The 114644-nt window shown below is 69.6% G+C and carries 113 protein-coding genes, 1 tRNA gene and 3 pseudogenes (2 of these 117 cut by a window edge); 46 read left to right on the top strand and 71 right to left on the bottom strand.

Annotation, left to right across the window (positions count from 1 at the left end; genetic code table 11):
• Positions 1 to 200: the 3' portion of a hypothetical protein gene (locus QMO76_RS16305; protein WP_306362137.1), read on the top strand. 10 nt of this gene lie to the left of the window's left edge; 200 of the gene's 210 nt are visible here — the last part of the coding sequence; the start codon falls outside the window, past its left edge; the stop codon is at positions 198 to 200.
• A gap of 34 nt (positions 201 to 234) precedes the next feature.
• Here the strand turns inward: QMO76_RS16305 and QMO76_RS16300 are convergent, their stop codons facing one another.
• Complete coding sequence (locus QMO76_RS16300; protein ID WP_306362136.1) at positions 235 to 843, bottom strand: TetR/AcrR family transcriptional regulator; 609 nt, start codon at positions 841 to 843, stop codon at positions 235 to 237.
• 129 nt (positions 844 to 972) lie between these two features.
• Here QMO76_RS16300 and QMO76_RS16295 point away from each other — a divergent pair, with 129 nt between their 5' ends.
• The 6 genes and pseudogenes from QMO76_RS16295 to QMO76_RS16270 form a co-directional block, all read left to right on the top strand.
• The gene (locus QMO76_RS16295) at positions 973 to 2085 is read left to right on the top strand and encodes an FAD-dependent oxidoreductase (protein WP_306362135.1); all 1113 of its coding nucleotides are present in this window, start codon (positions 973 to 975) and stop codon (positions 2083 to 2085) included.
• 82 nt (positions 2086 to 2167) lie between these two features.
• The gene (locus QMO76_RS16290; RefSeq protein WP_306362134.1) at positions 2168 to 2992 is read left to right on the top strand and encodes an MFS transporter; all 825 of its coding nucleotides are present in this window, start codon (positions 2168 to 2170) and stop codon (positions 2990 to 2992) included.
• Entirely contained in the window at positions 2926 to 3642 is a 717-nt protein-coding gene (locus QMO76_RS16285; RefSeq protein WP_306362133.1) for an MFS transporter, read from the top strand. Before QMO76_RS16290 ends, QMO76_RS16285 begins: the two co-directional genes overlap by 67 nt.
• A gap of 183 nt (positions 3643 to 3825) precedes the next feature.
• Positions 3826 to 5391, top strand: coding sequence for an alpha/beta hydrolase (locus QMO76_RS16280; protein ID WP_306362132.1), 1566 nt, complete (start codon positions 3826 to 3828; stop codon positions 5389 to 5391).
• A 149-nt stretch (positions 5392 to 5540) separates the two neighbouring features.
• Complete coding sequence (locus QMO76_RS16275) at positions 5541 to 5783, top strand: CsbD family protein (RefSeq protein WP_306362131.1); 243 nt, start codon at positions 5541 to 5543, stop codon at positions 5781 to 5783.
• Between the two features lie 254 nt (positions 5784 to 6037).
• Positions 6038 to 6163: pseudogene (locus QMO76_RS16270) on the top strand (phospho-N-acetylmuramoyl-pentapeptide-transferase); the annotation flags it as partial.
• Between the two features lie 4 nt (positions 6164 to 6167).
• On the opposite strand, the gene nagB reads toward QMO76_RS16270, so the two are convergent.
• The 5 genes from nagB to QMO76_RS16245 all read right to left on the bottom strand — a co-directional run bounded on the left by nagB (position 6168) and on the right by QMO76_RS16245 (position 11342).
• The gene (gene nagB, locus QMO76_RS16265; RefSeq protein ID WP_306362130.1) at positions 6168 to 6950 is read right to left on the bottom strand and encodes a glucosamine-6-phosphate deaminase; all 783 of its coding nucleotides are present in this window, start codon (positions 6948 to 6950) and stop codon (positions 6168 to 6170) included.
• Positions 6938 to 8104: an N-acetylglucosamine-6-phosphate deacetylase gene (locus QMO76_RS16260; protein ID WP_306362129.1), complete on the bottom strand. Its 1167-nt coding sequence runs from the start codon at positions 8102 to 8104 to the stop codon at positions 6938 to 6940. The genes nagB and QMO76_RS16260 overlap by 13 nt, the downstream gene beginning before the upstream one ends.
• A gap of 109 nt (positions 8105 to 8213) precedes the next feature.
• Positions 8214 to 9869: a phosphoenolpyruvate--protein phosphotransferase gene (ptsP, locus tag QMO76_RS16255; RefSeq protein ID WP_306362128.1), complete on the bottom strand. Its 1656-nt coding sequence runs from the start codon at positions 9867 to 9869 to the stop codon at positions 8214 to 8216.
• The gene (locus QMO76_RS16250; protein WP_306362127.1) at positions 9859 to 10122 is read right to left on the bottom strand and encodes an HPr family phosphocarrier protein; all 264 of its coding nucleotides are present in this window, start codon (positions 10120 to 10122) and stop codon (positions 9859 to 9861) included. Before QMO76_RS16250 ends, ptsP begins: the two co-directional genes overlap by 11 nt.
• Complete coding sequence (locus QMO76_RS16245; RefSeq protein ID WP_306362126.1) at positions 10119 to 11342, bottom strand: PTS transporter subunit EIIC; 1224 nt, start codon at positions 11340 to 11342, stop codon at positions 10119 to 10121. The genes QMO76_RS16250 and QMO76_RS16245 overlap by 4 nt, the downstream gene beginning before the upstream one ends.
• A gap of 119 nt (positions 11343 to 11461) precedes the next feature.
• Here QMO76_RS16245 and QMO76_RS16240 point away from each other — a divergent pair, with 119 nt between their 5' ends.
• Both QMO76_RS16240 and QMO76_RS16235 read left to right on the top strand, forming a co-directional pair.
• Positions 11462 to 11692, top strand: coding sequence for a glucose PTS transporter subunit EIIB (locus QMO76_RS16240; RefSeq protein ID WP_039814894.1), 231 nt, complete (start codon positions 11462 to 11464; stop codon positions 11690 to 11692).
• 5 nt (positions 11693 to 11697) lie between these two features.
• Positions 11698 to 12147 (top strand): PTS glucose transporter subunit IIA, encoded by a 450-nt coding sequence (locus tag QMO76_RS16235; RefSeq protein WP_306362125.1) that lies wholly within the window; start codon positions 11698 to 11700, stop codon positions 12145 to 12147.
• An 88-nt stretch (positions 12148 to 12235) separates the two neighbouring features.
• Here the strand turns inward: QMO76_RS16235 and QMO76_RS16230 are convergent, their stop codons facing one another.
• Positions 12236 to 12964 carry a GntR family transcriptional regulator gene (locus QMO76_RS16230; RefSeq protein WP_306362124.1) on the bottom strand — a complete coding sequence of 243 codons (729 nt, stop codon included), beginning with the start codon at positions 12962 to 12964 and terminating at the stop codon, positions 12236 to 12238.
• Between the two features lie 44 nt (positions 12965 to 13008).
• The gene (locus QMO76_RS16225) at positions 13009 to 13359 is read right to left on the bottom strand and encodes a hypothetical protein (protein ID WP_306362123.1); all 351 of its coding nucleotides are present in this window, start codon (positions 13357 to 13359) and stop codon (positions 13009 to 13011) included.
• Between the two features lie 82 nt (positions 13360 to 13441).
• Between QMO76_RS16225 and QMO76_RS16220 the strand changes: the two genes are divergently transcribed.
• The gene (locus QMO76_RS16220) at positions 13442 to 14410 is read left to right on the top strand and encodes a quinone oxidoreductase (RefSeq protein WP_306362122.1); all 969 of its coding nucleotides are present in this window, start codon (positions 13442 to 13444) and stop codon (positions 14408 to 14410) included.
• A gap of 90 nt (positions 14411 to 14500) precedes the next feature.
• On the opposite strand, the gene QMO76_RS16215 is transcribed toward QMO76_RS16220, so the two are convergent.
• Positions 14501 to 15103: a TetR/AcrR family transcriptional regulator gene (locus QMO76_RS16215; RefSeq protein WP_306362121.1), complete on the bottom strand. Its 603-nt coding sequence runs from the start codon at positions 15101 to 15103 to the stop codon at positions 14501 to 14503.
• A gap of 87 nt (positions 15104 to 15190) precedes the next feature.
• Between QMO76_RS16215 and QMO76_RS16210 the strand changes: the two genes are divergently transcribed.
• Together QMO76_RS16210 and QMO76_RS16205 are read left to right on the top strand one after the other, a co-directional pair.
• Positions 15191 to 16639 (top strand): FAD-dependent monooxygenase, encoded by a 1449-nt coding sequence (locus tag QMO76_RS16210; RefSeq protein WP_306362120.1) that lies wholly within the window; start codon positions 15191 to 15193, stop codon positions 16637 to 16639.
• A 277-nt stretch (positions 16640 to 16916) separates the two neighbouring features.
• Positions 16917 to 19100, top strand: a complete 2184-nt coding sequence (locus tag QMO76_RS16205) for an NERD domain-containing protein (RefSeq protein WP_306362368.1) — start codon at positions 16917 to 16919, stop codon at positions 19098 to 19100.
• Between the two features lie 103 nt (positions 19101 to 19203).
• Here QMO76_RS16205 and QMO76_RS16200 read toward each other — a convergent pair.
• Positions 19204 to 19350, bottom strand: a pseudogene (locus QMO76_RS16200) (DUF2798 domain-containing protein); the annotation flags it as partial.
• Positions 19351 to 19627: 277 nt separating this feature from the next.
• On the bottom strand, positions 19628 to 20614 hold the full coding sequence (locus tag QMO76_RS16195; RefSeq protein ID WP_306362119.1) for a heme o synthase: 987 nt from the start codon (positions 20612 to 20614) through the stop codon (positions 19628 to 19630).
• 374 nt (positions 20615 to 20988) lie between these two features.
• On the opposite strand from QMO76_RS16195, the gene tkt reads away from it, so the two are divergent.
• The 5 genes and pseudogenes from tkt (at position 20989) to pgl (ending at position 27553) form a co-directional block, all read left to right on the top strand.
• Positions 20989 to 23151 (top strand): transketolase, encoded by a 2163-nt coding sequence (tkt, locus tag QMO76_RS16190; protein WP_306362118.1) that lies wholly within the window; start codon positions 20989 to 20991, stop codon positions 23149 to 23151.
• Positions 23152 to 23156: 5 nt separating this feature from the next.
• A pseudogene (tal, locus tag QMO76_RS16185) lies at positions 23157 to 24281 on the top strand (transaldolase); the annotation flags it as partial.
• Positions 24282 to 24361: 80 nt separating this feature from the next.
• Positions 24362 to 25921, top strand: a complete 1560-nt coding sequence (gene zwf, locus QMO76_RS16180; RefSeq protein WP_306362117.1) for a glucose-6-phosphate dehydrogenase — start codon at positions 24362 to 24364, stop codon at positions 25919 to 25921.
• Positions 25918 to 26826, top strand: a complete 909-nt coding sequence (gene opcA, locus QMO76_RS16175; protein ID WP_306362116.1) for a glucose-6-phosphate dehydrogenase assembly protein OpcA — start codon at positions 25918 to 25920, stop codon at positions 26824 to 26826. The genes zwf and opcA overlap by 4 nt, the downstream gene beginning before the upstream one ends.
• The gene (gene pgl, locus QMO76_RS16170) at positions 26819 to 27553 is read left to right on the top strand and encodes a 6-phosphogluconolactonase (protein ID WP_306362115.1); all 735 of its coding nucleotides are present in this window, start codon (positions 26819 to 26821) and stop codon (positions 27551 to 27553) included. The genes opcA and pgl overlap by 8 nt, the downstream gene beginning before the upstream one ends.
• A 381-nt stretch (positions 27554 to 27934) precedes the next feature.
• Here pgl and QMO76_RS16165 read toward each other — a convergent pair whose 3' ends face one another.
• Complete coding sequence (locus QMO76_RS16165) at positions 27935 to 28768, bottom strand: LysR family transcriptional regulator (RefSeq protein WP_306362114.1); 834 nt, start codon at positions 28766 to 28768, stop codon at positions 27935 to 27937.
• A gap of 70 nt (positions 28769 to 28838) precedes the next feature.
• Here QMO76_RS16165 and QMO76_RS16160 point away from each other — a divergent pair, with 70 nt between their 5' ends.
• Complete coding sequence (locus QMO76_RS16160; protein ID WP_306362113.1) at positions 28839 to 30302, top strand: YbfB/YjiJ family MFS transporter; 1464 nt, start codon at positions 28839 to 28841, stop codon at positions 30300 to 30302.
• The gene (locus QMO76_RS16155; protein ID WP_306362112.1) at positions 30299 to 30760 is read left to right on the top strand and encodes an SRPBCC family protein; all 462 of its coding nucleotides are present in this window, start codon (positions 30299 to 30301) and stop codon (positions 30758 to 30760) included. Before QMO76_RS16160 ends, QMO76_RS16155 begins: the two co-directional genes overlap by 4 nt.
• Positions 30761 to 31143: 383 nt before the next feature.
• On the opposite strand, the gene QMO76_RS16150 is transcribed toward QMO76_RS16155, so the two are convergent.
• The 4 genes from QMO76_RS16150 to QMO76_RS16135 are packed head-to-tail and all read right to left on the bottom strand — an operon-like array spanning position 31144 to position 33044.
• Positions 31144 to 31536 (bottom strand): VOC family protein, encoded by a 393-nt coding sequence (locus QMO76_RS16150; protein WP_306362111.1) that lies wholly within the window; start codon positions 31534 to 31536, stop codon positions 31144 to 31146.
• Entirely contained in the window at positions 31517 to 32293 is a 777-nt protein-coding gene (locus QMO76_RS16145) for an ArsR family transcriptional regulator (protein WP_306362110.1), read from the bottom strand. Before QMO76_RS16145 ends, QMO76_RS16150 begins: the two co-directional genes overlap by 20 nt.
• Before the next feature lie 53 nt (positions 32294 to 32346).
• Positions 32347 to 32739 carry a hypothetical protein gene (locus QMO76_RS16140; protein ID WP_306362109.1) on the bottom strand — a complete coding sequence of 131 codons (393 nt, stop codon included), beginning with the start codon at positions 32737 to 32739 and terminating at the stop codon, positions 32347 to 32349.
• Positions 32733 to 33044, bottom strand: a complete 312-nt coding sequence (locus tag QMO76_RS16135) for a hypothetical protein (protein ID WP_306362108.1) — start codon at positions 33042 to 33044, stop codon at positions 32733 to 32735. Before QMO76_RS16135 ends, QMO76_RS16140 begins: the two co-directional genes overlap by 7 nt.
• 182 nt (positions 33045 to 33226) lie before the next feature.
• Between QMO76_RS16135 and QMO76_RS16130 the strand changes: the two genes are divergently transcribed.
• A complete protein-coding gene (locus QMO76_RS16130) occupies positions 33227 to 33490 on the top strand; it encodes a hypothetical protein (RefSeq protein ID WP_306362107.1) in 264 nt (87 codons plus the stop codon).
• An 84-nt stretch (positions 33491 to 33574) separates the two neighbouring features.
• Here the strand turns inward: QMO76_RS16130 and QMO76_RS16125 are convergent, their stop codons facing one another.
• Both QMO76_RS16125 and QMO76_RS16120 read right to left on the bottom strand, forming a co-directional pair.
• Positions 33575 to 34243: a DUF1275 family protein gene (locus QMO76_RS16125; protein WP_306362106.1), complete on the bottom strand. Its 669-nt coding sequence runs from the start codon at positions 34241 to 34243 to the stop codon at positions 33575 to 33577.
• A 139-nt stretch (positions 34244 to 34382) separates the two neighbouring features.
• Complete coding sequence (locus QMO76_RS16120) at positions 34383 to 35327, bottom strand: alpha/beta fold hydrolase (RefSeq protein ID WP_306362367.1); 945 nt, start codon at positions 35325 to 35327, stop codon at positions 34383 to 34385.
• A gap of 96 nt (positions 35328 to 35423) precedes the next feature.
• On the opposite strand from QMO76_RS16120, the gene QMO76_RS16115 reads away from it, so the two are divergent.
• The 3 genes from QMO76_RS16115 to fadD8 are packed head-to-tail and all read left to right on the top strand — an operon-like array spanning position 35424 to position 39141.
• Positions 35424 to 36272: an SDR family NAD(P)-dependent oxidoreductase gene (locus tag QMO76_RS16115; protein WP_306362105.1), complete on the top strand. Its 849-nt coding sequence runs from the start codon at positions 35424 to 35426 to the stop codon at positions 36270 to 36272.
• Between the two features lie 44 nt (positions 36273 to 36316).
• Complete coding sequence (locus QMO76_RS16110) at positions 36317 to 37510, top strand: Nonspecific lipid-transfer protein (RefSeq protein WP_306362104.1); 1194 nt, start codon at positions 36317 to 36319, stop codon at positions 37508 to 37510.
• Between the two features lie 23 nt (positions 37511 to 37533).
• Positions 37534 to 39141, top strand: a complete 1608-nt coding sequence (gene fadD8, locus QMO76_RS16105; protein ID WP_306362103.1) for a fatty-acid--CoA ligase FadD8 — start codon at positions 37534 to 37536, stop codon at positions 39139 to 39141.
• A gap of 21 nt (positions 39142 to 39162) precedes the next feature.
• On the opposite strand, the gene QMO76_RS16100 is transcribed toward fadD8, so the two are convergent.
• Complete coding sequence (locus QMO76_RS16100; protein WP_306362102.1) at positions 39163 to 39849, bottom strand: DUF1361 domain-containing protein; 687 nt, start codon at positions 39847 to 39849, stop codon at positions 39163 to 39165.
• Between the two features lie 151 nt (positions 39850 to 40000).
• Positions 40001 to 40234 (bottom strand): preprotein translocase subunit SecG, encoded by a 234-nt coding sequence (gene secG / locus QMO76_RS16095; protein WP_039814922.1) that lies wholly within the window; start codon positions 40232 to 40234, stop codon positions 40001 to 40003.
• A gap of 426 nt (positions 40235 to 40660) precedes the next feature.
• Here secG and QMO76_RS16090 point away from each other — a divergent pair, with 426 nt between their 5' ends.
• Positions 40661 to 41317 carry a DUF6461 domain-containing protein gene (locus QMO76_RS16090; RefSeq protein WP_306362101.1) on the top strand — a complete coding sequence of 219 codons (657 nt, stop codon included), beginning with the start codon at positions 40661 to 40663 and terminating at the stop codon, positions 41315 to 41317.
• A gap of 333 nt (positions 41318 to 41650) precedes the next feature.
• Here the strand turns inward: QMO76_RS16090 and QMO76_RS16085 are convergent.
• The 3 genes from QMO76_RS16085 to QMO76_RS16075 form a co-directional block, all read right to left on the bottom strand.
• Positions 41651 to 41736 (bottom strand) — tRNA-Ser (locus QMO76_RS16085).
• A gap of 147 nt (positions 41737 to 41883) precedes the next feature.
• A complete protein-coding gene (locus QMO76_RS16080; RefSeq protein ID WP_306362100.1) occupies positions 41884 to 42132 on the bottom strand; it encodes a hypothetical protein in 249 nt (82 codons plus the stop codon).
• Between the two features lie 123 nt (positions 42133 to 42255).
• Positions 42256 to 42876 (bottom strand): hypothetical protein, encoded by a 621-nt coding sequence (locus QMO76_RS16075; RefSeq protein WP_306362099.1) that lies wholly within the window; start codon positions 42874 to 42876, stop codon positions 42256 to 42258.
• A gap of 375 nt (positions 42877 to 43251) precedes the next feature.
• Between QMO76_RS16075 and QMO76_RS16070 the strand changes: the two genes are divergently transcribed.
• Positions 43252 to 43830: a DUF5565 family protein gene (locus QMO76_RS16070; protein ID WP_306362098.1), complete on the top strand. Its 579-nt coding sequence runs from the start codon at positions 43252 to 43254 to the stop codon at positions 43828 to 43830.
• 276 nt (positions 43831 to 44106) lie between these two features.
• Here QMO76_RS16070 and QMO76_RS16065 read toward each other — a convergent pair whose 3' ends face one another.
• The 3 genes from QMO76_RS16065 to QMO76_RS16055 form a co-directional block, all read right to left on the bottom strand.
• Positions 44107 to 44295 carry a DUF1508 domain-containing protein gene (locus tag QMO76_RS16065; RefSeq protein ID WP_306362097.1) on the bottom strand — a complete coding sequence of 63 codons (189 nt, stop codon included), beginning with the start codon at positions 44293 to 44295 and terminating at the stop codon, positions 44107 to 44109.
• 119 nt (positions 44296 to 44414) lie between these two features.
• Positions 44415 to 46022, bottom strand: a complete 1608-nt coding sequence (locus tag QMO76_RS16060) for an MFS transporter (RefSeq protein WP_306362096.1) — start codon at positions 46020 to 46022, stop codon at positions 44415 to 44417.
• Between the two features lie 201 nt (positions 46023 to 46223).
• The gene (locus QMO76_RS16055) at positions 46224 to 46856 is read right to left on the bottom strand and encodes a TetR/AcrR family transcriptional regulator (RefSeq protein WP_306362095.1); all 633 of its coding nucleotides are present in this window, start codon (positions 46854 to 46856) and stop codon (positions 46224 to 46226) included.
• Positions 46857 to 47023: 167 nt separating this feature from the next.
• Here QMO76_RS16055 and QMO76_RS16050 point away from each other — a divergent pair, with 167 nt between their 5' ends.
• The 6 genes from QMO76_RS16050 to QMO76_RS16025 all read left to right on the top strand — a co-directional run bounded on the left by QMO76_RS16050 (position 47024) and on the right by QMO76_RS16025 (position 54607).
• Positions 47024 to 48421 (top strand): lipase family protein, encoded by a 1398-nt coding sequence (locus QMO76_RS16050; RefSeq protein WP_306362094.1) that lies wholly within the window; start codon positions 47024 to 47026, stop codon positions 48419 to 48421.
• A gap of 19 nt (positions 48422 to 48440) precedes the next feature.
• Positions 48441 to 49226: an META domain-containing protein gene (locus QMO76_RS16045; protein ID WP_306362093.1), complete on the top strand. Its 786-nt coding sequence runs from the start codon at positions 48441 to 48443 to the stop codon at positions 49224 to 49226.
• 56 nt (positions 49227 to 49282) lie between these two features.
• A complete protein-coding gene (locus tag QMO76_RS16040) occupies positions 49283 to 49837 on the top strand; it encodes a 3'-5' exonuclease (RefSeq protein WP_306362092.1) in 555 nt (184 codons plus the stop codon).
• Between the two features lie 130 nt (positions 49838 to 49967).
• The gene (locus QMO76_RS16035; RefSeq protein ID WP_372341987.1) at positions 49968 to 52193 is read left to right on the top strand and encodes a thiamine pyrophosphate-dependent enzyme; all 2226 of its coding nucleotides are present in this window, start codon (positions 49968 to 49970) and stop codon (positions 52191 to 52193) included.
• A gap of 232 nt (positions 52194 to 52425) precedes the next feature.
• Positions 52426 to 53256 (top strand): M56 family metallopeptidase, encoded by an 831-nt coding sequence (locus QMO76_RS16030; RefSeq protein ID WP_306362091.1) that lies wholly within the window; start codon positions 52426 to 52428, stop codon positions 53254 to 53256.
• 205 nt (positions 53257 to 53461) lie between these two features.
• Complete coding sequence (locus tag QMO76_RS16025) at positions 53462 to 54607, top strand: transcription termination factor Rho, short form (protein ID WP_372341986.1); 1146 nt, start codon at positions 53462 to 53464, stop codon at positions 54605 to 54607.
• Here QMO76_RS16025 and QMO76_RS16020 read toward each other — a convergent pair.
• The 5 genes from QMO76_RS16020 to QMO76_RS16000 all read right to left on the bottom strand — a co-directional run bounded on the left by QMO76_RS16020 (position 54577) and on the right by QMO76_RS16000 (position 58606).
• The gene (locus tag QMO76_RS16020; RefSeq protein ID WP_306362090.1) at positions 54577 to 55851 is read right to left on the bottom strand and encodes an MFS transporter; all 1275 of its coding nucleotides are present in this window, start codon (positions 55849 to 55851) and stop codon (positions 54577 to 54579) included. The genes QMO76_RS16025 and QMO76_RS16020 overlap by 31 nt on opposite strands.
• Positions 55848 to 56933, bottom strand: coding sequence for a PLP-dependent cysteine synthase family protein (locus tag QMO76_RS16015; protein WP_306362089.1), 1086 nt, complete (start codon positions 56931 to 56933; stop codon positions 55848 to 55850). Before QMO76_RS16015 ends, QMO76_RS16020 begins: the two co-directional genes overlap by 4 nt.
• A gap of 91 nt (positions 56934 to 57024) precedes the next feature.
• Entirely contained in the window at positions 57025 to 57432 is a 408-nt protein-coding gene (locus QMO76_RS16010; RefSeq protein ID WP_306362088.1) for a hypothetical protein, read from the bottom strand.
• Between the two features lie 93 nt (positions 57433 to 57525).
• Positions 57526 to 57900, bottom strand: coding sequence for a BlaI/MecI/CopY family transcriptional regulator (locus QMO76_RS16005; RefSeq protein ID WP_306362087.1), 375 nt, complete (start codon positions 57898 to 57900; stop codon positions 57526 to 57528).
• 304 nt (positions 57901 to 58204) lie between these two features.
• The gene (locus QMO76_RS16000) at positions 58205 to 58606 is read right to left on the bottom strand and encodes an ACT domain-containing protein (protein ID WP_306362086.1); all 402 of its coding nucleotides are present in this window, start codon (positions 58604 to 58606) and stop codon (positions 58205 to 58207) included.
• 66 nt (positions 58607 to 58672) lie between these two features.
• Here QMO76_RS16000 and QMO76_RS15995 point away from each other — a divergent pair, with 66 nt between their 5' ends.
• Positions 58673 to 59494 carry a TIGR02452 family protein gene (locus QMO76_RS15995; protein ID WP_306362085.1) on the top strand — a complete coding sequence of 274 codons (822 nt, stop codon included), beginning with the start codon at positions 58673 to 58675 and terminating at the stop codon, positions 59492 to 59494.
• Between the two features lie 73 nt (positions 59495 to 59567).
• Complete coding sequence (locus QMO76_RS15990) at positions 59568 to 61226, top strand: alkaline phosphatase (RefSeq protein ID WP_306362084.1); 1659 nt, start codon at positions 59568 to 59570, stop codon at positions 61224 to 61226.
• Between the two features lie 25 nt (positions 61227 to 61251).
• On the opposite strand, the gene QMO76_RS15985 is transcribed toward QMO76_RS15990, so the two are convergent.
• Positions 61252 to 61716 carry an SRPBCC family protein gene (locus QMO76_RS15985; RefSeq protein ID WP_306362083.1) on the bottom strand — a complete coding sequence of 155 codons (465 nt, stop codon included), beginning with the start codon at positions 61714 to 61716 and terminating at the stop codon, positions 61252 to 61254.
• Positions 61717 to 61890: 174 nt separating this feature from the next.
• Here QMO76_RS15985 and QMO76_RS15980 point away from each other — a divergent pair, with 174 nt between their 5' ends.
• Positions 61891 to 62163: a YggT family protein gene (locus tag QMO76_RS15980; protein ID WP_039814948.1), complete on the top strand. Its 273-nt coding sequence runs from the start codon at positions 61891 to 61893 to the stop codon at positions 62161 to 62163.
• A 70-nt stretch (positions 62164 to 62233) separates the two neighbouring features.
• On the opposite strand, the gene tpiA is transcribed toward QMO76_RS15980, so the two are convergent.
• The 8 genes from tpiA to QMO76_RS15940 form a co-directional block, all read right to left on the bottom strand.
• Positions 62234 to 63019 carry a triose-phosphate isomerase gene (gene tpiA, locus QMO76_RS15975; protein WP_306362082.1) on the bottom strand — a complete coding sequence of 262 codons (786 nt, stop codon included), beginning with the start codon at positions 63017 to 63019 and terminating at the stop codon, positions 62234 to 62236.
• Positions 63020 to 63022: 3 nt separating this feature from the next.
• On the bottom strand, positions 63023 to 64246 hold the full coding sequence (pgk, locus tag QMO76_RS15970) for a phosphoglycerate kinase (protein WP_306362081.1): 1224 nt from the start codon (positions 64244 to 64246) through the stop codon (positions 63023 to 63025).
• 4 nt (positions 64247 to 64250) lie between these two features.
• A complete protein-coding gene (gene gap, locus QMO76_RS15965) occupies positions 64251 to 65270 on the bottom strand; it encodes a type I glyceraldehyde-3-phosphate dehydrogenase (RefSeq protein ID WP_306362080.1) in 1020 nt (339 codons plus the stop codon).
• 150 nt (positions 65271 to 65420) lie between these two features.
• Entirely contained in the window at positions 65421 to 66404 is a 984-nt protein-coding gene (gene whiA / locus QMO76_RS15960; protein WP_029924495.1) for a DNA-binding protein WhiA, read from the bottom strand.
• Complete coding sequence (yvcK, locus tag QMO76_RS15955; protein ID WP_306362079.1) at positions 66395 to 67441, bottom strand: uridine diphosphate-N-acetylglucosamine-binding protein YvcK; 1047 nt, start codon at positions 67439 to 67441, stop codon at positions 66395 to 66397. The genes whiA and yvcK overlap by 10 nt, the downstream gene beginning before the upstream one ends.
• A complete protein-coding gene (rapZ, locus tag QMO76_RS15950; RefSeq protein WP_306362078.1) occupies positions 67438 to 68394 on the bottom strand; it encodes an RNase adapter RapZ in 957 nt (318 codons plus the stop codon). The genes yvcK and rapZ overlap by 4 nt, the downstream gene beginning before the upstream one ends.
• A 119-nt stretch (positions 68395 to 68513) precedes the next feature.
• Positions 68514 to 70649, bottom strand: coding sequence for an excinuclease ABC subunit UvrC (uvrC, locus tag QMO76_RS15945; protein ID WP_306362077.1), 2136 nt, complete (start codon positions 70647 to 70649; stop codon positions 68514 to 68516).
• Positions 70650 to 70659: 10 nt separating this feature from the next.
• Positions 70660 to 71013, bottom strand: coding sequence for a hypothetical protein (locus QMO76_RS15940; RefSeq protein WP_306362076.1), 354 nt, complete (start codon positions 71011 to 71013; stop codon positions 70660 to 70662).
• Positions 71014 to 71147: 134 nt separating this feature from the next.
• Here QMO76_RS15940 and QMO76_RS15935 point away from each other — a divergent pair, with 134 nt between their 5' ends.
• Positions 71148 to 71489, top strand: a complete 342-nt coding sequence (locus tag QMO76_RS15935) for a hypothetical protein (protein WP_306362075.1) — start codon at positions 71148 to 71150, stop codon at positions 71487 to 71489.
• A gap of 45 nt (positions 71490 to 71534) precedes the next feature.
• On the opposite strand, the gene QMO76_RS15930 is transcribed toward QMO76_RS15935, so the two are convergent.
• The gene (locus QMO76_RS15930; RefSeq protein WP_306362365.1) at positions 71535 to 72746 is read right to left on the bottom strand and encodes a winged helix-turn-helix domain-containing protein; all 1212 of its coding nucleotides are present in this window, start codon (positions 72744 to 72746) and stop codon (positions 71535 to 71537) included.
• Positions 72747 to 72877: 131 nt separating this feature from the next.
• Between QMO76_RS15930 and QMO76_RS15925 the strand changes: the two genes are divergently transcribed.
• Complete coding sequence (locus QMO76_RS15925) at positions 72878 to 74542, top strand: FAD-binding dehydrogenase (RefSeq protein ID WP_306362074.1); 1665 nt, start codon at positions 72878 to 72880, stop codon at positions 74540 to 74542.
• A 100-nt stretch (positions 74543 to 74642) separates the two neighbouring features.
• On the opposite strand, the gene QMO76_RS15920 is transcribed toward QMO76_RS15925, so the two are convergent.
• Entirely contained in the window at positions 74643 to 75161 is a 519-nt protein-coding gene (locus QMO76_RS15920) for a hypothetical protein (protein WP_306362073.1), read from the bottom strand.
• Between the two features lie 231 nt (positions 75162 to 75392).
• On the bottom strand, positions 75393 to 76862 hold the full coding sequence (locus QMO76_RS15915; protein WP_306362072.1) for an amino acid permease: 1470 nt from the start codon (positions 76860 to 76862) through the stop codon (positions 75393 to 75395).
• A 249-nt stretch (positions 76863 to 77111) separates the two neighbouring features.
• Between QMO76_RS15915 and QMO76_RS15910 the strand changes: the two genes are divergently transcribed.
• The gene (locus QMO76_RS15910) at positions 77112 to 79070 is read left to right on the top strand and encodes a gamma-glutamyltransferase family protein (protein WP_306362071.1); all 1959 of its coding nucleotides are present in this window, start codon (positions 77112 to 77114) and stop codon (positions 79068 to 79070) included.
• On the opposite strand, the gene QMO76_RS15905 is transcribed toward QMO76_RS15910, so the two are convergent.
• The 5 genes from QMO76_RS15905 to QMO76_RS15885 form a co-directional block, all read right to left on the bottom strand.
• Positions 79051 to 79248, bottom strand: coding sequence for a phosphoenolpyruvate carboxykinase domain-containing protein (locus QMO76_RS15905; protein ID WP_306362070.1), 198 nt, complete (start codon positions 79246 to 79248; stop codon positions 79051 to 79053). The two genes, QMO76_RS15910 and QMO76_RS15905, sit on opposite strands and share 20 nt — an antisense overlap.
• 62 nt (positions 79249 to 79310) lie before the next feature.
• Positions 79311 to 79796, bottom strand: a complete 486-nt coding sequence (locus QMO76_RS15900; protein ID WP_306362069.1) for a PH domain-containing protein — start codon at positions 79794 to 79796, stop codon at positions 79311 to 79313.
• 463 nt (positions 79797 to 80259) lie between these two features.
• A complete protein-coding gene (gene ribH, locus QMO76_RS15895; protein ID WP_143981492.1) occupies positions 80260 to 80739 on the bottom strand; it encodes a 6,7-dimethyl-8-ribityllumazine synthase in 480 nt (159 codons plus the stop codon).
• A gap of 63 nt (positions 80740 to 80802) precedes the next feature.
• Positions 80803 to 82062 (bottom strand): bifunctional 3,4-dihydroxy-2-butanone-4-phosphate synthase/GTP cyclohydrolase II, encoded by a 1260-nt coding sequence (locus tag QMO76_RS15890; RefSeq protein ID WP_306362068.1) that lies wholly within the window; start codon positions 82060 to 82062, stop codon positions 80803 to 80805.
• Positions 82063 to 82157: 95 nt separating this feature from the next.
• Positions 82158 to 82784 carry a riboflavin synthase gene (locus tag QMO76_RS15885; RefSeq protein ID WP_306362067.1) on the bottom strand — a complete coding sequence of 209 codons (627 nt, stop codon included), beginning with the start codon at positions 82782 to 82784 and terminating at the stop codon, positions 82158 to 82160.
• A gap of 448 nt (positions 82785 to 83232) precedes the next feature.
• Here QMO76_RS15885 and QMO76_RS15880 point away from each other — a divergent pair, with 448 nt between their 5' ends.
• Positions 83233 to 83679, top strand: coding sequence for a hypothetical protein (locus QMO76_RS15880; protein ID WP_306362066.1), 447 nt, complete (start codon positions 83233 to 83235; stop codon positions 83677 to 83679).
• A gap of 10 nt (positions 83680 to 83689) precedes the next feature.
• Here QMO76_RS15880 and rpe read toward each other — a convergent pair whose 3' ends face one another.
• Positions 83690 to 84352, bottom strand: a complete 663-nt coding sequence (gene rpe, locus QMO76_RS15875; RefSeq protein ID WP_306362364.1) for a ribulose-phosphate 3-epimerase — start codon at positions 84350 to 84352, stop codon at positions 83690 to 83692.
• A 135-nt stretch (positions 84353 to 84487) separates the two neighbouring features.
• Between rpe and QMO76_RS15870 the strand changes: the two genes are divergently transcribed.
• On the top strand, positions 84488 to 84910 hold the full coding sequence (locus QMO76_RS15870) for an ATP-binding protein (protein WP_306362065.1): 423 nt from the start codon (positions 84488 to 84490) through the stop codon (positions 84908 to 84910).
• The gene (locus QMO76_RS15865; protein WP_306362064.1) at positions 84910 to 85824 is read left to right on the top strand and encodes a SigB/SigF/SigG family RNA polymerase sigma factor; all 915 of its coding nucleotides are present in this window, start codon (positions 84910 to 84912) and stop codon (positions 85822 to 85824) included. Before QMO76_RS15870 ends, QMO76_RS15865 begins: the two co-directional genes overlap by 1 nt.
• Before the next feature lie 441 nt (positions 85825 to 86265).
• Here the strand turns inward: QMO76_RS15865 and QMO76_RS15860 are convergent, their stop codons facing one another.
• The 6 genes from QMO76_RS15860 to QMO76_RS15835 all read right to left on the bottom strand — a co-directional run bounded on the left by QMO76_RS15860 (position 86266) and on the right by QMO76_RS15835 (position 92170).
• Positions 86266 to 87981: an RsmB/NOP family class I SAM-dependent RNA methyltransferase gene (locus QMO76_RS15860; RefSeq protein WP_306362063.1), complete on the bottom strand. Its 1716-nt coding sequence runs from the start codon at positions 87979 to 87981 to the stop codon at positions 86266 to 86268.
• A 152-nt stretch (positions 87982 to 88133) separates the two neighbouring features.
• Entirely contained in the window at positions 88134 to 89057 is a 924-nt protein-coding gene (gene fmt, locus QMO76_RS15855; protein WP_306362062.1) for a methionyl-tRNA formyltransferase, read from the bottom strand.
• The gene (def, locus tag QMO76_RS15850; RefSeq protein ID WP_306362061.1) at positions 89057 to 89623 is read right to left on the bottom strand and encodes a peptide deformylase; all 567 of its coding nucleotides are present in this window, start codon (positions 89621 to 89623) and stop codon (positions 89057 to 89059) included. Before def ends, fmt begins: the two co-directional genes overlap by 1 nt.
• Positions 89624 to 89687: 64 nt before the next feature.
• On the bottom strand, positions 89688 to 90689 hold the full coding sequence (locus tag QMO76_RS15845) for an alpha/beta fold hydrolase (RefSeq protein WP_372341985.1): 1002 nt from the start codon (positions 90687 to 90689) through the stop codon (positions 89688 to 89690).
• Positions 90690 to 90782: 93 nt separating this feature from the next.
• The gene (locus tag QMO76_RS15840) at positions 90783 to 91472 is read right to left on the bottom strand and encodes a PadR family transcriptional regulator (protein ID WP_372341998.1); all 690 of its coding nucleotides are present in this window, start codon (positions 91470 to 91472) and stop codon (positions 90783 to 90785) included.
• 119 nt (positions 91473 to 91591) lie between these two features.
• Positions 91592 to 92170, bottom strand: coding sequence for a TetR/AcrR family transcriptional regulator (locus tag QMO76_RS15835; RefSeq protein WP_306362060.1), 579 nt, complete (start codon positions 92168 to 92170; stop codon positions 91592 to 91594).
• Between the two features lie 74 nt (positions 92171 to 92244).
• On the opposite strand from QMO76_RS15835, the gene QMO76_RS15830 reads away from it, so the two are divergent.
• A complete protein-coding gene (locus tag QMO76_RS15830) occupies positions 92245 to 93084 on the top strand; it encodes an NAD(P)H-binding protein (RefSeq protein ID WP_306362059.1) in 840 nt (279 codons plus the stop codon).
• Here QMO76_RS15830 and QMO76_RS15825 read toward each other — a convergent pair.
• On the bottom strand, positions 93057 to 94004 hold the full coding sequence (locus tag QMO76_RS15825) for a LysR family transcriptional regulator (protein WP_306362058.1): 948 nt from the start codon (positions 94002 to 94004) through the stop codon (positions 93057 to 93059). The genes QMO76_RS15830 and QMO76_RS15825 overlap by 28 nt on opposite strands.
• A 71-nt stretch (positions 94005 to 94075) precedes the next feature.
• On the opposite strand from QMO76_RS15825, the gene QMO76_RS15820 reads away from it, so the two are divergent.
• Positions 94076 to 94480 (top strand): nuclear transport factor 2 family protein, encoded by a 405-nt coding sequence (locus QMO76_RS15820; protein WP_306362057.1) that lies wholly within the window; start codon positions 94076 to 94078, stop codon positions 94478 to 94480.
• 6 nt (positions 94481 to 94486) lie between these two features.
• Here QMO76_RS15820 and QMO76_RS15815 read toward each other — a convergent pair whose 3' ends face one another.
• From QMO76_RS15815 to pyrR, 15 genes are all read right to left on the bottom strand, one after another.
• Entirely contained in the window at positions 94487 to 94978 is a 492-nt protein-coding gene (locus QMO76_RS15815; RefSeq protein ID WP_306362056.1) for a pyridoxamine 5'-phosphate oxidase family protein, read from the bottom strand.
• Positions 94979 to 95057: 79 nt separating this feature from the next.
• Positions 95058 to 97073, bottom strand: a complete 2016-nt coding sequence (locus tag QMO76_RS15810) for a primosomal protein N' (protein ID WP_306362361.1) — start codon at positions 97071 to 97073, stop codon at positions 95058 to 95060.
• A gap of 111 nt (positions 97074 to 97184) precedes the next feature.
• Complete coding sequence (gene metK / locus QMO76_RS15805; RefSeq protein ID WP_306362055.1) at positions 97185 to 98399, bottom strand: methionine adenosyltransferase; 1215 nt, start codon at positions 98397 to 98399, stop codon at positions 97185 to 97187.
• A 213-nt stretch (positions 98400 to 98612) separates the two neighbouring features.
• Complete coding sequence (gene coaBC / locus QMO76_RS15800; protein WP_306362054.1) at positions 98613 to 99884, bottom strand: bifunctional phosphopantothenoylcysteine decarboxylase/phosphopantothenate--cysteine ligase CoaBC; 1272 nt, start codon at positions 99882 to 99884, stop codon at positions 98613 to 98615.
• A gap of 76 nt (positions 99885 to 99960) precedes the next feature.
• Positions 99961 to 100227 (bottom strand): DNA-directed RNA polymerase subunit omega, encoded by a 267-nt coding sequence (gene rpoZ / locus QMO76_RS15795; RefSeq protein ID WP_029924434.1) that lies wholly within the window; start codon positions 100225 to 100227, stop codon positions 99961 to 99963.
• Positions 100228 to 100316: 89 nt separating this feature from the next.
• On the bottom strand, positions 100317 to 100928 hold the full coding sequence (gmk, locus tag QMO76_RS15790) for a guanylate kinase (RefSeq protein ID WP_306362053.1): 612 nt from the start codon (positions 100926 to 100928) through the stop codon (positions 100317 to 100319).
• A 7-nt stretch (positions 100929 to 100935) separates the two neighbouring features.
• Complete coding sequence (gene mihF / locus QMO76_RS15785; RefSeq protein WP_029924430.1) at positions 100936 to 101259, bottom strand: integration host factor, actinobacterial type; 324 nt, start codon at positions 101257 to 101259, stop codon at positions 100936 to 100938.
• A 616-nt stretch (positions 101260 to 101875) separates the two neighbouring features.
• Entirely contained in the window at positions 101876 to 102544 is a 669-nt protein-coding gene (locus QMO76_RS15780) for a LysE family translocator (protein WP_306362052.1), read from the bottom strand.
• Between the two features lie 16 nt (positions 102545 to 102560).
• Positions 102561 to 103385: an orotidine-5'-phosphate decarboxylase gene (gene pyrF, locus QMO76_RS15775; RefSeq protein WP_306362051.1), complete on the bottom strand. Its 825-nt coding sequence runs from the start codon at positions 103383 to 103385 to the stop codon at positions 102561 to 102563.
• 4 nt (positions 103386 to 103389) lie between these two features.
• Complete coding sequence (carB, locus tag QMO76_RS15770; protein WP_306362050.1) at positions 103390 to 106731, bottom strand: carbamoyl-phosphate synthase large subunit; 3342 nt, start codon at positions 106729 to 106731, stop codon at positions 103390 to 103392.
• Complete coding sequence (carA, locus tag QMO76_RS15765; RefSeq protein WP_306362049.1) at positions 106731 to 107867, bottom strand: glutamine-hydrolyzing carbamoyl-phosphate synthase small subunit; 1137 nt, start codon at positions 107865 to 107867, stop codon at positions 106731 to 106733. Before carA ends, carB begins: the two co-directional genes overlap by 1 nt.
• A 71-nt stretch (positions 107868 to 107938) precedes the next feature.
• Positions 107939 to 108439 (bottom strand): transporter, encoded by a 501-nt coding sequence (locus QMO76_RS15760; protein ID WP_306362048.1) that lies wholly within the window; start codon positions 108437 to 108439, stop codon positions 107939 to 107941.
• Entirely contained in the window at positions 108439 to 109767 is a 1329-nt protein-coding gene (locus QMO76_RS15755) for a dihydroorotase (RefSeq protein WP_306362047.1), read from the bottom strand. The genes QMO76_RS15760 and QMO76_RS15755 overlap by 1 nt, the downstream gene beginning before the upstream one ends.
• Complete coding sequence (locus tag QMO76_RS15750; RefSeq protein WP_306362046.1) at positions 109764 to 110729, bottom strand: aspartate carbamoyltransferase catalytic subunit; 966 nt, start codon at positions 110727 to 110729, stop codon at positions 109764 to 109766. The genes QMO76_RS15755 and QMO76_RS15750 overlap by 4 nt, the downstream gene beginning before the upstream one ends.
• On the bottom strand, positions 110726 to 111361 hold the full coding sequence (gene pyrR, locus QMO76_RS15745; protein WP_306362045.1) for a bifunctional pyr operon transcriptional regulator/uracil phosphoribosyltransferase PyrR: 636 nt from the start codon (positions 111359 to 111361) through the stop codon (positions 110726 to 110728). The genes QMO76_RS15750 and pyrR overlap by 4 nt, the downstream gene beginning before the upstream one ends.
• 413 nt (positions 111362 to 111774) lie before the next feature.
• On the opposite strand from pyrR, the gene QMO76_RS15740 reads away from it, so the two are divergent.
• The 4 genes from QMO76_RS15740 to QMO76_RS15725 all read left to right on the top strand — a co-directional run.
• A complete protein-coding gene (locus QMO76_RS15740) occupies positions 111775 to 112881 on the top strand; it encodes a mechanosensitive ion channel family protein (protein ID WP_306362044.1) in 1107 nt (368 codons plus the stop codon).
• A 24-nt stretch (positions 112882 to 112905) separates the two neighbouring features.
• Entirely contained in the window at positions 112906 to 113784 is an 879-nt protein-coding gene (locus QMO76_RS15735; RefSeq protein WP_306362043.1) for an alpha/beta fold hydrolase, read from the top strand.
• A 102-nt stretch (positions 113785 to 113886) separates the two neighbouring features.
• Entirely contained in the window at positions 113887 to 114600 is a 714-nt protein-coding gene (locus QMO76_RS15730) for a TetR/AcrR family transcriptional regulator (protein WP_306362042.1), read from the top strand.
• A 28-nt stretch (positions 114601 to 114628) separates the two neighbouring features.
• A protein-coding gene (locus QMO76_RS15725) for a VOC family protein (RefSeq protein ID WP_306362041.1) crosses the window boundary here: on the top strand, positions 114629 to 114644 show its 5' end (the start). 971 nt of this gene lie beyond the right edge of the window; only the first 16 of its 987 coding nucleotides appear in the window; it begins with the start codon at positions 114629 to 114631; its stop codon lies off the right edge, out of view.

Below are 114644 nucleotides of genomic sequence, written 5' to 3'. Positions count from 1 at the left end.
CCGAATTCGCGCCAGGTGATGTCGTGTGGTTTCCGGAGGGTCCGTTCCGTGGGATCTGCGGGGTGGTGCGCGAGGTGGACGCCGGTAATGCCAAGCTACACATCGACTTCGGGGAGGGGCTGGCTCGACGTGAGGGAAATGTGCTGCGCGAGCAGAGGCACCGGTTGACCGTGAGTTTCACGGAAGTCGAGTTGGCTTAGCCATTTCCGTCCGGGCGGAGACGCGAATCCGTGTTCAGTCGGGCGGCGGTGTCGTGGCGCGAATTCCGGCGAGCACCACGGTGACGATGCGCTCCGCGTCCGCGCGGTTGAATGTGCGCATGCCGCGGTCGACGATGAGATGTACGGGGCCGGAGATCATCTCGCCGAGGAAGGCGCTGTCGACCGAGGGCAGCTCACCGCGGTCGACAGCGATGTCGACCCGACGCCGCAGCGCGGCCACCCGCTCGTCCAAGACCTTGGTGAGCATCTGCACGGTGTCGTTCCGGCGGTCGGGCTGGACAGCCTGCGCGAGGGTCCGGCCGAACGGCGTTTCCAGGGCTCCGGCGAGGGCCAGCAGGTAGTCCACCAGGTCGCGGTGGATGTCGCCGGTGTCGGCGACCGAGGCGAGATCCTCGGCGTAGCGCAGCAGCGCCTCGACCACCAGTTCCTCGCGGTCGGGCCAGTTGCGGTAGACGCTGGTCTTGTTCACCCCGGCACGCTCGGCGACCTCCTCGTAGCGGAAGCCCGCGATGCCGTCACGCGCCACGAGTTCGGCTGTGGCAGCGAGGATCTGCGCCCGCACCCGGGCGCTACGGCCACCGGGTCGCCGCGCGGGCGAGCGGTCCGCGCTCTCGTCGGCCATCGCCAGGCTCACCTCCTCCGTTCGGATGCCGATTGTCGTCAGCTCCGGCATTGCGGTGCAAACCGGTGGTCAGTATGCTCCACAAAAGCAACAGTTTGTTGCTTTTAGCATCAGGCTTGGAGGCCATCAGTGAAAGTCCTCGTCTCCGGCGCCGGTATCGCCGGACTCGCCTGCGCCCTCGAACTGAGCCGTCGCGGGCACGACGTCACCGTCGTCGAATCCGCCCGCCGACTCCGGCTCGCCGGTACACCCATCGATATCCGCGGTGACGCGATCGAGGTCGTGGGCCGGATGGGGTTGCTCGCGACGATCCAGCGGCACCGGGTCCGGATGTCCGAACTCACCCGGTTCGTCGACAGCGACGGCGAGCCGGTGGCCCGGATACCGATCGCGGAGATCAGCGACTCCGACGACGACATCGAACTCCTCCGCGAGGATCTCGTGCGCATCCTCGCCGAGGCGCTCCCGGACACCGTGGCGATCCGCTTCGACGAGTCGATCGTCACGGTGACCGACGACGGTGACGGGGTCGCCGTGCGATTCGCCTCCGGCCGCACCGGGCGGTACGACCTGCTCATCGGAGCCGACGGTCAGCATTCCGCGGTTCGCGCGCTGGTATTCGGCCCCGAGCGGGACTACGCCCGGCACCTCGGCGTCTACTTCGCGCTGGCCGACCTTCCCACCGCGGCGCACAGCGGGGACACCAACGCGATCTACAACGTCCCCGGCCGGATGGCGGGCATCTTCCGATACCGCGACAAGGCCGTCGCCAACTTCCAGTTCCGTTCGGAGCCCATCGATTACGACCACCGCGATCTGGACGCCCAGAAGCGGATACTCCTCGACGCCTTCGCGGGCCACCGATCGTGGCGGATCCCCGAACTGCTCGACGCGGCCCGCGCCGATCCCGGCTTCTACTTCACCTCCGCCAGCCAGATCCGCCTGCCCGGCTGGCATCGCGGTCGCGTCGTCCTGGTCGGCGACGCCGGGTACTGCCCGGCGTACCTGTCCGGTCGGGGCACCTCGCTCGCGCTCACCGGCGCTCACTTCCTCGCCGAGGAAATCGAGCGGTTCGGCGGTGACCACGCCGCGGCTTTCGCGGGATACGAGACCCGGCAGCGCCCCTATGTCACATTCGCGCAGGGCCGCGTCGACAGCGGCCGCGAGCGGATCGTGCCGCCCACCCGGGCCGCCATCGCGGCCCGCGACGAGGCGCTGCGAGCGCACGGCACCACGCCCTGAACCCACCGCGCCATCCGCACCCTGCGCGGCCGACTCATCCGGCCCTCGCATCGACATCCCTACGCGCTGAAGAGAATGCACAGTGAAACACAGGCTGGAGAACCACGCCCCCGTCGTCCGGGAGTACCGCTGGAGTAGGCGGCTCATCCTCTGGGCGGCCGTTCTCACCCTCGCCAATGTGCTGGCCGATGTGGTCATCGGTTCGCCCATGATGGTGCTGCCCCAACTGCTGGACCATTTCGACACCGATCAGGCGGCGTGGCTCAATGCGAGCGCCATGCTGGCCGGAGCCATCTGGTCACCGCTGCTCGCGAAGAGCTCCGACATCTTCGGCAAGCGCCGGATCCTCATCGGTGCCCTGCTGCTGGCCTGTGCGGGAGCGCTGGTCTGCCTCCTCGCCCCGAACCTCTGGATCTTCCTGGCGGGCCGCTTTCTCCAGGGCGCCGCCTTCGCGGCGGTATTCCTGACGGTCGCCCTCACGCGCCAGATCTGCACCCCGAAGGTGGCGATGGCCGTGGTCGGACTGGTGACATCCGGATCGTCGGTGGTCGGCATCGTCGAACCGTTCCTGATGAAACCGATCATCGATCTGTTCGGCTATCAGAGCATATTCATGGCCGCGGCGCTGCTCGCCGCGGCGGCCGCGCTCTGCGTACGCGCCTTCATCCCGGAGTCGCCGATCCTGGGCCACGGCCGGATCGACGTGGGCGGGGCACTGCTGCTCGGCGGCGGGCTCGGCGCGGTACTAGCCTACATCAGCCTCGGCAGACATCTCGGATGGGGATCCGGGGGATGCTCACGCTGCTGGTCGCCGGGTTCGGCGCACTGGCCGGTTGGGCTGTGCTCGCACTGCGGGTGGACGAACCCGTCATCGATATCCGAGCGCTGCGCCGTCCGATCCTGTTGACGCTGCTGGCACTGGTGCTGGCGGCGGGCTCCTTCCGAAGCATGCTGCAACTCACGAGCATTATCGCCCAGGTGCCTCCCGACCTGGGGCTCGGGTACGGATTGGGTGACGGCGAGGCGATCGCGGTGCTGCTCGCCACACCCAATCTCGGCATTGTGGTCGGCGGGGTGTGCGCCGGATGGATCGCGGGGCGGTTCGGCCCCGCGATCCCCCTGCTCGGCGGCATCCTGGTCGGTGCGGTGGCGACCTTCGCCATGCTGGCGGGTGTATCGACGCTCCCTGTGGCCATCGCCTGCGGTGCCCTGGTCGGCATGGCGGCCGGTGCGATCGGCGCCTCCGGCTACAACCTGGCGACCGATCTCGAACCGGCCGAACGGCAGGGAACGATCGCCGGTCTGGTGTCGGTCGTGCTCGCCCTCGGCTCGGTGGTCGTCAACTTCGCCGGGGGCGAGGTGCTCAAGGCGACCCGGATTCCCGGAACCCTCGCCGACGGGGCTCCGGTGAGCACGGCGACCGGCGTACATCTCTATGTCACGATGGCGGGAGTCCTCTTCGCCCTCGCCGCGGTGCCCGCGATCATACTGGTACGCAACAGGTCCGCCGCACCGGCGACACCACGGCAGCCACGTTCGCATGCGGTGGGCCGGTGATTCACCCGGTGGCGACACTGTGCAACCGCGACCGCACCCGCCATGTTCGAGTATCGACACCCGGGTATTGCGTGCGACCGTGCCGCTGCGGCAGGTTCGGACTGTCATTCGTCCGGTACAGGCGTACCGGCGAATCCGACGCCGCGAAGCCGACCGATCCCGATGGGAGTTGATTCGACAGTGATGTCGTATGTATCCGGGCGCGTACCCGGCCGCCGGATCATGGCAGCGATCTTCCTGCTCGCGCTGGCGCTCAGCGCGTGTGGCCGGGCGGAACCGGCCGAATCCGGGCGGCCCGGCCCCGAGCTGCAACGGTTCTACGAACAGCAACCGGCATTCGGTAGTTGCGACGGATACGCCACCACCGCGGCCGATGCCCAAGCCTTCGCCGCCGACCCCGAATTCCGCTGCGCGCGAATAGAAGTGCCGCTGGACTACGATGATCCCGACGGACGGACCATGCAGATCGCGCTACTGCGAGCCGCCGCGGGTGGCGAGCGGATCGGGTCGCTGCTACTCAATCCGGGCGGTCCCGGTGGTGCCGGAATGAGCATGGCCGCCGTGGCCGGGAAGACCTGGGCGGGTAGCCCGGTAACCGAGCGGTTCGATCTCATCGGGTTCGATCCGCGCGGTGTCGGGGCCTCGATACCGGCCGTCGACTGCTTCACCGACGCGGAGATCGAGGCCGGAACAGCCGTGACCTCCGTGACGGTCGGCGCCGGGACGCTCACGGAGGAGGACAGCCGCCGGTTGGTCGACCGCTGTGCCGAGCGCTCCGGAGGCAGGGATGTGCTCGCCCACGTCGGCACCCGGGATGTGGTGCGCGATATGGACATTCTGCGCGCCGTGCTCGGCGACGAGCGGCTGAACTTCTTCGGTCAGAGCTACGGCACCCGGCTCGGCGCGGTCTACGCCGAGACCTTCCCGGACAAGGTGCGCGCGATGGTCCTCGACGGAGCCATCGACCCGCGCACCGGAACCGATGAACGACGCATCACCCAGTGGGCCGGCTTCCAGCGATCCTTCGACGAGATGGCCGCCGCCTGCGCCACCCGACCCGAGTGCCCGCTGGGCACCGATCCCGGCACGGCCAGCCGAAACTTCCAGACCCTGCTGCGGCCCTTGCTCGATCGGCCGGTACCCGTGACCGGCGGTGGGGAGCTGACCTACGACGCCGCCTGGGGCGCGGTGGTCGCCGGACTTTACGACTCGGCCGCCTGGCCCGCCATCGAGAAGGGTTTGGCCGAGATCGCGGCCGGTCGTGGCGACACCCTGAGCGCGATCGGCGAAGTCTTCGCCGGACGCGGCCCGGACGGACGCTACCCCAATTTCACCGAGGCGCTCTACGCCATCAACTGCATGGACGAACAACGCCACACGCCCGCCGAAGAGGTGGAGCTCAAGCGCCGAATCCAAGCGGTGGCCCCCTTCCTCGACGCCGGGCGCGGCGCCGAAGGCGCTCGGGATCCGTGCGAATTCTGGCCCGCCGAACCCACTCTCGGCTTCCCCTACGCCACCGATATCGAGGGCCTCCCCCAAACCCTCACGATCTCGGTGACCGGCGACCCGTCCACCCCCTACCAAGGCGGTGTCAGCCTGGCCGAAACACTCGGCGGTGCACTTCTCACCGTCGAAGGCGAACAACACACCGTCACCCTTTCCGGAGCCAGCGACTGTGTCAACGACGCCGTCGCCCGATATCTGCTCGATCCACAGCGCCCGATCACAGTGCGGAGCTGCACCCTGTGAGCGACCCCCGATCGCGTCGGAATCGACGCACTACCGTCGTAGGGCGAGGAAGACGGCCTCGAACAACCGGGTGCGGGACCGACTGGCTACCGCGAGCCGAAGGATTCCACCGGCCAGACGGTCTGACGCGGCGACTACGGGAGGTACTCATGTCGGACAAGGAAACCACCGCGCGCGAAGGTATCGAGGGCGTCGTCGACGACGTCAAGGGTAAGGCCAAGGAGGTCGCGGGGGTGATCGCCGGCGACGAGGATCTCGAGGGTGAGGGGCGTGCCCAGCAGGACAAGGCCGAGGCGCAGCGGGAGGTGGCCGCCAAGGAGGCGGCCGCCGAGAAGGCTCGGGCCGAAGCCGAGGTGGCCGAGGCACGCGAGTCCGGGTATCAGGACAAGTAGGCTCCGGCGGCGCGGTAGCGGTGGGCGGTTCCGAGCATGGCCGCCCACCGGCCGCTCGCAGCGGCAGCGCGGTTCGCGGAGTTCAGCGGAGGCGAGTGGCGGCGGCTGACATCGTGGCGTGATTTCTCGCACCGGGTGCGGGAGCCGGGCCGGGCACGGTTGGCGGGGCAGGGGACGTTGTGCGACAAATACTCATCGCGGCGTTGATCGCGCTGGTGGTGTCGATCTCGCTGACGCCGGTGCTGATCAAGGTGTTCTCGCATCACTTCGAACTCGCCGGATGGGCCGAGACCACCGTCATCATCCGATTCTGGCTGCTGGGCGGCATATCCGCCGCCATCGGTCTGATGCTGTTCTACGCCGAGTACCTGGCGGCGTGACCGCTCAGAAGCGCTGCCAGGAGGGCTTGTTCTCCACGGCGAACCGGTAGTAGTCCACGGCCTTCAGGTTGGCGGCCGCGGCCGGGTCGACGATGACCGTGACGTGCGGGTGCATCTGGAGGATGGAGGCGGGGCAGAAGGCCGACACCGGGCCTTCCACCGCGGCGGCGACCGCGTCGGCCTTGCCCGCACCGGTGGCGATCATGACGAGATGGTCGGCGTCGCTGATGGTTCCGAGCCCCTGGGTGAGCACATGGGTGGGCACCTGCGACAGATCGCCGTCGAAGAATCGCGCGTTGTCCTCGCGGGTCTTCGGCGTCAGCGTCTTCACGCGGGTGCGTGAGCGCAGCGAGGAGCCGGGCTCGTTGAAGCCGAGGTGCCCGTTCGCGCCGATACCGAGGATCTGCACCGAGACCCGACCGCTCAGCGCGATCATGCGCTCGTAATCGGCCGCGGCGGCCGGAATGTCGTCGGCGCGGCCGTCGGGGCTGAGCACATCGGCGTCCGCGAAGTCCACGTGCGAGGTGAACTCGTCGCGAATGAACTGGGCGTAGGACTGCGGATGCCCGGCGGGCAGCCCGATGTACTCGTCGAGCAGGAACGCCTGCACCCCGGCGAAACTCAGGTCCTCCTCCCGATGCTGGCGGATGAGCTCCCGATACGCGCCGAGCGGCGAGGAGCCGGTGGCCAGGCCGATGGCACGCGCGCCGCGACGCACATGGTCGGCCATGATGCGGCCGGCCAGCACACCGGCTTCGGCCGCGTTGTCGGTGATCACGAGTTCCATGACAGTCCGTCCTTGTACACGTTCACAGGGGTCAGTCGGCTATCGGTGACGAGCACGTCGGCGCGCATACCCGCGCGCAGCGCGCCCACCCGATCGGCGAGTCCGAGCAGCCGGGCCGGAGTGGCGCAGGCCGCCGTGGCGGCGCTGGTGAGATCCACTCCGGCGTGGAAGACGGTGCGCCGCAGCACATCCGAGGCGCATGCGGTGCCGCCCGCGATATTGCCCGGCCCGTACGGGTCGTACAGCCGCGACACCCCGTCCGCCACGATCACGTCCAGGATGCCGAGGTGGTAGCGACCGTCCGGCATGCCGGCCGCCGCCATGGCGTCGGTGATGAGCGCGAGATTGTCCGCACCGAGGGTATCGAACACCATGCGCACGGTGCCGTCGGCCAGGTGCACGCCGTCGGCGATGAGCTCGGCCACCACATCCCCGCGACCGGCCGCCGCCATGGCCGCCGTCAGGAAGTTGGCGTCGCGGTGCGCCAGTGCGGGCATGGCGTTGAACAGATGGGTGATGGACACCCGCTCGCCGCGGCGCATGGCCCGCACCGACCGCTCGTAGTCGGCCACGGTGTGCCCGAGCGACAGCAGCACGCCCGCCTCGCTCAGCAGGTCCGCGAGTTCGTCGAAGTGCGCGGTCTCGGGTGCGACGGTGACCGAGACGATGCGCCCGTCGCCGTGCCGCAGCAGCCGCCGCAGCATGGCCGGGTCACCGGGCACGATCCGCGCCGGATCGTGTGCGCCACAGCGGTGTTCGCTGATGAACGGCCCCTCGAGGTGGATGCCCGCGAGCAGTCCGGCATCGACGGCCTTGCCGAGCAGGTCGATCCGCTCGCGCAGTTCGCCCTCGGTGGCCGAGACCAGGGAGGCGACCAGCGTCGTCGTGCCCCGGCCGCGGTGGAAGCCGACGGCGCTCACGATGCCGTCGAAATTCGTCTCCGGGAAACCGAACCCGCCGCCACCGTGACAGTGCACGTCGATGAGCCCCGGCAACACGATGGGCGGCTCGGCAGCGAGCGCGGGCAGGTCACCGTCGAATTCGGCTGCCGGGCCGACGAAGTCGAGGAGCGGACCGTCGAACGACACCACGCCGTCGGCGAGTTCGCCCGCCTCCGTGAGGGTGACGACCCGCCCGCGCAGTGTCGTCCTCAACCCGCCCGCCCCCGCACCGATCCGGCGATTCGGGCGGTGCCGCGGCAGCCGCCGTGCGCTGTCCGGCCACCGCGGCGAGCGCAGCACGCCGCACCGGAGACCGCCCGGCTCACCGGTTCCCCCGCAGTACCAGCCGCGCCGCCCGCGCGGCCTCCTCGGCGGTGGCGGCGGCGAGCACCGCCGCGGCCGCCCCCACACATTGCTCCCGCGTGACCGCCGCGAGCGCCGCCCGCACCCCGGCCAGCGACCGCGGTGCCATGGACAGCGTCTCCACACCCAAACCCACCAGCACACAGGCGAATTCAGGATTGGACGCGGCTTCGCCGCACACCCCGACCGCCACCTCGTGCCGCCGCGCGCCCGCGACCACGGCCGCGATCGTCTCCGCCAGCGCGGGCTGCCACGGATTGTGCAGCTCCGCCAGGGCCGAGGACATGCGATCGGCCCCGAACAGATATTGCGACAGGTCGTTGGTGCCGATGGAGAAGAAGTCCACCTCCGCGCCGAGCCGCTCGGCGCGCAGCGCCGCGGCCGGAACCTCGACCATGATGCCGCGACCGGTCACGCCCAGTTCCCGGGCGCGGGCGGCGAAGGCCCGCGCCTCTTCCACGGTGGCCACCATGGGGGCCATCACCTTCACCGGTGTCCCGGTGGCGGCGCGGGCGGCCTCGATGGCGGTGAGCTGGTCGTCCAATGTCCCCTCATCGACACTGGCCAACCGGATGCCGCGCACACCGAGGGCCGGATTCTCCTCCTCGGAGAGCTTCAGGAACGGCAGCGGCTTGTCCGATCCGGCGTCCAGGGTGCGCACGGTGACCGGCCGCTCCCCCAGGATCTCGAAGACCTCCCGGTACCGCGCCGCCTGCTCGTCGATGGTCGGCGCGGATTGCCGTCCCAGGAACAGGAATTCGGTGCGGAACAGGCCCACGCCCTCGGCGCCGAGCTCCACCGCGAGCCGGGCGTCGGCCGCGCTGCCCACGTTCGCCAGCAGTGGTACCGCGTACCCGTCGGCCGTGCGGCCCGGTCCGGTCGGCACGTCCTGCTGCCGCGCCCGCGCCGCCAGCACCTCGGCGCGCCGCCCCGGTGCGGGCGCGATCTCGACCGTGCCCGCCGACCCGTCGACGACCACCTCGGTGCCCTCGGCGATCTCGACCGCGCCGGGACAGGCGACCACGGCCGGAATGCCCAGCGCCTTGGCCAGGATCGCGGTGTGCGAGGTCGGTCCGCCCGCCACCGTGAGCAGCCCGACCACCGTGTTCGGATCGAGGGTCGCGGTATCGGCGGGCGCGAGGTCCCGCGCCGCGAGAATGAAAGGCACCGGGCTGTCCGGGATTCCGGGCGGGTCGACGCCGAGCAGTTCGGCGACCACACGCTGTCCCACATCGCGCAGGTCGGCGGCGCGTTCGGCCATCATGCCGCCGAGCGCGGTCAGCTGCGCCGCGAAGTGGTCGACCGCCTCGGTCACCGAATGCGCGGTGGGTCCGCCCGCGCGGATCCCGGCGCGCACCTGATCCAGCAGGGCCGGATCGGCGGCCAGCGCCGCCGTCATGGTCAGGATGTCGGCGGCCGTGCCCCGAGCCGTCTCCGCCTGGGCGTTGTAGCGCGCGGCGACGGTGTCGAAAGCGGCCTCCACCCGCGCGATTTCGGCGTCGGCGTCCGCGCCGGGCGCGTCGGCGGCGCTGGTGGTCGGCGTGGACGCCAACCACAGCACCGGCCCGACGGCCACCCCCGGCGCGGCCGCGACACCGTGAATCTCACGCGTCAAGATCGGTCTCCAGCAGCTCGACGAGCTTGTCCAGACTCGTCTCGGCTCCATCCTCGGCGCTCAGGACGACGGTGTCACCCTGTTTCACGCCCAGGGTCATGACCTGGAGCATGGAGGCCGCGGCCACCGGGGCCTTGCCGTCCACCGAGATCATCACCGGCACCGCGGATTCCGCGGCGGCCTTGACGAAAAGGGCGGCCGGACGGGCATGCAAGCCGGACTTCGACGCAACGACAGCGGTGCGGTTGATCATTGGGCGGTGTTCTCCTTCTCGATTTCTGCCTCGTCGGGTTCGCGTCCGGGGGTCGGCAGATTCCAGCGCCGGATGATGAAGCTGAAGGTCACGTAGTACAGCACCGCGTATCCGAGGCCGATCGGGATCAGCAGCAGCGGATGGGTCGCCTTGCCGAAGTTGAGCAGGTAGTCGATGGCTCCCGCCGAGAAGGTGAAGCCGTCGTGGATGCCGAGCGCGTTGGTCAGCGCCAGCGCGGAACCGGTGAACAGTGCGTGGATCAGCAGCAGCGGCCACGCCACGAAGATGAAGGCGAACTCCAGCGGCTCGGTGATACCGGTGACGAAGGCGGTCAGACCGGTCGAGAGCATGATGCCGCCGACCATCTTGCGGTTCTCGGGCTTGGCATTGCGCCAGATGGCCAGCGCGGCGGCGGGCAGGCCGAACATCATGATCGGGAAGAAGCCGGTCATGAAGGTGCCCGCGGTGGGATCACCGGCCAGGAAGCGCGGGATGTCGCCGTGCGCGCCGTCGTAGTCGCCGATCACGAACCACACCACCGAGTTCAGAATGTGGTGCAGGCCCAGCGGGATCAGCAGCCGGTTGAAGAAGCCGAAGATGCCGCCGCCGGCGACGTCGTTGTCCGCGACCGTCTCACCGAGCCAGGTCAGGCCCGCGTTGAAGGCCGGATAGATGAACGACATGGCCACGCCGATCACCACGGCGGCACAGGCGGTGAGGATCGGCACCAGCCGGCGGCCGGAGAAGAACCCGAGGTAGTCCGGCAGCTGGGTGCGGTGGTAGCGCTGCCACAGCACGGCGGCGGTGATGCCCATGACGATGCCGCCGAGGACGCCGAAGTTCACCAGGGTCTGTTCCCCGTCGGCAGTGGTCTTGCCCTCCAGCACCACGGGCGACATGGCCTTCTCCACACCTTGGAAGGCCAGGTAGCCGACGACGCCCGCGAGCGCGGTCGAGCCGTCGGATTTCTTGGCCCAGCCGATGGCGATGCCGACCGCGAACAGCAGCGGCAGGTGGTCGATCAGCGCGCCGCCCGCCCCCGCGAGGACGGCCGCCACGGATTCCAGTGGGGAGAAGCGGCCGAGCATGTCGTCTTGGCCGAGCCGCAGCAGCAGGCCCGCCGCGGGAAGGGTGGCGATCGGCAGCATCAAGCTCCGACCCAGTTTCTGCAGGCCGGATAGATCCAGCTTCTTACGCTCGCTTGCGGCGACGTCGGCCATAGCGGGGTCCTTCAGTCCGTGAATCGAGTCACACGCGTGTATGGTGACGGTGACTGGTTATAACCAGAGATATACTGGTTATAACCAGTTTTGTCCACCCCGACACGCACGGAGGAAGAATGTCCAAGGCCGATCAGATCGTCGCCGGGCTAGGCGGCACCGACAACATCGTCGAGGTCGAAGGCTGCATCACACGGTTGCGCGTCGAGATCAAGGACGCCACCAAGGTCGACGAGAAGGCGCTCAAGGCCGCCGGTGCGCACGGTGTCGTCAAGGCGGGCGCCGCGGTGCAGGTCGTGGTCGGACCCACCGCCGACGCGCTGGCCGAAGACATCAACGATCTGCTCTGAGTCACATGAGCACCCAGATCCTCTCACCCCTGGCGGGCACCGCCGTTCCGCTCTCCGAGGTCCCCGACCCCGTGTTCTCCGCCGAGATGGTCGGAGCCGGGGTGGCGGTGGAACCCCTCGACACCGATGAGCCGACCACCGTGGTCGCACCCGTCTCCGGCACACTGGTGAAGCTGCACCCGCATGCCGCGGTCATCGTCTCCGACTCCGGCGCCGGCGTGCTGCTGCACGTCGGCATCGACACCGTCGGCAAGACCGACCTGTTCCGGGTGCATGTCGAGGAGGGCGCGGCGGTGCGGCAGGGCGATGCCCTGATCACCTTCTCCCCCAATGCCATCCGCCGCCTGGGCCTGAGCGCCGCCGTCCCCGTGGTGGTGATGGACACCGCACCGGGTTCCGCACTCGAACCGGCCGGCGGCCCGGTCGAGGCGGGTGCGGTGCTGTTCTCCATCTGAGCTGTTCTCGATCCGAGAAGCGGCCGCTCACAGAACGATTCGCTCGCGGGCACTCGAAACGAGTGCCCGCGACGTGCTTTCCGGGTGCTCAGCCCGACGCCGGATTCCCGTTGTCCTCGGCCGACACCGTCATGTAGACCTGGTACCGATCGGCGCGGTACCACGATTGCGCATGCTCCACGCAGCGGTCCCGCGAATAGGACATGCGATCGAAAGCCAGTAGCGGAGAGCCGAGTTCGGTACCCAGCCAGCCCGCGTGCCGCTCGTCGGCGGCCACCGCGCGCACGCTCTGCTCGGCCCGGTCGATCGGGCAGTCGTACTCCTTGGCCAACAGCGCGTACAGCGACTGGGTGAGGTCGCGTTCCAGCAGGCCGGGCAGCAGATCGGCGCGATACCAGCCGTCGTCGATGGACATGGGCAGTCCGTCGGCCAGCCGCAGCCGCACCAGATGGAACGCCTTCGCGGTGGACGCAAGGCCCAGTGCCGAGACGGTGGCGGGCGGCGGCACCGCGTAGTCGCCGTGCAGCACCACCGTGCTGGGGGTGCGGCCCAGGCGGCGCATATCGTCGCTGAAGGAGGCCATGTGCAGCCGCGAGCGCGCCACCCGTTCGGCGACGAAGGTGCCCTTGCCGGGAATGCGGGTGATGACGCCCTCGGATTCGAGCTGGCTCAACACCTCGCGCACCGTCATCCGGCTCACGCGATAGTCGTCGCACAGCTGCCGTTCACTGGGCAGCATCTCCCCCGGGCGCAGCGTCGCGCACAGGGTGGTCAGCGCCGACCGCAGCTGGGCCTGTTTGGTTACGCGCCCGGCCACGTGGTCCCCGGGTGTACCTGGTCCGCCGGGCTCATGCGCTCCTCTTACTTCTCGTTGCGGGCCTTGGGGAATCGCTTCTGCTTGGCGACCCAGCCCGCCATCCGCGCCCAGTGCCCCTTGGCCGGGGTCACCTTGGCGACGAGCTCACGCTCCCACTCGTCGGCCTCCGACAGTCCGTTCACGGCCTCGACCAGCGCCTTGGCGGCGGCCATATCGGGCACCACGCGGTCGCCGAGCACGCCCTCGTCACCCACCAGGGTGACGCGCACGCCGACGCGCCCCAGCGGCTGCAACACCGCCGTGGCGGAGCCGCCGTTGTCGGCGACGAATCCCTTCACCGAATCGACGACGGACGGCGACAGTTTGACGGAAGCCGGGGCGGTGGTAGCGCTCATGGCGAGCAGTTTACCCATCGGTAAGACCGAGTTGATGTGCCACTGCCCACTGCACGGGCGCGCGGGTGTACAACTGGTAACCATGCGCGCCATCCAGGTTTCCGAGCACGGGGGTCCCGAGGTCCTGCGGTACACGGAGGTGCCGGACCCGGTCATCGGGCCGAAGCAGCTGCTGGTCGACACCGAGGCCATCGGGATCAACTTCATCGACACCTACATTCGCACCGGGCGGTATCCGCAGAACGTGCCGTACGTTCCGGGTGCGGAGGGCACCGGCGTGGTGGCGGCGGTGGGGGCCGACGTCACCGAGTTCCAGGCCGGTGACCGCGTGGCGTGGGCGGCCGCGCCGGGCAGCTACGCCGAGCGGGTCGCGGTGGACGAGGCGGTGGCGATTCCGGTGCCCGAGGGCATCGACGCGCCGGTCGCGGCCTCGGCGCTGCTACAGGGCATGACGGCGCACTACCTGGTCGAGTCGATCTACAAACCGGAACCGGGTGAGGCGGTGCTCGTGCACGCCGGGGCGGGTGGCGTCGGGCTGATCATCACGCAGCTGCTCGCCAAGCGCGGGGTGCGGGTCGTCACCACCGTCTCCTCCGATGAGAAGGAGAAGCTCTCGCGCGAGGCCGGCGCGGCCGAGGTGCTGCGCTACGACGACGAATTGGCTTCGCGGGTACGGGAACTCACCGGCGGCGTGGGCGTGGCCGCGGTGTACGACGGCGTCGGCGCCAGCACCTTCGAGGCCAGTCTGGCGTCGTTGCGCGTGCGCGGCATGCTCGCGCTGTTCGGCGCGGCCAGCGGGCCGGTGCCGCCGTTCGACCTGCAACGCCTCAATGCGCTCGGTTCCCTGTTCGTCACCCGGCCGACGCTGGCCCATTACACCCGCGACCGGGCCGAACTGCTCTGGCGCGCCCGCGATGTCATGAATGCGATCGCGGACGGCTCGCTGCGCATCCGCATCGGTGCGACCTATCCGCTGGCCGAGGCGGAGCGGGCGCACCGGGATCTGGAGGGGCGCAAGACAACCGGCTCGATCGTGCTGCTGCCGCGCTGACGCGGGGCCGAGCGGCGGTGTGCCGGCGAGTCCGTCGCGGTCTCGACAGCGCTCGATTGCCCCGACCGCGCTCGACGGTCCCGGCAGCGCTCAATAGTCCCGTCCGGTGAGACCTCGGTAGACGAAACGGGTGATGCCCTCCACGGCCTGCTCGTCGGTGAGGTCGACCGTGCCGTCCTGGACCGCCTGGAGCAGGCCCGAGGCCACCAGGAACATCATGCTGAGGCTGGCGTCGGGGGTGCTGGGCAGGCGCAGGCCCGCGGCGGCGAACCCGTCGAGGTGGTCGAGCACGTCCTCGCGCTGTTCGGCGGTGAAACGACCCATCATGCGGGCGAAGTCCTCGTTCACCAGGGCCGCCTGACTCACGGCGCGGAAAACCGGCCAATTCTCGCGGGCGGCGGTCCAGTAACCCCGAATGTGGTAGCGCACTGCCTCCGGATCGGTGAAATCCGGGTTGTGGTCCGGACTCTCCGCGCGGGAATCCCCTTCGTCGGCAAGGTCTTTCAGCAGGGATTGGAGCAGCTCCTCCTTGCTGGCGAAGTGGTTGTAGAACGAGCCCGCCGCGCGCCCGGCCACCGCGGTGATGTCGGTGATCTTGGTGTTGAGATAGCCGCGTTCGGCGAAGAGTTTGCGGGCGGCGGCCTTGAGCGCCTGTTCGGTCTCGGCCGCCCTCTCCTGGCGTTTGCCACCCATTCGCACCACCTTCCTTGACAGCGGAACGTACCAGGATCAATACTGAATTTACATTCAGTGAATTACAGTTCATTATACGGAGTGAGCATGTCAGCACAGGTATTGATCGCCGGAGCCGGCCCGACCGGCCTCACCCTCGCCATCGACCTGGCCCGGCGCGGTGTCGCCGTGCGGGTGATCGAGCAGACCGAACGGTTCTTCGCCGGTTCCCGCGGCGACGGCATCCAACCGCGCACCCTGGAGGTGTTCGACGACCTCGGCGTCCTGGACGCCGTCCTCGCCGCCGGGATGCCGCAGCCGCTCATACGCGCCTACTTCGACGGGGAGCTGGTCGCCGAGCGGCGGATGAGCGAATGGCGGGAGCCGACTTCCGCTGTGCCCTACCCGAATCCGTGGGTGCTGGGACAGTCCGACACCGAGGGGATCCTGCGGGACCGACTGGCGCGGCTCGGGGTAACGGTCGAACTGTCCACGGCGCTGGTCGATTTCGCCCAGGACGCTCACGGCGTGACCGCCGCGCTGTCGACCCCGGCCGGGACCGAGAGCGTGCGGGTGGACTATCTGGTCGGCGCGGACGGCGGCCGCAGCACGGTGCGCAAGCGGCTCGGCATCCCCTTCGAGGGCACCACCGACGAATCGGTGCGCATGCTGCTCGGCGATGTGCGCGCGGACGCGCTCGACCACGAGTTCGGCTACTGGTTCGCCGAGGCGGACGCGCCCATGGACGGCATCGTGCTGTCCCCCTTGCCCGGTGGGCGGCACTTCCAGTTCGGGACACGGCTGCACGGTGAGGTCACGCCGAGTCTGGAGGTCTTGCAGGGCTATGTCGACCGGCTCGCCCACCGGCCCGAGGTGGTGTTGAGCGACCTCGCCTGGTCGACGGTGTGGCGGCCGAATACCCGGCTCGCCCAGCGGTTCCGGGAGGGCCGGGTGTTCCTCGCGGGCGATGCCGCCCATGTGCACCCGCCGACCGGCGGGCAGGGGTTGAACACCGGCGTGCAGGACGCCTACAACCTGGGCTGGAAACTGGAAGCGGCGCTGCGCGATCCGGGAGTCGAGGCCGAGGCACTGCTGGACAGCTACCAGACCGAACGGCGTGCGGTGGCGGCACGGGTGCTCGGGGTGAGCACCGAATTGCTCGACAGGACCGTGGCGGGTGCCGCGGACGCCATGAACCGCGGTGAGGAAACCCATCAGCTCGATATCTCCTATCGAAACCCGCTGGCGCACAATACGACCGATCGCGAACCGCAGGCGGGCGACCGCGCGCCCGACGCTCCCCTGCTGGACGCGGCGCGGCGACGGGTCCGGCTGTTCGAGCTCTTCCGGGGTCCGCATTCGACTCTGCTGTTGTTCGGCGCGGACCGGGCTCCGGACCCCGAAGCCGGGGTGCGGGTGGTGCCCATCGTGCGCGAACACGCGACCGGCGACGCTCTGAGCGATCCCAGCGGGGACGCGTTCCGCGCCTACGACGCCGAGGAGGGGACCAGGGTGCTGGTCCGTCCCGACGGGTACGTCGCCGAGCGCGTGGGCTGACCGGCTCGCCGGGTAGGCCACCCCGAACCTACCGACCGTTTCGTCCGAAATGTGTCTCCGCGGCGATCTTCCCGACATCGCGCAAGTCCGACATCGGGGACGGTTCGCCCGTGATCGGATCCCGACCGCGACAAGCCCGCCGGCATGCTGGATGATCTTGCTGCCGCACAAGACGATTCGCCGCGACCATTCGGACAAGCCCGTATGGTGGGTCACGGCGACCGTTGGGGCGGCCGACACGGGATGAGGCATCGGTCAGAGGTGAGCTGCATTGTTGGTGAAGGTCCGGAACGACGACCCGTCGCGCCTTTCGAGCACCGAGCGGACCGTCGTCAACTGGCTCAAATCGTGGAGCGGACCGCATGCCGTACCCGGAATCGCGGTGGTGCAGTGCCAGGACGCCGATGTGGTGGTGTGGACGCCGCAGACCTGCGTGGTGATCGCGGTGCACGGGTTCACCGAACGCGTGAACGGCACCCTGCACTGCGCCGAGGACGAACCGTGGACGGTGGACGAGAATCCCGCACCGGTCGACGGTGACGGCAATCCCCTGGAACGGGTGCGACGGCAGACCACCGAACTGGCGCGCCAACTGCGCGCCGCCCCCGGCCGCGAACATGTGCCGGTGAGCGGGCTGGTGCTGCTGGTGCCGCAACTGGGCAGCCGCCTGAAACTGACCAAGGGCGCCATGCCGCCCGGCATCGACGTGCTGCTCGGCGACGGCCCGTCCTCACTGCGCGCCTATTTCACCGGCCTCGCCGACGGCGCGGACCCGGCCTGGGATGCCGCCCAGGTCGGACAGGCGCTGGGCGCGCTCGGATTCGCCGCCGCGGCCACCCATTCGGACCTGGTCCTCGAGGGCTTCGATCCACCCGCACCCGACCGCACCCCGCCACCGCTCACGTCGCCGCCCACCCGCTCGGTCCCCTCGGTGCCCGTCGCCGCACCCGAACCCCCGGAGCCGCCGCGGAGCGTGGACGCCGGAACCGGCGTCGTACCGGGCCCGGCGGCGGTGCCGGTGCGCAACCCCATCCCCGGCACCGGGTCGCAAGGACAGCAAGATCCGCGGCAGGAGCCCGGCACGCGGGACTACCTGCCGGGAGGCCAGCCGGGTCCGCACGGTGAAGCCGGTCCGGTCGGCAGCGCTCCGGCAGGAGGACCGGGTCCGCATCCCCAAACCGGCTCGACAGGCACCGCACCGGGCGACCAACCGGACCCGCACGGCCGAACCCGCTCGACAGGCACTGCGCCGGAAGGTCACCAGCGCCCGCACCGTGAGTCCGGTACCGCGGGCAATATGCCGGAAGGACAGCAGGGACGGCAGCGAGAGTCCGGTTCCGGGAAGCGCGGGAAGATCGCCAGCGGTGCCGCGGCGGCGGCCGCCGCGGCGGGAGCGGCCGCCGCCGCGCTGCGCGGCTCCCGCGACCGCGGCTCCGATGCGGGCACTGCCGAAACCGGTGCGGGAACACGAGGTTCGGGTACCGGGCCCGCAGACACGACCGCCGAGGCGTCGCATCCGGCGGCGGGAGCACCGTACGGTGGCACGGCAGGTTCCGAAGCGCCCGGCTCCGGCCAACCGGGAACCCCCCACCCGCCCGGCCACACCGGAGGTGACCCATACGGGCCGGAGGCCGGTCGGGTGCCTTCCGCCACCGGCTCCTCCGGCGGTGAGCAGTACGAGACAGCCGCCTACGGTGCCGAGTCCGGAGGTGGGCAATCGGCGGCGGGCGGTCCCGGCCGCTCCGAACAGGGCCGATCATCGGCCACCGGAGACCTGGATCGCGGACCGCTCGGAACCACCGGCCACGATCCCGGCCGGTACCACGGGGCCGGTGGTACCGCCCCAGGTTTCGATCAGCCGGGTGGTGCACCGGGTTCCGGTCAGCCGGGTGGTGCCGCCCCAGGGTCCGGCCAAGCAGGCGGTGCCGCCTCGGGGTCCGGCCGAGCAGGCGGTGCCGCCCCAGCGTCCGGCCAACCCGGCGGTGCCGCCCCAGGGTCCAGCCGAGCAGGCGGTGCCGCGGCGGGGGCGCTGGCGGCCGGTGCGGCGGGGTCCGCCGCCGCGAGCCGGGGCCGAACAGGTCCGGCGTCCGGCCCCGGTGGGCAACCGCCCACGGGCGGGCCGACGCCCGCTGGCGCGCAGGGTGCTCGCTCCGGTGGTCCCGGGCGCGCCCCCTCCGGCGGCTCTCCGTCGGGCCAGGGTTTTCCGCTGTGGGAGAACTCGCAGCCGACGGCGTCACGCCGACGGCGGCGAGACCTCCCCACGGTGGCGGCCCTGGTACTGGTCTTCCTGATCCTGTCCGTGGCCGTCATGTGCACCGGCAGCATCGGCAGCAGCACCGGCGAGGACCGCACCCCCGAACGCACGACCACGGTCCGCACCACCACCCCGACCAGCACCGATCCGACCATCCCGGCGACCACCGTCGGCCCGGCCTGCTTCCCGTTCCAGCCGGGCTGCTGACAGCGCGGCCACCGAGTGGCCCGGCCCACGGGCTCGACCCGGAGCGGGCCGCGCGGCGTGCGCCGCCGCGCGGCCAGCCCGTGTGCGCCACGGCCGCCGTGACGCGGCGGACCAGTGGCAGCACCAGCAGGAGGATGGGGAAGGCGATCAGCCAGGACACTCCCCAGGCGCGTAGCCAGCCGAGGAAACCGGCGTCGAGGCTGCGGCCGTTCACGGTGCTGATGAATGAGACCACCAAGGTCATCAGGATGGAGAGCAGCAGCGGCAGTACGAACGACGCGTAGCGTGCGGGGAGTTTGCGGGAAGTGGTATGCGATGCCGAAGAATTCCGCTAGTCCGCCGAAAGCGTAGGAATACCAACAGTCGCTCCGCGTACAGCGGAGCGGGTGCGTTGATCGTCGATGACACTTACGGCGATGAAGATCGCGTCGCTGTGGTAGAGCAGGGTGTGGCGGCGGGGCAATTCCGTCCCCGAACGAGACGAGCCCGCCGCTCGTGGCGACGGGCTCGGCGGCTCGGAATCCGGCTCAGCCGAACAGTGTCTCGCCGAGGGTGGTCCACCCCAGCACCGAGTCCACCGCCAGGCCGCAGAACACCACGGCCAGATAGTTGTTGGACTGCAGGAACAGTCGCAGGGGCTTGACCGATTCCCCGCGCCGCACACCGGAATACAGCTGATGCGCCATGAGCAGGAACCACGCGCCCGCCACCAGCGCGGTCGCGGCGTAGATCACACCGGCGGCGGGCACCAGCGCGAAGGTGGCCAGCACGGTGAGCCAGGTGTAGATGACGATCTGCTTGGTGACCGCCTGCTCGGTGGCCACCACCGGCAACATGGGCACCCCGGCCGCCCGGTAGTCCTCCTTGTAGCGCATGGCCAGTGCCCAGGTGTGCGGCGGCGTCCAGAAGAAGATCACCGCGAACAGCACGATGGCGGGCCAGCCGACATTGCCGGTGACCGCGGACCAGCCGACCAGGGCGGGCATACATCCGGCCGCGCCGCCCCACACCACGTTCTGCGAGGTGCGGCGCTTGAGGCCGAGGGTGTAGACGAAGACGTAGAACAGGATGGTCGCCACCACCAGCGCACCGCTGAGCAGGTTCGCCTGCCACCACAGCCAGGCGAAGGACGCCAGCCCCAGCGTGATCCCGAAGACGGCGGCATTGCGGGTGGGTACCGCCTCGCGCGCCAGCGGCCGCTTGGAGGTCCGCTTCATCACCTTGTCGATATCGGCGTCGGCGACACAGTTGAGGGTGTTCGCGCTCGCCGCGCCCATCCAGCCGCCGAACAGCGTGGCCAGAATGAGGCGGATGTCGACGTGGCCGCGGTCGGCCAGCAGCATGGTGGGAATGGTGGCGACGAGCAGCAGCTCGATCACGCGCGGCTTGGTCAGCGCGATATAGGCGAGTACACGCCGCGCCGCCGCCGACAGCGGGCCACTGCCCGTCACGCGGTCGGCCAGCACCGTGCCGGAGGAGCCGTGCGCCCCACCCGGTTGTTGCCCAATCCGCACTGTTTCTCCTCGCACAACGTGCATGTTGATCCGGTCGTGGAACTAGCAGCGCGCTCGAACATCGACGACGACTGGAGCCCAGTGCGGCGCGGCCACTACTACACAGCATGGTAGACCGTGGGCGACAGCACTCTCGCCCAGGTATGGGCGTGGGTTGCCCGAGACCGCATCGCGACTCGGGTCCTGAGCGGTCACGAACCGGTCCGTGCGAAGCAACGAACATACGACACGGCGGCCGGTGAACGCGGGTTCTTGTACGGCGCCGAAACGGTCACCCTTAGGGTGGTGGGTGTCGGTGCGGAGCTTCGCACCGCAGTACCCCGCAGCGAACCCACAACCGCATCGTTGACGAAAAGGTCAGGAGAACCTCGGTCGTGTCAGTCACAGACGACATCCGCGCCCTCACCCAGCCCCACCACCCCGCCGACTGGACCGACGTCGACACCAGGGCCGTCGACACCGCTCGGGTCCTCGCCGCCGACGCGGTGCAGAACGCGGGCAACGGCCATCCCGGTACCGCGATGAGCCTCGCTCCCCTGGCGTACACGCTGTTCCAGCGTGTGATGCGGCATGATCCGAGCGATCCGAAGTGGGTGGGGCGCGACCGTTTCGTCCTGTCCTGCGGGCATTCCAGCCTGACCCTCTACATCCAGCTGTACCTGGCCGGTTTCGGCCTGGAGCTGGACGATCTGGTCAACCTGCGCAAGTGGGGCTCGCTGACCCCGGGCCACCCGGAGTACCGGCACACCGACGGCGTCGAGATCACCACCGGCCCGCTCGGCCAGGGCATGGCCTCCGCGGTGGGCATGGCCATGGCGGCCCGGCGTGAGCGCGGCCTGTTCGATCCGGCCGCAGCGCAGGGTGAGAGCGCCTTCGACCACTACATCTACGTGGTGGCCTCCGACGGCGACATGGAGGAGGGCGTCACCTCCGAGGCGTCGTCGCTGGCGGGCACCCAGCAGCTGGGCAACCTCATCGTCTTCTACGACGACAACCGCATCTCCATCGAGGACGACACCCGCATCGCCTTCACCGAGGACGTCGCCGCGCGCTACCGCGCCTACGGCTGGGACGTGCAGGTGATCGAGGGCGGCGAAGACGTGGTCGCCATCGAGGAGGCCGTGGCGCACGCGCAGGGCGTGACCGACAAGCCGTCGATCATCCTGCTGCGCACCATCATCGGCTACCCGGCCCCGAACAAGATGAACACCGGTGCCTCGCACGGCGCGGCGCTGGGCGCGGACGAGGTCGCGGCCACCAAGAAGGTGCTGGGTTTCGACCCGGACAAGACCTTCGACGTCGACGCCGCCGTGATCGCCCACACCCGCGGCAATGCCGCCGACCGCGCCAAGACGGCCAAGGCCGCCTGGCAGGAGCGCTTCGACGCCTGGGCCGCCGCCAACCCGGAGAACAAGGCGCTGTTCGACCGGCTCCAGGAGCGCCGCCTGCCCGAGGGCTGGGCCGACGCGCTGCCGGTGCACGCGCCCGACCCGAGCGGTATGGCCACCCGCAAGGCGTCCGGCAAGGTGCTCGCCGCGCTCGCGCCGGTGCTGCCGGAGCTGTGGGGCGGTTCGGCCGACCTCGCGGAGTCCAACAACACGACCATGCCGGATGTGCCGTCCTTCGGTCCGGAATCCATCTCCACCGGTATGTGGAAGGCCGATCCGTACGGCCGCACCCTGCACTTCGGGGTGCGCGAGCACGCCATGGGCTCGATCCTGAACGGCATCGCACTGCACGGACCGACCCGCCCGTACGGCGGCACCTTCCTGGTGTTCTCCGACTACATGCGCCCCGCCGTGCGCCTGGGCGCGCTCATGCGCACCCCGGTCACCTACGTGTGGACCCACGACTCCATCGGCCTCGGCGAGGACGGCCCCACCCACCAGCCGATCGAGCATCTGGCCGCGCTGCGCGCCATCCCGGGCCTGAACGTGGTGCGCCCCGGTGACGCCAACGAGACGACCTACGCCTGGCGCACCATCCTGGAACGCGACTCCGCCGAGCGGGATTCGCACTTCCTGGTGTCCGAGCCCGCGCACCAGGACGGCCCGTCCGCGCTGGCGCTGACCCGCCAGAACCTGCCGGTCCTGGAGGGCACCTCCTACGAGGGCGTCGCCAAGGGCGGTTACATCCTGGCCGAATCATCCACCGGTACACCGCAGGTGATCCTCATCGCCACCGGTTCGGAGCTGCACCTCGCGGTCGAGGCGCGCACTACGCTGGAGGCGCAGGGCATCGGCACCCGCGTGGTGTCCATGCCGTGCGTGGAGTGGTTCGACGCGCAGGATCAGGCGTACCGGGACTCCGTGCTGCCGCCCTCGGTGCGGGCGCGGGTGGTCGTGGAGGCCGGGATCGCGATGCCGTGGTACCGCTTCGTCGGCGATGCCGGGGAGATCGTCTCCATCGAGCACTTCGGCGCGTCGGCCGACTACAAGACGCTGTTCCGCGAGTTCGGCATCACACCCGAGGCCGTCGTCGCCGCGGCGCTGAGTTCGATCGAGAAGCAGGGCTCCCTCGACAAGGTGAAGGGATAACGACCATGACCCAGAACCCGAACACCGCGGCGCTGTACGCCGCGGGTGTCTCGGTGTGGCTCGACGACCTGTCGCGCGATCGCATCCAGTCCGGCAATCTCGCCGAGCTGGTCGCGACCCGCAACGTCGTCGGCGTCACCACCAACCCGACCATCTTCCAGGGCGCGCTCAGCAAGGGCCACGCCTACGACGCCCAGGTGCGCGACCTCGCCGCCCAGCGCGCGGACGCCGACCAGGCCGTGCGCGTCATCACCACCGACGACGTCCGCGCCGCCTGCGATGTGCTCGCCGACGTGTACGAGCAGACCGGCGGGCTCGACGGCCGCGTCTCCATCGAGGTCGACCCGCGGCTGGCCTTCGACACCGACGGCACCGTGGCGCAGGCCGTGGAGCTGTGGAAGATCGTGGACCGGCCCAATCTGTTCATCAAGATCCCGGCCACCGAAGAGGGGCTGCCCGCCATCGCCCGGGTGATCGGCGAGGGCATCAGCGTCAACGTCACCCTCATCTTCTCGGTGGCGCGCTACAAGTCGGTCATGGGCGCGTACCTGGACGGCCTGCGCAACGCGCAGGTGCAGGGCCGGGACCTCGCCAAGATCCAGTCGGTCGCCTCGTTCTTCGTCTCCCGTGTGGACACCGAGATCGACAAGCGGCTCGAGGCCATCGGCACCCCGGAGGCCCTCGCCCTGCGCGGCAAGGCGGGAATCGCCAACGCGCGCCTGGCCTACGCCGCCTACCAGGATGTGTTCGACGGTGGCAAGCACACCTCGACCTACAACCACCTGGCCTCGGCGGGCGCTACCAAGCAGCGCGCGCTGTGGGCGTCGACCGGGGTCAAGAACCCGGAGTACTCCGACACCATGTACGTCACCGAACTGGTGGCCCCGAATACGGTCAACACGCTGCCGGAGAAGACCCTCGAGGCCGTGGCCGACCACGCCGAGATCCGGGGCGACACCGTCTCCGGCACCGCCGCCGACGCCGCACAGGTCTTCGACGAGCTCGCGGCCGCTGGCATCGACCTCGACGACGTGTTCCGGGTGCTGGAGACCGAGGGCGTGGACAAATTCGTGACCTCCTGGAACGAATTGCTCACGGCGACAACCGAACAGCTCGCTGTATTCGGCGAGGCAGGATCGGGGTCCTCCGTGGTTACGCAGGCTGCCTCCTCCGGCCCTGACGATCCTGCCGAGGCCGGGGGCAACTGAAGGTGACCGGCGCGCCGACGACGGTCACGACGGGGAATCCGCTCCGCGACGAGCGGGACAGCCGGGTTCCTCGGATCGCTGGACCGTGCAGCATGGTGATCTTCGGGGTGACCGGTGACCTGTCGCGGCGCAAGTTGCTGCCGGCCATCTACGACCTGGCGAACCGGGGGCTGCTGCCACCCGGTTTCGCCCTGGTCGGGTTCGCCCGACGGGATATGAGCGACGACGAGTTCGCCGATCTCGTCCACGAATCGATCAGATCCTCCGCCCGCACCACCTTCCGCGAGGAGGTGTGGCAGCAGCTGCGCGAGGGATTGCGTTTCGTCCAGGGCACTTTCGAGGACGACGGAGCCTTCCACCGGTTGGCCACCACCCTCAAGGATCTCGATCGCGATCGCGGCACCGGCGGCAATCACGCCTTCTACCTCGCGATTCCGCCGACCGAGTTCCCGGTCGTGCTGGATCAGCTGTCGAAGAACGGGCTGGCGCAACCGGCCCCGGGTGCGGGCGATCCCGCGCCGTGGCGACGGGTGGTGATCGAGAAGCCGTTCGGACACGATCTGGACAGCGCGCAGGATCTCAATGCCCTGGTGAACCGGGTGTTCCCGGAGCAGACGGTCTTCCGCATCGACCACTACCTCGGCAAGGAGACGGTGCAGAACATCCTGGCGCTGCGCTTCGCGAACCAGCTGTTCGATCCGATCTGGAACGCCAACTACGTCGACCATGTGCAGATCACCATGGCCGAGGACATCGGATTGGGCGGTCGCGCCGGGTATTACGACGGCATCGGGGCCGCGCGCGACGTCATCCAGAACCATCTGCTGCAACTGCTGGCACTGACCGCCATGGAAGAACCGGTCAGCTTCCAGCCCAAGCAGCTGCAGATCGAGAAGATCAAGGTGCTCTCGGCGACCAAACTCGTCGAGCCCCTGGACGAGACGACCGCGCGCGGGCAGTACACGGCGGGCTGGCAGGGCAGTGAGTCCGTGGCCGGACTGCTGCAGGAGGAGGGCTTCGACCCCAACTCCAAGACCGAGACCTACGCCGCCATCACCCTCGCCGTGGAGACGCGCCGCTGGGCCGGTGTGCCGTTCTACCTGCGCACCGGAAAACGCCTGGGCCGCAGGGTGACCGAGATCGCGGTGGTGTTCAAGCGGGCTCCGCACCTGCCCTTCGACCAGACCATGACCGAAGAGCTCGGCCAGAACGCGCTGGTCATCCGGGTGCAGCCGGATGAGGGCATCACCATGCGGTTCGGGTCCAAGGTGCCCGGCTCCAGCATGGAGGTCCGGGACGTCAATATGGACTTCTCCTACGGCGAAGCCTTCACCGAGGACTCCCCCGAGGCGTACGAACGGCTCATCCTCGATGTGCTGCTCGGGGTGCCGTCGCTGTTCCCGGTCAATGAGGAGGTCGAATTGTCCTGGCGCATCCTCGATCCCGTACTCGAACACTGGGCGGACAACGGGCGGCCCGAACCGTACGAGGCGGGCACCTGGGGTCCGGAATCGGCCGATGAGATGCTCGCGCGCAGCGGGCGGGAATGGCGGCGGCCGTGATCATCGATATGCCGGATACGGATACCCGCGAGGTGTCCAAGCGCCTCATCTCGCTGCGTGAGGCCAATGGCGTGATCACCGTGGGGCGGGTGCTCACCCTGGTGGTGTGCACCCTGGACAGCTCCGAGGCCGAGGACGCCATCGAGGCCGCCAACGACGCCAGCCGCGAACACCCCTGTCGTGTCATCGTGCTGGCGCGTGGGGATCGCACCGCGGCGACGCGGCTGGACGCCCAGATCCGGGTCGGCGGTGACGCGGGCGCGGCCGAGGTGATAGTGCTGCGGTTGCAGGGCGATCTCGTCTCGCACGAGGCCAGCGTGGTCACGCCGTTCCTGCTGCCGGACACCCCGGTGGTGGCGTGGTGGCCGCGCGGAGCCCCGGAGTTCCCGTCCAAGGACGCGGTGGGCCGCCTGGCGACCCGCCGCATCACCGATGCCACCTTCGCACCGGATCCGCAGGCCACGATCAAGAAGCGGCGCAACGCCTACGCGCCCGGCGATACCGACCTGGCGTGGAGCCGGGTCACCTACTGGCGGGCGCTGCTGGCCGCCGCGCTCGACGAGGCTCCGTTCGAACCCGTTGATTCCGTGACGGTTTCGGGTCTGCGCGACGAACCGGCCCTGGACATGCTGGCGGGCTGGCTGGCCGCGCGACTGTCCTGCCCGGTGGTGCGCCGATCCGGTGATCTGAAGGTCGAGATCCGCAGGCCCACGGTCTCGATCGCGATCTCGCGCCCGCAGGAGGGGCGGACCGCGACCCTGGCCCGCACCGGGGAGCCGTCGCAGCGCTTCGCGCTGGCGCGCCGCGAGACCAGGGACTGCCTGGCGGAGGAGTTGCGGCATCTGGAGGCCGACGACATCTACGCCGAAGCCCTCACCGGCATCGAAAGGGTGACCTATGAGTAAGCCCGCCGTCGAAACCTACTCCGGCACCGAGGCTCTGGTCGAGGCCGCCGCCGAGCACTTCGTCGCCCAGGTGGTGGAGGCCCAGCGGCTGCGCGGGTCGGCGTCGGTGGTGCTCACCGGCGGCGGCACCGGGATCGGGCTGCTGGAGGTGGTGCGGCAGGCACCCGGGGAGATCGACTGGTCGCGCATCGACATCTTCTGGGGCGATGAGCGATTCCTGCCCGCCGGTGACCCGGAACGCAATGATCGGCAGGCCCGGCAGGCGCTGCTGGACCATGTGCCGGTGGATCCCTCGCGGGTGCATCCGGTGGCCACTTCCGACGGCGAGTACCCGGACCCGGTCGAGGCGGCGGCCGAGTACTCGGCCGCCGTGCACGCCCATCTCACCGAGCACGGCTCCTTCGACCTGCATCTGCTCGGCATGGGCGGTGAGGGACACATCAATTCCCTGTTCCCGCATACCGATGCCGTGCGCGAGGAGCACGAACTCGTGGTGGCGGTGACGGATTCGCCGAAACCACCGCCGGTGCGGGTGACGCTGACGCTGCCCGCCGTGCGGCAGTCCCGCCACGTGGTGCTGGTGGTCTCCGGCGAGGCCAAGGCCGCCGCGGTGGCCGCGGCCCTCAATGGCGCTTCGCCCCTGGATATCCCGTCGGCCGGTGCGGTCGGCGCGGAGTCCACCACCTGGCTGCTCGACGAGTCGGCCGCCGCCGACCTGCCGCGCTGATCGCATCCGGCTGACCTGCGCGGTGCCGGTCGCCACCCGCACTCGCCCGTACCCACTCGACAGATGCTCGGCGAACGGCGATGCCGTTGGCGACCTGCCACGCTCATGGCATCCGGCATACGTGGGCGGTGCGGGTCGCCTCCGGCACTTGCCCGTACCGCTCGGCGGGCGGGCGGTGGGCCGGTGCCATTGGCGGTGTCGATCGGGGCCGTGAATGTCGTGCGGGGAATCGCCGCACATGCCGTATTGCCGCACCGCCGTACCAGGCGGGTCGCCGCACCGGGTGAGAGCCGCTGATGCCGACCGCGTGACGTGGCACTGGCGGGCGATCGGCCGCGTCACCGCGCGACGACCGATCTGACGACCGAACTCCGGAGTCGCTCAGGCGGTTTCGAGGAATCGCTGGACCGAGCGGGATGGGGCCGGACTGGTGCGCCAGACCAGGTACAGGTGCGATGGCGGGGCGTCCGGGACATCGCGGTAGACCACGCCCGGATGGGGTGCGCGGGTGCGGGCCAGCTCGGGGACCGCGCCGATGCCCCGCTCGGCGGCCACCAGTTCGATCCACTCGTCGAAATTGGCGCAGGTGATGATGTGGCGCTCGGCCCTGGGCGCGGGCCAGGAGTTCTCGTCGGTGGTGCCGGAGATGGTGTTGACCACCAATGGCAGGTCGGCGAGGTCACGCCAGCGCGGCGGATCGCCCTGTGCCAGCGGTGAGGTGGCCGCGACGGCCAGTACGCGCCGTTCGGTGCCGATCCGCTTCGAGGCGAACCCCCGGGGCAGGTGAATCTGTTTGCGGTACAGCGCGATATCGATGGCGCGGGCGGTCAGCGCCGCGAGCGGGTCGTCCACGCGATGGATTTCGATATGACCGCCGACGGCCTCGAAGCGGGTGCGCGCGGCGGCGAACCAGGCGTCGGGCAGCAGCCAGGAGAACCCGAGGGCGACCGCCGCGCGCAACTGCAGGTCGGCGCAGACGGTGTCCAGGTCGGCGAGAATGCGGCGGGTGTGCGCGAGAAATGCCGCGCCGTCCTCGGTGAGATCGAATCGCCGCGAGGTGCGCTCGATGAGGCGGGTGTCGAGGATTCGCTCCAGTTGCTGGATGGTCCGGGTGAGTGAGGGCTGGGTGACGTGCAGTCGCCGGGCCGCCCGCGTGTAGTTGGCCGCATCGCACAGCGCGAGGTAGGCGCGCAGGTGACGCAACTCCAGATCCATGCGTCCAGCGTATACATACCGCGTAGGAAGCATTTCACAGGCGTGCTCACGGTCCGTAGCGTCGGAGCGCGTGACTATCGTGGCGACTCGACAACTGGGACTCGGCCCGGCCTTCGCGGCGGCGGCGGGACTGGCGGCCGCCGTGGGGGTCGGGCGGTTCGTCTACACGCCGCTGCTGCCGATCATGGTCGATGCCGGTCGGCTCGACGCGCACGGCGGCGCACTGGTGGCCGCGGCGAACTACGCGGGCTATCTGCTCGGCGCGGTGGCCCTGGCTCGACGTCCGGAATGGAACGGACGCAACACCTTCCGGCTCGCCGCCATCGCCCTGATCGCCAGCGATCTGCTGATGGCGCTCCCCGCTCCCCCGGCCGTCCCGGCGGCGCTGCGATTCGTGGCCGGGCTCGCCAGTGCCGCACTGTTCATCGGGTGCGCCGCCATCGCGGCCCGGCACGAGAACCGCAGGCGCGCCGCCGGAATCGTCTTCTCCGGGGTCGGGGCCGGAATCGCCGCGGCCGGGCTGCTGGTGCTCCTCACCCAGCACGTCCTGTCCTGGCAGGCGCTGTGGCTGGTATCGGCCGCGGTCACCGCCGCGCTGCTCGCGCCTACGCGACGCCTCGACATCCGACCGGGCGTCCGGCGCGGCACGGGGGCACGAACCGGTGCGGGCGCCGAGCCGCTCGACGGCGATCCGGCCGATACGGCCGGGCGCTGCACGCTGAGCCGCCCGGTGGACGCGCGAATCCCGCCCCGTGTCGCCGCCGAGAGCACCGCGTGCCGGGCGGGGCACGACGAGGTCGCCGAACGCCGGGCACGGCACGACGCGCTCACCGCGCCCAGGATGGAGCACGGCGAGCTCACCGCACGCCGCGCGAGACACGGCGAAGTCACCGCACGCCGGACGAGACAGGACGAGCTCACCGCACGCCGGGCAGGGCAGGACGAGCTCACCGCGTGCCAGGCAGAGCAGGACCACCTCACCGCGTGCCGCCCGGGGCGCACCTGGCGGGCGCTGCGTGTGTCGTACCTCCTGGAGGGCCTCGGCTATATCGTGATCGGCACCTTCCTCGTCGCGGCCGTCGCTGGGCCGGGCCGACAGGCCGAGGGCACCCTGGTGTGGATTCTGGTGGGATCGGCGGCGGCTCCGTCGACGGTGCTGTGGGGTGCGGCCGCGCGCCGGTGGTCCGCCACCCGCATGCTCGTGCTCGCCCTGATCCTGCAAGCGGTCTCGGCCGCCCTGCTCGCCGTATCGTCCGGCACCGCCGCCGCGCTGGTCTCGGCCGTCCTGTTCGGCGCGACCTTCATGGGAATCGTCATGCTGGCCATGGAGATCGGCGACGATCTCGCCGACGGCCCGGCCGCCGCCACGCTCACCGCGGGCTACGGCGTCGGGCAGATGCTCGGACCTCTGGTCGTCGCACCGGTGCTCGGCAGCGGGTACACCGCGGCCTTCGGTATCGCCACCGCCATTCTGCTGGCCGCCGCGGCGGCCGCATTGGTTGTGCACCGGGCATATGTTTCGATCGAGGCATGACGGACAGCATTGATGTGTCACGGGTCGTGAGCGCCAGCCGGGAGATCGCCGCGAACGCGGAGCGGATCTTCGACCTCATCGCCGATCCGGCCCAGCAGCCACGCTGGGACGGCAACGAGAACCTCGACCAGGCTCCGGACGGACAGCGAGTGCGCTCCGTGGGTGCGGTTTTCACCATGACGATCACCAACGGCGGCCAGGTCCGCGAGAACCACATCGTCGAATTCGAGGAAGGCCGCCGCATCGCCTGGCTCCCTTCGGAACCGGGCAAGGACTCCCCGGGCCACCTGTGGCGGTGGGAACTGGAACCCGTGGGCGACAACCGAACCCGCGTCACCCACACCTACGACTGGTCGAACCTGACCGACGAGAAGCGCCTCCCCCGCGCCCGCGCGACCACCTCCGACAAACTGCTGGCCTCCATCGACCGCTTGGCCGCGCTCGCCGAGAGCGAGTGATCACCGGCCACACGCCCCGTCCGAGTCCCCCTGGACGGCCACCCCCACCCTCGTCCCACTCGGCCGCGCACGGTGACCGCCCGCCCCGGTCGTGTGGACTCCTCCGCGTCGAGCAACTCCGTGCCGAGTACGTCGAACCACGCCCGCTCACCCGCAGCGTGCCCTGACCAACCCCGGTGTGCGGTTGGCGATCTGTGGTGGGGATCCCGCGATCGCTGCGGGGCACCGGGACACTGATCCGTGACGCGAGCACCGAACCCGCTGTGCTGGTATCGCTCTCGCGGGCTCGCCAGCTCGAGGGGGCCGCCGGATTCGCCGTCGGGCTCACCTTCCCCCGGCATCGACCCGCGGGCGGCGTTGCCACCGCCCGTCGAGTGCAGGCGTCAGCGCGCCGCCGGTTGGAAGAGTTCGACGACGTTGCCCGCCGGGTCGAGCAGCAGGATCTGTTGTCCGCCGGGGCCTTTCACGATGTCGTTGCGGAAGGGCACGCCGACGGCACGCAGTTTCTCCACGTCGGCGGCGATATCGTCGACGATGAGCTGGATGCGGTTCCAGCCACCGGGGTGCGGGACCTCGCCGTCGGGCATGGGGCGGCCCGCGGAGCTCTCGGGGCCGGAGAGCAGCAGGCGCAGTGGGCCGCGGCTGATTCCGGCGAAGACGGGGGCGGCGTCGAGGTCGACGGTGAAGCCGAGGTGATCGGTGTAGAAGGCGAGCGCGGCGGCGACATCGTCGACCATATAGCGGACGCTGGCCTGGTCAGTTGCGGTATTCGACATGATCGACACTCCTGGGCGGGAACCTGGGCTCCAGCACGGTCAGTAGAAATCGGACTCGGGTGTCGAGTTCTGCCGCGACACGGCAGAATTCGGCGTATTCGGCCTGGGCCGTGGATCCGGCGGCGGCCGGGTCCGGCAGGCTCCAGTGCACGCTGACAGCCGCTCCGTGGTCCCGGGGGACCTCACGGACCTTGTCGCACAACGTGATCACGTAATCGAAGCGGCGGTCGGCGACCGCCGACAGCCCCGCGGTGCCGTGTGCGCTGAGGTCGATGTCGTACCGCTCCCGCATGACTCGCACGGTGTTCGGATGCAGTGCGGGCTTGGGATGGCTGCCCGCACTGGCAACCTCGACCCCACCGCCGCTCCGGCGACGCAGCAGCGCCTCCGCGATCGGTGAGCGGGCGCTGTTCCCGGTGCACAGGAACAGTACCGCGCCGGACGGCTCCCGGGCGGCGTCGGCACCGGGAGCCAGGGCGGGGTGCAGGGCGGTCGCCGCCTGGGCGAATGCCGTCCCGCAGCGGTCGAGATCGAGATGGTAGTAGCTGTCGCGGCCGTCGAAACTGCTGCGCCGCACGGTCACCAGGCCCGCCGAGCGCAGCAGTCGCAAATGGTAGGAGACCAGATTCTGCGGCTCACCGGTCGCGGCGACCAGCTCCCGCACGCGCCGGTCACTGCCCGCCAGTTCGGTGAGCAACGCCCAGCGCAGCGGGTGCGCGGCCATCCGCATGAGCAGTGGGACCCGATCTACCACCATGGCTCCAAAATACATCAAATCAGTTTGATGTACTAGACGCGCACGGGCCGGAATCAGATACGCACGGCGACAATCCGGAAGGGCGTGGCGGGCGTCCCCGGAGACATCGGCCCGCCCTTGTCGAACTGCGACGCCACGACCAGCGTCCGATCTCCGGCGCGCACCAGAGTCGTTGGGATGGCGAGGGATTCGTCGGTGAACTGCTCGACCAGGGTGGCGGTGGCGTAGTCGTCGGACACGGTCCAGCGGCTCACCGTGTTGACGGCGTTGTGCGCGACCCGCAGCGTGTGGTCCACCAGATCCAGACCGTCACCGTGCACCACATCGCCGCCGTTCAGGGTCACCTTGCGCACCGGCCCGGCCGCGTCGGGCGCGGTGGCGAGGCGGTACAGATCCCCGCCGGTCATATCGACGACCAGCAGGTACCGGCCCGTCGGATCTACCACGATGCCGTTGAGGCCGACGGCGTCCGCCGGGCGCGGTTCAAGATGCGGCGCGAGGTCGAAAACCGCCGTGAGTTCGGCATTCCACCAGCGGCGACTTGGTCGGGGGTCACGCGGTAGACGACCGAGCGGATGCTGTCGGTCAGATAGGCGGTGCCGTCGGGTGCGGAATCGAGATCGTTGACGAAGCGCGGCGCACCGCCCGGCACGTCGAAGCTGGCGACCAGTGCCCGGGTGGCGATGTCGTAGGCGGCCACCCCGGCGGTCGAATCGGTGACCCACAGCCGACCGCGGTCGTCGACCTTCATGCCATTGGCCGTGACCCGGCCGTCGGCGCCCGCGGGCAGGAAGACCCTCCGCCTCGGCCGCACCCGCGGCGGCCCGGTAGACCGCGCCGTTGGCGTAGCAGCCGACGTAGGTGTCACCGGTGCGCGCGTCGAGGGCGATGCCCTCCGGGTAGGCTCGCCTGTGCGGCGTCACCCCGCCGACCATGAACACGATCCTCACCAACCTCCGGGACCGCGGACTCATCGAGCGCACCCCGCACGCCTGGCACCGCAATGTCCTGGAGACCCGCCTGACCGAACAGGGCGAGCAGGTGATGCGCGACGCCGACGCCCGTGCTGTCCGCGTCGAACGCGCCCTGGCCGAGGAGTTCACGGCCACCGAGCGGGACACCCTGCTGGATCTGCTCACCCGCTGCGCGGACCGCCTGGACACGATTCGCGCGGAACCGGAGCCCGGGAAGCGGTAAGCCCGCGCACACCCCGCAGGTGCAGGTCGCCAAGGACGAGGTGCAATCCGCACCGCACGTCGACCTCGAACTGGGCGGCACCGGCTATGTCGCCGGTGCCGCGCGGATTCCGCGCCAGACGAGGCCCGATGCCGCGACGATCAATGCCGCCGGGGCCGTGAACGCCCACCATCCCGTCGCATTGCCCAGTGCCACCGCGCCACCCGCGCCGAGCACCAGACCGGCGATGCGCGTCAGCGACCACGGGTCCACTTTCCCGGTCGTGGCGAGATCGCTACAGAAGCGGGTGAATGTGCTCGTCAGATAGGTGGTGGGCGAATTCGGGTCGGCCGCCAGCACCGTCGCGGACTGCATGCCCATGGCCAGCGCGGCGAGCACCAGCAGCGGCGTCCGGCCGAGCCCGTCACCGAAGGCCACGGCCAGTCCGGCGAGTACGCTCGCGAGAACCGCTTCGACGGCGAGACATTCGAGCACCCGGCGCGCGCGGCGATCGCGTTCGGCCCGACACCATCGGGCCGCCACCACGATTCCCACCACATAGCCGCCCAGCACCGTGAGCGGACCCGCGACATCCGTCGACGGCAGTGCCACCGCCACCCCGAGCAGAACCAGATTGCCGGTCAGCACGCTGGCGAAAACCTTGCCCAATGCGGTGAACACCAGCGCGTCCATGGCCCCCGCCCCGGTGCTGAGTAGTACCAGCGCGGTGGGGCCACCCGGAAAAGCGAGTCTGCTCCCCTGTTCGATCGCCATGCGGTCACGGTATCCGCGCAGCGCCGCCCTGCCCGGCACGGACGAGCGCGAGCCGCATCACGCGTACCGGCGTATCGAAGACGACGCCGCGGCCGAGCCACCGCACCCCGGGACGCGGATCGGGACCTGTGGTCGACCGCTACGCGGTCGTCGCGGTCGATGTCAGTTCGAGGCCGTCGAGGCTGGTGAGCAGGAATTCGTTCACCGCGGCGGGGTTCTCGAGCTGCACCAGGTGGCCCGCGCCGGGCACCTCCACCACCGCGCGCAGGTCCGGGACCGCGGCGCGCATGGTGGCCAGCGGATCGCGGCCGCTGAAGCCCTCCATATCGGGATCGTGCTCGCCGTGGAGGAAGTAGGCGGGCACAGTCACCTTCGCGTCGGCGAACTCGGCGGTGAGCTCCCAGTTCCGGTCCAGATTGCGGTACCAGTTGAGGCCGCCGGTGAATCCGGTGCGCTCGAAATCGGCGGCGAGGGTGTCGAATTCCTCCCGGGTGAGCCAGGACCACGGCAGTGCGGGGGCATCCGGCAGCACATCCAGATAGCCGAGGCCGGGCGGGTTCTTCCAGGTGTCGAGGTAGTGGTAGGCGGCACTGAGCGAGTAGTACACCCGGGCCAGGAATTCCCGTGGGCGGGCGGCGAGTTCGGCGTCGGCCACACCCGGCTGCTGGAAGTACGACAGGTGCAGGAAATGCCGCTGCGCGGCCTTGGTCCAGAACGCCGACGGCGGCTTGGGCGGGCGCGGGGCGAACGGATTGTTCAACACCATGACCGCGTCCACCCGCTCGGGTGCGCGCAGCGCCAGCTCCCACACCAACTGCGCCCCGAAATCGAGGCCGACGAACACGGCCCGCTCGGCTCCGATGTCGTCGAGCAGGGCGAGCAGATCCCCGACGACGGCCGCGTTGGTGTACGCCTCGGGATCGGCGGGAGCGTCGGTGCGGCCGTATCCGCGCAGGTCGGGGGCCAGCGCCCGGTACCCTGCGGCGGCCAGCGCCTCGACTTGGTGGTGCCATACGAATCCGGTGTGCGGGAACCCGTGGCAGAACACCACCGGGTGCCCCTGCCCCCGCTCGGTGACATGCATGTCGATGCCGCTGGTCCGCACCGTGCGTTGACCGTTATCCACTACCGCCTCCAACTTCTAGAACACGTTCTTATTTCAAGGTAATGTCCAGCGGTTGTGAGCGAAATACCCAAGATTCTCGACGGCCGGGTCGCGGTGGTCACCGGCGCGAGTCGCGGCATCGGCAAGGGCATCGCCCTGGAACTGGGCGCGGCGGGCGCCACCGTGTATGTCACCGGCCGCAGCACCACGGCCGGACGCCTGCCCGGGACCGTGCACGCCACCGCCGCCGAGATCACCGAACTCGGCGGGGCCGGCGTGGCGGTGGTGTGCGATCACCACGACGACGCGGCGGTGGAACGGCTCTTCGCCCGGGTGCGCGCCGAGCACGGGCGACTCGACGTGCTGGTGAACAATGTCTACAACTCACCGTCGGCGGCGCGCTGGCTCGGGCGCAAGTTCTGGGACGTACCGCCGAAAGCCTGGGACGAGACCTTCGACATCGGGGTGCGTTCCCATTACGCGGCAAGCGTTTTCGCCGCGCCCCTGCTCATCGAGGCGGGTGGACTGATCGTGAACGTGTCCTCGCCCGGCGCGCGGCGGTATATGCACAATGCCGTCTACGGCATCGGCAAGACCGCCTTGGACCGGATGACCGCCGATTTCGCGCACGATCTCACCGATACCGAGGTCACGGCGGTATCGATCTGGCCCGGCATCGTGAATACCGAACTGCTGCAAATGGTTCCGGCCGACGAGCAGGGTCGCCGCGTGGTCACGCTGCCCGGTGAGGGCAGCTTCGACCTCGACGCCGCCGAATCGCCGCGCTTCCCCGGACGTGCCGTCGTCGCCCTGGCCGCCGATCCCGAACGCCGCAAACGCACCGGAAAAGCCTGGCGGGTGGCCGATCTCGCCGACGAGTACGGATTCACCGATATCGACGGCCGTATCCCGCGCGCCGACTAGCGCGCACGTATCCGCAGTAGTCCCCGACAGAAGGAGTGCCAAGTATGCGACGCGTTTTCATCGTGGGTGTCGCCATGACGCCGTTCGTCAAGATCGGCTCCCGCGAATGGACCTACCCGGAGATGGTCGGCGAGGCGGTACGCGGGGCGCTCGGCGACGCCGGCATCGGCTACGACCAGGTCCAGCGCGCCGCCGTCGGCTACGTCTTCCAGCCGTCCGCGGCCGGGCAGCGCGCCCTCTACGACATCGGACTCACCGGCATTCCGATGGTGAATGTCAACAACAACTGCGCCACCGGCTCCACCGCACTCATGCTGGCCCGGGAATGGGTCGGCGGCGGCCTCGCCGAGGTGGCGCTGGCCGTCGGGTTCGAACAGATGACCAAGGAGGCCATGGCCGGACCCGCCACCACACCCAAGGCCACCACCGTCGACAACCACCTGGCCGTCATGCGCGGGCAGTTCGACTTCGGGAACGCCCCCATCACCACGCAGTTCTTCGGCAATGCCGCCATCGAGCACATGAAGCGGTACGGCACCACACCCGAACAGCTGGCGCGGGTGGCGGTCAAGAATCACGAGCACTCCACGCGGAATCCGCTGGCGCAGTTCCAGAACGCCTACACCCTCGACGAGGTGCTGACCGACAAGCCGGTGCACGGACCGCTCACCCGCTCGCAGTGCTCCCCCATGTCCGATGGGGCGGCGGCCGCGGTGGTGGTGAGCGAGGACTTCGTGCGGGCGCACGGGCTCGAGGGGCAGGCCGTGGAGATCCTCGCCCAGGAGCTGGCCACCGACGGTTCCTCGGCTTTCGCCGCCGGGTCCATGATCGACGTGGTGGGCTCGGGTATGACCCGTCGCGCCGCACAGCGGGTGTTCGAGACCGCCGGAATCGGCATCGCCGATGTCGATGTGATCGAACTGCACGACTGCTTCTCCATCAACGAACTCATCACCTACGAGGCTCTCGGCCTGTGCGGGGAAGGCGAATCCGGGGCGCTGGTCGAATCCGGGGCCACCACCTACGGCGGCAGCTGGGTGGTGAACCCCTCCGGCGGACTGATCTCCAAGGGACATCCCCTTGGCGCCACCGGGTTGGCCCAGGCCACCGAATTGTCCTGGCAACTCCGGGGTCTCGCCGGTGAGCGGCAGGTTCCCGACGCCCGGATCGCACTCGCCCACAACCTCGGACTCGGCGGTGCCACCGCCGTCACCCTCTACGCCGCGCCCAGCGCCTGACCGGAACGGGAGTTGAAATACCCATGACTGCCATCGATCCCGACACCCGCCTGCGGATGCCGGTGCACAACGGCCACAGCCTGCTCGCCGGACTGCGCCGCCACAAGCGCAATCCCGTTGTGACACTCGGCGATACCGTGCTCACCGGCGCCGACGTGCTGGACGCCATCAGCCGGTACGTGGCCGCCTTCGAGGCCAACGGCGTGAGCACCGGCACGCCGGTCGGCATTCTCGCGCTGAACCGGCCCGAGGTGCTGTTCACCATCGCGGCCGGTCAGGTCCGCGGACAGCGGCGAACCGCGCTGCACCCCATCGGCGGACTCGACGATCACGCGTATGTGCTCGCCGACGCGGGCATCACCACCCTGATCCTCGACCCGGTACCCGCCTTCGTGCAGCGCGCCCGCGAGCTGGTCGACCGGGTGCCGGAGCTGACCAAGGTGCTCGTCCTCGGCCCGGTACCGAGCGAATTGGCCGACGTCGGCGTGGACTTCCTGGCCGAGGTGGAGAAGTTCGAACCCGAGCCGGTCGAGGCCACCGAACTGCGGCCCGACGACGTCATCTCGGTGAGCTACACCGGCGGCACCACCGGCAAACCCAAGGGCGTGGTCGGCACCGCGCTCACCATGGCCACCATGACGCAGATCCAGCTGTCGGAGTGGGAGTGGCCGAAGCGGCCGAAATTCCTCATCTGCACACCGCTCTCCCATGCGGGCGCGGCATTCTTCGTCCCGGTGGTGCTGTTGGGCGGCGAATGCATCGTACTGCCGCGCTTCGACGCCGGTGAGGTGCTGAAGGCCATCGAGGAGCACAAGATCAGCGCCACCATGCTGGTGCCGTCCATGATCTACGCGCTGCTCGACCACCCCGATTCGAAGACGCGGGATCTGTCGTCGCTGCAGACCGTCTACTACGGGGCCTCCGCCATCGATCCGAACCGGCTGACCCAGGCCATCGAACGGTTCGGGCCGATCTTCGCGCAGTACTTCGGGCAGTCCGAGGCCCCCATGGCCATCAGCTACCTGGCCAAGGACGAGCACGACAAGGCGCGGCTGAGCTCCTGCGGGCGGCCCTCGGTCGCGCTGCGCGTCGCCCTCATCGACGACAAGGGCGAGGTCGTGCCGCAGGGTGAGGTGGGCGAGATCTGCGTATCCGGGCCGTTGCTGGCGGCCGGCTACCTGAACCTGCCCGAGGTGACGGCCGAGACGTTCAAGAACGGCTGGCTGCACACCGGCGACCTCGCCCGCGAGGACGAGGACGGCTTCCTGCACATTGTCGGCCGCAGCAAGGACATGGTGGTGACCGGCGGATTCAATGTGTTCCCGCGCGAGGTGGAGGATGTGGTGTCGGAGCATCCGGCCGTGCTCGACGTCGCGGTGGTCGGCGTGCCGGATCCACAGTGGGGTGAGGCCGTGACCGCGGTCGTCGTGCTCGACGCCGCCACGGCCGCCGACACCGCCGCGGTGGACACCGTGACGGCCGAGATACAGGCCACGGTGAAGCAGCGCAAGGGTTCGGTGCAGGTGCCGAAGAACGTCGTGGTCGTCGACAAGCTGCCGCTGACCGGGCTCGGCAAGCCCGACAAGAAGGCGGTACGGGTGATCGCCCAAGAGCGACTGGGCATTTCGTGATCGGTCGGTCCGCCTGACGTCCTACGCTCCGCCGGTGGTCGGGCGCGCGGCCCGCGGTGTGCGCAGGAACAGCGCTCCCCTGCGCACACTGTCCGCCGCCGTCTCGATCACCGCGCGAGTCACGAAGTGCCCCAACGCCGTTGCCACGAAGACCGCGGCAATGAGAATCGGAGCCCACTCCCAACTGAGCGCCAGCAGCGTGCGCTCGAACGTGCCGCGCGGCTGCACCACCGGCTCCCACGAATTGAGCCGCACCCAGCGCCCCAGGAAAACGCCGACCGCGCACAGCAGCTGCGTGACCAGCGTCACCGGTGTCCGCCACGCCCCGAAACCGGACCGCTCCAGGAAGCGGTTCATCTCGCCCAGCACCAGGTAGTAGGCCACGAACCCCGAGGCGATGAAGGCCGCGTACACGGGCAGTACGGTGGTCACCACCGGCCCGTCCCCCGCCCACCGGATGTCGTGGCGCAGATGCACCAGGTCGGTCACCACGTACGGCGCATTCGGCAGGAACAGCAGCAATAGCACCGCCCCCGCCCACCACACCGGCGACACCGGCAACCGCCGCTCCCGCGGCTTCACCATCCGGAACACCAGCAGCGCCAAACCCACCGGGATCCAAGCCAATACGGTGTTCCACCCCATCCAGAGCAGGTTCCGCTGCAGCACCCCCGTCAGGCTCGGCCCGACCGCGTCGACAACATCCATGCGCTCATCTTGCCCACGGATCGGCCCGATCGGCCGCAGCTTTCACCAGACCCCACAGTCTCTACACACGACCGCCACGAATGGACCCACCCCAGCACGGATCACCCGGGTGTCGCCACAGCGACACCCGGGTGATCCGAAGCTCGTCAGCTCAGGAGAACTTGATCTCCAGGCCGATCCCGAGAATGGCGATCAACCAGACAATCCCCGTGAAGATGGTGATGCGGTCCAGGTTCTTCTCGACCACGGTCGACCCCGAGAGGCTGGACTGCACGCCGCCACCGAACAGGCTGGACAGACCTCCACCCTTGGCCCGGTGCAGCAGCACCAGCAGCACCAGCAGCACGCTGGTGACGATCAGCAGGATGTCGAGGAACATGCGCATTTCACGGATTATATGCGCCCGTCACGCATGGGTTTCAATCGGCCCTGGTCCGCTTCCCTCCACGCGGCTCGGAGACCACGCACGATTCATGCCGTTCGATGCGGCCCGCCGGAGACCGCCTACAGCGCGCATACGCACCGGGTAGCAATCCGACAGCCAACCGTAGCGCCTTGGTAGCGCGGGATGACCAACAGCTATAGCTCGAACTAACGTTCGATAGGGGTGCGACTGGAGATCTCACTAGCGCGTCGACCGCCCGGACGGCGCCACTCGTCGAGACCGGCGTACACGCGAGCTACCCGCAGCCGTGATTCGCCGAAGAGTTCGGCCTCTCCGGCATGGATGGCGGCAGTCAGGTTCCACCGACGCTCACCGGCTACCGGCAGCTGAGGTCGATTGTCGGTGCGGCCTGCCACCATGGCCGGTATGACGACAGCCGATCCTAGGGCCCCGTTCGAATGGCTCGCTGCATCCGAGAGCCAAGCAAGCCCGCTGGGCGTGCTCTTCAGTGTGGCCTTCTTCCGCGGGCTCGACCGGTCGGAGGTGGTACGTCGCTTCAACAATGGCGAGGACTCCAGCCAGGAATTGGACTTCCAACAGCTCAACGACAGGATGGTTGAGTTCCTCGGGAAGACCGACGGCGGAAGCGGCGGTGGTCACGTGGGCGTGTTCCCGGCCGGTGAGTGGAGCGTGGCCATCGAGCCGTGCGGGTTCTGGGCGACCGATAGCGATGTGCTGGCGGATCTGTCGCGAGGATGTGCGGTGCTGGCGATCACACGCCACGACTACGCCAGGCACAGCCTCGCGTACGCAATCGACAGCACGCTTGTTACCGCCCACGCTTTGGAGATCCCGCACATCCGCTGGGGCACCGATCCCGACCGGCTCAACGATTACATGCGTGAGCTGGGAATGGTGCTGGACAGCTCGGACAATGAGATCGACTGGGACGCTGCGGGGAACACCACCTACAACATCCTCGTGCCGAGAGCTTTCGCCCTGGCGGCCAAGGTCACCGGAGTGTCGTTCACACCGGACATGCTGAACGAGCCTCTGCTCGTGGGACCTATCGCCTACCGATAGCCACTTCCCGGCCGCGGCGCCACATAGGGCCAGACCTGATGAACCCGAGGAGGTCACGATAGCGGGGCTTCGCCGCGGGACGATCGTTCGTACGTCTGTGACTGGGGCCCGCTGAGCAGGTCCAGATCAAGTGGACCCGCGAACGGGGCCCAGCAGCTCGCGGGCGTCGATCTGATGCGCGAACGTGAGGCTGAGCAGCGGCTGAATCTGCAGTGACGTCCTGCCCGTTCCGGCAGGCCAGGCGGAAGACGGAGGACTCGAACCCCATACCCGAACGGGCACATCCGCGCTAGCAACGCGGCTCGGCCGCCATGGCCGATTCATCTTCCATCGCGGAAAGCTGAGGAGTCGAACCCCCGGGACGCGATGCCCGCCTCCGGTTTTCAAGACCGGCTGGCCTCCACAGGCCGGAACTTTCCTTCTCCGCCCGCCGACCGAGCTTGCGGTCCGACCACATTCGCAGGAAATGCGGCACCGGCACAACCGATTTTCACCACCCTGCGGCGAGCCGGACCAGAGCTACCTCGCCGCGGGACCACGGCGCAGACATCGCACCGACGCCGGGACTATTCGAAGACCTCGTCGACGCTGTCGGCCGTCGATACCCGCGTCGCCCACACCCGCAACCGAGCCGCCTCCGCGCCCCGCACGGCCGCCTCGACCTCCGTCGCCAGCGGCCCGAACTTCGACGTCATCAACTCGAGCAGAAGCTCAGCACGCCCCCGCGCCTCGCCCCGAGCTTCACCCTCCGCGCGAAGCCGTTCCGCAGCCGTCACGATGACCTCCTCGACCTCGGGACCGAGCCGGTCGATCACCGGCTCCACTGTCGGGCAACCTACTCCCAGGCAGATTGCGGCACACCGGTTTTCTGCGGTTTCGCTGGAACTGGTCCACGGCCGCTCCCGGCCGTGTCGCGACGGCCGGGAGGGGGCTGCGGGTTACGTGCTGGCCGGGGCGGAGAAGCGGAAGTCGTCCAGGACGGCCGGGGGCTCGCCGCCGCCCGGAACCTTCGAATCGTCCTGGCCGTGCACCCCGCCGTAGCGGTTGGTGTGCGGAACCTCTTCCTCGGTGAAGGTTCCGGCCAAGATCGGGTGCGGTGAATCGCCTACGTAGGCCGCGTAGTAGTCGCCCTCGGCGCGTAGGCGGATCGTGGTCCCTTCGGGCCACTTGAACCACACCGGGATGTAAGCGTCGGTGCCAGCGGCGGGGGTGAATACGACTCCGTCCCAGCTCAGCAGCGAGAGGCCCATCGAGGTCGCGGTGAACCAGAAGTGCACCCCCGCGTGCTCGGAGGCGGGGTCCGCTCGCAAGGCGATCGACATCGCCGAGTGTTCGGGGTTGCGGCCGTTCCAGTGAATGGTGGCCGCGACTTCTTGTGTGTTGCCAGCGGCAGGCACCGTGTGGAACGCCATCGACACCGGTTCGCTGGGAGTGCCGTCGGCCGAGAGCTGCCCCTCGGCGATGTGCAGGGTGCCACCGCCCGCGGTGACCCAGTCCGAACCCAGCTCGGTACGATCGAACTCGTCGGTCGTAGCGTTGGCCCCTCCCGTAGATCCCACGTTGAACAGGAGAACAGCGGTCGCGGCGATTGCCGTAGCCACAGTTCGTTTCACTTCATGCCCCCTTTTGCATGCTCTTACCATGTAGATCAAGTTGCTGAGAATAGTCGCTATTCCCAACCGACCGGTCGCGTGGCTCGCCGGGTGGATATCCCCGGCCGACCGATGATCGCGAACCGAACGGCGTCGCCGACGGTTGCGTACCTGCATGTAGGACAGACAGACGGCGGGTGAACCGCGGGTGTGCGATCTTCGACCAGTGGTCGCGATCCGCACGGCGACTTGCGAAAACCGCCGCGCGGTCGGTCGAAGATCACAAATTCAGTGGTGCCTTCCCGGGCTGATGGCGCATGCTCCGAGGGATCAGGAGGATAAATGCGCAAGATTCCGACGTTGTTCGTCCGCGACCCGCATGACATGGCCCGCGTTCTCCCCGAGGTTCATCCCGACTGCGCTTGGGTGATCGCCGGGGAAGGTGTCGCGACCGCGAAACTCGACGGCGTGTGCACCATGCTCGACGACGCCGGACGCTGGTGGGCGCGGCGCGAGATCAAACCGGGGAAGGCGGAACCGGCGAACTTCGTCGAAGCGGATTCCGACCCGATCACCGGTAAACGCACCGGCTGGGAGCCGATCGAGCAGTCCCCGTTCGCGAAACTGCACCGCCGGGCACTGGACGCCACGCCGGACGACGACCCCGTGGCCGACAGCTACGAACTGCTGGGGCCGAAGATCAACGGAAATCCGCACGGGTACGGCGAGCATGTGCTGGTCCGGCACGGCTCCATCGTCCTGACCGACGTCCCCACCGAGTTCGAGGACCTGCGAGCGCAGTTCGCCGAGTGGGTGCGCACGTCGAGCCGACCCTACGAGGGCGTGGTGTGGCACCACCCGGACGGTGGACGCCGCGCGAAGCTGAAGGTGCGCGACTTCCGCCGGGAGATCACCGCATAGCCGCACGGGATCGGCGGCCGACGGTGGCGGCGAACGCCCACCGCGGGGTCGGACCATCGCGAAGCCCCGACGTACAGGGGGTCACGTCGGGGCTTCTGGCATCAGTATGCGCCTGCCCGTCTTCGTGCGTGCGCGATTCGCCGAAACGTCGGACCCGGGCATCTCGCCTGGTGGGCACGTGCGAGACCCCGGTGCGAAGGGAGTGACCGGGGCCTCGAAAGGTTTGTCGGGAATGCCGGGCTGCCGTTACCGATCCGGTCGTCGTGTCTCGCGGCGTCAGGATGCCGCGACGAGGTCGACCACCGAAGCGGCCGCCGCGGTGCTCTGCACCGACGCGATGCCCTTCTTCGCGGCATCCTTGCTCGCGTACGCCTGACTCTGGGCGACGATCTCGCCGTTGCCCGCCTCGAGGCGCCACCGGAACTTGCCGGAGGCGTCGCAGAAGATCTCGAACTTCCCTGACATGACTGCCTCGATTCTCGGTTGCTGGATAATCGCGGAACAGTGGAGGTATGCCCACTCACCGACGGGTAAACCCGGAGCGACACGACCGAGTTCGTGTCGTGACCGACGGCGGCGATCGCTCACCTGCGCGGCGGGATCGGTGGCGGTACCGCCACCAGGTGCAGCGTATGGCTCTCGCCGACGGTGAACTGCGCGACGCGGGCCTCGGCGGCCTGGTCCTGGGCGGTGAGGCGCAGCTGGTGTTGGAGCATGTGTTCGGCCCAGGACCGGACGACGAAGGCTTCGACGTAGCGGTCGGTCGAGCCCACGTCGCGGAACATGCGCCACTCCATGGCGCCGGTACGTTGCCGGGAACGGCCCACGCGGGACATGGCGTGGATGAAGTCGGGGGCGAGTTCTTCGGGGACCTTGTAGGTTTCGAGGACCAGGACGGGGCCGTCGGTGGGGGCGGGTTCGAAGACGAGGGTCGGTTCGGGCCAGTGGGCCGACGGGGTGGTGTCGACCGAGTCCACCTTGACCGGGAGCCAGCGGGTGCTCGCGGCGCAGAGCGCGAGCAGGGCGGCCGCCGCGATCAGTGCGGACTCCATCCCGAACCACCCCGCGACCAGGCCCCACAGCAGGGAGCCGAGAGCTTGGCCGCCCATGAACACCAGCTGATACACCGAGAGGCCGCGCGCCCGCACCCAGCCCGGCAGCAGCAGCTGCATGGTGGCGTTCAGGGTGGACATGGCGGTGATCCAGCCGAAACCACCGAGTACCAGCAGCACCAGGACGACGATCTCATTGCGCAGCAGCGCGGCGGCGAGGGTGGCGAGGCCGAAGGTGATCGCGCCCAGCGCCAGCAATCCGGTGGGCCGCATGGTCTTCCGCAGGCGCGCGATCTGGGTGGCGCCGATGATCGCGCCCAGGCCGAGCGCACCGAGCAGCACACCGTAACCGGAGGACGACAGGCCGAGCCGGTCGTGCGCGACCACCGGCAGCAGCGCCCACAGCGCGCTGCCGGGAGCGACGAAGAGCAGGCAGCGCAACAGCACTCGGCGCACGGCCGGTGATGCCTGGATGAAGCGCAGCCCCGCCTGTAGAGCGGCGATCGGCCGCTCGGTCGGCAGGTCCCGGTCCGCCGTCGGACGCCGCCAGCGCACCAGCACCACCAGAATCCCGGTGAACGACAGGGCGTTCAGCGCGAAGACCCAGGCCGGGCCGGAGACGGCGACCAATGCTCCAGCCAATGCCGGGCCGACCGCGCGGCCGATATTCATCCCCATGCTGCCCAGTGCCGCGGCGGCCGGAATCTGGTTGCGCGGCACCAGATCCGGCTGGATGGCCTGCCAGGCCGGACCGGTGAGCGCCTGCCCGCAGCCGAGCAGGAACAGCAGGAGCAGCAGCACCGCGGGCGTGGTGTGCCCGGTCGCGGTGAGGACGGCCAGCAGCGCCGCGCATCCGGCCATGGCCGACTGGGCGGCAATGAGCAGCCGCCGCCGGTCCACCAGGTCGGCCAGCACCCCCGAGGGAATCGCCAGCAGCATGACCGGCAGGGTGGTGGCCGTCTGCACCAGCGACACCAGGGTGGCGGCGTTCGGATTGTCGACCAGCACCCACTGCGCGCCGACGGTCTGCATCCAGGTGCCCAGGTTGGAGACCAGCTGGGCGATCCACAGCGCCCGGAAGACCTTGGACGCCAGCGGCGCCCAGGCCGACTCACCGTCTTTCGCAGGAACCTCGCTCACTGGACAGAGCGTATTTCCCAGCTACCGGTCGGTGCGAACGCCACGCTGGCCGGGCATCAGGCCAGCGCCAGGGATTCACGCCTGTCCGCTGGCCGAACGTGCGGCGCAACCGATCGAGCGCCGGCAATGCCGATCATCTCCGACCAGGGGCCTCACCTCGATCGCCCCCGGCAGGGGCCCGGCTCACCCCGGCGTCGCCGACTACTCCCCCGGTGATGCCGCCACGCGGGCGGCGTAGGCCGCCAGCATGTCCTCCACCAGGGTGAGAATGGCGGCGTCGAGATCGGGGCGCTGGTAGACGCCGCGCACCACCGCTTCACCGGAGAACATGTGCAGCATCATGAAGAACAGCGGCTCGCGAATCTCGGCCGGGAAGTCGTCGAGCAGGCGCGCCCCGTCCAGCGCCGCCACGATCTCGCGATAGTAGCTCTCGGCGATCGGTGAGATGCGTTCGCGCAGTTCGGCATCCGAGCGGGCCGCCAGGTAGATCTCGCGCAGCGCGTGGATGGGATTGGACTGCTGCGCCTGGCGCAGGAAGCGCAGTGCCACATCGAGCGCGTTCTCCTGCTCGCCGAGATGGTCCATGGCGGCCCGGAAACCCGCCAGTTGCTGGCCGAACGCCTCCTCCGCGGTGCGGACGACGAGATCGAGGCGGGTGTCGAACTGCCGGAACATGGCCCCGGCCGACAGCCCCGCGCGGGCACAGATCTCCTGCACGGTGGCGCGCTGATAGCCCACCTCGCCGATGGCCGCGATGGTGGCCGCCACGAGTTTGGCCACCGTGGCGGCACGGCGCTGCTGCTGGGTCCGGCGCGGGCGCGGATCTTCGCTCACGAGTCGATCATCCCGCCTCCCGTTCGCGTCGACCGGCCCGGGATGCACGTGACCGTTGACACACCGATCGACTGTCCCATACAGTCTGCGCAACATAGATACCAATCACTCTCTATCTTAGTGGAGTGCGTGCGCCCGCGGACGCGGGGTGTGGAGGCAACGGCGATATGACAACGCGGAGACGAGCGGCCCTGGCGTGCGTGGCGGCAGCGGCGGGACTGACCGTGGCGGTATGCCCGGCGACGACGACGGCGGGAGCCGACGAGATACCGGTGAGTCCGACCCTCCCCTTCCCCGTTCCGCCCGCGCCCCCGTATCTGGACCCGGGCTTCTACCATCCGGATCCGGCCCGGGTCGCGGCGGCACAGCCCGGTGAGATCCTGTCGGCGCGACGGGTGAACCTCGCGAACTTCTGGCTGATTCCGCTGAACGTCAAGGCGTGGCAGCTGTCCTACCGCAGTACGAACACCCGCGACGAGCCGATCGCGGCGGTAGCCACGGTCATCGTGCCGCACCGGCCCGCACCGACCGGTCGGCGTGCGCTGCTGTCGTTCCAGATGGCGGAGGATTCGCTCTCGATCAACTGCGCACCGTCCTACACCCTCCAGATGGGATCGCTGCCGAACCCGCTCAATCCGGTGATCGGCGCGGAATTCGTCGAGGTGCAGGCCATGCTGCAACGCGGGCACGCCGTGGTGGTGCCCGATCACCAGGGTCCGAACGCCGCCTACGCCGCCGGACCGCTGGGCGGGCGCATCACCCTGGACGGCATCCGGGCCGCCGAGCGCTTCGAACCCGCCGGGCTGCCCGGCACCGACACCCGCGTCGCCCTGTGGGGCTATTCCGGCGGCGCCATCCCCACCGCGCACGCCGCCGAACTACAGCCCGAATACGCGCCCGAGCTCGACCTGGTGGGCTCGTCCACGGGCGGGCTCATGGCCGATATCCGCGCCGCCATCGACTACAACAACGGCACCTCCACCTTCGGCGGCGCGGTGCTGGGCGGGCTGTTCGGCGTCGCCCGCGAGTATCCGGAGCTGAACCGGTTCATCGAGAGGTACATGAATCCGCTCGGCAAGGCGGTGCGGGTGGTCCACGAGGGCCAGTGCGTGGCGCTGCAGTTCGCCGGATTCCCGTTCGTGAACATCAAGGGGCTGTTCGACTATCCGGGCGATCCCATGCTCGCCCCGGAAGTGCAACCGGTGCTGGACGAACTCGCCCTCGGGCGGCGCGGCACGCCCACCGCGCCCCTGCACATCTACCAGGCCCCGCTGGACGAGGTGATGCCGATCAACGCGGTGAACCGCCTCTACGACACCTACTGCGCGGATCCGAGCGCCCGGGTGTTCTACACCCGCGACCTCCTCAGTGAGCACGGCATCGCCGCGGTGAGCGGGACCGCCAGCGCGGCCATGTGGCTCGACGAGCGGCTCAACGGCGTTCCGGCTCCGGCCGGATGCTCGAATCGCGATGTCGTCACCCAACTGCTCGACCCGGGCGCGCTCGCCGCTTTCGCCGACGCTCTCGGGCAGACACTCGCATCGGCGCTGGGCATGCCCGTCTGATCTCCGTACGATCGGCCCCATGCCAGCTACTCGACTATGGGGCGGGCTGTTCGTCGCGGCGCTCGCGATGGTGGTCGCCGGATGTTCCTCCTCCGGTGACGACGACGCCTCCCCCACGGCGACTCCGATGGGCCGCGATTTCGTGTCCACCGAGGTGGAGGGCCTGCCGATTCCGGGCGGCGGGCCCCTGACGCTCAGTTTCCGGGAAGACCGGGTGACGGCCAACGCGGGCTGCAATACCGCCACCGGGCCGGTGAATCTCGACGGCGGCGTGCTGACCGCCGATCAGCTCGCCACCACCCTCATGGGCTGTCCGGAGGACCGGGCGCAGGCCGACGCCTGGCAGGAGGGCCTGCTGAAGTCGAGGCCAACCTGGAAGGTGGACGGCGACACGCTGGTCGTCAGCGGCAACGGCAGCACCGTCACCCTGCTGGATCGCGAGGTCGCCCATCCGGACAAGCCGCTCACCGGCACCACCTGGGTGGTGACCGCGGTGCTGACCCCCGAGGCGGAGATCCGCTCGCAGACCATCGACGAGGTGCGCCCGACACTGCTCATCGCCGCCGACGGCGCGGTCTCCGGCAGTGCCGGCTGCAATGGGATGATCGGCACCGCCGAGGTCTCCGGCAGCGATGTCACCTTCCAGATCGGCACCACCAAGAAGATGTGCGAACCGCAGGTCATGGAGCTGGAACAGCAGGTGCTCACCGCGCTGGACGGAAAGGTCACCGCCACCGTCGAGGCCGACACGCTCACCCTGCGCAACCAGGCCGACGGCAGCGGGTTGAAGCTGCGCGCCGAGTAGCGCACGAACGAAAATCGGTGTCGCCCACCGGGAACCACTCGGTAGCGTCCGACGGCATGAACGAGCGATTCCTCAATGTGGTGGATATCGAGGCCACCTGTTGGGAGGGGACCGATCCGCCCGGCCAGTCGAGCGAGATCATCGAGATCGGTCTGTGCGTCCTCGACACCGAGACCCGGGAGCGGGTTGCGAAGCACAGCATCCTGGTGCGGCCCGAGCGCTCCACGGTGAGCGAGTTCTGCACCCGGCTCACCACTCTCACGCCCGAACAGGTGGCGACGGGCACCTCCTTCGCCGAGGCGTGCGCGCTGCTGCGTGAGCGGTTCCAGGCCGACGCGCGGCCGTGGGCCAGTTGGGGCGACTACGACCGCAAGCAGTTCCAGCGGCAGTGCGCGGCCACCGGTGTGCCGTATCCGTTCGGCTCCCGGCACGCCAATGCCAAGCTCGCCTTCTCCGCGTCCCGAGACACCTCCCGGCGCTACGGAATGGCGGATGCGCTGCGGCTCGCGGGAATCGCGCTGGAGGGCACCCATCACCGCGGCGGCGACGACGCCTGGAATATCGCCGCACTCGTGATCGACGTGATGGAGCGCGATTCCTGGCCCGCGTGACTCGCGGGCGCGTACCGTGATTCTCCCCGGAGAACGCGGCACACCACTAATCTGAAACACCGCAGAACGGGACAGATACCGCAGGACCGAAGAGAGAGGCGGGCGGGTCATCGGCGAGCGGGAAGCGGAGTTGGACCAGTGGTTTCGCGCGGAGGTCACCGCGACGACGCCGGGGGCGACCCGAGCCCGCGACGAGCCGCTGACCCCGACCGGAACCCTCACCGGCACACGGTGTCTGGAGCTGTTCGACGCCCAGGCCACCAGCCGCCACCTGGACCTCACGGCGCGCCGGCTCGGCCGCGACGGCCACGGGTACTACAGCATCGGGTCCGCCGGGCACGAGGGCAACGTGGTACTGGCGGCGGCGACGCGAACCGACGATCCGGCGCTGCTGCACTACCGCTCGGGGGCCTTCTTCGTGCACCGGGCCGGACGGGTGGCCGGAGCCGATCCCGTCCGCGATGTGCTGCTCGGCGTCGTGGCCGCGGCCGCCGATCCGATTTCCGGTGGGCGGCACAAGGTTTTCGGCAGCAAGGCCGCCGGGGTGATTCCGCAGACCTCCACCATCGCCTCCCAGCTGCCGCGCGCGGTGGGGCTGGCCTTCGCCCTCGATCGGGCCGCCAAGCTGGGGGTGGCGTGCGAGTGGCCCGCGGACGCGGTGGTGCTGTGCGGTTTCGGCGACGCCTCGGCCAATCACTCCACGGCGGCGGGAGCCGTCAACGCGGCCGTGCACACCGCCCATCAGGGTATCGCCATGCCCATCCTGTTCCTGTGCGAGGACAACGGCATCGGCATCAGCGTCCCCACCCCCGGCCGCTGGATCGAGCACGCCTACGGATCCCGACCCGGACTGCGGTATTTCGCCGCCGACGGCTCGGATCTGCCGCAAGCCCTCGACACCGCGACCGCGGCCGTCGATTGGGTGCGGGAGCGGCGGCGGCCCGCCTTCCTGCACCTGCGCACGGTGCGCCTGCTCGGGCACGCCGGATCGGATGTGGAGGCGGCCTACCGTCGCCCCGCCGACCTGGCGGCCGATCTGCGGCGCGATCCGGTGACGGCGACCGGGCGGCTGCTGGTGGCCGCCGGCGTGGCCACCGCGAACGAGGTGATGCGCCGATACGACGAGATCGGCGCGCGGGTGGCCGAGACCGCCGAAAAGGTCCGGCACGAACCGAAATTGCTGACCGCGGAGATGGTCGTGGAGCCGCTGGCTCCCGCCCGGCCCACCATGGTCCGCACCGATGCGCTGCGCGCGGCCGCGCCGGCGGCCGGAACACGCCCGCGCCTCGGGGCCGCACGCCCGGATACGCGTCGCACGACACCGGACGTGGTCGACGGCGGACATCCGATGACCTTGGCGCAGGCGGTGAATCGCACGCTCGCGGATCTGCTGGCCCGTGATCGCGACGTCCTGGTGTTCGGCGAGGATGTGGGCCGCAAGGGTGGCGTGTACGGCGTGACCAAGGGTTTGCAGCAGACCTTCGGCGCGCGCCGGGTCTTCGATACGCTGCTGGACGAGCAGAGCGTACTGGGCACGGCGCTGGGTGCGGGCCTGGCCGGATTCGTTCCGATCCCGGAGATCCAGTACCTCGCCTACGTCCACAATGCCGCCGATCAGCTGCGCGGCGAGGCGGCGACGCTGTCGTTCTTCTCCGCGGGTCGCTACCGCAATCCACTCGTGGTCCGCATCGCCGGATACGCCTATCAGAAAGGCTTCGGCGGCCACTTCCACAATGACAATTCCCTTGCGGCACTTCGGGATATCCCCGGCGTCGTGATCGCCTCACCGTCTCGGGCCGACGACGCCGCCGCTATGCTGCGCACCTGCGTCTCGGCCGCGCGCGTGGACGGCCGCGTCTGCGTCTTCCTGGAGCCCATCGCGCTCTATCACACCCGAGACCTCTACCGGGAAGGTGACGGCGGGTGGTCGGCCCCGATCGCGAATCCGCGGCATGTGGAGATCGGGCGCGCGCGGGCACACGGCACCGGAACACATCTGACCATCGTGAGTTTCGCCAATGGGGTGCCGATGAGCCTGCGGGTGGCGCGCCGCCTGTCCGAGCGCGGCATCCACGCCCGCGTCGTGGATCTGCGTTGGCTCGCACCGCTGCCCGTGGACGATCTGCTCGACCATGCTCGCGCCGGTGGCCGGGTGCTCATCGCCGACGAAACCCGCCGTAGCGGCGGCATTTCCGAGGCGGTGTGCGCGGCGCTGATCGACGGCGGTTTCGACGGCCCCATCGCCCGCGTCACCAGTGCGGACAGTTTCATACCGCTCGGACCGGCCGCGAATCTCGTTCTGCTGGACGAGATTCGGATAGAAGAGGCGGCGACGGCACTGCTGGACCGCCGGTAGCGGCCCCGAATCGGCGGGAGTGGGCCGATGAGGGGGTGACCCACGCCCGCCGATCGTCGACGCCGCTTGCCGGACGGCGTCCCCTGTGCCGATGAGGGGGCGGCACAAGCTTTCGTCTACGCGATAAAGATCTACGTAGTACGTACGTAGATCGTAAACAGATCCCCCCGTGACGCGCAACCGCGCACTCAGGGAGCGCACGTACACTCGAGCCGGTGGATGGGAGGTGTGGGTGAGCGCCGCGGTCTCTTCGATCGTGTTCGGCTTCGTGATCGCCGTCCTGGCCCCACCGCTGCTGCTCCGGATCAGCCGCGCGGGATCGTCACCCCGTGCCGCCCTGCTGGCATGGCTCAGCGCCCTCGGGCTCACCGCGGCATCCTGGGCCGCCGCCGTGATCGCCCTGATCGTGGACTTTCTCCATCACCGCCTGTTCCCCTCGAACCAGCCGATGATGGACGCCTGCGTCACACAGCTGCACGATGCCGCCGTCGGCGGCTACGGCGACGCGGTGCGGGTCGGCGCGTTCATCCTCGCGGCGCTCACGGTCGCGGCGGGCGCGGTTCTGACGGTCCGGCTGGTCCGGTCGCTGTGGACGGCACGGCGCACCACCTTCACCCACGCGCGGATGGCGCGGATCGCGGGCCGCCACAGCGATGAACTCGACGCGGTGGTCCTGGATGTCGACGAACCCGCGGCGTACTGCGTGGCGGGCAAGCCGCATACGGTGGTGGTGACCCGCGGCGCGCTCAGCGCGCTGGACGAGCGCCAGGTCGAGGCGGTGCTGGCGCACGAGCGGGCGCATCTGGACGGCCGCCACCACCTGCTGCTCGCGGTGACGCGCGGGCTGGCGGCGGCCCTGCCCCGCATCGGCCTGTTCACGACGGGTGCCCGCGAGGTGGCGCGGCTGCTCGAGCTGATCGCCGACGACGCGGCGGTGCGCAGTCACGGGCGCGGCACCGTGCTGTGCGCACTGCTCACCCTCGCCGCGATGGAAGACGCCCCGGTCGGGGCCGCCGATGCCGGGCTCAGCCGCCGGATTCGGCGGCTGAGCGGAATACGGTGACCGCACCCGGCGTTGCATGATCCGGGACAGGGGGCGTACCCTGACCGGTATCCGATTCGCGTGGTTGTAGGAATTTCTCCCACCGACGGTCGATATCCCTTCTCCGGAGACCCTTCGGCGACATCTCTTCGGCGACATCTCTGTCGTAGCGCCGTATCGCACGCACCGCCGACTCGTCTCCCGCACCCAGACATCAGGAAACACCATGAACAACAACACATCCCGACAGACAATCGAGTCCGGGCGCACCGTGTCCGGCATCCTCGACAGCACCGGACAGCACGCCGAGCTGCGCGTGTGCGGATATCTGCCCGACGCCGCCGATATCCACGTTCCGAACCGACTGATTCGCGAAACACAGTTGCGGCGTGGCGATTTCGTCACCGGTATCGCCCAGCCGCCGAGCGGCAACGGCAAGCACGACCGCCTCGCCGCGGTGACATCGGTGAACGGGCAGGACCCACGGCACGCCGCACACCGGTCGCACTTCGCGGAGCTGACCCCGATCCACCCGAATCAACGACTGCGGCTGGAAACCGAACCGCACGAACTCACCACGCGCGTCACCGATCTCGTCATGCCCATCGGCAAGGGCCAGCGCGCACTGATCGTCGCACCACCGAAGGCGGGTAAAACCTCTGTGCTGCAATCGATCGCGCACGGCATCGCCAAGAACCACCCGGAGTGCGAGCTCATGCTCGTCCTGGTCGGCGAACGCCCCGAGGAGGTCACCGACCTGGCCCGCTCGGTCCCCGCCGATATCGCCGCCGCCACCTTCGACCGCGCGCCGCGTGAGCATGTGGCGCTGGCCGAACTCGCCATCGAGCACGCGAAGCGGCTGGCCGAGACCGGCCGCGACGTCGTGGTGCTGCTCGACTCCCTGACCAGGCTGGCGCGCGCCTACAATCTGGCCGCGCCGTCCTCGGGCCGGGTACTCTCCGGCGGTGTGGATGCCGCGGCCCTGGCCCACCCCAAGCGCTTCCTGGGCGCGGCCCGCAACTTCGAGGAGGGCGGGTCGCTCACCATCGTCGCCACCACCCTCGTCGAGACCGGCTCCACCGCCGACTCGGTGATCTTCGAGGAGTACAAGGGCACCGGCAACGCGGAGCTCAAACTCGACCGCGCCACCGCCAACCGACGGGTGTACCCCGCCATCGATATCGCCCGATCCTCGACGCGCCGAGACGAACTCCTGCTCACGCCGGACGAACTCGCCGCGACCGATCTGCTGCGCCGGACCCTGGCGGCGGTCGACACGCAGCCCACCGAACTGCTGCTCGACGGGCTGCGGCAGACACCGACCAATGCCGAATTCCTGGCTCAGCTCACCGCGCCGCGCCGCGCGGCCTGAGCTGGCGGTGCCGCAGCGTCCGCCGGGCCCGGAGCGCGGCCGTCCAGGCGGTGCAGCGCCAGGGCCGACAGCACGCCGATCGCGGTGAGCCCGGCCCAGACCGCCCAGTCCACACCCGCCGCACGGGCCGCGCCCACCACCGCGCCGGTGGCCAGGTTGCCGATCAGAATGCCGACGCCTACCACCGTGTTGTAGAAGCCGTAGTGGGTGGCCACCAGGCGATCTCCCGACAGCGACACGACGGTGTCCATTTCGAAGGGGAAGACCGCCGCGGTGCCGACGGCGAGCAGCGCGGCCGCGACCAGCAGGGCCGCCACGGCGGCCGCCGGGCCGAGCCGGTCGGTACCGGGCACCAGCGCCAACGGCACGAAGGCCGACGCCAGCAGCCCCATGCCCATCACCAGGGCGCGGCCGGTGCCCCAGCGGGCCCGGAACCAGGCCGTGATGCGCAGCTGGCCCGCCACCGCGACCACACCGGAGACGACGAAGATCGCCGAGGTGAGGGCCTGCGCCCGCTCTCCCGCCACGAACTCCGCCTGGAGTGGAAGCGCCAGGTACACCTGGAACGACAGCACGTAGGAGCCGATCATGGCCAGCGCGAAGGCCAGGAACCGGCGGTTGCGCGCCACCACCCGCCAGTCCTCGAGTACGGAGGCGCGCTCGGTGCGCACCGCCGCGCGAGCGGGCAGCGCGAACAGCTGCGCCACCGTCAACGCCGCGAAAACCACGGCCGAGACGCCCGCGACCAGACGGAAATCCAAGGCCAACAACGCGAGTCCGACCAGCGGTCCGGCCAGGATGCCCGCCTGGTAGAACATGTTGAAGACCGCGAACGCCTCCACCCGCCGCGCACCGGCCTCGGCCGCGAGGTAGGCGCGCACCGCCGGATTGAACAGTGCTCCCGCGAATCCCGTGGCCGCCGAGGCGATCAGCAGCGCCGGAAGCGAGGTCGCGAAGATCAGCAGTGCGAATCCCACGGTGCGCAGCAGACATCCGGCCACGATGAGCGGCTTGTACCCGAGCCGGTCGGCGAGGGTGCCGCCGAGCAGGAACATGCCCTGCTGGGAGAAGTTGCGCACCCCGAGCACCAGGCCCACCGCCCACGCCGCCAGACCGAGTGGCCCCGCCAGATATCCGGCCAGGTACGGCATGAGCATGTAGAAGCCCAGGTTGATGCCGAACTGGTTGACCATCAGCAGCCGGGCGGCGGTGTCGAAGCCGCGGAAGGTCGCCACGGCGCTCACGACAGCGCCGCCCGGGGGTCGACCACGGTGGTGCAGCGGGTCCAGGACCGCACCACGCACCGGCTCGGGTGGTCGATGGTCTGCGGCTCGGTGGGTGGGGTGTCGAGCAAACCGTGCTCCTCGCAATAGTTGTCGTTGTAGACGGTGTCGAAGTAGCGGTGCGGGCCGTCGGGGAACACCGCCGCGATCCGGGTTCCCGGCGGTCGAACGCGCGCCGCCCAGCCCGCCACCAGTGCCGCCGCTCCAACGCTCCAGCCACCGCTGGCGTGATAGGCGGCGGCCAGGGCGCGGCACGCCCAGACGGCCTCGGCCGGTGCCACCCAATGGATTTCGTCGAAGGCGGTGTAGTCCACATTGCGCGGATGGATGCTGGAGCCGAGGCCGCGCATGAGGCGCGGCCCGGCGGGCTGGCCGAAGATGGTGGAGGACACCGTATCCACGCCGATGAGCGTGAGTTCCGGATTGGACTGCCGCAGCACCCGCGCCACCCCGGCGGAGTGCCCGCCGGTGCCGACGGCGCACACCAGCACGTCGATCCGGCCCAGTTGATCGCCGAGTTCCCGTGCCAGGGACCGGTACCCATCCACATTGTCGGGATTGCCGTACTGGTCCGGGCACCAGGAGCCCGGCTCGCGACCGAGCAGTTCGGTCACGCGATCGCGCCGAGCCTGCTGCCAGCCGCCCACCGGATGCGGGTCCGGAACGAGTTCCACCCGGGCTCCGTAGGCGGCGAGCATATTCGCCACGATCGGCTCCAAACCCGGATCGGTGACCACGGTCACCGGGTGCCGATACACCATCCCCGCCAGCGCCAGTCCCAAACCGAGAGTGCCGCTGGTGGATTCGATGATCCGAGCCCCCGGCGCGAGGTCGCCGCGCTGGCGCGCGCGGCGCACCATGTGCAATGCCGGGCGGTCTTTCATCCCGCCGGGATTGCAGCCCTCCAACTTCGCCCAGAATCCACGCCCGGCGGGAGCCAGCGGCTCCCCCACCCAGAGCACGGGCGTATTGCCCACCAGGGCGCGCGGTTGACGGACGGCTCCGGGAGCCGCGGCCGACCGGTCGAGCACAACCTTGTCCATGACTGTCGCTTTCTGTATCCGCCCGGGGGCGGCGAGACGTACGCGGGCAGCGGACACCGGCCGATGCGGATATCGGCCTGGCGCTGACCGATCAGCGTCGGGAGATACAGAAGCGGGTCAACAGCGAGCGACCACCGAGTGCGCGCAGCGGGGGCGGCCCGCGCACTCCCCGGCACAGTCGCCAGGCCATGGCGGCCGCGAGCGCGACCGCAGTCCAGTGCGGGAGTGCGGGAAGCTGCGGCACACCCGCAGCCAGCACCGGGGGCAGCGCCTGTGCACAGTGCTCGACGTCGGGAAGACACTGCGCCACCCGATGGTCCGGGGATGCGCGCGCACCGTCGTCGGCTCCCGCGGCCAGGACGACCGCGGTATCGGCGGGTGAATCGGCGTGTCCGGCGGTTTCGATCAGTGCGCAGTCGATCAGCGGCACGATCAGCAGCAGGACGGCGAGCAGCGCGGGCAGATGCCCACGAGAGCGCCGCCGTCCGCTCGACCTCACCGGGAATCGATGCCTTTCCGTACCGGAGCTACTGTCTACTACCTACGTACGTAGATAGTAGACATAGTCGATCTCCGATGCGGAAGCCCGCCCTCAGGCGCGTTTGCCGCGCGTGAGCTTGCGCAGGGCGGCGCGCAGCCCCTCCGACTCCTCCGGGCTCATCTGCTCCACGAAATGCGCGAGCACCAGCTCCGACCGCCCGCCCGCGCCCAATGCGTCGCGCATGAGCCGGGCGCTGTACTGCTCGCGGCTCAGGGTGGGCCAGTAGTGATACGCCTTGCCCACTCGCTCGCGGTCCAGCCATCCCTTGCGGTGCAGATTGTCCATGGTGGACATGACCGTGGTGTAGGCGATGTCACGCACGGCGGCCAGCTCGTCGTACACCTCGCGAACACTCGTCCGCTCGGTGCGCGCCCAGACACGGTCCATGACGACCGCTTCCAAATCTCCGAAGCCTCGCCCAGCCATGGTGCCGACACCTCCTCACGTCACGGCGTCCGCCGGAACCTCAACCTACTGCCCGGTTGCGTAGATCTCGATCGTAAGGGGCGACGGAAACCCCCTCAACCGGAACCGGCGCGGAGAAACCCGACGTCGGCCAGCCGCCTCCCGAATCCCGTCGCCCAATCCGGCTCCGAGGCGCCGCGGGCGGCGGAGGACCGGCGGCGCATCGCGGACGCGCCGGTTCGGGAGGCGACGCAGCGCACCCGGCCGCGTAGCCGGTGCTCCGATGCCACGGCATGGGGAAGACCGGGTGCGAACCGCGTACCCGCTACTCGGCTATGCGGTGACCGGCGTCGCGCAGGGCCGCGGTGGCGTCGGGCAGACGGTGGGACGGGACCAGGACCAGGTCGGCGTGGTAGGTGGAGGCCACGAAGACCGGGACGGCGGCGTCCGCGAGCGGGGTGACGAGGGCGGCGAGCATGCCGGGGGTGTCGAGGGTGTGCGAGCCGTCGCCGTAGATGCCCTTCCAGATCTCGCCCTCCGCCCAGGGCGGGGCCTCGCGGATGACGGTGAGGCCCTCGGGTGCGCGGACCAACGCGATCCATTCGTCGTCCTCGGGGAAGGTGGAGTGCGGCAGGTGCTCGATGACGAACTGGGAGGGGACGACGCTCAGGCGCTGACTGCCGGTCATGGCGACATCGTAGGCGGCACCGGCGATCCGGATGCTCACCGGGATTTAGTAGTGGCGACCAAAAATGGCGTGACGACGGCCCGGGCGGGCCGTACGGTCGGTGGCATGAGTACCGGACCACGGGATATCGCAACCGAGAACGAGCGGATCGCCGACCACGGCGGCTATCGGACACCCGATGGCGTGGAGGTGGAGATCGGCGCGCTGCTCGCGGCCGCGCGGCGGGGAACCGTCTCCTATTCGCCCGAGGACGAGCTGTCCGGCGGGGTGCGCGGACCGTTCACGGGCACGGTCGAAGTCACCGCGGAAGGCAGCATGACGGCGGCGCGGCGGTTGTGGGATTCCGGCCGGACCTCGGTCGCGGTGCTGAACTTCGCCTCGGCCCGCAATCCGGGAGGCGGATATCTGAAGGGCGCACGCGCACAGGAAGAGGATCTGTGCCGCAGCGCGCTGCTGTACCGCTGCCTGCTCGAAGCACCGGATTACTATGCGGCGCACCGGGCCTCGAACGATCTGCGCTACAGCCACCGGGTCATCTTCTCGCCGGACGTGCCGGTCGTACGAGACGATCGCGGTGCACTGCTCGCCACACCGTATCCGGTGTCGTTTCTGACCTCGCCCGCACCGAATTCGGGTGAGCTGGCGCGGCGGGCCGGCGCGCCGGTGCCGGTCCGCGCGATTCTGGTGGAGCGCGCGGCACGGGTGCTCGCGGTCGCGGCGCGGCACGAGGTGCGCGATCTGGTACTCGGAGCGTGGGGTTGCGGGGTGTTCCGCAATGATCCCGCCGAGGTCGCGGAGGCGTTCGAGCTCGCGCTGGCGCGCCACGGGGCCGCCTTCGAGCGGGTGGTGTTCGCGGTGTGGGATCGAACGCCGGACTCGGCCAACCGCGCGGCCTTCGCCGCCCGGTTCGCGGCCGCCGACGCATAACCGTAATCGGCTGTTTCACCAGGTCACCACGGGTGTTCACGGGAGGCGCGACCGGAGGTGATTACCGTGTCTTATGGGCTTGTCTCGTCGGCAGTTGTTGCGGTTCGGTGCCGCGGGCTCAGCCGCCGTGCTGGTGGGGACCTCGGCGGTGAGCAGTGCGCGGCTGCGCGCGCCGCGCTGGATCGGCGGTGATCCGTTCGCGCTGGGGGTGGCATCGGGTGATCCGACACCGGACGGGGTGGTGCTGTGGACGCGCCTCGCGCCCGACCCGCTCGCCCCGGACGGCCACGGCGGAATGGCCTTCGACCCGGTGACCGTGGACTACGAGGTGGCCCACGACGAGGGATTCCGGCGAGTGGTGGCGCGCGGCAGTGCCGTCGCGACCCGGGAGCTCGCGCACAGCGTGCACCCGGAGGTGCGGGGGTTGGAGCCGGATCGCTGGTATTTCTATCGCTTTCGTGCCGGTTCGGCGCTGTCCCCGGTCGGGCGCACCCGCACAGCTCCCCCGTTCGGACGGGCCACCGCGCGCCTGCGGTTCGCCTTCGCCTCGTGCCAGTCCTGGAGCTCCGGCTACTACACCGCCTACGACCATATGAGCCGGGAGGAACTGGACCTGGTCATCCATCTCGGCGACTACATCTACGAGCGCGGCTGGATCAACAACCGCGACGGCGTGCCCGCCAGCGCGGACTTCCAGACCGAGGCGGTCGATCTCGGCGATTATCGGCTGCGCTACGCGCAGGTCAAGGCCGAGGCCCCGCTGCGCGCCGCGCACGCCGCCTTCCCGTGGCTGACCACCATGGACGATCACGAGGTCGACAACAACTGGGCGGGCGAGAATCCCGGGCTGGGATTCGACATCTACCGGCTGCCGTTCCTGTTCCGACGCCGCAAGGCCGCCGCCTTCCAGGCCATGTACGAACACCAGCCGCTGCGTATCCAACAGCTGCCGAGCGGGCCGAACATCCTGCTGCACCGACGTTTCCGCTTCGGCGATCTGGCGGACATCACCATGCTCGACACCCGCTCGTACCGGACGCGGCAGGCGTGCGGCGACGGCGACGTGGTCGTCGGATGCGACGAACGCGCCGCCGCGGACCGCACCATACTCGGTGCGCGGCAACGTGATTGGCTGCTGAACGGGCTGTCCGACTCCCCCGCCCGCTGGCAGGTGCTCGGCAATCAGGTGTCCATGAGCCGCACCGACACCGATCCGGGCCCGGAGGTCGCCATGGGCACCGACGCTTGGGACGGCTATCTCGCCGACCGCGCCGCCGTGCTGGGCGCGGCCGCCGCGCGCGGGGCCGGCAATCTGGTGGTCATCACCGGCGACCGCCACCAGCACTGCGCCTCCGACCTGCGCCGCGACCATGGCGATCTCGAATCACCGGTGGTGGCTTCGGAATTCATCGGCACCTCGATCACCAGCGGCGGTGACGGCACCGACCTGAGCCCCGCGGTCCGCCGTCTGATGGCGGCCAATCCGGATCTGAAATTCAGCAATTCCCAGCGCGGCTATGTCCGCGTCGATGTGGATCACGACCTGTGGCGCACCGACTTCCGCGTGCTGCCCTATGTCCACCGCCCCGACGCCCCCATCCACACCCGAGCCACCTACGTGGTGCAGAACGGCAGTCCCGGAGTCGTGGCGGCGTGGCGGCCCGATGCTCCGGACCCGTCCGGACCCGAGACGAACGCGGGCCCGGACGCCGAATCCGCCGGGCCGCGCTGAACGGCCCGGCGGGCCTTCGGTTTCGCTATCGGTTCGCGGTCTCGACGTACTGCTTGATCCGGGTGAGCGTCTCGAGCATGCCGTCGCGGTTCGTCTTGCCGCGGGTCCAGCCCGCCAGCAGCCAGTACAGCCGCAGCACCGCCGAGTCGTTCAGCTGGAACGACTCGGTGACCGCGGTGCCGCCGTCGACGGGCTCCAGGTGATAGCGCCAAGTGTTGATCGCCATATTGCCGGGCCCGAGCACGCTGAAGGCGAACTCGCGTCCGGGTTCGCAGTCGATGATGCGGCAGACGGTGGAGTACTTCAGCCCCCAGCCGTTGCGATTGACCCGACCGCGGAACTTCACCCCCACCGCGGGACCGGTCGCCCCGCCGAGCCATTCCGCGCCGTACGTCTCCGGGCTGAACCGCCCGACCTCGGTGACATCGCTGATCACCTCCCAGATTCGTTCGGGAGGAGCTGCCATCTGGACTGTGACCGAATCTCGCACAGCCCGAGCCTACGTGCCGGCCATTCGCAAGAGAATGTGAGTATTCCGGCACCCGACACGCGGGCCGCTCACCTGATAATCACCTGAAAGCACGGCGAATCCGGCACTCTGAACGCTATCCGCGCGTTGATCGAGTAGAACGGCCGAGTCGGCCGTCAGGAAGGGAGTTACGCCATGGGCGCCATCGGAACCCTGCTCGGCCTGGTCGTAGGGGTGTTCCTGCTGCTCCTACTGGCCCGCCTGGTGCTGGATTGGATCGTCACCCTCTCGCAGAGTCCGTCGCCGGGGATCTACAAGGCACGCGAGTTCACCCACCGCTTCTCCGAACCGGTGCTGGCTCCGGTCCGCAAGGTGCTGCCGCCGATCCGGGCGGGCGGCCTGCAGATCGACCTGGCCTTCACAGTGGTCTTCATCGTCGCGCTGGTGCTGTACAACATCCTCATCTAGTCACCCGCGACCGACGGCAAGGGCCGGACATCCGATGGATGTCCGGCCCTGCGTGTTCCAGCGGCGTGCCTTACGGCAGCGGGCCGCCCGCGGCGATGGCCGACAGGGTGGCGAACTCGTCACCCTTGAGCGAAGCGCCGCCGACCAGCGCGCCGTCGATATCGGTCTGGGAGACCAGCTCGCCGACGTTCTTGGCATTCACCGAGCCACCGTAGAGGATGCGCACCGAGGCCGCGACCTCCGGATTCGCCAGTTCGGCCAGTTCGGCGCGGATTGCCCCGCACACCTCCTGAGCATCCGCGGGGGTGGCGACCTTGCCGGTGCCGATGGCCCACACCGGCTCGTAGGCGATGACGATCTTGGCGATATCCTCGGCAGACAGGCCCTTGAGCGAACCGCGCAACTGCTCGAGGTTGTACTCGACGTGGGTCTGCGCCTCGCGTACACCCAGACCCTCACCGATGCAGACGATCGGCGTCAGGCCGTGCTCCAGGGCCTTCTTGGCCTTGGCAAGCACGGTGGCGTCGTCCTCGAGGTGGTACTGACGGCGTTCGGAGTGGCCCACCACCACGTAGGTGCAGCCCAGCTTGGCCAGCATGGCCGCGCTGATCTCACCGGTGTAGGCGCCCGACTCGTGGGTGGAGACATCCTGCGCGCCATAGGTCACGAGCAGCTTGTCGCCCTCCACCAGCGTCTGCACGCTGCGGATGTCGGTGAACGGCGGGATCACCGTCACGTCGACCTTCGCGAAGTACTTCTCCGGCAGGGCGAACGCTATCTTCTGCACCAGGGCGATGGCCTCGAGGTGATTGAGGTTCATCTTCCAGTTGCCCGCGATGAGCGGTTTACGCGCCATGGTTCAGCCCTCCGCCGCGTTGTCGAGCACGGCGATACCGGGAAGTTCCTTGCCCTCCAGGTATTCCAGCGAAGCGCCGCCACCGGTGGAGATGTGCGAGAAGCCGTCGTCCGGCAGGCCCAGGGTGCGCACGGCCGCGGCCGAATCGCCGCCGCCGACCACGGTGAACGCGCCCTTGCCGGTCGCCGTGGCAATCGCCTCGGCAACCCCGCGCGTACCCGCGGCGAACTTCTCGAACTCGAACACGCCCATGGGACCGTTCCAGAACACCGTCTTGGCCTCGGTGAGCAGCGCCGCGAAGCGGTTCACCGACTCCGGACCGATGTCCAGGCCCATCCAGCCCTCGGGAATCTCGTTGGCGGGCACCACCTTCGACTCGGCGTCGGCGGCGAACTTGTCCGCCACCACGATGTCCATCGGGAGGTGGATGACGTCGGCGTAGGTCTCCAGCAGCTTCTTGCAGGTGTCGACCATCTCCTCCTGCAACAGCGAGGAGCCCACCGGGAGGCCCTGTGCCGCAAGGAAGGTGAAGCACATGCCGCCGCCGATCACCAGCGTGTCGACCTTGGGCGCGAGCGCCTCGATGACCGCCAGCTTGTCGGACACCTTGGAGCCGCCCAGCACGACCGCGTACGGCCGCTCGGCATTTTCCGTGAGCTTCTTCAGCACCTCGGTCTCGGCCGCCACGAGTCCACCGGCGTAGTGCGGCAGCAGCTTCGCCACGTCGTACACCGACGCCTGCTTGCGGTGCACCACACCGAAGCCGTCGGAGACGAAAGCGCCGTCGTCGCCGACCAATTCGACCAGCGCCGCCGCGAGCTTGGCCCGCTGCGCGTCGTCCTTGCCGGTCTCACGGGCGTCGAAACGCACGTTCTCCAGCAGCAGCACATCGCCGTCGGTGAGCCCCTCGGAACGGGCGAGGGCGTCCTGGCCCACCACGTCACCGGCGAGCTGCACATTGCGGCCCAGCTCCTGCGCCAGCCGCTCGGCGACCGGTGCGAGCGAGAGCTTCGGGTCCGGCTCGCCCTTCGGGCGGCCCAGATGCGCGGTGACAACCACCTTCGCACCCGCCTCGGCGAGCGCGGCGATGGTCGGGGCCGACGCGATGATGCGGCCCGGATCGGTGATGACGCCGTTGTCGAGGGGAACGTTCAGGTCGGAGCGCACCAGCACGCCCCGACCCTCGACACCCTCGTTCAGCAGATCCTGGAGTGTCTCGAGCGCCATGGCTTTACAGCGACTTGCCGACGAGGCCGATCAGGTCGGCGAGACGGTTCGAGTAGCCCCACTCGTTGTCGTACCACGAGGTGACCTTGACCTGGCCGTCGATGACCTTGGTCAGCGGAGCGTCGTAGATGGAGGAGTGCGGATCGGTCACGATGTCGGAGGAGACGATCGGATCGGTGTTGTACTTCAGGATGCCCCGCAGCGGACCCTCGGCGGCTTCCTTCATGGCGGCGTTGATCTCGTCGATCGAGGCGGCGGTGCGCAGATCGGCGGTCAGGTCGGTGATGGAGCCGGTCGGGACCGGCACGCGCAGCGCGTAGCCGTCCAGCTTGCCCTGCAGCTCGGGCAGCACCAGGCCGATGGCCTTGGCGGCGCCGGTGCCGGTGGGCACGATGTTCAGCGCGGCGGCGCGGGCCCGGCGCAGGTCGCTGTGCGGGCCGTCCTGCAGGTTCTGGTCCTGGGTGTAGGCGTGGATGGTGGTCATCAGACCACGCTCGATGCCGAACGAGTCGTGCAGGACCTTGGCCAGCGGGCCGAGGCAGTTGGTGGTGCAGGACGCGTTGGAGATGATGTTCTGCGAACCGTCGTAGGAGTCGTCGTTGACGCCCATGACGATGGTGATGTCCTCGCCCTTGGCCGGGGCGGAGATGATGACCTTCTTCGCGCCGGCGGCCAGGTGACCCTTGGCCTTGGTGGCGTCGGTGAAGATTCCGGTGGACTCCACGACCACGTCGACACCCAGGTCACCCCACGGCAGCGCCGCCGGGCCCTCCTTGATGGCCAGCGCCTTGATGCGCTGGTCGCCGACCACGATGGTGTCGTCGCCGTCCAGCGAGACGTCCTTCGGCAGCCGGCCGAGGATCGAGTCGTACTTCAGCAGGGTGGCCAGCGTCGCGTTGTCGGTGAGGTCGTTGACCGCGACGATTTCGATGTCGGTGGTGCCGAGCGCCTTCTGCGCTTCGACCGCCCTGAAGAAGTTACGTCCGATGCGGCCGAAGCCGTTGATGCCTACCCGGACAGTCACGTTATCGCTCCTCAGTTGTGTCGCGGAATCTTTCCCGTTGCCTACTAACCCTAAACCCGGCGGGGAACATCACAGAAACACCCCCGGGGATGTGAACTCCCATCCCGACCGGGGGTGTTCCCGGACTCACCGACTACCGAACGGTCCGTCTCACGCGTCCTCGAGCAGTTCCGCGGTGACGGCGGATTCGGTGTCGGGCACGCCGAGTTCCTTGGCGCGGCGGTCCGCCATCGACAGCAGTCGCCGAATGCGGCCCGCCACAGCATCTTTCGTCATGGGCGGATCGGCCAGCTGGCCCAGTTCCTCCAGCGAGGCCTGCCGGTGCAGCACGCGCAGCTTGCCCGCGGCGGCCAAATGGTCCGGCACGTCGTCGCCGAGGATCTCCAGCGCGCGTTCCACCCGGGCCGCGGCGGCCACGGCGGCGCGGGCCGAGCGGCGCAGATTGGCGTCGTCGAAATTCGCCAGGCGGTTGGCGGTGGCCCGGACCTCGCGGCGCATGCGCCGCTCCTCCCAGGTCAACCGGGTGTCCTGCGCGCCCATCCGGGTGAGCAGCGCGCCGATGGCCTCACCGTCGCGCACCACCACGCGGTCGGTGCCGCGCACCTCGCGCGCCTTGGCGGAGATGCCCATGCGACGGGCCGCGCCCACCAGCGCGAGCGCCGCCTCCGGTCCCGGACAGCTCACCTCGAGGGCCGAGGAGCGTCCCGGTTCGGTGAGCGACCCGTGTGCGAGAAACGCTCCGCGCCAGGCCGCTTCGGCATCGGAGATGCTGCCGCCGACCACTTGGGCGGGCAAACCCCGGACCGGCCGACCGCGCACATCCAGCAATCCGGTCTGCCGGGCGAGCGCCTCGCCCTCCTTGGAAACGCGTACTACATACCGGGAGGTTTTGCGCAGTCCGCCCGCGCCGAGCACGTGCACATCCGATCCGTAGCCGTACAGCTCGAAGATCTCGCGGCGCAGTCGGCGCGCGATGGAACCCATGTCCACCTCCGCTTCGACGATCACCCGACCGCCCACGATGTGCAGTCCACCGGCGAACCGGAGTAGCGCGGACAGTTCGGCCTTGCGCGAACTCACCTGTGACACGGTGAGTCGACTCAGCTCGTCCTTCACTTCCGCTGTCATCGCCACGAGACGCGCTCCTTTCCACCCAACCCGGATCGCACATGCTGGCCCATACGCCGTCCTTCGCTTCGAAGCCCTGCCAGTTCCGGCCGAGGCTGCCGGATCACCTGATCCAATGCGGCGGCAAGCTTTCCGGGGTGGTGCCGGTCCGTCCCCGCCTCGGCGACATCAGCGAAGGTTACTCGTGCTCGCAGCTGTTCGGCAGCTCTTGCCACATGTTCGCGTTCCCTACCCTCCGGTACGGAGCCGGAATCGACCACGATATCGTCGACTGTGAAATCCGGTGCGTGCTGGGACAATACATGCAGGTGCCGCTCCGCGGAGAATCCGGCCGTTTCGCCCGGTTCTGCCGCGAGATTGAGCACCAAGATCTTCCGACCCCGCGTGTGCACCAGCGCGTCGTGCAGCTCCGGCACGAGCACATGCGGAATCACGCTGGTGAACCAGCTGCCCGGGCCCAGAACGACGACATCCGCGTGCTCGATCGCGGAGGTCGCCTCCGGGCACGCGGGCGGGTCGGACGGGATCAATCGGACACGTCGCACCTTGCCCGGCGTGGTCGCCACCGCCACCTGGCCGCGAATGCAGCGGCTCACGCGCGGGTCGGCCTCCAGCCCCGCCACATCCGCTTCGATGGTGAGCGCGATCGGCGACATCGGTAGCACCCTGCCTGTGATGCGCAGAATTCTTCCCGCCTCGTCGAGCGCCGCGACCGGGTCACCGAGTTCCTCGGTGAGGCCCGCCAGAACCAGATTGCCCACCGAATGCCCGGCCAGCGCGCCGGTCCCGCCGAAGCGGTGCTGCACGGTGCGCGCCCAGATGCCGTCGGTCTCCTCGGCCAGGGCCGCGAGCGCCATCCGCAGATCTCCCGGCGGGAGCATGCCCAACTCGGCGCGCAGCCGACCCGAGGAACCCCCGTCGTCGGAGACCGTCACCACCGCCGTGATCTTGCGGGTGAGCCGACGGACCGCCGTCAGGGTCGCGTACAGCCCGTGTCCACCGCCCAGCGCGGCGATGGCCGGGTTCGCCTCCCGCCCGCTCATTCTCGCCCCAGGTCCCGATGCACCACGCGGACCACGTCCACCGAGCCGCTGTCGACGTCGTCACCGAGCAGTCCGCCCAGCGCCTCCGCTATCGCCACGCTGCGGTGCTTGCCGCCGGTGCAGCCCACTGCCACGGTCATGTATCGCTTCCCCTCTTGACGGTAGCCGTCGGTGGTGAGGTCGATGAGGTGCCGACAGGTGCTCAGGTAGTCCCGCGCGCCCCGCTGCCCCAATACGTACTCGCTCACCTCGGCATCCTGTCCGGTCTGTTCGCGGAGTTCCGGCACCCAATGCGGATTGGGCAGAAAACGCACATCCAACACCATGTCCGCGTCCAGCGGAACTCCGTACTTGAACCCGAACGACTGGACGGTCAACTGCAAGGCGGTGGGCGCACCGCCGCCGTAGACCTCCTCGAGCCGCCGGTGCAGTTGGTGCACCGACAGCGCGGTGGTGTCGATGACCACGTCGGCGGCGGTCTTGACCGATGCCAGCCGACGCCGTTCCGCGGCGATGCCCTCGGACAACGTGCCGTCAGCGCTCTCACTCTGTAGAGGATGCCGCCGGCGGGCGAAGCCGAAACGTCGAATCAGCACATCATCGGACGCTTCGAGGAACAGGACGCGGGTGCGCACGCCCGCGCCGCGCAACTGCTCGGTCACGGCGGAGAGATCACCGGTGAAGAACCGGCTGCGCACATCCATGACCAGGGCCAGCTTGGAAATGGGAGGGTCGGCCGAAGCGCCGAGTTCCACCAGCCGGGCGATCAGCTCGGGAGGCAGATTGTCGGCCACGTACCAGCCGAGGTCCTCGAGCACGCGGGCCGCGGTGCCGCGGCCCGCACCGGAGAGTCCGGTGACGATGACGACCTCGACGGGCGCGGCGGGAACCTCTTCGGGGATGGATGTCGACGGGGCACTGTCCGCTGTACTACTGGATTCGACGCGCGTCATGTCCTAACCGGATTCGTGTCTGGGCGTTGCCTCGATCATGCTGCACCGATCACCGATCCGACATCGCGACACGCCGATGCGCGGCGACCGTCACGCCGGGCGTGTCCCTTTCGGGCGGGTCAGTCCGCGTCGCCGACACGAATGTGCTGGTCATGCCCTTCCCGGTCGCGGACCTCCTGGTCACGGTCGCCGCGCAGGGCGGACAGCACCGCCCTGGCCGTGGCCACGCCGATGCCCGGGACCTCGGTGATCTCCTCCACCATAGCCTGCTTCAGTTTGGCGACCGACCCGAAGTGGGTCACCAGCGCCGTTTTGCGGGTCGAACCGAGACCCGGCACCGCGTCGAGGGCGGATTCGGTCATCCGGCGCGAACGCTTGCTGCGGTGGAAGGTGATGGCGAAGCGGTGCGCCTCGTCGCGCACCCGTTGCAGCAGGTACAGCGATTCACTGGTGCGCGGCATGATCACCGGGTCGGGCTCGTTCGGCACCCACACCTCCTCGAGGCGCTTGGCCAGGCCGATCACCGCGACGTCGGTGATGCCGAGTTCGTCGAGCACCTCGGCGGCGGCGTTGACCTGGGGCGCGCCGCCGTCGACCACGTACAGGTTGGGCGGGTAGGCGAAGCGCCGCGGCTTCCCGGTCTTCGGGTCGATGCCGGGCAGGCTGGAATCGATTGTCTCGGTGTCGGATTCGAGTTCCGCCGCGACGGCGGCATCCAGATCGCGCCGCAGTTTGGCGAAGCGCCGCCGGGTCACCTCGGCGATGCTGGCCACGTCGTCGGAGCGCCCCTCCCCCGCCGCCTCCTTGATGGCGTAGTGGCGGTACTCCGATTTGCGGGGCAGCCCGTCCTCGAACACCACCAGCGAGGCCACCACGTCGGTGCCCTGCACATGGGAGATGTCCACGCACTCGATGCGCAGCGGGGCGCTGTCCAGATCGAGGGCGTCCTGAATGCCCTGCAACGCCGCCGACCGGGCGGTCAGGTCACCGGCGCGCTTGAGCTTGTGCTGGGCCAGCGCCTCCATGGCATTGCGCTGCACGGTCTCGGCGAGGGCCTTCTTGTCGCCGCGCTGCGGCACCCGCAGCCGCACCGCCGAACCGCGCAGACCCGACAGCCACTGCTGAACCTGTTCGGCGTCCCCGGGCAGGGCCGGAACCAGCACCTCGCGCGGGACCACGGCTCCGGGCTGCTCGTCACCGGACTGGGCGGCCACCGCCGACTGCTCCCCGTAGAACTGGGTGAGGAACTGCTCGACCAAGGCGGGCAGCTCTCCCCCCGCCGCCACACCGCTGTGCCCGGTACGACCCGAGTCGGGGCCCTCCGCGGTTCCCCGAGCTGCCGCCTCCGGACCCGCCCAGCTCAGGTCGAGGGCATCGCCGGATTTGTCCACCACCCAGCCGCGCTGCCCGCGCACCCGACCGTCGCGCACGTGGAAGATCTGCACCGCGACCTCGAGTTCGTCGAGGGCGAAATTGACGACGTCGGCGTCGGTGCCGGTGCCGAGCACCACGGCCTGCTTCTCCAGCGCCCGCCGCAGCGCCTGCACGTCGTCGCGCAGCCGGGCCGCGGTCTCGAAGTCGAGCTCCTCGGCCGCGGCGTGCATACGCTTCTCGAGGTCCTTGACGAGTCTGTCGGTCTTGCCGGAGAGGAAGTCGCAGAAGTCCTCCACGATCCGACGGTGCTCGGCCGCGTTCACCCGGCCGATACACGGCGCGGAGCACTTGTCGATGTAGCCGAGCAGGCAGGGCCGCCCGATCTGGTTGTGCCGCTTGAAGACTCCTGTGGAGCAGGTGCGCACCGGGAACACCCGCAGCAGCAGGTCCAGGGTCTCGCGAATGGCCCAGGCGTGCGCGTACGGCCCGAAATAGCGCACCCCCTTCTTGCGCGCGCCCCGATACACGAAGACCCGCGGGTACTCCTCGTTCAGGCTGACCGCCAGCACCGGATACGACTTGTCGTCCCGGTAGCGCACATTGAAGCGCGGATCGAACTCCTTGATCCAGTTGTATTCCAGCTGAAGGGCTTCCACCTCCGTGGACACCACCGTCCACTCCACGCTGGCGGCGGTGGTGACCATCTGCCGGGTGCGCGGATGCAGCGACGCCACATCGGCGAAGTAGGAGTTGAGCCGACTGCGCAGGCTCTTGGCCTTGCCGACGTAGATGACCCGCTTGTGCACGTCCCGGAACTTGTAGACGCCGGGTTCGACAGGAATGGTGCCCGGGGCGGGCCGGTACGTCGCGGGATCTGCCACGGCACCAAGGTTACTGACCCGGTCCGACAGCACACGACGCCTCGGTCCGAGCCGGGGCGGGCACGACCGCGCCCGGCCTCGTCACCGGCCGGGTCACCGCCCAGACGACCAGCGCGCAGAGCGCGTAGGCCGCACCGAGACCGCAGCAGGCGGCCCAGCCCCGGGTGCCGTACGCCCACGTGGTCGTGATCGCCCCCAGGGCGGATCCGAGCGAGTAGCAGGCCATGTAGCCGCCGATGACGGCGGCGGCCCGATCCGGCCGGGCCGTGGTCAGCAGATGCTGATTGCGCGCGGCCGTGGCCCCGCTGCGGGCCGAGAACGCGGCGGGCGAGCCGGTGAGCGCGGCGACCACCCGGGTGCGCAAGGTGGGTGAACGCGCCGAGCGAACGCGGCACGCCGACTGACGTATCCGCCGTGGCTCCCACTCCGAAGTACCGACCGACGTCAGTATGGGATGCAGTTCGAGAGCACCACCGGTCGATTCGAGGGAGTTTCACCATGATGAACCGTCTTCGCCCGCACCGTCGGACGCTGTCCATCGGCTCCGCGGTCCTGCTCACCGCCGCGGGACTGGCCGCCATGGCCGCACCCGCCTCGGCCGCGGGCGTGGGATGCCGGATCGACCGGCCCAGCATCGACAGCGTCACCTTCACCTGCCCCGACGACGTCTGGTACGTGGGCATCGTTCGCTGTCTCGGCTCCCGAGCCGTCGGCCACGGGCAGCAGGCCCCCACGTTCATCGTCAGCGATTCCGCCCGCCCCTTCGCCCCCATGACCCTGACCTGCAACGGCGAGGCCAAGCGCGGCATCGCGCTCGACGCCTGGACCGACGGCGTCTGACGGGCACGCGCCCAACCCGTCCGCAGCGACGGGTGGCCCGCCGACCTAGCGCACGGCCGCGGCGAGCGCGGGCGAGAGGTCGCCGCGCTCGCCCACCTCGATGGTGTCGAGTTCCAGCCAGTCGGCCATCTCCCGCAGCGTCTTGGCGAGTTCGGCCGCGACGCGCGCGGTGTCGCGGCCGGGTTCGGTGAAGGCGCCCGGGACCAGGAGGCGGCCGGTGGCGCGTTCGGCGCGCAGGTCGACGCGGCCGACGAGTTCGCCGTCGAGGAGGAAGGGGAAGACGTAGTAGCCGTGGACGCGTTTGTGGGCCGGGGTGTAGATCTCGATGCGGTAGTGGAAGTCGAAGAGGCGTTCGGTGCGGGGGCGGAAGAAGATGAGCGGGTCGAAGGGGCACAGCAGGGCCGCGCCGGTGATGCGGCGCGGGGTGCGGGCGGCGTGGTGTAGGTAGGCGGGTTTGTCCCAGCCCGCGACGGTGACCTGTTCGAGTTCGCCCGCGTCGAGCAGATCGGCGATGGCGGGTTCGGTCTGGCGGCGGGTCAGGCGGTAGTAGTCGCGCAGGTCGGTTTCGGTGCCGATGCCGTGCGCGGCGGCGGCCCGACGCACGAGTTCGCGGACCGCGTCGGCCTCGTCGATCCGGCGGGCCAGCACGTCGGCGGGGAGGACGCGTTCGGTGAGGTCGTAGTAGCGCTGGAAGCCGACGCGTCTGTCCACCGACACCTCACCGGAGGCGAACAGCGCCTCGCAGACCACCTTGGTATCGCTGTAGTTCCAGCCCCAATGATCCTTGGCGCGTGGACGATCCAGCTCCAGATGCCGCTCCACCTCACCGGCCGTGCACGCCCCGAATTCCCGCAGGATCCCGAGCACGTCGTCGGCCAGCGTCGGATTGCGCGCGAACACCTGCTGCGCGCCGCCCCAGCGGCCGTTGCGGTACCGCTCCATCCGCCACCGCATGAGCGGCCAGTCCTCGACCGGCAGCAGTGCGGCCTCGTGCGCCCAGTACTCGACCAGCCGCCGCGGCCTGCGGGCGGTGTGCCTCCACGCCGTCTCGTCCAGCAGGTTCCGGTCGTAGCCGCCGATGCGGCTGAAGACCGGGGCGTAGTGGGCGCGCACCGCCGCCGACACCGAATCCAGTTGCAGCAGTCGCGTGTGGTCCAGGGCGCGCAGCACGCTGCGGCGGGTGGGCGCGCCGGTGGGCCGGGCGGCGGCGAAACCCTGAGCGGCGAGGGCGATGCGGCGTGCGGTGGTGACGGTCATGGGCACAGCTCGCCACCTTGCCACGCCCCACCGACATCTTCGCTGCGGCAATCCCTACCCGCGTCGCTGCCACCGGGACCAACCTGGTCCGATACAGTTGTGTATCGAACTTCTACGACCGAGGATTGGGCATGATCGAGAATCCGGATGTGATCGTCGTCGGCGCCGGGCTGGCCGGTCTGGTGGCCACCTACGAACTGGTCCAGGCAGGCCGCCGGGTGCTGGTGCTGGACCAGGAGAACCGAGCCAACCTCGGCGGGCAGGCGTTCTGGTCACTGGGCGGGCTGTTCCTGGTGGACACCCCCGAGCAACGGCGACTCGGGGTCAAGGATTCGCTCGAACTGGCCTGGCAGGACTGGCAGGGCTCGGCCGGATTCGACCGCGAGGACGAGGACCACTGGGCCCGGCAGTGGGCACGCGCCTACGTCGAGTTCGCGGCCACCGAGAAACGCCGGTATCTGCACGGCCTCGGCCTGCGGGTGACGCCCCTGGTGGGCTGGGCCGAGCGGGGCGGCGCGACCGCCGACGGCCACGGCAACTCGGTGCCGCGCTTCCATCTCACCTGGGGCACCGGCCCCGAAGTGGTGCGCGTCTTTCTGGAACCGGTGCTGGCCGCCGAGCGCCAGGGGCAGGTCGGGTTCGCCTTCCGGCACCGGGTGGACGAACTCGTGGTGACCGACGACGCCGTCACCGGTGCGCGCGGCACCCTGCTCGCCCCCAGCGACGCCGAGCGCGGGGTGGCCTCGTCGCGAGAGGTGGTGGGCGAGTTCGAGTTCCACGCCGAGGCGGTGGTCGTCACCTCCGGTGGCATCGGTCACAATCACGAACTGATCCGCCGCAACTGGCCGATCGACCGGCTCGGACCGTGCCCGGAACACATGATCTCCGGCGTCCCGGCGTATGTGGACGGCCGCATGCTGGCCATCACCGAGGCCGCCGGCGGCCGCATCGTGAACCGGGATCGCATGTGGCACTACACCGAAGGCATCCACAACTGGGATCCGGTCTGGCCCGACCACGCCATCCGCATCATCCCCGGCCCCTCCTCGCTGTGGTTCGACGCCACCGGAAAACGGCTGGCCGCACCGTGCTTCCCCGGTTTCGACACCAATGCCACCATGAAGGAGATCCTGGCCAGCGGTTACGACTACTCCTGGTTCGTCCTCACCCAGTCGATCATCGAGAAGGAGTTCGCGCTCTCGGGTTCCGAGCAGAACCCGGATATCACCGGCAAGGATCTGAAGCTCACGCTCAAGAGCCGGGTCGCCAAGGGCGCGCCGGGGCCGGTGGAGGCGTTCAAACGGCACGGGGTGGACTTCGTGGTCGCCGACACACTGGCCGAACTTGTGCAGGGCATGAACAAGATCGCCCGTGGCCCGCGGCTGGATCCGGCCGACCTGGAACGCCAGATCGTCGCCCGCGACCGGGATATCGAGCACAAGTTCAGCAAGGACGCCCAGCTCATGGCGATCGGCAACGCCCGCCGCTACCTCGGCGACAAGCTGGGCCGGGTGGCGGCCCCGCACCGCATCCTCGATCCCGCGCACGGCCCGCTCATCGCGGTGCGGTTGAACATCCTCACCCGAAAGACATTGGGCGGCTTGCAGACCAATCTCGACTCACAGGTCATGCGCCCGGACGGCACTCCGTTCCCGGGCCTGTACGCGGCCGGTGAGGTGGCCGGCTTCGGCGGCGGTGGCGTGCACGGCTACAACGCCCTGGAGGGCACCTTCCTCGGCGGCTGCATCTTCTCCGGCCGGGCCGCCGGACGGGCGCTCGCCCGCACCCTGCCCTGACCCGCTGCGGCCGGTCCACACGGCGGCTGCCACACGGTCGATCAGCGACGGCGCGTTCCGATCTCGGTCGGGCGCGCCGTCCGGCCCAGCCGGGATCGGCTCAGGGTTGGGCGGTGAACCAGGCGTAGACGTCGCGCCGCAGCAGCAGCGCGAGCACGACGCCCGAGGCCATGATGCCCGCGAGGGCGATGAACGGCCCGACCCCCGTGGGCAATTCGGTCGAGAACAGCGTGAACACCCCCAGGAAGGTCTGCAGGCTCGAGACCGCCAGCGCGCCGACCCAGACCCAGCGCGAGCGAATGCCGAACAACACCGCGGTCGCCCCGGTCAGCCAGGCGGCGAAGAAGTGACCGCCGCTGCCGAGCACCGAGGGCACGCCGTCGGGAATGGCGAGCAGGCAGTGCAGAACGGCGAAACCCGCGGTGGCCCAGGCGGCGTAGCGGGCCTCGCGCACCTTCGCGGGCACCTCGGCGCGCAATGCGTCGCCGATCTCGGAACGATCACGGAGCGCGATCCCCAGCGCGCCGGAGACACGATCGAAAAACGCTGCGGGAGTACCCCTGTCCGCATCGGTCGAATCGGCTTCCACCTCATCGACGACAGCCGAATGCGCAGTCACAGCTACTCCTCATCGAGCATCCATCCATTGCGCGCCCCCTGCGAACGCGCAATCCGACGCTAACCAACCGTTTCGACATCCGACAATCGCGGCGGCGAAGTTATGACCATGGACACAGCCCGGCTCCACTGTGTCCCAGCACACAGCACGGCCGCGCACGGTATTCGTGCGCGGCCGCGAAAAACACTGGTCCCGAGCGGTTTTCGCCGGGCCCGCCGTGGTTCGGCGAGATTACTTGTCGTCCAGCGGAATCGGTGGCAACACCGGGTATTCACCGGTGTATCCGGCCCGCTCCTCGGCGATGGCCAGCACCCGCTTGCGGGCGATCAGCCAGCCACCGGCCAGCGCCGGGACGATGATGGCCAGACTGGCGACGGTCCAGGTGCCGACCGGGTAGTCGAAAGCCATCAGCACCAGCACGCCGACCAGGAAGGCCAGTGTGACGATGCCGGTCCAGGGCGCACCGATCATCCGGAACGCGGGGCGTTCGGCGCGGCCCTCCTGCGACCACCGGTACAGCTTCAGCTGGCACAGCACAATGGTGGCCCACGAGGCCAGAATTCCCAGCGACGCCACATTCAGCACGATTTCGAATGCCTGCGACGGCACGGCGTAATTCAGCCAGATGCCGAACAGCGCGATACAACTGGTGAGCAGAATACCGCCGTAGGGAACGCCGCTGCGGGACATGCGCGCGGTGAACGTCGGCGCACTGCCGTTCATGGCCATGGAACGCAGAATGCGTCCGGTCGAATAGAGCCCGGCATTGAGCGAGGAGAGCGCGGCGGTGAGCACCACGAAATTCATGATCGAACCCATGTGCGCCACACCGAGTTTGCCGAAGAAGGTGACGAACGGGCTCTCCCCCGCCTGGTAGTCGGTGTAGGGCAGCAGCAGGGCCAGCAGAATCACCGAACCGCAGTAGAACACCGCGATGCGCATGATGACCGAATTGATGGCGCGCGGCATGATCTTGGCCGGATTCTCGGTCTCACCGGCGGCGATACCCACCATTTCCACGGCGGCGTAGGCGAATACGACGCCGGAGGTGACGGTGATGAGCGGCAGCACGCCGGTCGGGAACCAGCCGCCCGCGGCCTCGACCATGCCGAATCCGGTGGGCCGGCCGTCGACCTCGAAACGGCCCGCGAAGAAGATGGTGCCGACCACCAGGAAGGTGACCAGGGCGGCCACCTTGATCATGGCGGCCCAGAACTCCATCTCGCCGAACCACTTCACCGATGCCAGATTGATGCCGAGCACGATGAGCAGCGCGCCCAGCGCCAGCACCCATTGCGCGACGGGCTGGAACGGTCCCCAGTAGTGCAGATAGGTCGCGATCGCGGTGGTGTCGACGATGCCGGTCATGGACCAGTTCAGGAAGTACATCCACCCGGCGACGAAAGCCGCCTTCTCACCGAAGAATTCCCGCGCGTAGGAGACGAACGAACCCGACGACGGTCGGTGCAGCACCAACTCGCCGAGCGCCCGCAGAATGAAGAAGACGAAGATGCCGCAGACCAGGTAGACCAGGAACAGCGACGGTCCGGCGCTGTGCAGGCGGCCGCCCGCGCCGAGGAACAGGCCGGTACCGATGGCGCCGCCGATGGCGATCATCTGCAGCTGCCGCGGCTTGAGGCTCTTGTGATAGCCGGAGTCCTCGGCCGTGAGGTTGGTGGCCTGTGTCCGGATCTCGGTCATACGCCGGTTAACCCTCCGCAATCGTGTAGTGAGGCGTTGTGACGATACCTTGCCATTTACCCAGAAACACATCAGCGCCCCGACCGGGGCAAATGACACTTCCGAGCGACATTTCGAGCATTCGCCACCTACCTGTCTTACAGGTTGCTTCCAGGACGCTCAACTTTGCCCTCCCCGGGCGGCGCACGCTTATTCGCCATCCGCCCCGAAAGCACCGCCCGGCACGCGGACCGGCGTTAGAGTCCGATCATGAGGCGCACGCGGAACTGGAGCGGCGCTGCCGCCGCCCTGTTACTCCTGCTCGGATTGGTCACGGCCTGCACCACCGGCCCGGGGAACGAAGCCGGTGACACCTGTGTGGACCGGCCCAACGGCACCCCGCTGACGGCCCGCACCGCGCCGGGCGCGACCACAACGAATCTGAGCACCAATCCCGAGATCGCCTCCGGCTACCGCACCGGGATGACGCCGGTGCGCACGGCCACCTACTCCGTGTCCACCGCCAATCCGCTCGCCACCGACGCGGCCTGCCGGGTACTGCGCGACGGCGGCACCGCGGCCGACGCCCTCATCGCGGCGCAGGCCGTGCTGGGGTTGGTGGAACCGCAGGCGTCGGGGATCGGCGGTGGCGCGTTCCTGCTCTACTACGACGCCGCCACCGGGGCCGTGGACGCCTACGACGGCCGCGAGACCGCGCCCGCGGCGGCCACCGAGAACTATCTGCGCTGGATCAGCGATACCGACCGCACCGAACCGCAGCCGACCACCCGCGCCAGCGGGCGTTCCATCGGCACCCCGGGCGTGCTGCGCATGCTGGAGCTGGCCCACCGCGAACACGGCAAGCAGTCGTGGCGGGAACTGTTCGATCCCGCCATCGGCCTGGCCGATCAGGGCTTCGAGATCAGCCCCCGGTTGGCGGGGCAGATCGCGGAATCGGCCACCGACCTGGCCCGCGACGAGAATGCCCGCGCGTACTTCCTGCAGCCCGACGGCAGCCCCAAGCCCGCCGGCACCAACCTCACCAATCCCGCGATGTCCAAGACGCTCAACGCGATTGCCGCCGACGGCGCGGAGGCGTTCTACACCGGCGCCATCGCCGCCGATATCGTGGACGCGGTGGCCTCGACCGACGGCGGCCGGACGCCGGGGCTGCTGTCGCTGGCGGACCTGGCCGGATACCAGCCGAAGAAGCGCACCGTGCTGTGCACTCCCTACCGTGCGCACATCGTGTGCGGCTTCCCGAATCCGTCCTCCGGCGGCATCACCGTGGCCGCCACCCTGGGCATCCTGTCGAATTTCGACCTGCCCGCCCTGAAGCCCGACCAGCTCGACGGCGGAGATGCCGCGCTCGACGGCGGCAAGCCGAAAGCCGAAGCGGTGCACCTGGTTTCCGAGGCCGAACGGCTCGCCTACGCCGACCGCGACAAGTACATCGCGGACTCGGATTTCGTGCCGCTGCCCGGCAACACTCCGCAGACCCTGGTGAACCCGGACTATCTGCGCCAGCGCGCCGGACTCATCGATCCGGGCCGCAGCATGGGCACCGCGCAGCCCGGCGACTTCGGCCCGGTCCCGCTCGGCACCGGCCCGCAGCCGCCCGAGCACGGCACCAGCCAGATCTCCGTCATCGACAGCTACGGCAATGCCGCGTCCATGACCACCACGGTCGAATCCGCCTTCGGCTCTTTCCATCTCGTCGACGGCTTCATCCTCAACAACCAGCTCACCGACTTCGCCGCCGACCCGCTCGGCAAGGACGGCCTGCCGCTGGCCAACAGCATCGACGCCGGCAAGCGCCCCCGCAGCTCCATGGCCCCGACCCTGGTCTTCGACCGCGCCCCCGACGGCGACCGCGGTCGGCTCACCCACGTCACCGGCTCCCCCGGCGGTGCCCTCATCATCCAGTTCGTGGTGAAATCCCTGGTGGCCATGCTGGATTGGGGCCTGGACCCGCAGCAGGCAGTCTCGGCGGTCGATTTCGGCGCGGCCAACACACCGACCACCAATGTCGGCGGTGAGCATCCCGCCGTCGACTCCGCCGCCGACGGTGACAACGATCCACTCGTCCAACGCCTGCGCGAACTCGGCCACACCGTCTCGGTGGCGCCGCAGACCAGCGGCCTGTCCGTGCTGACCCGCGACGGCGACGGCTGGATCGGCGGTGCCGACCCCCGCCGCGAGGGCGCGGTCATGGGCGACAACCGCTGACCCGGGCGAACGCCCACTGCGGGACCCGCACGTTGTCACCGAATCCGGACCGGCGGAAAGCTCCCTCGCCGCTGCGCCGGAACCAGGTGACCCGGAAGATGTTCGGTAGCCGCGCCCTATCACGCTGTGCCAGGGACAGCCGGGGCGCGAGTAGTCGCCCACGCGGCAGCCGAGGCACGGCAGCATGGCCATGGGGTCGCGACGCACCACGCCGATGGCGGCGGTGGCCGCCGCGTAGGGTCAGTCGGGCGATGCGGTCGAGTACTTCGCGCCCAGTTCCCGGAAGCGATCCATGGCGGCGACCGCGCGCTCGCCGTCATTGGTGCGGATGGCGAGGATCGGCACGTAGTCGTCGTCGACCAGCTCCAGACGCGGCCACGCCTTCTTGTCCGGGAACGACACCCCACGAATATCCTGCCACCGGAATTCGCTGTCGCCCACGATATTGCGCACCACCACACCGCGCGGGCCGACGCGCAGCCGGGGCCGGGTCAACAGCAGCACGCCGCCCCCGAGCAGCAGCCCGATGGCCACGACCGCCACCTGGTCCACCACCCGGAAGTTGACGCCGGTGGAGCCGTCGCGCAGGAAGATGCCCGCCACGCCGAACACGACGACCAGGACCGCCGCCACGATCCGCGCGTTGCGCGTCGACCGGCGGGGCCGCACCTCGAGATCCCACCCGGAGGCGGCGGCAGCGGGGGCGATGTCGGATGTCGCGGGCACGGGTGCCGACTCCTCGGAGCTCGTCTCGGATCGCGGTGAGGCGGAGCCGGATGCGGGTGGCACAGCACCGGACTCCGCCGACACGGCGTCGGGTTCAGGCGACGCGACGTCAGATTCGGGCGACGCGGCAGCGGGTTCAGACGACGCGGCAGCGGGTTCAGGCGACGCGGCAGCGGGTTCAGACGACGCGGCAGCGGGTTCAGGCGACGCGGCAGCGGGTTCAGACGACGCGGCAGCGGGTTCAGACGACGCGGCAGCGGGTTCAGGCGACGCGGCAGCGGGTTCGGGTGGCGCGGTCTCAGGCCCTGGCGACGCTGCGTCGGAGGCGGAACCACCGGTCGCCGCCCCGGTCTCGCGTCGCGATCCGGCCGCCGATTCGCCTGTCGCGGAACGATCCTCGCGCTCGGGTCGGCGCGGCGGCTCCTCGCCGCCCCGCCGCCAGATCCGTACGACAGGCATGGGACTAGACGGTTTGGCGCAGGGCGCGCAGGGTGAGCGCGGCGTCGAGGGCAGCGGCGGCGGCCTGTTCGCCCTTGTTCTCGCTGGCCCCGGGCAGCCCCGCCCGGTCGAGGGCCTGCTGCTCGGTGTTCACCGTGAGCACGCCATTGGTGACCGGGGTGCTCTCGTCCAGCGACACCCGGGTCAGCCCAGCGGTCACCGCATCGCACACGTACTCGAAATGCGGTGTCTCCCCGCGGATCACGACGCCGAGCGCGACCACCGCGTCATGCGAGCGGGCCAGCGCCTGCGCCACCACCGGCAGTTCCATCGCGCCCGCGCAGCGCACCACGGTGATCTCGGCGGTCCCGGCCTCGCGCGCGGTCCGCTCCGCGTTGGCGACCAGGGCGTCGCAGATCTCGGTGTGCCAGCGCGACGCGACGATGGCCAGCTTCAGGTCCTTGGCGTCCGAGAGTTCGAACGTCGGAACCCCGCCTCCACTCAACGGTTCTCCACCTCTTCTTGTCGGGTCGCTTCTGTTCGAAGTCGCTGTGTCGAAAGGTCGTGCCTACTGCGCGGTTTCGCCGAGGTCCAGATCGTCCAGGCCGATCAGGTCGTGGCCCATGCGGTCCCGCTTGGTGCGCAGGTAGCGCAGATTGTGCTGATTCGCGCGCACCGGCATGGCCACCCGCTCGGTGATGGACAGACCGTACCCCTCCAGTCCGGCGCGCTTGGTCGGATTGTTCGTCAACAGCCGCATGGAACTGATGCCGAGGTCGGCGAGGATCTGCGCGCCGGTGCCGTAGTCGCGGGCGTCGGCGGGTAGGCCCTGGTCCAGGTTGGCGTCGACGGTGTCGAGCTGCTTCTCGTCCTGGATCTGGTACGCCTGCAGCTTGTGCATGAGGCCGATGCCGCGGCCCTCGTGTCCGCGCATGTACAGCACCACGCCGCGGCCCTCCTCCGCCACGATGCCGAGCGCGGCATGCAGCTGCGGACCGCAGTCGCAGCGCAGCGAGCCGAACACGTCCCCGGTGAGGCATTCGGAGTGCACGCGCACCAGCACGTCCTCGCCGAGCCCGTTCGCGCCCGGGATATCGCCCATGACCAGCGCGACGTGTTCGGTGTTGTCGTATTCGCTCTTGTAGCCGATGGCGCGGAAGTCGCCGAACTCGGTGGGGATGCGGGCCTCGGCCACGCGCTCCACATGCTTCTCGTGGCGACGCCGCCAGGCGATCATGTCGGCGATGGAGATGAGCGCCAGGTCGTGCTCGTCGGCGAAGACGCGCAGTTCCTCGGTGCGCGCCATATCGCCCTCGTTCTTCTGCGAGACGATCTCGCAGATGACACCGGCGGGGCTCAGCCCGGCCATGCGCGCCAGGTCCACGGCGGCCTCGGTGTGGCCGGGGCGGCGCAGCACGCCACCGTCCTTGGCGCGCAGCGGGACCACGTGCCCGGGGCGGGTGAGGTCCTCGGCCTTGGCGTGCGGATCGGCCAGCACCCGCATGGTGGTGGCGCGGTCGGCGGCGGAGATGCCGGTGCTGATGCCCTCGCGCGCGTCCACCGACACGGTGTAGGCGGTGCCGTGCTTGTCCTGGTTGACGGCGTACATGGGTGGCAGGCCCAGGCGGTCGCAGTCCTCGCCGATGAGGGGCACGCAGATGTAACCGGAGGTGTAGCGGATCATGAAGGCCACGAGTTCGGGGGTGGCCTTCTCCGCGGCGAAGATGAGGTCGCCCTCGTTCTCCCGGCCCTCGTCGTCGACGACGACGACCGCCTTACCGGCGGCGATATCGGCGACTGCGCGCTCGATGGTGTCGAACCTGGTCACGTCTGCTGTGCTCCATCTCGAATTAGGTGCCTCATTACAGTAAGGCAGCGGCTGTGTCCGATTTGCGCCGCCTCTCGATCAGCGGCACGCCGCGCTCAGCCGCGCGCGACCAGACGTTCGACGTACTTGGCGATGATGTCGACCTCGAGGTTCACCGTGGTGCCGACGGGAGCGGCGCCGAGGGTGGTGAGTTCGCGGGTGGTCGGAATGAGCGAGACTTCGAACCAGTCGGTATTTCCGTCGGCGGCGGGGGCATCGGCGACACCGAGCGCGGAAACGGTCAGCGAGATGCCGTCCACGGTGATGGAGCCCTTCTCCACCACATAGCGAGCCAGACTGTCGGGCAGCGAGATTCGCACCACCTCCCAGTTCTCCTGAGGGTCGCGGGAGACGACGGTGCCGGTGCCGTCCACATGGCCCTGCACGATATGCCCGCCCAGGCGGCTGTCGACCGCGGCGGCCCGCTCCAGGTTCACCCGCGAGCCGACCGTCAGCCCGCCGATACTGGAACGGTTCAGCGTCTCCCCCATGACGTCCACGGTGAAGGTGTCGCCCTCCACGACCTTGTCGACGACCGTGAGGCAGACACCGTTGACCGCGATCGAATCGCCGTGTCCGGCATCGGAGGTCACCACCGGGCCGCGCACCGTGATCCGGGACGCGTCGCCGCGCTCCTCGACGGCCACGATCTCGCCGAGCTCCTCGACGATGCCTGTGAACATGCCCTTCACTCTCCTCCTGGCCCGATGCCCGCGTGCCGGGTCATCCGCTTGCGCCAACAGCCCGTGCCACCGGGGGATTCCCGGCGGTGGGATGTACCTACTCAGGGTAACGACGCGCAGTCGTAGTCGACACGCGGCCTTCTTCACAGGAGAGTTCGATACCGCAGGTCAGCAACACAACGCGAAACCGGACTGGTCAAGTTCGAATTGCCCGAATTACCAAGGCTTATCCAATTGAAAAGCCAGGATTTCCCGTCTGCGCGAATTGTCCGCCGCAGGGTAAACGGAGATTTCTACCCAGATCACGACTTGATTACACCGAAATCTTGCGCCGAACGGAAAATGGTCGCAGAATTGTTATGTAGCTGATCCCCGCAGTAGACCGAAGGAAGGTTGGACCCCGAGTGGGTCGGATCCAAGTGGACAACAACACATTTGGGAGTGCGGCGTGACCACGTTTCTCGATTCGACACTCGAAGCTCGCTGCGTCAGGTACCGCCGCGAGTTTCACCTGCCGTCATCGATCGATCCCACGTCACGACACATCCTGCTCGAGATAGGCAATCGGTACGGGGCCGTCACCATGCCCGCCGAACTCGGCGAGCGCGTACAGCGGCGACTGGAACAGGCGGAACTCGCCGGCCCCGTCGTACATCACCCCCGCGCCCGACGCTGGACCTTCATCACCGGTCCCGCCCGGCCGGAATCGATCACCCCGGCGGTATCCGCGACGCTGTTCCGCATGTACGCCACCGTCGCGGGCACGGGCGCCCAGGTCGTGCTCCCCTCCGCCGACGACGAGCGGACCGGATATCGCACCTGGGTGCGTGCGCCCGGGACCGCGCGCACGGTCCCGCCGCTGGAATCGGTGCTCGAGGCGCTGCTCGGGCGCTGACCCGGTATCGCTATTCGGCCGACGCCTCGACAGCGACGACCCGCTGCCGCAGTTTCTCGACGGTCTCGGCCGGGTCGGCGGTGCCGTACACCGCCGACCCCGCGACGAAGCAATCCACACCCGCCTCGGCGGCCTGCTCGATGGTGTCCATATTGATGCCGCCGTCGATCTCCACCACCAGGCGCAGTTCACCCGCGTCCACCAGATCGCGGACCACGCGCGCCTTCTCCAGGACGTGCGGAATGAACGACTGGCCGCCGAAACCCGGCTCGACACTCATGACGAGCAGGGTGTCGAATTCCTTCAGCACCTCGAGATAGGGCTCGATCGGGGTGTTCGGCTTCACCGACAGTCCCGCCTTGGCCCCCGCCGCGCGGATATCGCGCGCCACCGCGATCGGATTGTCGGTGGTCTCGGCGTGGAAGGTGACGTTGTACGCACCGGCCTCCGCGTAACCCGGGGCCCACCGCTCCGGATTCTCGATCATGAGGTGGCAGTCGACCGGAATGTCGGTCACCGTCAGAATGCTCTGCACCACCGGCAGGCCCAGTGTCAGATTGGGCACGAAGTGGTTGTCCATCACGTCGACGTGCACCCAGTCGGAGCCTTCGATGGCCTTCAACTCGGCGGCGAGGTTCGCGAAATCGGCGGACAGGATGGAGGGGGCGATCATCGGCGCGGGCCGATGGAAGGAAGTGGAGGAGGTGCACACAGAGCGCAGTCTATCGGCCCGGCCCCGGCCGCCCCGGCACGCCCGAACAGGCCATTGCGCTGATTGCCGCGCGGCGGAATGGGTAGCCTAGTGCAGGTGATCAATATTTCGGCGGAACAAGGGCTGCGCGCGACCCCGGTCGAGATCGGCGTCGCCGCATCGGTCTCCCAGTTGCCCATCGTACGTGGACTCGCCGAAACACTGGTGCTGCTCAGTGATTTCACCCTGGACGAGGTCGCCGACATCCGGCTGGCCGTGGACGAGGCCGCCTCCACCCTGATCGCGCTCGCCAAACCCGACTCCACCCTGCGCTGCCGATTCACCGTCGGCGACACCGATCTGGTGGTGGCGGTCAGCGGCGTGGCGGAGAAGGAGGGTGTGCCGGACGAGAGCGGTTTCGGCTGGCATGTGCTGCGCACCCTGTCGGATTCGGTGACCGCGACCCAGGGCGAGTTCGATCCGGCCACCGCCGGATATCCGACAACCGTGGAGTTCCGGCGGGTCCGGGGGAAGGCGTAGTGGTCGGCGAGGACACCGTGTTCGAATCCCAGGAATCACCGCGACCCGAGCCCACCGAGGAACGGGCCGGCGGCAGCGCCGCGACCGGCAACGGTACCGAGAACGAGGAAACCGCCGACGATCTCGACGCCGGCGAGGCGGAGGAGGTCGCGCGCAGCGTCTCCGGCTACGACGATGTCTCGGCGCTGTTCGAGGCGATGGCCGCCGCGCCCGAGAAGTCCGCGCGACGCGGTGACCTGCGGGCCGAACTCATCAACCGCTGCATTCCGCTGGCCGACCACATCGCCCGCAAATTCAGCGGGCGCGGTGAGCCGTTCGACGATCTCACCCAGGTGGCGCGGGTCGGTCTGGTGCACGCGGTGGATCGGTTCGACATCACCCGCGGCTCCAACTTCCTGTCCTTCGCGGTACCGACCATCATGGGCGAGGTGCGCCGCTACTTCCGCGACAACACCTGGGCCATGCGGGTGCCGCGCCGGATCAAGGAAACCCACCTGCGCATCGGCTCCGCCATCGACGCGCTCTCCCAGCAGTTGGGCCGCTCCCCCACCGCCAAGGAGATCGCCGCCGAACTCGGGATCGACGCCGACGAGGTGACCCAGGCCGTGATCGCCGGAAACGCCTACCAGCCCAGCTCCATCGACGCCGTCTCGGTGGGCCGCGATACCGAGGCATCCCTGCTCGACACGTTGGGCGAGGAGGAGTCGCAGTTCGACCGCGTCGAGGAGTACGTCGCCATCCGGCCGCTGCTCGCGGGCCTGCCCGAACGCGAACGCCGCATCCTCACCATGCGGTTCTTCGAATCCATGACCCAGACCCAGATCGCGCAGCAGATGGGCATCTCGCAGATGCACGTCTCCCGCATCCTCGCCAAGACCCTTGCCCGCCTGCGGGAGCAGTCGGCGCGGGAGTGACGGCCCGGCCCGGCGATCAGCCGATCACAGCGGGAGTGACGGCCCGGCCCGGCGATCAGCCGATCACAGCTCGGCCGTGACGAATCCGGGCTGCCGGAGGCGGATTCGGCGATCCGGGTTCCGTCCGGAGCCCGAATTGCGCTGCCGCCGCGGGCATCGTAGGCACCAGCCGGGCCGAGGTGATCGGCCAGCACGACGTGCAGGCCGTTCCGCTCAGCCAAGCGCCGCGCGCACGAGCTCCGCTTCGGCCGCCGCCGTTCGCGGCGATGTCGAAGGGCCGGGAGGTCAACTGCGCTGCGGCGACGTTCATTCCGACCTCGTGGCAGGTAGCGGTCGGCTCCGCACCCGCTGGCCAGGCAGCGCAGCGCACTCACCGCGCGACACAACACCCACCCACCGCGCGGCATGCCCCGGGCTGCCCGGGGCATGCCGCGCCACCGGTCACGGTTTGCGCAGGGCCGCGAGGAACATGGCGTCGGTGCCGTGGCGGTGCGGCCACAGTTGGGCGCCCGGTCCGTCGCCGGTGTCGGGGACGCCGGGGAGCAGGTCGCGGGCGTCGAGTTGGGTCGCGCCGGTACGGCGGGCGATATCGGCCACCACCGAGACGGTTTCCGACAGGTGCGGGGAGCACGTCGAGTAGACGACCACGCCGCCCGGACGCAGCAGATCCCATGCGGCGGTGAGCAATTCACGTTGCAGACTGACCAGGTCGCGGACGTCGGAGGGGCGGCGACGCCAGCGGGCCTCGGGGCGTCTGCGCAACGCGCCCAGGCCGGTGCAGGGCGCGTCCACCAGGATGCGGTCGTAGCCCGGTTGCAGGTCGCTGTCGCGGCCGTCGGTGACGTGAACGGTGACCGGCATGCCGTGGGTGGCCCGGCGGACCAGCTCGGCACGGTGTTCGGCCGGTTCCACGGCGTCGACGTGGAAACCGTCGATATCGGCCAGGGCGCCCAGCAGGGCGGTCTTGCCGCCCGGGCCCGCGCACAGGTCCAGCCAGCGGCCGCCGTCGGGGCCGTCGAGCGGGGCGCGGGTCAGCGCGAGCGCCACCAGCTGGCTGCCCTCGTCCTGGACGGCCGCCATACCCTCGCGCACCGGTTCCAGCTTGGCCGGATCGCCGCCGTCGAGGTACACCGCGTACGGCGACCAGCGGCCTTCCTCGCCGCCGGTCACCAATGCCAGTTCCTCCGCGGTGATCTCGCCAGGCCGCGCCACCAAATGGACCACCGGGCGCGCATCGTCGGCGGCCAGCACCTCGCGCAGTTCCCCGGCCCGCGCGCCGAGCGCGTCCGCGAACGCCTGCGCGATCCAGGTGGGATGGGCGTACTCGAAGGCCAGCTGTCCCAGCGGATCCGCCGGAGCCAGCCGCTCCACCCACTCCTCCACCGTGCGTTCGGCGGCCCGGCGCAGCACGGCATTGACGAATCCGGCCTTGCCACCGCCGAATTCGGACCGCGCCAGCGCCACCGAGGTGTCCACCGCCGCGTGCGCCCCGATCCGGGTCCGCAGCAGCTGATACACCCCCAGCCGCAGCACATCCAGCAGCGCCCCGTCGATCTCGGTCACCGGCCGCCCGGCGCAGTCCGCGATCACCGCGTCCAGCAGCCCCTGCGACCGGCACGCCCCATAGGTCAGTTCGGTGGCCAGCGCCGCGTCCCGGCCGGACAGCTTCCGCTCCCGCAGCAGCCCCGGCAGCACGAGATTCGCGTACGCGTCCCGCTCCCGCACCGCCCGCAGCACATCGCGCGCCACCGCCCGCACCGGATCGGCCTGCCCGTACTCACCGCCGCGCCCGGCCTTCCGCGCGCCGCGCCCGCCATCGCCGCGCGAGCGGTCGCGCCCGGCGCCGCCGTCCGAACCGTCTTCGCGACGGCGAACCGCGCCACGCCCCGCGCCACCGCGCCGGTCACGACCGTCCGCACCGCTACCGGCACCGCCGAAATCACCGTCCCGTGAATCGCCACGCCGGGGACCGGCGGAACCGCCCCGCGCGGTCGGCGCGCCGCGGCGGTCGCTCCGCTCACCAGCCCGCGAGACACCGGTTCCGCTGCCCGGACCGGTTCGCCGCCCCTGGCGGTCGTCCCGCGGCCGGTCGTCCTGTCGCCGACCGCGCGAGTCGTCGCCCGGCCGCTCGCGCTCGTAACCTTCGTTGCGGGGCACGGCATTCCGGCGACCCGAAGGCCGGTCTTCCGCGCCGCGCCGATCCCCCTGAGAGCCGCCGTCCCGCGAGCCTCGCGGGGCCGGGGCGCCCGCGTCCCGCCTTCCGGGCCGGCGGTCGTCGTCGCGTCCCCGCTGTCCCCACTCGGGCCGGGTCACTCGACCACCGCGCCCGGTTGCAGGCGGGCGCCGCGGGCCCAGTCCAGGGCGGCCATCATCTTCCTGCCCTGGGGCTGGACCTGGTCGAGGCGGATCGCGGTGGTGGCGGTGCCGATGTACACACCGGATTTGCGGACCTCGATGGCGCGTTCGGGCAGGGCCTCCTCGACCATGTCGACGGGGCCGAGTTTGAGACGTTTGCCGTCGACCACGGTCCACGCGCCGGGGGCCGGGGTGACCGCGCGGATGCGGCGGGAGATGGCCAGCGCCGGTTGGTCCCAACGGATGTGCCCGGCCTCGGGTTCCACCTTGGGAGCGTAGGAGATGCCATCGGTGGATTGCGGGACGGCGTGCACGGTGCCGTCCTCCACGCCGTCGAGGGTGGTTTCGAGCAGGTGCGCACCGCTGTCGGCGAGCCGCTCCAGCAGTACGCCCGCGGTATCGGTGACCCGGATCTTCTCGGTCACCATGCCGAAGACGGGGCCGGTGTCCAGACCCGCCTCGATCTGGAAGGTGGAGGCGCCGGTGATCTCGTCCCCGGCCAGAATGGCCGCCTGCACCGGGGCCGCGCCGCGCCAGGCGGGCAGCAGCGAGAAGTGCAGATTGATCCAGCCGTAGCGCGGGATGTCGAGCACCCGCTGCGGCAGCAGCGCCCCGTAGGCCACCACCGGACAGCAGTCGGGCGCCAATTCCCGCAATCGCTCGATGAATTCGGGTTCGGACGGCTTGCCCGGCGTGAGCACCGGAATGCCGTGCTCGTCGGCCAGCCGTCCGATGGGTGAGCGGGTGACCTTGCGCCCGCGCCCGGCGACGGCGTCGGGCCGGGTCACCACCGCGACCACCTCGTGGCGCGGCGATTCGATGAGCCGCCGCAGCGACGGCACCGCCGGTTCCGGCGTTCCCGCGAAGACCACGCGCATCAGCGACCCCGTCCCGACGCGTCGGCGCGCTTGCGACCGCCGATCTCGGCGGCGGGCACCACCGTGATTCCCGCGGTGAACCAGGACGATTCGCGGATGGTCCGCATCGCCTCCTTGCGCGGGCCGGGTTCCAGGCGTTGCAGGAACAGCACTCCGTCCAGGTGGTCGGTCTCGTGCTGCACACAGCGGGCCAGCAGGCCCTCGGCCCGGAATTCCACCGGCGCACCGGTCATGTCGACGCCGCGGGCGCGCACGGTCATTGCCCGGGTGACGTCCTCGCGCACCCCCGGAATGGACAGGCAGCCCTCCGGCCCGGTCTGTGTCTCGTCGCCGTCGACCTCGAACACCGGATTGATCAGATGCCCCCGGGCGTCCCCGGTGTCGTACACGAACACGCGCAGCCCGACCCCGATCTGCGGGGCCGCCATGCCGACGCCGCCGCTTTCGTACATGGTGTCGGTGAGGTCGGCGACCAGCTGGCGCACCTGCTGGTCGAACGTCTCCACCTCCGCCGCGCGAGCGCGCAGAATCGGATCGCCGAACAGGCGGACGGGCTGGATGGTCACGGGCGGCTCCCGGTAGCGAATGAATACGGTCGTCTCATTTTACGGATACCGGGAGCCACCCTGATCAGGAATGCGCCGCCAGGACGACTTCGGTGATTCCGGTGCCCATGGGCACCGGCTCGCAGACCGGTGCCTGCGCGGTGGCGGGATCGAGCGCGTTCAGCAGCAGCCGGTGCACATAGGGTTCGTACACCGTGTGGAAATGCCCGGTCAGATTGTCCTCGCAGAGGTCCTGGACGACCAGGTTCGTCGCCCCCGGACCGCGCAGCGCGATGTTCTCGAAGGGCTGGATCATCTCATCCACGCGGCTGCCGATGGTGGTGTAACGCACACCGGGGACGGTGTCCCCGCCGGCATTGAGCGCCACGATGAACTCCGATCCGGCGGCCTGCTGCACCGCGGCCTTGGAGCTGGCCAGTTCGAAGACCGGGAACAGCACCGGCACGTATTTCGCCACCGGCACGACGCCGTACATGACGCCGCCGTAGCTGGGTGAGGCCAGGCCGACCCAGTGCCCGACCTTCGGCGCTCCCCCGAGCTTGTTGACCCAGTAGCGGGTCACGTTGGCGCCCTGGGAGAACCCCACCAGGTCCACCTGCTGCGCACCGGTCGCGGCCAGCACCCGGTCGACGAAGACGCCGATCTGCGCGGAACTCACCCAGATGTCCTCGGTGCCGTAGGACTCGGCGCCGGGCGCGCCGCCGTAGTTCAGCGCGAAGACGCAGTAGCCCGCCGCGGCCAGCGTCGGCGCGATGGCCGCCCAGTCGGAGTACGCCGAGGAGTCGGTGCCGTGCGCCAGGACCACCGGGCGCGGATGTGCGGCGCTGGGTTCGCAGTCGAAGTCGTTGGCGCCCTGCGGCGCGGCGTTCGGATGGTCCTTCAGGTATCGGGCCGCCCCGAGATGGTCGGTCTGCGGCGGTCCCGCCTGCACGGGGACGACGATGCCGTCCCCCACCGGTTGTGCGGTGGCGGTCGCCGCGCCGATCGGCGTCATGCCCGCGGCGACCGCCCACATCATTACCCCCGCCGCGGCGATCCAGCGCCAGCGGCTCCTCTTTTGTCCCATGTCCCTAGACAACACGGGGCCCATTTGTGCCATGCCATGATTTTCCCCGCCGGGCGGCCGAAAATCGCATCGGGCAAGGGCGTTTCGCTGCCATTACTTTTCGGGTGTGTCATCTTCGGCGAGGATGCGGTAGAGCGATTTGCGCGCCTCGGTGAGCACCTCGGCCGCCTTGGCCGCCTGCGCCGGGGTGCCGACGGCAGCCACCTGGGCGACCGCGCCCATGAGCTGGCCGACCAGCCCGCGCAGATCCAGGGTCTGATCGCCGACGCCGTCCTTGACCTCCTGCCAGGGGTCGCCCAGTTCGGAGCGGTGCTCCTCCACGTAGGCGGTGCCGGTCTCGGTCAGTTTCGCGGTCTTGCGACCCGACACCTTCTCGATGATCACCAGACCCTCGTCCTCGAGCTGCGCGAGCGCCGGATAGATGGATCCGGGACTGGGCCGCCAGACATCCTCGCTGCGTTCGCGGATCTGCTGGATCAGCTCGTAGCCGTGCATGGGCCGCTCCTGCAGTAGCAGCAGGATGGCGGCGCGCACGTCACCGCGCCGACCGCGGCCACCGCGACCGCGACCGCGACCGAAGTGCGGGCCGGGGCCGAAACCGGGGCCGAAGCCACCCGGGCCGAAGCCGGGACCGAAGTCGCCGAAGCCGCGGCCGTGACCATGGCGGTGCGGGCCGCCGGGGCCACCGTGCGGACCGCGACCCATCCGGGGATGGTCGGGACCGCGCTGTTGCTCGCGTCGCATGCGACGCCAGGGCCCACGGGCCCCGTGCGTGTTGTCCATGTGTTCCATGGCGCTGCCTCCTTCAAGGCTTGTCGTTACTCTTGCTGCTATCGACGATATATCGGCAATCTATTCACGACAAGTGTGAATGGAGACACAAGCAAGAATTCCAGGCTCGGTCAGGCCAGGGAATCGATCCACGCCACCAGGCGACGCCCCTCCGCCTCCATCAGCTCGGGATCACGGAAGGTGTTGGTGAGCAACGAAATTCCCTGGTAGGCGGCCAGCAACGCCACCGCCAGCTCGCGCGCGTCGGCGCGCCCCATAGCGGCGAACTGCGCTTCGATCCAGTCGATGAGCAGCCCCATGACGGCGGCCAGTTCACGGTCGAGGCCGTCGGCGCGTTTGTCGAGTTCGGTGGCGAGCGTGCCGGTCGGACAGCCGAAACGGGCCGCGGCATCGCGTTGCTCGACCCAGCCGCGAACCAACGCCTGCAACCGTTCGGCCGGAGTGTCGACGGCGTTCAGGTCGGCGATCAGCGCGTCGAGCACGCGCGCGTGCGCGCCGATGGCCGCCTGCACGAGTTGATCCTTGGTCTTGAAGTAGTAGTAGACGTTGCCCACGGGAACGTCGGCCGCCTGGGCGATATGAGCGATGGTCGTCTTCTCGACGCCCTGCCGGTAGAACACGTCGGCGGCGGCCGCGGCCAACCGCTCGCGCTTACCCTGCGCCATCCGCCGCCCGCCTGAGTTAGTCACTCAACTAACTATAGACACGACGACCGCCATCGACTACGGTCACACTTAGTCAGCCAACTAACTCAGGAGTTTCGATGATCGTGGTGACCGGTGCGACCGGAAATGTCGGACGCCCACTGGTGCGGATGCTCGCGGCGGCGGGCGAGCAGGTGACGGCGGTGTCCCGTACGGCCGTCGCGGAGTTGCCCGAAGGCGTGCGCCACGTGGCCGCGGACCTCACCGATACCGACAGCCTGACCACCGCCTTCGCCGGAGCCGACGCGCTCTACCTGCTCCTCGCACCGGGCTCGTTCCACGCGGATGTGCCGGGCCTGCTCGCGGCCGCCGCCGCGGCCGGCGTGCGGCGGGTGGTGCTCCAGTCCTCGCAGGGCGTGGCCACCCGGCCGGAATCCCCCTCGCACGGACAGCTTGGCAAGGCGATCGAGGACGCCGTGCGGGCATCGGGGCTGGCCTGGACCATCCTGCGCCCCGGCGGGTTCCAGTCCAACGCCCTGGCCTGGGCCGCGCGGGTGCGGGCCGAGCGCACGGTCGGCGCGCCGTTCGGCGAGGTGGCCATCCCGTTCGTCGATCCGGAGGACATCGCCGCGGTCGCGGCGGCCACTCTGCGCGCGGACGGACACGACGGGCGGACCTACGTGCTCACCGGCCCGGTCGCGGAATCCCCGCGCGAGCGGGTGCGGGCATTGAGCGAGGCGCTCGGGGAGCCGGTGCGCTTCCTGGATCAGACACCCGAACAGGCCCGGGCCGAGTTGCTCACGGTCATGCCGCCGGACGTGGCCGATACCACCCTCGCCATCCTGGGCGCGCCCACCGCGGCGGAACAGCGGATCAGCCCCGATATCGAGCGCGTCCTCGGCCGTGCGCCCCGGCCGTTCGCCGCCTGGGCTCAGCGCTCGGTCGCGGCCTTCCGCTGAACATGCGCGACGGCCGCGTGCAGCGCATCGAGGAATTCCACTGCGCCCGACAGTGATTCCGCCGCACTAGAGGCCGATGCCGCTGTGCCCGACACCGATTCCCGCCGGAGGACGGCTACCGTGGGCCGCACCGCGTCCTCGTGATCGATGCGCAGGGCCGTCACCGCCGCAGGCAGGGCGGTGCGGGCCAGCCCGGGCACCACCGTGACGCCGAGACCGGCGGCGACCAGCCCCAGCTTGGCCGACCAGTCCCGGACCACGTACGGGCGCGCGGGTGCCGACCCGCCCAGCCACGCGCCCAGCAGCGGAGTGCCCGGTTCGAGGCTGCCCACGATCCACCGCTCGTCGCGCAGCAGCGCGGCCGACACCGTGGTGCGCCGCGCCAGCCGGTGCGTCGAGGGGACGGCGACGAACAGCGGATCATCCAGCAGCGGCACCACCAGCAGCTCCGCGGGAGCGGCGGCCGGTGCGGCCACGACCGCCACGTCGGATCGGCGGCGCGCGACGGCGTTCAGCAGTGCGGCACTCGTCCCCTCGCGCGGCACCAGCGTGATGTGCGGATGCCGCCGGGCGAAGTCGGCCATGGCGCGCGGCAGCACCGCGGCCATGGCGCTGGCGAAACCGCCCACGCGCAGCCGCCCGCGCGGCCGGGCCTCGAGTTCGAGCAGTTCCTGCCGGGCGGCGTCCAGATCGCCGAGCACGATCTCGGCGTGCCGGGCGACCACCCGGCCCGCCGCCGTGGGCCGCACCCCGCGCGCCCGCCGCTCGAACAGCGCCCGGCCCGCCGCCCGCTCCATCAGCCGGATCTGCCGCGACACCGCGGACTGGGTGTACCCCAGGCGATCCGCGGCGGCCGAGAACGAACCGCAGCGCATCACCTCCCGCAGCACACGCAGACCGAGGACGGTGAACTCACCCATGCCGAAACGTGATACCAGATATGCGAAAGCCCCGCTGGTCGCATGGGTGGGACCGGCCTAGCGTTGCCGATATGACAGCGCAACGGCAGGCCAATCGCGAACTCGTGGAACGCGTCTTCGCGCGCATGGCCGCGGGCGACACCCGGGCATTGACCGAGGCCATGGCCGAACACGTCGCCTGGACCTTCCCGGGCGGCTGGTCGTGGTCGGGCACCTGGTCACCGAAGGCGGTGGTGCTGCGAGAGCTGTTGCGCCCGTTGCTGGCTCAGTTCACCGACTATCGGATGGCTGCCGATCTGGTGCTCGCCGACGGCGACCGGGTGGTGGTCCAGGCACGCGGCAACGGCACCACCGTGCGCGGCGACGCCTACGAGCAGACCTACTGCCTCATCCTGCGCCTGGCCGACGGACTGATCACCGAGATCGTGGAGCACTGCGACACCGCGCTGGTGGAGCGCACCCTGGTGCGGCCCTGAGTCAGCTCAGTCCTTGCGGACCGCGTACTCCTGCCCGCCGCGCTTCCACACCACGATCTCCAGATGCCCGTCGATCAACTCGACCGCGGACGCGCCGGCGATCTCGACCCCGAAGAACGGATCGAACTTCTCGCCGCGCAGATCCATACCGCTGTCCTGATAGAGGTTCTCGGCGAATCGCGCGTGCAGGGCCTCGTCCCGGATGTTCTCCACCGTTCCCCAGAGCTTCGCGTCGCCGTCGCCGACCATGGTGTCGACGGTGGCGGTGTGCAGGCTGAAACGCGGATCGCGTTGCAGGTCGTTGAATTTGGTGGTGTTGGGCATGCCGATCAGCCAGAGCCGGTCCTCGAAGAACAGCGGCTCCATCGGACTGATGCGCGGGAAGCCGTCCGAGCGCAGCGTGGCGAGCATGCAGAGGTTGCCGGTCGCGGTGTGACGCCGCCGGAAGATGGTCGAAATGCGAGGCGCGGCGTCGGCGAATTCGGTCCAGGGTGTCATGGATCAACCGTAAATCCGCAGGTACGGCCCGCGCTTGACCGTTCTTGCCCGATGCGCGGGCGGCGCGCTCGGCCGATGCTCAGCCGATGTCGATGGGGTCGATCTGCACCCGCAGCGGCCCGTCCGAGCGGTGGCTGCTGCGCACCGCCTGGGCGGCGACGAGTGCCCGCGACAGCGCCGCGCCGTGCGACCGGTCGACCCGCAGGATCATCCGCTCCACGTCGGCGGGGGTGTCCCCGCTGAACGGCTTGCGGGCCCCGAAGGGCAGCGGCACCGGTCCCAGCACCTCCACCCCGGCGGGCAGCCGTGCATCGCCCAGCAGCTCGGCGATGGTGTCGGTGGTGCCGTCGACGGCGGCGAAGCGCACCGCGGGCGGGAACCGCACCTCGGTGCGCCCGGTCAGCTCGAAGTGCGCGTGCCCCACCGGATCCCAGCGCACCAGCGCCTGCACGGTGGGTATCGAAGGCTCGGCCATGACCAGCACCTGGCCGCCGGCTCGCACCAGCGCGGCGGCGGACATCCAGCGCCGTAGCGCGTCCTCGGCGGCCCGCAGATCCGCGCGGCCCAGTAGCGCCCAGCCGTCGAGCAGCAGCGCCACCCCGTAACCGCCGGGCACGGTCGGCTCGGCGCCGATGGTCGAGACCACCACCTGCGGCCCCTCCGCCACCGAGGTCAGCACCGACTTGCCGCCCGACCCTCGAATCGGCACGCCGGGAAAGGCGCGTCCCAGTTCCTCGGCGGTGCGCATCGCCCCGATGACCACCGCGCGCAGGGCCCGGGAACCGCAGGAGCCACACCGGAACGCGGCCTCGGTGATACCGCACCACCGGCAGCTCGGACTGTGCGCGGTCTCACCGGAGGCGGTGCGCACCGCCGCGATACCGAGTTCGCGGGAACCGGTGCGCGGTCCCTGGCCGCCGGGTGCGCTGTCGGGTAGGGCGAGTGGGCCGTTGCAGTGCCGACAGCGCGCGGGCGTGCGGCACTTCGCACAGGCCAGCGCCGGTATGTAGCCCCGGCGCGGCACCTGGACCAGCACCGGGTCACCCGCCGCCAGCGCGCGCCGGGCGGCGGCGAACGCGGTCGCGGGGATGCGGACGGCGCGGGCGATGGGATCGCGTTCCATCGCCGTGTCGGTGTCGCCGGGCGCGCTGATGCGCGGCATGGCCTGGCGCACGGTGGACCGTTCCGCCAGCAGGTCGTGCGCCCAGCCGGATTCGACCACGGCCTGGATCTCCGCGGTGCGGGCGAAGCCACCGGCCAGGAAGGCCGCGCCGGTCTCGTGCGCACGCAGCATGGCCACCTCGCGGGCGTGCGGATAGGGTGCGCGCGGTTCGGCGTAGGTGTCGTCGCCGTCGTCCCAGATGACGATGAGCCCCAGCTCCCGGGCGGGCACGAAGACGGTGCTGCGGGTGCCGACCACGACCCGCGCGCTGCCGCGCAGCGCGGCCAGCCACCGCCGGTAGCGGGCGGTGGGGCCGAGCCCGGCGGCCAGCCCGACCGCCGCGTCGCCCACCAGTGCGGCGCATTCGGTGAGCACCCGGTCGAGGTCGCGCTGATCGGGGACGAGCAGGACGGCGCTGCGGCCACCGGCCACCACCACGGCGGCGAGTTCGGCCAGCCGACGCGCCCAGTCCTCCCCCGGCAGCGCCTGCCAGGCGGCGCGCGGACCGCGCCCCGCGCGCAGGGCGGTGAGGAAGGACCCGGCGTGCGCGTAGCGCTCCCATCCCGGGAACGATGCCGGAATCTCCGGCAGTTCAACGGGTTTCGGTTCCTCGGCCTCGGTGCGCGCATGCCGGGGCGGAATGGCCAGCCGCAGCACGTCGGCGCGGGTGCCCGCGTAGCGCGCGGCAACGGCCTCGACCAGGCGCAGGATCTCGGGCGTCAGCACCCGCTCCCCCGACACCACCCGGTCCAGGGTCACGATCTTGCCGGTGTGATCGCTGCGTTCCAGCCGTTCCAGCACGAATCCGTCGATCAGGCGGCCGGAGAAACGCACCCGCACCCGCACGCCCGGCTGCGCGAGTTCGTCCATCTCGGGCGGGACCCGGTAGTCGAAGTCCCGGTCGAGATGCACCGGTTCCAGCAGTGGCAGCACCCGCGCGATGGGGCGTTCCACCGAACCGGCGACGGCGGGAGCGGAGCCCTGCGAGGTACGCGTCGCGTCCTCCGGGCCCGGCGCTCCCGCCGTCGCGTCGGTGTCGGCCAATTACAGTCCGGCGGCCGCGAGCAGCTTCTCCGCGCGATCGGTGCGCTCCCACGGCAGATCGACGTCGGTACGGCCGAAGTGGCCGTAGGCGGCGGTCGGCGCGTAGATCGGGCGCAGCAGGTCCAGATCGCGGATGATCGCGCCGGGACGCAGGTCGAAGACCTCAGCGATGGCGGCGGAGATCTTGGCCGGGTCGATCTGCTCGGTGCCGAAGGTCTCCACGAACAGGCCCACCGGGGCGGCCTTGCCGATGGCGTAGGCGACCTGCACCTCGACCCGCTCGGACAGGCCGGCCGCGACGACGTTCTTGGCGACCCAGCGCATGGCGTAGGCGGCGGAACGGTCGACCTTCGACGGGTCCTTGCCGGAGAAGGCGCCGCCGCCGTGGCGGGCCATACCGCCGTAGGTGTCGACGATGATCTTGCGGCCGGTCAGGCCCGCGTCGCCCATCGGGCCGCCGAGCACGAACTTGCCGGTCGGGTTGACCAGCAGCCGCACCTCGGAGGTGTCCAGGGGCTTCGGCAGCTCCAGTTCGCCCAGCACCGTGTCGACGACCTTCTCGCGGATATCGGGGGCGAGCAGGTTGTCGAGGTCGATGTCGGCGGCGTGCTGGGTGGAGATGACCACGGTGTCCAGCCGGACCGGGGTGTCGCCGTCGTATTCGATGGTGACCTGGGTCTTGCCGTCGGGGCGCAGGTACGGCAGCACGCCGGACTTGCGGACCTCGGTGAGACGCCGGGACAGCTTGTGCGCCAAGGAGATCGGCAGCGGCATCAGCTCCGGGGTCTCCCGGGTGGCGTAGCCGAACATCAGGCCCTGGTCGCCCGCGCCCTGGCGCGCGATGGCGTCGTCCTCGCCGCCGACGCGGGCCTCGTGCGAGGTGTCCACGCCCTGGGCGATATCCGGCGACTGCGCGCCGATGGCGACGTTCACGCCGCAGGACGCGCCGTCGAATCCCTTTGCCGACGAGTCGTATCCGATCTCCAGGACCTTCTCGCGGACGATGGTCGGGATGTCGGCGTAGGCCGAGGTGGTGACCTCACCGGCCACGTGCACCTGACCGGTGGTCACCATGGTCTCCACCGCGACCCGGCTGCGCGGATCGGCCGCGAGCAACGCGTCGAGGATGGAATCGCTGATGGCATCACAGATCTTGTCCGGATGACCCTCGGTCACGGACTCACTGGTGAATAGGCGGCTGCCAGACGTGCGCACAGTTCTTCCCTCTCCCTCAACGGGTTTCTCGTTCGGCTTGCGACAGTAGCGGGCTCCCCCGTCTGCACAACCCTGTGTCTGTAGGTTATTCCAAAGCTGCGGGCGCTGGGGCCACGACCGGGTGGCCGGGATGCCGCGCCCAGGTGACGAAACAATACCGACCCAGACAGTTTGCCGCCCGATCGGTACGTTGCGTCGGCGTGGCGATCGCGATCAGCGCAGCAGCGGGCCGAGCGCGTCCAACACGCGGCTGGCGAGCAGCGCCTTGGACCCGTGGTCCAGGGCGATCTCGGTGCCGTCGGCGCCGAGCAGCCAGCCGTCGTTGTGGTCCACCTCGAACGCCTTGCCCTCGCCGACGGCGTTCACCACCAGCAGGTCGCAGCCCTTGCGTGCCAGCTTGGCGCGGGCGTGGGTCAGCACATCGCCGTGCTCGTCCCCGGTCTCGGCGGCGAAACCGACGATCGCGGTACCCGGCAGCTGCCCGTCCCGACGGGCTTGCACCAGCCCCGCCAGAATATCGGGAGTCTTCGCGAGTTCGATCGAATTCGGTTCTCCCGCACCCTTTTTGATTTTCGCCGCGGCCACGTTCACCGGCCGGAAGTCGGCCACCGCGGCCGCCATGATCACCGCGTCCGCGCCGAGGGCGTGCTTGTCGACCGCGGTCTTCAGCTGCTCGGCGGTGGTGATGTTGACGACCTCGACCGCGGCCGGAGCCGCCATGCCGATGGTGTTGCCCGCGATCAGCGTGACCTGCGCCCCGCGCTGCGCGGCCACCCGGGCCAGCGCGTAGCCCTGTTTGCCGGAGCTGCGGTTGCCCAGGAAGCGCACCGGATCCAGCGGTTCCCGGGTGCCACCGGCGGTCACCACGACCCGGCGGCCCTCGAGATCACGCGGAATGGCGTCGGCGCGCTCGGACAACAGCGAGGTGAGCGCGAAGATCTCCTCGGGTTCGGGCAGGCGGCCCGCACCGGTGTCGGCGCCGGTGAGGCGGCCGTGCGCGGGTTCCATCACGATGGCCCCGTGCCGACGCAGGGTGGCGACGTTCTCCTGGGTGGCCGGATGCTCCCACATCTCGGTGTGCATGGCCGGGACGAACAGCACGGGACATCGCGCGGTCAGCAGCGTGGCGGTGAGCAGATCGTCGGCGCGCCCCTGCGCGGCCCGCGCCATGAGGTCGGCGGTGGCGGGCGCGATCACGACGAGGTCGGCCTCCTGGCCGAGCCGCACGTGCGGCACCTCGGGCACGTCGGCGAACACACCGGTGTTGACCGGATTGCCGGACAGTGCCTCGAAGGTGGCCTTGCCGACGAATTCGAGCGCCGACCGCGTGGGAATGACGCGAACCTCGTGGCCGGTCTCGGTGAACCGGCGCACGAGGGCGCAACTCTTGTAGGCGGCGATGCCGCCGCCGACTCCGACGACGATCCGGGTCACCGCACGCCCCGGACGGTTGGCACGCTCGCGGGCGTGATGGGGAGTGGTCACCGTGTGCCTCCAGCGCCGTCGTTGGTTGTCACGCCGGGCGCTCCGCATGGCTCGGCGTGTATCCGAATGGCTCGGCCTACTCGCCTTCGGAGTGCTCGAGCAGATCGGCGTGGATCTCACGCATCGCGACGGAGAGCGGCTTCTCCTGCAGACCCGGCTCGACCAGCGGGCCGACGTACTCGAGGATGCCGTCGCCGAGCTGGTTGTAGTAGTCGTTGATCTGCCGCGCCCGCTTGGCCGCGTAGATGACCAGCGCGTACTTGGACGAGGTGCGCTCCAGCAGCTCGTCGATCGGCGGATTGGTCAGGCCGACCGGAGTGTCGTAGGCGGGGGCGGCCTTCATGTCCGTACTCACTAGGGAGGCTCCTGCGGGGTTGATGTTCAACGGGGTGGGCGTCCGGCCCGGTCGGCCGCGAGGTCCGCGGACGGACTTCAGTGGGCCGACGAGCCGTGTTTCGAGGCAGACCTCGAATTTGTGCTAACGAACAACGATACCAACCGCTCACAGGCAGCGGTCACCTCGTCGTTCACTATGACGATGTCGAACTCGTCACAGGCCGCCAATTCGGTTTTCGCGGTCTGCAAGCGCCGCTCGATCACCTCGGGCGATTCGGTGCCCCGGGAGGTGAGCCGGGATACCAGCTCGTCCCAGCTGGGCGGTGCCAGGAAGGCCAGGACGGCCTCCGGCATCGCCCGGCGGACCGAGCGCGCCCCTTCGAGATCGACTTCGAGCAGTACCGAGCGACCGGCCGCCAAGGCCTCCCGCACCGGCGCGGCCGGGGTGCCCGACCGCTGCAACCCGCCGTGGATATCGGCCCATTCCAGGAGTTCGTCCGCCTCGATCATGGCGTCGAACTGTTCCCTGGTGACGAAGCGATAATCACGACCGTCGACCTCGCCGGGCCGGGGAGCCCGGGTGGTGGCCGACACACTGAACACCAGTTCCGGCAACCGTTCGCGCACACAGCGCACGACGGTTGACTTTCCTACGGCCGAGGGGCCGACCAGGACTACCAGCCGACCCTTCCGAGTGTGTTCGACCACCCTCGGATTATTCGGCGCTGAAGTCGAACCGGGCCAGCAGCGCCTTGCGCTGCCGGTCGCCCAGACCACGCAGGCGGCGGGTCGGGGCGATCTCCAGTTCGCTCATGATCTCAGCAGCCTTGACCTTGCCCACCTTCGGCAGGGCTTCCAGCAGAGCCGAAACCTTCATCTTGCCGAGCACTTCGTCCTTCTCGGCGTCCTGAAGGACCGTCTTCAGGTCGGTGCCGCCACGCTTCAAGCGCTCCTTGAGCTCCGCCCGAGCGCGGCGAGCGGCAGCCGCCTTCTCCAAAGCAGCGGCGCGCTGCTCGTCAGTCAGCTGGGGAAGGGCCACGGTTCCTCCGTCTCATCGTTCATTGCATCTACTCCCGCCGGGGAGAACCCCGGCGGTCTCAGCGACCGTACCCACGTCGCCTGGCGATTGCGAACCCGCCCCCCAGGTCAGCGCGTGATTCCGGGCACGGCCGCGCCGAGCGGGCATCCGCGGAGAACAACTCCGCCCGGCTGCGACGATACTAACCACAGAATCGCGAACCCCGTTGCAGCCAGGGCATTTTCACACTTTCGCCAGGTGAGCCGGGGATACGCCCTGGCGCCGGGTCACCTCGTAACCGAGCTGTGATCACGCGACCTGGAATTTTCTCGGAATTCTCGGCGTGTCGCGCAAAAACCGCACCGCGTGTCGCGCATCACACGCTACCACCACCGAGCGCCCGCGGGCCTGTCGCGAACCCGCCCGGACCCCACTGAACGCGGCCTGAAGCGGCCGTAGACGGGCGAAAACACATTGGTGTAGTTCTCGGGTGCGGAACGGGTGCGACATCCCGCCACGGCGGCGCTGAGCCGCACCCGGATCCACCGATTTCGCCCACAGTGAAACCGGACATATCGGACCGATTTCGGCTGGTCGCGCGCCCACGCCCCCGATCCGGCCGCGCGATCGGCGGCAGTCAGCCGCTCTGCACGGCGATCCGAAGACCGAGCGCGACCATGAGCGTGCCCATGGCGGCGTCGATGGCCCGCCGCACCCGCCGACGGGTGAAGACATGGCGCAGCGCACCGATGGCCACGGCCAAGGTCACGAACCAGCTCAGGTTCACGACCGTGCAGACCAGGGCGAGCTCGAGGGTGCTCAGCGCCGACGGATCGGCGGGCAGGAACTGCGGCACCAGGGCGATGAAGAACACCGCGGCCTTGGGATTGAGCAGATTGTTGAGCAGACCCTGCCGGAAGGCCACGCGCAGACCGTGCCGCTTCGGTCCTACTCCGGCGTCGAGTTCGTAGGCCCCGCGCCGCGCCGCCAGCAGGGCGCGCACCCCGAGATAGGCGAGGTAGGCCGCCCCGACCAGCTTCACCGCGGTGTAGGCCACGGCCGAGGCGGCCAGCAGACCGGCGATGCCGACGGCCGTGATCAGCGACCACACGAACACGCCCATGGCGACGCCCGCCGCGCTGGCGATTCCGGCGCGGCGACCCGAGACTGCGCTGTTGCGCACGACGATGACGAAATCGGGGCCGGGAGTCATGGATCCGAGCAGAATCACCCCGGCGAGTGCGAGAACCTGTGCCGTCGACATCACCGGCTCAGCGTACGCGGCGGCCGCGGTGTCGAACAGCACAGGTTCACCGGTCGAATCAGCCTCGCAGGAACTCGAACTCGTCGGTGAGCCGGTGCACGCGCACCTGCAACGCGCCCACCGACGGACCGGCTGCGAGCACCTCGCGCGAGACGTTCGGCACCACCGCGCCGAGATCGCTGTCACGCACCAGCTTCCGGATGGAGTCCGCTCCCCCGCCCTGCGCGCCCACCCCCGGCATCAGGATGGGGCCGTTGAGCGCGCTCAGGTCGGGCGCCTCGGTGAGGGTCGCGCCGACCACCACACCCACGGAACCGAATTCGGCTCCGGCATTCCGGGCGGCGGCGTCGTCGACCATGCGCTGGGCGATGCTGCGGCCGTCCGGCCCGGTAGTGCGTTGCAGCTCGGCCGCTTCCGGATTCGAGGTGGCGGCCAGCACGAACACGCCGCGGTCGTTGGCCCGCGCCAGCTCCAGAGCCGGTGCGAGCGAACCGAATCCGAGATACGGCGAGACGGTCACCGCGTCGCTGCCGAGCGGGCCGTCACCCAGCCAGGCACGGGCGTAGGCGTCCATGGTGGAGCCGATATCGCCGCGCTTGGCGTCGGCGAGCACCAGGGTGCCCGCCTCCCGCAGCTCGCCGATGGCCTCCTCCAGCACCATGATGCCGCCGGAACCGTACGCCTCGAAGAAGGCCACCTGCGGTTTGACCAGGGCGACGCGACCGGCGAAGGCTTCCACGCAGGCGTCGGCGAACGCCTTCAGCCCGGTCACGTCCTCGCTGAGCCCCCAGGCCCGCAGCAGCGGCGGATGCGGGTCGATGCCCACGCACAGCGGACCGTGCGCGCGCATCGCCTCCCGCAGCCGCACCCCGAATGTGGTCATCGGGTCAACCCCGCAGGGTGGTGTGGAGTTCCTGCAGGGACCGCACGCCGATGCCGCCGTTGATGGTGGCCTCGATGCCCTGCACCGCGGCCGCGGCGCCCTGCACCGTGGTGATGCACGGGATGTTCGCGCCCACCGCGACGGTGCGGATCTCGTAACCGTCCACGCGCGGACCGTTGTTGCCGTACGGGGTGTTGAACACGATGTCGACGTCGCCGTCCTTGATCATGTCCACGATGCTGGGCGCGAGAGCCGAACCGTCCGCTGTGCCCGATCGGCCCTCCGCGAGCTCCGGGTCCGAGTGCTTGCGCACCCGCTCGCACGGAATGCCGTTGCGGCGCAGCATCTCCGCGGTGCCGTCGGTGGCGAGGATGCGGAAACCGAGGTCGTGCAGACGCTTCACCGGGAACACCATGGCCCGCTTGTCGCGGTTGGCGATGGAGACGAACGCGGTGCCCTCGGTCGGCAGCGACCCGTAGGCGGCGGCCTGCGATTTGGCGAAGGCGGTGCCGAAATCGGCGTCGATGCCCATGACCTCGCCGGTGGACTTCATCTCCGGGGAGAGCAGCGAGTCGATTCCACTGCCGTCCGGGCGGCGGAAGCGGTGGAACGGCAGCACCGCCTCCTTCACCGCGACCGGGGCGTCGAACGGCGCGTGGCCGCCGTCGCCCTCGGGCGGCAGGATGCCCTCCTTGCGCAGGTCGGCGATGGTGGCCCCGAGCGCGATCCGCGCCGCGGCCTTGGCCAGCGACACCGCGGTGGCCTTGGAGACGAACGGTACGGTGCGGCTGGCGCGCGGGTTGGCCTCGAGCACGTAGAGCACGTCGTCCTTGAGCGCGTACTGCACGTTCAGCAGGCCCCGGACCCCGATGCCCTGCGCCAGCGCGGCAGTCGAACGGCGCACGGCCTCGATATCGCTGCGCCCCAGGGTGATCGGCGGCAGCGCGCACGCCGAGTCGCCGGAGTGGATACCGGCCTCCTCGATGTGCTCCATGACGCCGCCCAGGTACACCTCGTCGCCGTCGCACAGGGCGTCGACGTCGATCTCGATGGCGTCCTCCAGGAACCGGTCGATGAGCACCGGGCGATCCGGGCTGATGTCGGTGGCGCGGGAGATGTAGCCCTCGAGCGTCTGCTCGTCGTAGACGATCTCCATACCGCGGCCGCCCAGCACGTAGGACGGGCGCACCAGCACCGGGTAGCCGATCTCGGCGGCGATCTTCTTGGCCTGCTCGAAGGTGGTGGCGGTGCCGTACTTGGGAGCCGGAAGACCGGCCGCGACCAGCACGTCACCGAATTCGGCGCGGTCCTCGGCGAGATCGATGGCGGCGGCGGAGGTGCCGACCACCGGCACCCCGGCGTCGGTCAGCCGCTGCGCCAGGCCCAGCGGGGTCTGGCCGCCCAGCTGGCAGATGACGCCCGCGACCGTGCCCGACTCGGTCTCCGCGTGGTACACCTCGAGCACGTCCTCGAAGGTGAGCGGCTCGAAGTACAGCCGGTCGGCGGTGTCGTAGTCGGTGGACACGGTCTCCGGGTTGCAGTTGACCATGACCGTCTCGTACCCGGCCTCCGACAGCGTCTGCGCGGCATGCACGCAGCTGTAGTCGAATTCGATGCCCTGGCCGATGCGGTTGGGGCCGGAACCCAGGATGATCACCTTGTCGCGTTCGCGCTGCGGCGCGACCTCCGACTCGGCGGCCGGATCGAGCTCGTAGGCCGAGTAGTGGTACGGCGTCTTGGCGTCGAACTCCGCCGCGCAGGTGTCGACGGTCTTGAACACCGGGCGGATGCCGAGCCGGTGCCGCAGCTCCCGCACGCCGTTCTCACCGGCGAGTTCCGGTCGCAGCGAAGCGATCTGGCGGTCGGACAGGCCGTAGTGCTTGGCGCGGCGCAGCAGCGGCTCGTCCAGCACGGGCGCGTCGAGGACCTCCCGGCGCAGCTCCACCAGTCCGGCCACCTCGGCCACGAACCACGGGTCGACACCCGAGGCGGCGGCCACGTCCTCGATGCTCGCGCCCAGCCGCAGCGCCCGCTCCACCTGGTAGATGCGGCCCTCGGTGGGCACCTTCAGATCGTCCAGGATCGCCTGCACATCGGTCCACTCACCGTCGGGCAGGGTCCAGAAGCCGGTGGCCTTGGTCTCCAGCGAGCGCAGCACCTTGCCCAGCGCCTCGGCGAAGTTGCGGCCCAGCGACATGGCCTCGCCGACCGACTTCATGGTGGTGGTCAGCGTGGGGTCGGCGCCGGGGAACTTCTCGAAGGCGAAGCGCGGAGCCTTGACGACCACGTAGTCGAGCGTGGGCTCGAAGCAGGCCGGGGTCTCCTTGGTGATGTCGTTGACGATCTCGTCGAGGGTGTAGCCGATGGCAAGCTTGGCGGCGATCTTGGCGATCGGGAAGCCGGTCGCCTTCGACGCCAGTGCCGACGAGCGCGATACGCGCGGGTTCATCTCGATGACGATCAGGCGGCCGTCGCGCGGGTTCACCGCGAACTGGATATTGCAGCCGCCGGTGTCCACGCCGACCTCGCGCAGGATCGCGATGCCGAGATCGCGCATCTTCTGGTACTCGCGGTCGGTCAGGGTCATGGCCGGGGCGACGGTCATCGAGTCACCGGTGTGCACGCCCATCGGGTCCACGTTCTCGATGGAGCACACGATGACGACATTGTCCTTGCCGTCGCGCATGAGCTCGAGCTCGAATTCCTTCCAGCCCAGGATGGATTCCTCGATGAGCACGTTGGCGGTCGGCGAGGCGGCCAGGCCGCCACCGGCGATGCGGTCCAGATCCTCGTCGTTGTAGGCCATGCCGGAACCCAGCCCGCCCATGGTGAACGACGGGCGCACCACCACGGGGAAACCCAGTTCCGCAACGGTTTCGCGCACCTCGTCCATGGTGTAGCAGACCTTGGAGCGCGCCGATTCGCCGCCCACCTCGGCGACGATGTCCTTGAACTTCTGCCGGTCCTCACCGCGCTGGATGGCGTCGAAGTCCGCGCCGATGAGCTCGACGTTGTACTTCTCCAGCACGCCGTTCTCGTGCAGGGCGACCGCGGTGTTCAGCGCGGTCTGACCGCCCAGGGTCGCGAGGATCGCGTCGGGGCGCTCCTTGGCGATGACCTTCTCGACGAACTCCGGCGTGATCGGCTCCACGTAGGTGGAGTCGGCGAACTCGGGGTCGGTCATGATGGTCGCCGGGTTGGAGTTCACCAGCGACACCCGCAGCCCCTCGGACCGCAGCACCCGGCACGCCTGGGTGCCGGAGTAGTCGAACTCGCAAGCCTGGCCGATGACGATCGGGCCCGAGCCGATCACCAGGATGTGGTTGAGATCGGTGCGGCGAGGCATCAGGCTCCTTCCATCAGCAGTGCGAAGCGGTCGAACAGATAGGCGGCGTCATGGGGACCGGCGGCCGCTTCCGGGTGGTACTGGACGGAGAACGCCTTGCCGTCCACGAGGCGCAGGCCCTCGACGGTGCCGTCGTTGGCGCACACGTGGTCGATCTCGGCCTTGCCGAACGGGGTGTCGAAGACCTCGCCGCGCTCGCCCTCCAGGGCGAAGCCGTGGTTCTGCGCGGTGATCGAGATCCGCCCCGAATGGTGTTCGACGACCGGGATATTGATGCCGCGGTGGCCGAACTTCATCTTGTAGGTCTTGCGGCCCAGCGCCCGGCCCAGGATCTGGTTGCCGAAGCAGATGCCGAACAGCGGCAGCCCCTCTCCCAGCACCCCCCGGGTGAGCGCGACGGCGTCGTCCTGGGTCGCCGGATCGCCCGGACCGTTGGACAGGAACACCCCGTCCGGGTTCAGTTCCTTGATCTGGTCGAGGGTCACGTTCGACGGCACCACGTGCACCCGCATCCCGCGCTGGGCGAACATGCGCGGGGTGTTGGACTTGATGCCCAGATCCACCGCGACCACCGTGAAGCGGTGCTCACCGTCGGGATCGATGGTGTACATCTCGTCGGTGGACACCTCGCCCGCCAAGTCCGCGCCCAGCATGGACTGCTGGCCGTTGACGCGCTCGACGAGCTCCTCGTAGTCGGCGAGGGAGTCGCCGGAGAAGATGCCCGCCTTCATGGAGCCGCGGGTGCGCAGGTGGCGCACCAGGGCGCGGGTGTCGATGCCCGCGATGCCGACGATGCTCTGGTTCTCCAGTTCGTCCTGCAGGGTGCGGTTGGCGCGCCAGTTCGAGGCGCGGCGCGCGGGGTCGCGTACCGCGTAACCCGCCACCCAGATCTTCGAGGACTCGTCGTCCTCGTCGTTCCAGCCCGTGTTGCCGATCTGGGGCGCGGTGGCCACCACGATCTGGCGGTCGTAGCTGGGGTCGGTGAGCGTCTCCTGGTATCCCGTCATGGCCGTGCAGAACACCGCCTCGCCCAAGGTCTGTCCCACGGCGCCGAAGGTCGAGCCCCGGAAAACCCGGCCGTCCTCCAGCACCATCACCGCGCTGTCTTCCTCCAGCCCAGCCCTCACGCCGCTCATGCCCTGTCCTTTCCGGCCTGCACGGGGGACCTCCGTGGTTACGCAGGCTGCCGCCTCCGGTCCCTGACCGTTCATGCCGTGTCTCCGTTCATCGCACCCGTCGTCGTCCACGCCGGATACACAGTTTTGTCGTCGCCCCGGAATCCGGTATCCACCTCGGTTCCGGTCGGCAGCTTCCAGCGAATAACCAGCACACCATCTTCGGTCATCACCTTGCCCGCGTGGCCCCGCTCCGCGCGCACCGCGGTGATGGACTCCGCCGGAATCCAGATCGGTGCGTTGCCGTCGCGCTCCAGCAGGATGCCGCGCTCGAAGCGGGTCATCTCCGCGGTGGCCCGGAAACCCAGGTCGCCCACCGTGATGCGCTGAATCCAGCTGGGGGCCAGGGTGCTGCCCAGGTACAGGCCCGTGGTCGGCTCCAGCAGCTGCGCGCCGCAATCGGCGGGCACCGTCGGGAGGTCACCGATCGCACCGGCCTGGCGTCGGGCCCGGCCCGTCCACGCCCGGTACATCAGCCACAGGCCGAGCACGAACAGCGCCAGGCATCCGATCACCCACAGCGTTCGCTCCATTACGGTCCTCCTCGGTTCCCCGCCCGCCGGGCTCCCCCGGCGATCCGTGCCGCGTCGCGCGCGGTATCGCGGCCGCGCAGGAAGGTGGCGGTCACCCGCCCCGGCAGCGTCATCGCCTCGAACGGCGTGTTGTCGGAGATGCTGGCGAGATCCCGCGCCCGCACCGTCCACGTCGTCTCCGGATCGACCAGCACCAGATTGGCCGGTTCACCCACCTCGAGCGGCCGGCCCTGATCCGTCAGGCCCGCGATGCGGGCCGGGTTCTCGCTCATCACCGCGGCCACGCCGCGCCAGTCCAGCAGACCGGTGCGCACCATGGTCGCCACGATGATGGACAGCGCCGTCTCCAGTCCGAGCATGCCGGGGCGGGCGGCCGCGAACTCGCAGCACTTGTCCTGTTCGGCGTGCGGGGCGTGATCGGTGGCGACACAGTCGATGACACCCTCGGCCAGGGCCCGGCGCAGCGCCTCCACATCGGAGACCTCGCGCAGCGGCGGGTTCACCCGGTTCACCGCGTCGTAGGTCTCCAGGCGCGAGTCGTCCAGCAGCAGATGATGCGGCGTGACCTCGGCGGTGATCGAAATCCCCTGCGCCTTCGCCCATTTCAGCAGTTCGACGGTACCGGCGGTGGAGGCGTGGCAGATGTGCACCCGGGCACCGGCGTCGCGGGCCAGCAGCGCGTCGCGGGCCACGATGGACTCCTCGGCGGCGCGCGGCCAGCCGGCCAGACCCAGACGGGCGGCGTTCGGGCCCTCGTGCGCCACCGCGCCCTCGGTCAGGCGCGGCTCCTCCGCGTGCTGGGCGATGAGCACGCCCAGGGAATTCGCGTACTCCAGGGCCCGGCGCATGATCAGCGGGTCGTACACGCAGTGGCCGTCGTCGGAGAACATGCGCACCTTGGCCTCACCGGCGGCCATGGTGCCCATCTCGGCGAGCTGCTTGCCCGCCAGCCCGACGGTGACCGCGCCCACCGGATGCACGTCCACCAGGCCGACCTCCCGGCCGCGCCGCCACACGTGGTCGGTGATGACCTGGGAGTCGGCCACCGGGCTGGTGTTGGCCATGGCGAACACCGCGGTGTAACCGCCCAGTGCCGCCGCGGCGGAACCGGTTTCGATGGTCTCGGTGTCCTCGCGACCCGGCTCGCGCAAGTGCGTGTGCAGGTCCACGAAGCCCGGCAGCAGGTACTGTCCCGCACCGTCGACGATCTCGGCGTCGGTGATGCCCAGATCGGTGCCGATCTGCCGGATCTCGCCTTCGGCGAGCAGCACGTCGACCGGTTCGCCCTCACCGTACGGCCGGACGCTCTTGATCAGCACGCCTGTCATGCGACCACCTCATCCGTTCCGACCAGCAGGCGGAACAGCACCGCCATTCGCATATGCACTCCGTTGTTGACCTGTTGCAGCACAGCGGCTTTCGGGGAATCCGCGACCGAGGCGGCGATCTCCATGCCGCGCAGCATCGGCCCGGGGTGCAGCACCACCGCGTGCTCGTCGAGCATGTCCAGCCGCCGCTGGTTGAGCCCGTAGTTGATCGAGTATTCGCGGGCCGACGGGAAGAAGCCGCCGTTCATCCGCTCGGCCTGCACCCGCAGCATCATGACCGCGTCCGCACCGGGCAGCTCGGCGTCGAGCGAATGCGAGATCCGCACCGGCCACGCCTCCACCCCGATCGGCAGCAGGGTGCGCGGGGCGACCAGCACCACCTCCGCGCCGAGCGTGTCGAGCAGGAAGGCATTCGAACGCGCCACCCGGCTGTGCAGGATGTCGCCCACGATCACCACCCGCTTGCCCGCCAGATCGCCGAGCCGCTGCCGCAGCGTCAACGCGTCCAGCAGCGCCTGGGTGGGGTGTTCGTGCATACCGTCGCCGGCATTGATGATCGCCGGGCCGGGACCGCTGTATCCGCTCGCGGCATCCTGCATCTCGGTGAACCAGCGGGCGATCTGATGTGCCGCACCGGAGGCCGGATGCCGGACGATGAGCGCGTCCGCACCGGCCGCGTGCAGGGTCAGCGCGGTATCGCGCAACGACTCGCCCTTGGAGACCGAGGAACTCGACGCGCTCACATTGATCACGTCCGCGCTCATCCACTTGCCCGCCACCTCGAAGGAGACGCGGGTGCGGGTGGAGTTCTCGAAGAACACCGTCATGACCGTGCGCCCGCGCAGCGTCGGCAGCTTCTTGACCTCCCGGCCCAGCAGCGCCTGCTCGAACCGTTCGGCCTCGTCCAGCAGACCGGTGGCGGTCGCGCGGTCCAGATCGGTGACCGACAGCAGATGCCTCACTCGTCACCCTCCTGGGCCAGATACACACCGTCACGGCCGTCGTGCTCGCGCAGCAGCACCGAGATGTCCTCGGTGCGCGCGGTGGGCACGTTCTTGCCGACGTAGTCGGCGCGAATGGGCAGTTCCCGATGGCCGCGATCGATGAGCACCGCGAGTTGCACGGCCCGCGGACGGCCCAGGTCGCGCAGCCCGTCCAGGGCCGAGCGCACGGTCCGGCCCGAGAAGAGCACATCGTCGACCAGCACGACCAGCGCGTCCTCGATACCGCCCTCGGGCACCGAGGTGCGTTCCAGCGGGCGGTGCGGGCGGCTGCGCAGATCGTCGCGGTAGAGGGTGATGTCGAGTGAGCCGAGCGCGGGGCGCACCCCGGCGAACTCCTCGATCTTGAGCGCCAGTCGGTTGGCGAGAGTCGTTCCGCGCGTGGGGATTCCGATCAACACGACGCGCGCGGCGGCGGGATCGGCGGAATCGAGCGCGGTCTTCTCGATGATCTGATGCGCCATCCGCGCGATGGTGCGGCCGACATCCGAATCCGACAGCAACTCACGCCCGGTCTGGATCCGCTCGGGATCGTGCCGCTGGGAATGCTCGGCAGCGCTCGACTTGGCGGCCCGGTCTTCGGGCACGGCCATGCCGACCTCCTTCCCCGCCTCACTGGACGGTCCGTTAAAGGATGTCTTTCGGAGGAAGAGCCTAACAGCGCCGCCCGCCGCCGAATCCGCCGCACCCCCTTCGGCAACCGCGGGGCATCCGATGCGGGGAGACGGCTACGACCAGCGGGAATCGCACAGCGCCAGCTAGGACAGCGAGTGCTCAGCTACGGGCGGCTCGTCGGTTGTGGTCAGGTTCACGTGCCGTTGTCGGCCGGAATCGCGCGAATACATATCTAGATGCGCATATTTCCATTCCGATATGCACTATCAGGCCGACCCCTACCGAACCTCGCCGCGGATACGGATCCGCGGCGGCGACATCGGACTATGATCAGACCGTTTGGTCTTTGCAGAGGTCCGCCGTCATCACCGGATGCTGGAAGGAATCTCGTATGAGCAAACCCGTGGCTTGGATCTTGGGTCTGGCCCTCGTCATCGCCGGACCGCTGATCGGGATCGCCCTGCGCCGGGTCGTCGACCGCATCGCCGCTAAGACCCTCGTCGCCGCCACCGCACCGGACAGCCAGACCGCACGCCGACTCGTGCTCGGGCTGGGACACGATCTGGCGGTGCCGGTGTGCGCGCTGGTGGCCCTCGCCCTCGCACTCGACCTGCCGGGCATCCCCTTCCCGACCGAGATCATCCACCGGGTCCTCAAGGGCGCCCTGGTGGTCGCGGTCACCTTCGCGATCGCGCGGCTGGCCGCCGATGTCGTCACCTCGGTGATCCGGCGCATCAGCGGCATCGCCGGATCGGTGAGCCTGTTCGCCACCATCACGCGCGTGATGATCTATGTCGTCGGCGCGCTGATCACCCTGGACAGCGTGGGCATCCGCGTGACACCGCTGCTGGGAGCGCTCGGCGTCGGCGCATTGGCGATCGCCCTCGCCCTCGAGGGCACGCTCGCCAATCTGTTCGCCGGGGTGCACATACTCGCCTCGCGCACGGTCCAGCCGGGCGACTTCGTCCGGCTCGACACCGGCGAGGTCGGCTGGATCACCGACGTCAACTGGCGCACCACCAGCATTCGCGAGATTCCGGGCAATGTCGTCATCGTGCCGAACCGCAAGTTCGCCGACGCCATCCTCACCAACTTCAACCACCCCGCCCAGGACATGTCGATCACCGTCGAGGTCAGCACCAGCTATGACAGTGACCTGGACCAGGTGGAGCGGGTGACCCTGGAGGTGGCGCGGAAGGTGATGTGCGAACTCGACGTGGGCGTGCCCGACGCCGAACCGCGGGTGCGATTCCACACCTTCGGCGATTCGGGCATCGGCTTCCGGGCGGTGCTGCGCACCCGGCAGTACGAGGATCAATATCTGCTGGTCAGCGAGTTCATCAAGGCGCTGCACCGGCGCTTCCGGGTGGAGGGCATCGTCATTCCCTACCCAATTCGCGTACTCCACACCGCCCCGATCACCGAGCCGCGGACCGTGCCGCTCATCGAACCGTCGACGGTCCCGGCACCCCTCGAGGCCGCTCTTCGTACACCGTAAACCGGAGTGTGCGATGCTCGAGGGGTGAGCAATGAAGCTGACCACACCGAACCGACCCGCATGACCTTCCGCGGCTACGGCGGCATCGACATCGCCGGTGACAGCTGGGGCCCCACCGACGCGCCCCTCGTCGTGTTCCTGCACGGCGGCGGCCAAACACGGCATTCCTGGAAGGATTCCGGACTCGCGCTGGCCAAGGCCGGACTGCACGCGGTGCTGCTCGATGCCCGCGGGCACGGCGACAGCGACTGGGCGGCCGACGGCGACTATCGGCGCGACGCCATGGTCGGCGACCTGATGGCGGTCCTGGCGCACCTCGACAAGCCCGCGTTCGTGGTGGGCGCGAGCATGGGCGGACTCACCGGCCTGCTCGCCACCGCGCACCCGGAACGGGAACGCATCACCGGCCTGGTGCTCGTCGATGTGGTGCCGCGCCCCGAACGCGCGGGCGTGGAGCGCGTGCTCAACTTCCTGGGCGGCCACCGCGAGGGTTTCGCGACCCTGGACGAGGCCGCCGACGCGGTGGCCGAGTATCTCCCCCACCGCCGTCGACCGCGCAATCCCGAAGGGCTGCTGCGCAATCTGCGCCGGCGGGCGGACGGGCGCTGGTACTGGCACTGGGATCCGGCCATGATGTCGCGCAGCGGTGCGGGCGAGGACATCGAATTGCACAGCGAGATACTGGAATCGGCCGCTCGCGCGCTGACCATCCCGGTGCTGCTGGTGCGCGGCGCGCTCTCCGACGTGGTGAGCGAGGAGGGGGTGGCCGCCTTCCGTGAACTGGTCCCGCACGCCGACTACACCGAGATCGGCACCGCCGCCCACACCGCGGCCTCCGACGCCAATGACGAGTTCACCGACGCCGTAGTCGATTTCGTCCGCGCACACGTCGACCTCGACTGAGCGGCGAGCACGCCGCCACGACATCTTACGGATTACCCCGCACCGAACTCGTGACTGAGATAGCATTCCGGTCACGAGTTCGACCGATATCCGGAGGCGATCGTGGCCCGAACCCAACGAGCGGATCTGCGCGAGCGCGCCGACGCGATCCTGGACGCCGCCGCGGGCCTGATGCCGACGATCGATCCACGTGAACTCCGCATCGAGGAGGTCGCGCGGCGGGCCGGTGTCGGCAAAGGCACCGTCTACCTGCATTGGGCCAGCCGTGATGCGCTGATGCTCGCGGTCGGCGCCAGGGAAGCGGCGGCGATGCTCGCGACCGTCATCGCCGCGATGCGCGACGACCCGACCGAAGTCGCCCTGCACCGCTACCTGCGGCGGCACTTTCTGGAGGCCATGCGCCGGCCCATCCTGCACAGCCTGTTCGTCACCGATCGACCCCGGCTCGGCGCACTCGCCGCCCACCCGGCCCGCACCGCCCTGGCGAAGTCCAAACTCCTTGCCGCACAGGATCATCTCGCCGCGCTTCGCGAGCATCGACTGCTGCGTTCCGGACTGGACCCGGTCGATGTCGACTTCGGCACGCAAGCCATCGCGTACGGATTCTTCGCCGCCACGCCGCTGCTGCCCGATGACGCGCGCTTCACCCTCGACCATCAGGCCGACCAACTCGCCGACGTCATTCGCCGGTCCTTCGAACCGGTCCGCCCGCCCGCACCCGAACGCTACGCGGCCGCCGCGCCGCGCGTCATCACCGCCTTCGAGCGGCTGCGAAACGAGTTCCGTCGCACCGCCTACGGCAATGCCGCCGACTGAATCACCTGCCCGAGAGAGAGTTTCGCCCATGACCGACATCGACC

Origin of the sequence: Nocardia sp. CC227C (assembly GCF_030767025.1) — a bacterium.
GTDB lineage: Bacteria > Actinomycetota > Actinomycetes > Mycobacteriales > Mycobacteriaceae > Nocardia.
The sequence above is the reverse complement of the archived record's forward strand: the minus strand, read 5'-3'. Positions and strand labels throughout refer to the sequence as shown.

Bases quoted from the DNA above. Each gene is read 5' to 3' on its own strand.
- QMO76_RS16300 (WP_306362136.1), bottom strand. From the start codon at position 843: ATGGCCGACGAGAGCGCGGACCGCTCGCCCGCGCGGCGACCCGGTGGC.
- QMO76_RS16280 (WP_306362132.1), top strand. From the start codon at position 3,826: ATGTCGTATGTATCCGGGCGCGTACCCGGCCGCCGGATCATGGCAGCG.
- QMO76_RS16275 (WP_306362131.1), top strand. From the start codon at position 5,541: ATGTCGGACAAGGAAACCACCGCGCGCGAAGGTATCGAGGGCGTCGTC.
- nagB (WP_306362130.1), bottom strand. From the start codon at position 6,950: ATGGAACTCGTGATCACCGACAACGCGGCCGAAGCCGGTGTGCTGGCC.
- QMO76_RS16250 (WP_306362127.1), bottom strand. From the start codon at position 10,122: ATGATCAACCGCACCGCTGTCGTTGCGTCGAAGTCCGGCTTGCATGCC.
- QMO76_RS16245 (WP_306362126.1), bottom strand. From the start codon at position 11,342: ATGGCCGACGTCGCCGCAAGCGAGCGTAAGAAGCTGGATCTATCCGGC.
- QMO76_RS16240 (WP_039814894.1), top strand. From the start codon at position 11,462: ATGTCCAAGGCCGATCAGATCGTCGCCGGGCTAGGCGGCACCGACAAC.
- QMO76_RS16235 (WP_306362125.1), top strand. From the start codon at position 11,698: ATGAGCACCCAGATCCTCTCACCCCTGGCGGGCACCGCCGTTCCGCTC.
- QMO76_RS16225 (WP_306362123.1), bottom strand. From the start codon at position 13,359: ATGAGCGCTACCACCGCCCCGGCTTCCGTCAAACTGTCGCCGTCCGTC.
- QMO76_RS16220 (WP_306362122.1), top strand. From the start codon at position 13,442: ATGCGCGCCATCCAGGTTTCCGAGCACGGGGGTCCCGAGGTCCTGCGG.
- QMO76_RS16215 (WP_306362121.1), bottom strand. From the start codon at position 15,103: ATGGGTGGCAAACGCCAGGAGAGGGCGGCCGAGACCGAACAGGCGCTC.
- QMO76_RS16210 (WP_306362120.1), top strand. From the start codon at position 15,191: ATGTCAGCACAGGTATTGATCGCCGGAGCCGGCCCGACCGGCCTCACC.
- pgl (WP_306362115.1), top strand. From the start codon at position 26,819: ATGAGTAAGCCCGCCGTCGAAACCTACTCCGGCACCGAGGCTCTGGTC.
- QMO76_RS16165 (WP_306362114.1), bottom strand. From the start codon at position 28,768: ATGGATCTGGAGTTGCGTCACCTGCGCGCCTACCTCGCGCTGTGCGAT.
- QMO76_RS16155 (WP_306362112.1), top strand. From the start codon at position 30,299: ATGACGGACAGCATTGATGTGTCACGGGTCGTGAGCGCCAGCCGGGAG.
- QMO76_RS16150 (WP_306362111.1), bottom strand. From the start codon at position 31,536: ATGTCGAATACCGCAACTGACCAGGCCAGCGTCCGCTATATGGTCGAC.
- QMO76_RS16145 (WP_306362110.1), bottom strand. From the start codon at position 32,293: ATGGTGGTAGATCGGGTCCCACTGCTCATGCGGATGGCCGCGCACCCG.
- QMO76_RS16135 (WP_306362108.1), bottom strand. From the start codon at position 33,044: ATGAAGGTCGACGACCGCGGTCGGCTGTGGGTCACCGATTCGACCGCC.
- QMO76_RS16130 (WP_306362107.1), top strand. From the start codon at position 33,227: ATGAACACGATCCTCACCAACCTCCGGGACCGCGGACTCATCGAGCGC.
- QMO76_RS16125 (WP_306362106.1), bottom strand. From the start codon at position 34,243: ATGGCGATCGAACAGGGGAGCAGACTCGCTTTTCCGGGTGGCCCCACC.
- QMO76_RS16120 (WP_306362367.1), bottom strand. From the start codon at position 35,327: ATGCATGTCACCGAGCGGGGGCAGGGGCACCCGGTGGTGTTCTGCCAC.
- QMO76_RS16110 (WP_306362104.1), top strand. From the start codon at position 36,317: ATGCGACGCGTTTTCATCGTGGGTGTCGCCATGACGCCGTTCGTCAAG.
- fadD8 (WP_306362103.1), top strand. From the start codon at position 37,534: ATGACTGCCATCGATCCCGACACCCGCCTGCGGATGCCGGTGCACAAC.
- QMO76_RS16100 (WP_306362102.1), bottom strand. From the start codon at position 39,849: ATGGATGTTGTCGACGCGGTCGGGCCGAGCCTGACGGGGGTGCTGCAG.
- secG (WP_039814922.1), bottom strand. From the start codon at position 40,234: ATGCGCATGTTCCTCGACATCCTGCTGATCGTCACCAGCGTGCTGCTG.
- QMO76_RS16090 (WP_306362101.1), top strand. From the start codon at position 40,661: ATGACGACAGCCGATCCTAGGGCCCCGTTCGAATGGCTCGCTGCATCC.
- QMO76_RS16070 (WP_306362098.1), top strand. From the start codon at position 43,252: ATGCGCAAGATTCCGACGTTGTTCGTCCGCGACCCGCATGACATGGCC.
- QMO76_RS16065 (WP_306362097.1), bottom strand. From the start codon at position 44,295: ATGTCAGGGAAGTTCGAGATCTTCTGCGACGCCTCCGGCAAGTTCCGG.
- QMO76_RS16050 (WP_306362094.1), top strand. From the start codon at position 47,024: ATGACAACGCGGAGACGAGCGGCCCTGGCGTGCGTGGCGGCAGCGGCG.
- QMO76_RS16045 (WP_306362093.1), top strand. From the start codon at position 48,441: ATGCCAGCTACTCGACTATGGGGCGGGCTGTTCGTCGCGGCGCTCGCG.
- QMO76_RS16040 (WP_306362092.1), top strand. From the start codon at position 49,283: ATGAACGAGCGATTCCTCAATGTGGTGGATATCGAGGCCACCTGTTGG.
- QMO76_RS16025 (WP_372341986.1), top strand. From the start codon at position 53,462: ATGAACAACAACACATCCCGACAGACAATCGAGTCCGGGCGCACCGTG.
- QMO76_RS16015 (WP_306362089.1), bottom strand. From the start codon at position 56,933: ATGGACAAGGTTGTGCTCGACCGGTCGGCCGCGGCTCCCGGAGCCGTC.
- QMO76_RS16005 (WP_306362087.1), bottom strand. From the start codon at position 57,900: ATGGCTGGGCGAGGCTTCGGAGATTTGGAAGCGGTCGTCATGGACCGT.
- QMO76_RS15995 (WP_306362085.1), top strand. From the start codon at position 58,673: ATGAGTACCGGACCACGGGATATCGCAACCGAGAACGAGCGGATCGCC.
- QMO76_RS15990 (WP_306362084.1), top strand. From the start codon at position 59,568: ATGGGCTTGTCTCGTCGGCAGTTGTTGCGGTTCGGTGCCGCGGGCTCA.
- QMO76_RS15980 (WP_039814948.1), top strand. From the start codon at position 61,891: ATGGGCGCCATCGGAACCCTGCTCGGCCTGGTCGTAGGGGTGTTCCTG.
- tpiA (WP_306362082.1), bottom strand. From the start codon at position 63,019: ATGGCGCGTAAACCGCTCATCGCGGGCAACTGGAAGATGAACCTCAAT.
- pgk (WP_306362081.1), bottom strand. From the start codon at position 64,246: ATGGCGCTCGAGACACTCCAGGATCTGCTGAACGAGGGTGTCGAGGGT.
- yvcK (WP_306362079.1), bottom strand. From the start codon at position 67,441: ATGAGCGGGCGGGAGGCGAACCCGGCCATCGCCGCGCTGGGCGGTGGA.
- rapZ (WP_306362078.1), bottom strand. From the start codon at position 68,394: ATGACGCGCGTCGAATCCAGTAGTACAGCGGACAGTGCCCCGTCGACA.
- QMO76_RS15935 (WP_306362075.1), top strand. From the start codon at position 71,148: ATGATGAACCGTCTTCGCCCGCACCGTCGGACGCTGTCCATCGGCTCC.
- QMO76_RS15930 (WP_306362365.1), bottom strand. From the start codon at position 72,746: ATGACCGTCACCACCGCACGCCGCATCGCCCTCGCCGCTCAGGGTTTC.
- QMO76_RS15925 (WP_306362074.1), top strand. From the start codon at position 72,878: ATGATCGAGAATCCGGATGTGATCGTCGTCGGCGCCGGGCTGGCCGGT.
- QMO76_RS15915 (WP_306362072.1), bottom strand. From the start codon at position 76,862: ATGACCGAGATCCGGACACAGGCCACCAACCTCACGGCCGAGGACTCC.
- QMO76_RS15910 (WP_306362071.1), top strand. From the start codon at position 77,112: ATGAGGCGCACGCGGAACTGGAGCGGCGCTGCCGCCGCCCTGTTACTC.
- QMO76_RS15885 (WP_306362067.1), bottom strand. From the start codon at position 82,784: ATGTTCACAGGCATCGTCGAGGAGCTCGGCGAGATCGTGGCCGTCGAG.
- rpe (WP_306362364.1), bottom strand. From the start codon at position 84,352: ATGATCGCCCCCTCCATCCTGTCCGCCGATTTCGCGAACCTCGCCGCC.
- fmt (WP_306362062.1), bottom strand. From the start codon at position 89,057: ATGCGCGTGGTCTTCGCGGGAACGCCGGAACCGGCGGTGCCGTCGCTG.
- QMO76_RS15845 (WP_372341985.1), bottom strand. From the start codon at position 90,689: ATGGGACAAAAGAGGAGCCGCTGGCGCTGGATCGCCGCGGCGGGGGTA.
- QMO76_RS15840 (WP_372341998.1), bottom strand. From the start codon at position 91,472: ATGGACAACACGCACGGGGCCCGTGGGCCCTGGCGTCGCATGCGACGC.
- QMO76_RS15830 (WP_306362059.1), top strand. From the start codon at position 92,245: ATGATCGTGGTGACCGGTGCGACCGGAAATGTCGGACGCCCACTGGTG.
- QMO76_RS15825 (WP_306362058.1), bottom strand. From the start codon at position 94,004: ATGGGTGAGTTCACCGTCCTCGGTCTGCGTGTGCTGCGGGAGGTGATG.
- QMO76_RS15820 (WP_306362057.1), top strand. From the start codon at position 94,076: ATGACAGCGCAACGGCAGGCCAATCGCGAACTCGTGGAACGCGTCTTC.
- QMO76_RS15815 (WP_306362056.1), bottom strand. From the start codon at position 94,978: ATGACACCCTGGACCGAATTCGCCGACGCCGCGCCTCGCATTTCGACC.
- rpoZ (WP_029924434.1), bottom strand. From the start codon at position 100,227: ATGAAGGCCGCCCCCGCCTACGACACTCCGGTCGGCCTGACCAATCCG.
- pyrF (WP_306362051.1), bottom strand. From the start codon at position 103,385: ATGACCACATTCGGGGTGCGGCTGCGGGAGGCGATGCGCGCGCACGGT.
- carB (WP_306362050.1), bottom strand. From the start codon at position 106,731: ATGCCTCGCCGCACCGATCTCAACCACATCCTGGTGATCGGCTCGGGC.
- carA (WP_306362049.1), bottom strand. From the start codon at position 107,867: ATGAGCGGCGTGAGGGCTGGGCTGGAGGAAGACAGCGCGGTGATGGTG.
- QMO76_RS15760 (WP_306362048.1), bottom strand. From the start codon at position 108,439: ATGGAGCGAACGCTGTGGGTGATCGGATGCCTGGCGCTGTTCGTGCTC.
- QMO76_RS15755 (WP_306362047.1), bottom strand. From the start codon at position 109,767: ATGACAGGCGTGCTGATCAAGAGCGTCCGGCCGTACGGTGAGGGCGAA.
- pyrR (WP_306362045.1), bottom strand. From the start codon at position 111,361: ATGGCCGTGCCCGAAGACCGGGCCGCCAAGTCGAGCGCTGCCGAGCAT.
- QMO76_RS15740 (WP_306362044.1), top strand. From the start codon at position 111,775: ATGAGCAAACCCGTGGCTTGGATCTTGGGTCTGGCCCTCGTCATCGCC.